103 protein-coding genes, 1 tRNA gene and 1 rRNA gene are annotated in these 102777 nt (G+C 74.2%); 54 read left to right on the top strand and 51 right to left on the bottom strand.

Features of this window, described 5'->3' with window-relative positions:
• Positions 1-125 precede the first annotated feature (125 nt).
• From H596_RS0111015 to carA, 11 genes are all read right to left on the bottom strand, one after another.
• Positions 126-1328 (bottom strand): threonine ammonia-lyase, encoded by a 1203-nt coding sequence (locus tag H596_RS0111015; RefSeq protein ID WP_027284942.1) that lies wholly within the window; start codon positions 1326-1328, stop codon positions 126-128.
• A 53-nt stretch (positions 1329-1381) separates the two neighbouring features.
• Positions 1382-1855: a transcription elongation factor GreA gene (gene greA / locus H596_RS0111010; RefSeq protein WP_027284941.1), complete on the bottom strand. Its 474-nt coding sequence runs from the start codon at positions 1853-1855 to the stop codon at positions 1382-1384.
• Positions 1856-1953: 98 nt separating this feature from the next.
• Entirely contained in the window at positions 1954-5211 is a 3258-nt protein-coding gene (gene carB, locus H596_RS0111005) for a carbamoyl-phosphate synthase large subunit (protein ID WP_027284940.1), read from the bottom strand.
• A gap of 1 nt (position 5212) precedes the next feature.
• Positions 5213-5473: a hypothetical protein gene (locus H596_RS0111000; protein ID WP_027284939.1), complete on the bottom strand. Its 261-nt coding sequence runs from the start codon at positions 5471-5473 to the stop codon at positions 5213-5215.
• Positions 5470-5733 (bottom strand): hypothetical protein, encoded by a 264-nt coding sequence (locus H596_RS0110995; RefSeq protein WP_027284938.1) that lies wholly within the window; start codon positions 5731-5733, stop codon positions 5470-5472. The genes H596_RS0111000 and H596_RS0110995 overlap by 4 nt, the downstream gene beginning before the upstream one ends.
• The gene (locus H596_RS0110990; RefSeq protein WP_027284937.1) at positions 5730-5987 is read right to left on the bottom strand and encodes a hypothetical protein; all 258 of its coding nucleotides are present in this window, start codon (positions 5985-5987) and stop codon (positions 5730-5732) included. Before H596_RS0110990 ends, H596_RS0110995 begins: the two co-directional genes overlap by 4 nt.
• Positions 5987-6622: a LysE family translocator gene (locus H596_RS0110985; protein WP_027284936.1), complete on the bottom strand. Its 636-nt coding sequence runs from the start codon at positions 6620-6622 to the stop codon at positions 5987-5989. The genes H596_RS0110990 and H596_RS0110985 overlap by 1 nt, the downstream gene beginning before the upstream one ends.
• Entirely contained in the window at positions 6622-6996 is a 375-nt protein-coding gene (locus H596_RS0110980; RefSeq protein ID WP_027284935.1) for a hypothetical protein, read from the bottom strand. Before H596_RS0110980 ends, H596_RS0110985 begins: the two co-directional genes overlap by 1 nt.
• Positions 6997-7000: 4 nt before the next feature.
• Complete coding sequence (locus H596_RS0110975) at positions 7001-7765, bottom strand: SDR family NAD(P)-dependent oxidoreductase (RefSeq protein WP_245583993.1); 765 nt, start codon at positions 7763-7765, stop codon at positions 7001-7003.
• Positions 7762-8976: an AAA family ATPase gene (locus H596_RS21125; RefSeq protein WP_037300950.1), complete on the bottom strand. Its 1215-nt coding sequence runs from the start codon at positions 8974-8976 to the stop codon at positions 7762-7764. The genes H596_RS0110975 and H596_RS21125 overlap by 4 nt, the downstream gene beginning before the upstream one ends.
• 54 nt (positions 8977-9030) lie before the next feature.
• A complete protein-coding gene (gene carA, locus H596_RS0110965; RefSeq protein ID WP_027284933.1) occupies positions 9031-10395 on the bottom strand; it encodes a glutamine-hydrolyzing carbamoyl-phosphate synthase small subunit in 1365 nt (454 codons plus the stop codon).
• Between the two features lie 94 nt (positions 10396-10489).
• On the opposite strand from carA, the gene H596_RS0110960 reads away from it, so the two are divergent.
• The 7 genes from H596_RS0110960 (at position 10490) to trxA (ending at position 19965) form a co-directional block, all read left to right on the top strand.
• Positions 10490-10942, top strand: a complete 453-nt coding sequence (locus H596_RS0110960; RefSeq protein ID WP_027284932.1) for a GatB/YqeY domain-containing protein — start codon at positions 10490-10492, stop codon at positions 10940-10942.
• Between the two features lie 47 nt (positions 10943-10989).
• Entirely contained in the window at positions 10990-11427 is a 438-nt protein-coding gene (tsaE, locus tag H596_RS0110955; RefSeq protein WP_027284931.1) for a tRNA (adenosine(37)-N6)-threonylcarbamoyltransferase complex ATPase subunit type 1 TsaE, read from the top strand.
• Positions 11421-12365, top strand: a complete 945-nt coding sequence (locus H596_RS0110950) for an aminoglycoside phosphotransferase family protein (protein ID WP_037300947.1) — start codon at positions 11421-11423, stop codon at positions 12363-12365. Before tsaE ends, H596_RS0110950 begins: the two co-directional genes overlap by 7 nt.
• Positions 12365-13105: a nucleotidyltransferase family protein gene (locus H596_RS0110945; RefSeq protein WP_037300993.1), complete on the top strand. Its 741-nt coding sequence runs from the start codon at positions 12365-12367 to the stop codon at positions 13103-13105. The genes H596_RS0110950 and H596_RS0110945 overlap by 1 nt, the downstream gene beginning before the upstream one ends.
• A gap of 36 nt (positions 13106-13141) precedes the next feature.
• Entirely contained in the window at positions 13142-16117 is a 2976-nt protein-coding gene (locus tag H596_RS0110940) for a PD-(D/E)XK nuclease family protein (protein ID WP_027284928.1), read from the top strand.
• A complete protein-coding gene (gene addA, locus H596_RS0110935; protein ID WP_027284927.1) occupies positions 16114-19560 on the top strand; it encodes a double-strand break repair helicase AddA in 3447 nt (1148 codons plus the stop codon). Before H596_RS0110940 ends, addA begins: the two co-directional genes overlap by 4 nt.
• Before the next feature lie 75 nt (positions 19561-19635).
• Entirely contained in the window at positions 19636-19965 is a 330-nt protein-coding gene (trxA, locus tag H596_RS0110930; RefSeq protein WP_027284926.1) for a thioredoxin TrxA, read from the top strand.
• A gap of 26 nt (positions 19966-19991) precedes the next feature.
• On the opposite strand, the gene H596_RS22925 is transcribed toward trxA, so the two are convergent.
• The 3 genes from H596_RS22925 to H596_RS24140 form a co-directional block, all read right to left on the bottom strand.
• The gene (locus H596_RS22925; protein ID WP_051212807.1) at positions 19992-21200 is read right to left on the bottom strand and encodes a cupin domain-containing protein; all 1209 of its coding nucleotides are present in this window, start codon (positions 21198-21200) and stop codon (positions 19992-19994) included.
• A 10-nt stretch (positions 21201-21210) separates the two neighbouring features.
• Complete coding sequence (locus H596_RS0110920) at positions 21211-21663, bottom strand: hypothetical protein (protein WP_027284925.1); 453 nt, start codon at positions 21661-21663, stop codon at positions 21211-21213.
• Between the two features lie 94 nt (positions 21664-21757).
• Positions 21758-22216 carry a hypothetical protein gene (locus H596_RS24140; protein ID WP_027284924.1) on the bottom strand — a complete coding sequence of 153 codons (459 nt, stop codon included), beginning with the start codon at positions 22214-22216 and terminating at the stop codon, positions 21758-21760.
• A 138-nt stretch (positions 22217-22354) separates the two neighbouring features.
• Here H596_RS24140 and H596_RS24135 point away from each other — a divergent pair, with 138 nt between their 5' ends.
• From H596_RS24135 to H596_RS21105, 19 genes are all read left to right on the top strand, one after another.
• The gene (locus tag H596_RS24135; RefSeq protein ID WP_051212805.1) at positions 22355-23002 is read left to right on the top strand and encodes a SapC family protein; all 648 of its coding nucleotides are present in this window, start codon (positions 22355-22357) and stop codon (positions 23000-23002) included.
• A 3-nt stretch (positions 23003-23005) separates the two neighbouring features.
• Entirely contained in the window at positions 23006-23968 is a 963-nt protein-coding gene (locus H596_RS0110905; RefSeq protein WP_027284923.1) for a Bug family tripartite tricarboxylate transporter substrate binding protein, read from the top strand.
• A complete protein-coding gene (locus H596_RS0110900) occupies positions 23866-24870 on the top strand; it encodes an NAD(P)-dependent oxidoreductase (RefSeq protein ID WP_245583995.1) in 1005 nt (334 codons plus the stop codon). Before H596_RS0110905 ends, H596_RS0110900 begins: the two co-directional genes overlap by 103 nt.
• 105 nt (positions 24871-24975) lie before the next feature.
• Entirely contained in the window at positions 24976-25485 is a 510-nt protein-coding gene (locus H596_RS0110895; protein ID WP_027284921.1) for a tripartite tricarboxylate transporter TctB family protein, read from the top strand.
• Entirely contained in the window at positions 25485-26978 is a 1494-nt protein-coding gene (locus tag H596_RS0110890) for a tripartite tricarboxylate transporter permease (protein ID WP_027284920.1), read from the top strand. Before H596_RS0110895 ends, H596_RS0110890 begins: the two co-directional genes overlap by 1 nt.
• A gap of 47 nt (positions 26979-27025) precedes the next feature.
• Positions 27026-28690 (top strand): stimulus-sensing domain-containing protein, encoded by a 1665-nt coding sequence (locus tag H596_RS0110885; protein ID WP_051212803.1) that lies wholly within the window; start codon positions 27026-27028, stop codon positions 28688-28690.
• A gap of 258 nt (positions 28691-28948) precedes the next feature.
• On the top strand, positions 28949-29476 hold the full coding sequence (gene rimP, locus H596_RS0110880) for a ribosome maturation factor RimP (RefSeq protein WP_027284918.1): 528 nt from the start codon (positions 28949-28951) through the stop codon (positions 29474-29476).
• Positions 29477-29481: 5 nt separating this feature from the next.
• Positions 29482-31014, top strand: a complete 1533-nt coding sequence (gene nusA, locus H596_RS0110875) for a transcription termination factor NusA (protein ID WP_027284917.1) — start codon at positions 29482-29484, stop codon at positions 31012-31014.
• Entirely contained in the window at positions 30998-31657 is a 660-nt protein-coding gene (locus tag H596_RS0110870; RefSeq protein WP_342663346.1) for an RNA-binding protein, read from the top strand. The genes nusA and H596_RS0110870 overlap by 17 nt, the downstream gene beginning before the upstream one ends.
• A 67-nt stretch (positions 31658-31724) precedes the next feature.
• Positions 31725-34505, top strand: a complete 2781-nt coding sequence (gene infB, locus H596_RS0110865) for a translation initiation factor IF-2 (protein ID WP_027284915.1) — start codon at positions 31725-31727, stop codon at positions 34503-34505.
• Positions 34506-34572: 67 nt separating this feature from the next.
• The gene (gene rbfA, locus H596_RS0110860; protein ID WP_027284914.1) at positions 34573-34992 is read left to right on the top strand and encodes a 30S ribosome-binding factor RbfA; all 420 of its coding nucleotides are present in this window, start codon (positions 34573-34575) and stop codon (positions 34990-34992) included.
• Between the two features lie 91 nt (positions 34993-35083).
• The gene (truB, locus tag H596_RS0110855; RefSeq protein ID WP_027284913.1) at positions 35084-36028 is read left to right on the top strand and encodes a tRNA pseudouridine(55) synthase TruB; all 945 of its coding nucleotides are present in this window, start codon (positions 35084-35086) and stop codon (positions 36026-36028) included.
• A gap of 42 nt (positions 36029-36070) precedes the next feature.
• On the top strand, positions 36071-36340 hold the full coding sequence (gene rpsO / locus H596_RS0110850; RefSeq protein ID WP_027284912.1) for a 30S ribosomal protein S15: 270 nt from the start codon (positions 36071-36073) through the stop codon (positions 36338-36340).
• Between the two features lie 82 nt (positions 36341-36422).
• Positions 36423-36911, top strand: coding sequence for a hypothetical protein (locus H596_RS0110845; RefSeq protein ID WP_027284911.1), 489 nt, complete (start codon positions 36423-36425; stop codon positions 36909-36911).
• Between the two features lie 107 nt (positions 36912-37018).
• Positions 37019-37537: a YceI family protein gene (locus H596_RS22915; RefSeq protein ID WP_156910091.1), complete on the top strand. Its 519-nt coding sequence runs from the start codon at positions 37019-37021 to the stop codon at positions 37535-37537.
• A gap of 412 nt (positions 37538-37949) precedes the next feature.
• Positions 37950-40142 carry a polyribonucleotide nucleotidyltransferase gene (pnp, locus tag H596_RS0110835; protein ID WP_027284910.1) on the top strand — a complete coding sequence of 731 codons (2193 nt, stop codon included), beginning with the start codon at positions 37950-37952 and terminating at the stop codon, positions 40140-40142.
• 89 nt (positions 40143-40231) lie between these two features.
• Positions 40232-41632, top strand: a complete 1401-nt coding sequence (locus H596_RS0110830; protein ID WP_027284909.1) for an NAD(P)H-dependent flavin oxidoreductase — start codon at positions 40232-40234, stop codon at positions 41630-41632.
• A 91-nt stretch (positions 41633-41723) separates the two neighbouring features.
• Positions 41724-41927, top strand: coding sequence for a YgaP family membrane protein (locus tag H596_RS0110825; RefSeq protein WP_037300941.1), 204 nt, complete (start codon positions 41724-41726; stop codon positions 41925-41927).
• Between the two features lie 33 nt (positions 41928-41960).
• Entirely contained in the window at positions 41961-42338 is a 378-nt protein-coding gene (locus H596_RS21105) for an ArsR/SmtB family transcription factor (protein WP_051212799.1), read from the top strand.
• Here the strand turns inward: H596_RS21105 and H596_RS0110815 are convergent.
• From H596_RS0110815 to H596_RS0110805, 3 genes are read right to left on the bottom strand one after another with little or no spacing between them, the layout of a single operon-like run.
• Positions 42297-43514 carry a CaiB/BaiF CoA transferase family protein gene (locus H596_RS0110815; protein ID WP_027284907.1) on the bottom strand — a complete coding sequence of 406 codons (1218 nt, stop codon included), beginning with the start codon at positions 43512-43514 and terminating at the stop codon, positions 42297-42299. The genes H596_RS21105 and H596_RS0110815 overlap by 42 nt on opposite strands.
• On the bottom strand, positions 43511-43714 hold the full coding sequence (locus tag H596_RS0110810) for a hypothetical protein (protein ID WP_027284906.1): 204 nt from the start codon (positions 43712-43714) through the stop codon (positions 43511-43513). Before H596_RS0110810 ends, H596_RS0110815 begins: the two co-directional genes overlap by 4 nt.
• Entirely contained in the window at positions 43711-44877 is a 1167-nt protein-coding gene (locus H596_RS0110805) for an acyl-CoA dehydrogenase family protein (RefSeq protein ID WP_027284905.1), read from the bottom strand. The genes H596_RS0110810 and H596_RS0110805 overlap by 4 nt, the downstream gene beginning before the upstream one ends.
• A gap of 131 nt (positions 44878-45008) precedes the next feature.
• Between H596_RS0110805 and H596_RS0110800 the strand changes: the two genes are divergently transcribed.
• A complete protein-coding gene (locus H596_RS0110800; protein ID WP_027284904.1) occupies positions 45009-45203 on the top strand; it encodes a hypothetical protein in 195 nt (64 codons plus the stop codon).
• Between the two features lie 49 nt (positions 45204-45252).
• A complete protein-coding gene (locus tag H596_RS0110795) occupies positions 45253-45993 on the top strand; it encodes an IclR family transcriptional regulator (protein ID WP_037300973.1) in 741 nt (246 codons plus the stop codon).
• 853 nt (positions 45994-46846) lie between these two features.
• Here H596_RS0110795 and H596_RS0110775 read toward each other — a convergent pair.
• Genes H596_RS0110775 through H596_RS0110755 form a run of 5 tightly spaced genes read right to left on the bottom strand, consistent with a single transcriptional unit; the run spans position 46847 to position 50179 of the window.
• A complete protein-coding gene (locus H596_RS0110775; RefSeq protein WP_027284902.1) occupies positions 46847-47617 on the bottom strand; it encodes a substrate-binding domain-containing protein in 771 nt (256 codons plus the stop codon).
• Positions 47618-47646: 29 nt separating this feature from the next.
• Positions 47647-48069: a thioredoxin TrxC gene (gene trxC / locus H596_RS21100; RefSeq protein ID WP_037300938.1), complete on the bottom strand. Its 423-nt coding sequence runs from the start codon at positions 48067-48069 to the stop codon at positions 47647-47649.
• A gap of 2 nt (positions 48070-48071) precedes the next feature.
• On the bottom strand, positions 48072-48506 hold the full coding sequence (locus H596_RS0110765; protein ID WP_051212797.1) for a DsrE family protein: 435 nt from the start codon (positions 48504-48506) through the stop codon (positions 48072-48074).
• On the bottom strand, positions 48503-48892 hold the full coding sequence (locus H596_RS0110760; RefSeq protein ID WP_027284900.1) for a DUF5368 domain-containing protein: 390 nt from the start codon (positions 48890-48892) through the stop codon (positions 48503-48505). The genes H596_RS0110765 and H596_RS0110760 overlap by 4 nt, the downstream gene beginning before the upstream one ends.
• A gap of 15 nt (positions 48893-48907) precedes the next feature.
• Positions 48908-50179, bottom strand: a complete 1272-nt coding sequence (locus tag H596_RS0110755; protein ID WP_245583991.1) for an NAD(P)/FAD-dependent oxidoreductase — start codon at positions 50177-50179, stop codon at positions 48908-48910.
• A gap of 286 nt (positions 50180-50465) precedes the next feature.
• On the opposite strand from H596_RS0110755, the gene H596_RS22910 reads away from it, so the two are divergent.
• Positions 50466-51353 (top strand): hypothetical protein, encoded by an 888-nt coding sequence (locus tag H596_RS22910; protein WP_027284898.1) that lies wholly within the window; start codon positions 50466-50468, stop codon positions 51351-51353.
• A 99-nt stretch (positions 51354-51452) separates the two neighbouring features.
• On the opposite strand, the gene H596_RS0110745 is transcribed toward H596_RS22910, so the two are convergent.
• The 4 genes from H596_RS0110745 to gloB are packed head-to-tail and all read right to left on the bottom strand — an operon-like array spanning position 51453 to position 53842.
• Positions 51453-52058 (bottom strand): SAM-dependent methyltransferase, encoded by a 606-nt coding sequence (locus H596_RS0110745; RefSeq protein ID WP_027284897.1) that lies wholly within the window; start codon positions 52056-52058, stop codon positions 51453-51455.
• Entirely contained in the window at positions 52055-52504 is a 450-nt protein-coding gene (locus H596_RS0110740; RefSeq protein WP_027284896.1) for a cupin domain-containing protein, read from the bottom strand. The genes H596_RS0110745 and H596_RS0110740 overlap by 4 nt, the downstream gene beginning before the upstream one ends.
• Before the next feature lie 7 nt (positions 52505-52511).
• Positions 52512-53102 carry a glutathione S-transferase N-terminal domain-containing protein gene (locus H596_RS0110735; RefSeq protein ID WP_027284895.1) on the bottom strand — a complete coding sequence of 197 codons (591 nt, stop codon included), beginning with the start codon at positions 53100-53102 and terminating at the stop codon, positions 52512-52514.
• Between the two features lie 11 nt (positions 53103-53113).
• On the bottom strand, positions 53114-53842 hold the full coding sequence (gloB, locus tag H596_RS0110730) for a hydroxyacylglutathione hydrolase (RefSeq protein ID WP_027284894.1): 729 nt from the start codon (positions 53840-53842) through the stop codon (positions 53114-53116).
• Positions 53843-53884: 42 nt separating this feature from the next.
• Between gloB and H596_RS21090 the strand changes: the two genes are divergently transcribed.
• Positions 53885-54622 carry a methyltransferase domain-containing protein gene (locus H596_RS21090; RefSeq protein ID WP_037300935.1) on the top strand — a complete coding sequence of 246 codons (738 nt, stop codon included), beginning with the start codon at positions 53885-53887 and terminating at the stop codon, positions 54620-54622.
• Here the strand turns inward: H596_RS21090 and H596_RS0110720 are convergent.
• Together H596_RS0110720 and rsmI are read right to left on the bottom strand one after the other, a co-directional pair.
• A complete protein-coding gene (locus H596_RS0110720; protein WP_027284893.1) occupies positions 54597-54920 on the bottom strand; it encodes a hypothetical protein in 324 nt (107 codons plus the stop codon). The two genes, H596_RS21090 and H596_RS0110720, sit on opposite strands and share 26 nt — an antisense overlap.
• Positions 54917-55858 carry a 16S rRNA (cytidine(1402)-2'-O)-methyltransferase gene (gene rsmI, locus H596_RS21085; protein WP_051212796.1) on the bottom strand — a complete coding sequence of 314 codons (942 nt, stop codon included), beginning with the start codon at positions 55856-55858 and terminating at the stop codon, positions 54917-54919. Before rsmI ends, H596_RS0110720 begins: the two co-directional genes overlap by 4 nt.
• A gap of 8 nt (positions 55859-55866) precedes the next feature.
• Here rsmI and H596_RS0110710 point away from each other — a divergent pair, with 8 nt between their 5' ends.
• A complete protein-coding gene (locus H596_RS0110710) occupies positions 55867-56973 on the top strand; it encodes a penicillin-binding protein activator (RefSeq protein ID WP_051212794.1) in 1107 nt (368 codons plus the stop codon).
• Between the two features lie 9 nt (positions 56974-56982).
• Positions 56983-58344, top strand: a complete 1362-nt coding sequence (locus tag H596_RS0110705; RefSeq protein ID WP_027284891.1) for an ATP-binding protein — start codon at positions 56983-56985, stop codon at positions 58342-58344.
• 88 nt (positions 58345-58432) lie between these two features.
• Here H596_RS0110705 and H596_RS0110700 read toward each other — a convergent pair whose 3' ends face one another.
• From H596_RS0110700 to H596_RS0110685, 4 genes are all read right to left on the bottom strand, one after another.
• Positions 58433-58885 carry a PaaI family thioesterase gene (locus H596_RS0110700; protein WP_037300932.1) on the bottom strand — a complete coding sequence of 151 codons (453 nt, stop codon included), beginning with the start codon at positions 58883-58885 and terminating at the stop codon, positions 58433-58435.
• A gap of 45 nt (positions 58886-58930) precedes the next feature.
• A complete protein-coding gene (gene motA, locus H596_RS0110695) occupies positions 58931-59797 on the bottom strand; it encodes a flagellar motor stator protein MotA (protein ID WP_027284889.1) in 867 nt (288 codons plus the stop codon).
• A complete protein-coding gene (locus tag H596_RS0110690; RefSeq protein WP_456307599.1) occupies positions 59794-60828 on the bottom strand; it encodes a flagellar motor protein MotB in 1035 nt (344 codons plus the stop codon). Before H596_RS0110690 ends, motA begins: the two co-directional genes overlap by 4 nt.
• Positions 60829-60921: 93 nt before the next feature.
• Positions 60922-61968 (bottom strand): A/G-specific adenine glycosylase, encoded by a 1047-nt coding sequence (locus H596_RS0110685; protein ID WP_037300963.1) that lies wholly within the window; start codon positions 61966-61968, stop codon positions 60922-60924.
• A gap of 61 nt (positions 61969-62029) precedes the next feature.
• On the opposite strand from H596_RS0110685, the gene H596_RS0110680 reads away from it, so the two are divergent.
• From H596_RS0110680 to H596_RS0110645, 8 genes are all read left to right on the top strand, one after another.
• Positions 62030-62461 carry a DUF721 domain-containing protein gene (locus H596_RS0110680; protein WP_027284886.1) on the top strand — a complete coding sequence of 144 codons (432 nt, stop codon included), beginning with the start codon at positions 62030-62032 and terminating at the stop codon, positions 62459-62461.
• Between the two features lie 51 nt (positions 62462-62512).
• On the top strand, positions 62513-63112 hold the full coding sequence (locus H596_RS0110675) for a DsbA family protein (RefSeq protein ID WP_027284885.1): 600 nt from the start codon (positions 62513-62515) through the stop codon (positions 63110-63112).
• 24 nt (positions 63113-63136) lie between these two features.
• Positions 63137-67141 (top strand): chromosome segregation SMC family protein, encoded by a 4005-nt coding sequence (locus H596_RS0110670; RefSeq protein ID WP_051212790.1) that lies wholly within the window; start codon positions 63137-63139, stop codon positions 67139-67141.
• 94 nt (positions 67142-67235) lie between these two features.
• Positions 67236-67535, top strand: coding sequence for an AtpZ/AtpI family protein (locus H596_RS0110665; RefSeq protein WP_037300929.1), 300 nt, complete (start codon positions 67236-67238; stop codon positions 67533-67535).
• A 14-nt stretch (positions 67536-67549) separates the two neighbouring features.
• Positions 67550-68305 (top strand): F0F1 ATP synthase subunit A, encoded by a 756-nt coding sequence (locus tag H596_RS0110660; protein ID WP_027284882.1) that lies wholly within the window; start codon positions 67550-67552, stop codon positions 68303-68305.
• A 48-nt stretch (positions 68306-68353) separates the two neighbouring features.
• Positions 68354-68578 (top strand): ATP synthase subunit C family protein, encoded by a 225-nt coding sequence (locus H596_RS0110655; protein WP_027284881.1) that lies wholly within the window; start codon positions 68354-68356, stop codon positions 68576-68578.
• An 83-nt stretch (positions 68579-68661) separates the two neighbouring features.
• Positions 68662-69159 (top strand): F0F1 ATP synthase subunit B family protein, encoded by a 498-nt coding sequence (locus tag H596_RS21080; protein WP_037300926.1) that lies wholly within the window; start codon positions 68662-68664, stop codon positions 69157-69159.
• Positions 69159-69647 carry a F0F1 ATP synthase subunit B family protein gene (locus H596_RS0110645; RefSeq protein ID WP_027284880.1) on the top strand — a complete coding sequence of 163 codons (489 nt, stop codon included), beginning with the start codon at positions 69159-69161 and terminating at the stop codon, positions 69645-69647. Before H596_RS21080 ends, H596_RS0110645 begins: the two co-directional genes overlap by 1 nt.
• 33 nt (positions 69648-69680) lie before the next feature.
• On the opposite strand, the gene ggt is transcribed toward H596_RS0110645, so the two are convergent.
• From ggt to H596_RS0110630, 3 genes are read right to left on the bottom strand one after another with little or no spacing between them, the layout of a single operon-like run.
• Positions 69681-71372, bottom strand: a complete 1692-nt coding sequence (ggt, locus tag H596_RS0110640; protein WP_027284879.1) for a gamma-glutamyltransferase — start codon at positions 71370-71372, stop codon at positions 69681-69683.
• 32 nt (positions 71373-71404) lie between these two features.
• Positions 71405-72928, bottom strand: a complete 1524-nt coding sequence (locus H596_RS0110635) for a YifB family Mg chelatase-like AAA ATPase (protein ID WP_027284878.1) — start codon at positions 72926-72928, stop codon at positions 71405-71407.
• A 42-nt stretch (positions 72929-72970) separates the two neighbouring features.
• A complete protein-coding gene (locus H596_RS0110630) occupies positions 72971-74005 on the bottom strand; it encodes a serine hydrolase domain-containing protein (protein WP_051212811.1) in 1035 nt (344 codons plus the stop codon).
• 127 nt (positions 74006-74132) lie between these two features.
• On the opposite strand from H596_RS0110630, the gene H596_RS0110625 reads away from it, so the two are divergent.
• Entirely contained in the window at positions 74133-74507 is a 375-nt protein-coding gene (locus H596_RS0110625) for a hypothetical protein (protein ID WP_027284876.1), read from the top strand.
• A gap of 10 nt (positions 74508-74517) precedes the next feature.
• Here H596_RS0110625 and minE read toward each other — a convergent pair whose 3' ends face one another.
• From minE to minC, 3 genes are read right to left on the bottom strand one after another with little or no spacing between them, the layout of a single operon-like run.
• On the bottom strand, positions 74518-74796 hold the full coding sequence (gene minE / locus H596_RS0110620; RefSeq protein WP_027284875.1) for a cell division topological specificity factor MinE: 279 nt from the start codon (positions 74794-74796) through the stop codon (positions 74518-74520).
• Positions 74793-75614, bottom strand: coding sequence for a septum site-determining protein MinD (gene minD, locus H596_RS0110615; protein ID WP_027284874.1), 822 nt, complete (start codon positions 75612-75614; stop codon positions 74793-74795). The genes minE and minD overlap by 4 nt, the downstream gene beginning before the upstream one ends.
• A gap of 29 nt (positions 75615-75643) precedes the next feature.
• Entirely contained in the window at positions 75644-76408 is a 765-nt protein-coding gene (gene minC, locus H596_RS21075; RefSeq protein ID WP_037300922.1) for a septum site-determining protein MinC, read from the bottom strand.
• Between the two features lie 165 nt (positions 76409-76573).
• On the opposite strand from minC, the gene H596_RS0110605 reads away from it, so the two are divergent.
• The 5 genes from H596_RS0110605 (at position 76574) to atzF (ending at position 82396) form a co-directional block, all read left to right on the top strand.
• Positions 76574-77011, top strand: coding sequence for an acyl-CoA thioesterase (locus tag H596_RS0110605; protein WP_027284873.1), 438 nt, complete (start codon positions 76574-76576; stop codon positions 77009-77011).
• On the top strand, positions 77008-78798 hold the full coding sequence (locus tag H596_RS0110600) for a heavy metal translocating P-type ATPase (RefSeq protein WP_027284872.1): 1791 nt from the start codon (positions 77008-77010) through the stop codon (positions 78796-78798). Before H596_RS0110605 ends, H596_RS0110600 begins: the two co-directional genes overlap by 4 nt.
• A 14-nt stretch (positions 78799-78812) precedes the next feature.
• Positions 78813-79772 carry a D-2-hydroxyacid dehydrogenase family protein gene (locus tag H596_RS0110595; protein ID WP_027284871.1) on the top strand — a complete coding sequence of 320 codons (960 nt, stop codon included), beginning with the start codon at positions 78813-78815 and terminating at the stop codon, positions 79770-79772.
• Positions 79773-79841: 69 nt separating this feature from the next.
• Positions 79842-80663 carry an alpha/beta hydrolase gene (locus tag H596_RS0110590; RefSeq protein WP_027284870.1) on the top strand — a complete coding sequence of 274 codons (822 nt, stop codon included), beginning with the start codon at positions 79842-79844 and terminating at the stop codon, positions 80661-80663.
• Entirely contained in the window at positions 80660-82396 is a 1737-nt protein-coding gene (gene atzF, locus H596_RS0110585) for an allophanate hydrolase (protein ID WP_037300919.1), read from the top strand. Before H596_RS0110590 ends, atzF begins: the two co-directional genes overlap by 4 nt.
• Before the next feature lie 22 nt (positions 82397-82418).
• Here the strand turns inward: atzF and H596_RS0110580 are convergent.
• Positions 82419-82493, bottom strand: a tRNA-Thr gene (locus H596_RS0110580).
• 127 nt (positions 82494-82620) lie between these two features.
• Between H596_RS0110580 and H596_RS0110575 the strand changes: the two genes are divergently transcribed.
• The 3 genes from H596_RS0110575 (at position 82621) to H596_RS0110565 (ending at position 85235) form a co-directional block, all read left to right on the top strand.
• On the top strand, positions 82621-83532 hold the full coding sequence (locus H596_RS0110575; RefSeq protein WP_027284868.1) for an EamA family transporter: 912 nt from the start codon (positions 82621-82623) through the stop codon (positions 83530-83532).
• 210 nt (positions 83533-83742) lie between these two features.
• Positions 83743-84243: a GcrA family cell cycle regulator gene (locus H596_RS0110570; protein WP_027284867.1), complete on the top strand. Its 501-nt coding sequence runs from the start codon at positions 83743-83745 to the stop codon at positions 84241-84243.
• Positions 84244-84368: 125 nt separating this feature from the next.
• Positions 84369-85235: a DMT family transporter gene (locus tag H596_RS0110565; protein WP_027284866.1), complete on the top strand. Its 867-nt coding sequence runs from the start codon at positions 84369-84371 to the stop codon at positions 85233-85235.
• A 7-nt stretch (positions 85236-85242) separates the two neighbouring features.
• Here the strand turns inward: H596_RS0110565 and pheT are convergent, their stop codons facing one another.
• The 5 genes from pheT to H596_RS22905 form a co-directional block, all read right to left on the bottom strand.
• Positions 85243-87714 (bottom strand): phenylalanine--tRNA ligase subunit beta, encoded by a 2472-nt coding sequence (gene pheT / locus H596_RS0110560; RefSeq protein ID WP_027284865.1) that lies wholly within the window; start codon positions 87712-87714, stop codon positions 85243-85245.
• Between the two features lies 1 nt (position 87715).
• Positions 87716-88804, bottom strand: a complete 1089-nt coding sequence (gene pheS / locus H596_RS0110555; RefSeq protein ID WP_027284864.1) for a phenylalanine--tRNA ligase subunit alpha — start codon at positions 88802-88804, stop codon at positions 87716-87718.
• Between the two features lie 79 nt (positions 88805-88883).
• On the bottom strand, positions 88884-89246 hold the full coding sequence (gene rplT, locus H596_RS0110550) for a 50S ribosomal protein L20 (protein WP_027284863.1): 363 nt from the start codon (positions 89244-89246) through the stop codon (positions 88884-88886).
• Between the two features lie 24 nt (positions 89247-89270).
• Complete coding sequence (gene rpmI, locus H596_RS0110545) at positions 89271-89477, bottom strand: 50S ribosomal protein L35 (RefSeq protein WP_027284862.1); 207 nt, start codon at positions 89475-89477, stop codon at positions 89271-89273.
• Positions 89478-89653: 176 nt separating this feature from the next.
• On the bottom strand, positions 89654-90367 hold the full coding sequence (locus tag H596_RS22905; RefSeq protein WP_156910089.1) for a hypothetical protein: 714 nt from the start codon (positions 90365-90367) through the stop codon (positions 89654-89656).
• Positions 90368-90430: 63 nt separating this feature from the next.
• Here H596_RS22905 and dapF point away from each other — a divergent pair, with 63 nt between their 5' ends.
• Genes dapF through ftsY form a run of 3 tightly spaced genes read left to right on the top strand, consistent with a single transcriptional unit; the run spans position 90431 to position 93457 of the window.
• Positions 90431-91240, top strand: a complete 810-nt coding sequence (gene dapF, locus H596_RS0110535) for a diaminopimelate epimerase (RefSeq protein ID WP_027284861.1) — start codon at positions 90431-90433, stop codon at positions 91238-91240.
• Positions 91182-92417 (top strand): radical SAM protein, encoded by a 1236-nt coding sequence (locus tag H596_RS0110530; RefSeq protein WP_051212786.1) that lies wholly within the window; start codon positions 91182-91184, stop codon positions 92415-92417. Before dapF ends, H596_RS0110530 begins: the two co-directional genes overlap by 59 nt.
• Complete coding sequence (gene ftsY / locus H596_RS0110525) at positions 92417-93457, top strand: signal recognition particle-docking protein FtsY (protein WP_027284859.1); 1041 nt, start codon at positions 92417-92419, stop codon at positions 93455-93457. The genes H596_RS0110530 and ftsY overlap by 1 nt, the downstream gene beginning before the upstream one ends.
• On the opposite strand, the gene H596_RS21065 is transcribed toward ftsY, so the two are convergent.
• The 7 genes from H596_RS21065 to H596_RS0110490 all read right to left on the bottom strand — a co-directional run bounded on the left by H596_RS21065 (position 93454) and on the right by H596_RS0110490 (position 98451).
• A complete protein-coding gene (locus H596_RS21065; RefSeq protein ID WP_051212784.1) occupies positions 93454-94341 on the bottom strand; it encodes a lipid A biosynthesis lauroyl acyltransferase in 888 nt (295 codons plus the stop codon). The two genes, ftsY and H596_RS21065, sit on opposite strands and share 4 nt — an antisense overlap.
• Before the next feature lies 1 nt (position 94342).
• Entirely contained in the window at positions 94343-95365 is a 1023-nt protein-coding gene (locus tag H596_RS0110515; RefSeq protein WP_027284858.1) for a zinc-binding dehydrogenase, read from the bottom strand.
• Between the two features lie 34 nt (positions 95366-95399).
• On the bottom strand, positions 95400-95582 hold the full coding sequence (locus tag H596_RS0110510) for a hypothetical protein (protein WP_027284857.1): 183 nt from the start codon (positions 95580-95582) through the stop codon (positions 95400-95402).
• Positions 95583-95592: 10 nt separating this feature from the next.
• Entirely contained in the window at positions 95593-96204 is a 612-nt protein-coding gene (locus tag H596_RS0110505; protein WP_027284856.1) for a non-canonical purine NTP pyrophosphatase, read from the bottom strand.
• An 89-nt stretch (positions 96205-96293) separates the two neighbouring features.
• Entirely contained in the window at positions 96294-97010 is a 717-nt protein-coding gene (gene rph / locus H596_RS0110500) for a ribonuclease PH (protein ID WP_027284855.1), read from the bottom strand.
• Between the two features lie 81 nt (positions 97011-97091).
• Positions 97092-97718 carry a DUF1194 domain-containing protein gene (locus H596_RS21060; RefSeq protein WP_037300915.1) on the bottom strand — a complete coding sequence of 209 codons (627 nt, stop codon included), beginning with the start codon at positions 97716-97718 and terminating at the stop codon, positions 97092-97094.
• On the bottom strand, positions 97690-98451 hold the full coding sequence (locus H596_RS0110490; protein WP_027284854.1) for an MOSC domain-containing protein: 762 nt from the start codon (positions 98449-98451) through the stop codon (positions 97690-97692). The genes H596_RS21060 and H596_RS0110490 overlap by 29 nt, the downstream gene beginning before the upstream one ends.
• Before the next feature lie 114 nt (positions 98452-98565).
• Between H596_RS0110490 and clpB the strand changes: the two genes are divergently transcribed.
• Complete coding sequence (gene clpB / locus H596_RS0110485) at positions 98566-101163, top strand: ATP-dependent chaperone ClpB (RefSeq protein ID WP_027284853.1); 2598 nt, start codon at positions 98566-98568, stop codon at positions 101161-101163.
• Between the two features lie 441 nt (positions 101164-101604).
• A 16S ribosomal RNA gene (locus H596_RS0110480) occupies positions 101605-102777 on the top strand; the annotation flags it as partial.

Below are 102777 nucleotides of genomic sequence, written 5' to 3'. Positions count from 1 at the left end.
TGGGCGTGCGCGAGCCGCAGAACCGCCGCGTGGAGATCGTCCTGCGCTGAGGCGCAGGGCCTCTCCCGAGGTCCGGACCAAGAGAAGGGGCGCCGGAAGGCGCCCTTTTTTTCATGCGCGCCGCGTCACCGCCGGCGAACCACGTAGTTCCCGGCCTCCAGCGCGGCCACGATGGCGTCGCCCTGGGCGGCGTCGCGCACCTCCACCATGAGGTGCAGTTCCGTGCTCTGCACTGTGGGTGCGCCGAAGAGCTGCTGGTGCTGCACCTCGATGACATTGCCGCCCAGCGCCGAGATGCGGCCCGAGATGTCGGTCAGCACGCCCGGCCGGTCGGGGATGTCGAAGTGCAGGCGCAGGATGCGCCCGTCGCGCAGCAACTGCCGCAGCAGCACGTTGGAGAGGGCGCGCGCGTCGATGTTGCCGCCGCAGACCGGGATGCCCACCTTGCGCCCGGCGAAGCGCTCGGGGAAGGCGAGCAGCGCCGCGAGCCCCGCCGCCCCGGCGCCCTCGGCCACCAGCTTCGCGCCCTCGGCGAGCAGGGCGATGGCCTCCTCCACCGCGCGCTCGGGCACCACCAGCACCTCGAGCCCCATGCGGCGGATGAGGGCGAGCGGCAGCTCCCCCACATCGCGCACGGCGATTCCCTCGGCCACGGTGGGGCCGCCCACCTGCACGGGCTGGCCCGCCAGGCGCTGCGCCATGGCCGGATAGGCCTCCACCTCCACGCCGAAGACCTGGATGGAGGGGCTCAGCGCCCGCGCCGCGGTGGCGCAGCCCGCCAGCAGCCCGCCGCCGCCGACGGGAATGGCGAGGGTGTCGAGGCCCGGCGCATCCTCCAGCAGCTCCAGCGCCGCCGTGCCCTGGCCCGCGACCACGGCCGGGTCGTCATAGGGATGGATGAAGGTGAGCCCCTCGGCGAGCGCGAGCTGGCGCGCATGCGCCGCCGCCTCGGCCAGGGTTTCGCCGTGCAGCACCACGCGCGCGCCCCAGGCCTCGGTGCGCGTCACCTTGGTGGCCGGGGTGTAGCGCGGCATCACGATGGTGGCGCCGATCCCGGCCAGCGCCGCGTGGCGCGCCACCGCCTGGGCGTGGTTGCCGGCCGACATGGCGATGACGCCCGCCGCGCGTTCGCGCGGCGTCAGCAGCGCGATGCGGTTGGCCGCCCCGCGCTCCTTGAATGCGCCGGTGGCCTGGAGGTTGTCGAGCTTCAGCCACACCTCCGCGCCCGTGGCGCGGGAGAGGGCGTCGCTGCGCAGCGTGGGCGTGCGCAGCACCGCGCCGCGGATGCGCTCGGCCGCCGCCCGCACATCGGCCAGGCCGAGATGCACCCCGGCCGGGCCTTCGAGCACGGCCGCCTCGCCGCCCTGGAGTGCCACGCGCGTCAGCCGAAGGCGACGGCGGTGATCTCGACGGCGCGGGCCCCGCCCGGGGCGGGCACCTCCACGCTGTCGCCCACCTTCTTGCCCATCAGAGCCTTGGCGAGCGGCGAGGTCAGCGAGATGGAGCCCGACTTCATGTCCGCCTCGTACTGGCCGACGATGCGGTAGGTGGTCTCCTTCTCCGTCTCCTCGTCCAGGATGGTGACGCGCGCGCCGAAGCGCACCTGGTCGCCGGACATCTTGGAGACGTCGATCACCTCGGCCGAGGGGATGATGGCCTCGAGCTCGCTGATGCGGCCCTCGATGAAGGACTGGCGTTCGCGCGCCGCGTGGTATTCGGCGTTCTCGGAGAGATCGCCATGCGCGCGCGCCTCGGCGATGGCCCGGATGATCGCCGGGCGCTCCTCCGATTTCAGGTGCCGCAGTTCCTCTTCCAGCTTGGCCAGCCCCTCGGCGGTCATCGGGAACTTCTGCACAGGCCGTCTTCCTTCAAGACAAGGCCCCTGCCGGCGGGAGCCGTGCTGGACCGGCCGGCGGGGAAGGGAAGGGCGGGCGCCAGCCGACGCCCGCCCGCTCAGAACGAAGCGTGAGAGTAGGATTGCAGGGGGGCTACATCAAGGGTTTGCGCGCGCAGCGCCGCGATCGCGCCCACCGCCGCCCGCGCCCCGGCCAGGGTGGTGTAGTGCGGCACCCCCATGGTGAGCGCCGAGCGGCGGATGTCGAAGCTGTCGCTCACCGACTGCCCGCCGCCCGAGGTGTTGATGACGAGCTGGATCTCGCCCGACTTGATGGCGTCCACGCAATGCGGGCGCCCCTCCAGCACCTTGTTCACCACCTGCGCGGCGATGCCCGCCTCCTTCAGCTTCGCCGCCGTGCCGCGCGTGGCGAGAATGGCGAAGCCGAGTTCGGACAGCCGCCGCGCGATGCCCACCACCGCCACCTTGTCGCCGTCGCGCACGCTGATGAAGGCCGTCCCCTCGGTCGGCAGCTTCACCCCCGCACCCATCTGGGATTTGAGGAAGGCGCGCTCGAAGCTGGTGTCGAGGCCCATCACCTCGCCGGTGGACTTCATCTCGGGGCCGAGCAGCACATCGACGCCCGGGAAGCGGTTGAAGGGGAACACCGCCTCCTTCACCGCGACGTGGCGGTTCACCGCGTCGTCGTCCAGCGCGAACTCCGTCAGCAGCGCGCCGGCCATCACCCGCGCGCCGATCTTGGCGACGGGAACGCCGGTGGCCTTGGCGACGAAGGGCACGGTGCGGCTGGCGCGGGGATTCACCTCCAGGATGAAGATCTCGCCGTTCTTCACCGCGAACTGCACGTTCATCAGCCCGCGCACCTTGAGCGCGCGCGCCAGCGCATCCGTCTGCAGCTTGATCTCCACCACCGTCAGCGGCGGCAGCGAATAGGGCGGCAGGGAGCAGGCGGAATCCCCCGAATGGATGCCCGCCTCCTCGATGTGCTCCATCACCCCCGCGACATAGACATTGCCCGCCGCGTCCGCGATGGCGTCCACATCCACCTCGATGGCGTCGGAGAGATACTGGTCGATCAGGATCGGGTTCTCGCCCGAGACGCGCACCGCCTCCTCGCCGAAGCGGCGGAGCTGCTCGGCGTTGTAGGCGATCTCCATCGCCCGCCCGCCGAGCACATAGGAGGGGCGCACCACCACCGGGTAGCCGATGCGCGCGGCCTCGGCCTCCGCCTCCTCCAGCGTGCGGGCCGTGCCGTTGGCCGGCTGCTTGAGGTTGAGGCCCTTCAGGAGCTGCTGGAAACGCTCCCGGTCCTCGGCGATGTCGATGGAATCGGGCGAGGTGCCGAGGATCGGGATGCCCGCGCGCGCCAGGTGCTGCGACAGCTTGAGCGGCGTCTGCCCGCCATACTGCACGATGCAGCCCAGCAGCTCGCCCCGCTGCTGCTCGCGCCGGATCAGCGCCACCACGTCCTCGGGCGTCAGCGGCTCGAAATAGAGGCGGTCGGAGGTGTCGTAGTCGGTGCTCACCGTCTCGGGGTTGCAGTTGACCATGATGGTCTCGAACCCCGCGCCGCCATGCTTGGCGCTGAGCGCGTAGCAGGCGTGCACGCAGCAGTAGTCGAACTCGATGCCCTGGCCGATGCGGTTGGGCCCGCCGCCCAGGATCACCACCTTCTTCGCCTCGGTCGGCCGGGATTCGCAGACCGGCTCGCCATAGCCGCCCTCGTAGGTCGAATACATGTAGGGCGTGTCGGAGGCGAACTCGGCCGCGCAGGTGTCGATGCGCTTGTAGACGGGATGCACGCCCAGCGCGTCGCGCGCGGCGAAGACTTCGGCCTCCGTCTTCCCGGTGAGGCGCGCGAGCTGCCGGTCGCTGAAGCCCAGCGCCTTGAGGCGGCGGAAGGCGGGGGCGCTCCGCGGCAGGCCTTCGCGCGCCACCTCGCGCTCGGCCTGCACCACGCGCGCGATCTCGCGGATGAACCAGGGGTCGAACTTGCAGGCGGCGTGGATCGCCTCCACCGACATGCCCGCGCGCAGCGCGTCCGCCACCGTCAGCACGCGGTCGGGCCGCGGGGTGGCGAGGGAGGCGTGGAAGGCCTCGAAGCTGCCATCGCCCGGCAGGGGCTGCGGGTCGAGGCCGGAGAGCCCCGTCTCCAGGCTGCGCAGCCCCTTCTGCAGCGCCTCGGCGAAGCTGCGGCCGATGGCCATGGCCTCGCCCACGGATTTCATGCTGGTGGTCAGCGTGGCCGGCGTGCCGGGGAACTTCTCGAAGGTGAAGCGCGGGATCTTCACCACCACGTAGTCGATCGTGGGCTCGAAGCTCGCCGGCGTGACGCGCGTGATGTCGTTCTTGAGCTCGTCCAGCGTGTAGCCGACGGCGAGCTTGGCCGCGATCTTGGCGATGGGAAAGCCCGTGGCCTTCGAGGCCAGCGCCGAGGAACGGGAAACGCGCGGGTTCATCTCGATGACGACCATGCGCCCGTCCGCGGGGTTGATCGCGAACTGCACGTTCGAGCCGCCCGTGTCCACGCCGATCTCGCGCAGGCAGGCGATGGAGGCGTCGCGCATGCGCTGGTATTCCTTGTCGGTCAGCGTCAGCGCCGGCGCGACCGTCACGGAATCGCCCGTGTGCACGCCCATCGGGTCGAGGTTCTCGATGGAGCAGACGATGATGCAGTTGTCCGCGCGGTCGCGGACCACCTCCATCTCGAATTCCTTCCAGCCGAGCACGCTCTCTTCCACCAGCACCTCGCTGGTCATGGAGGCGGCGAGGCCGGCGGCGACGATCTGCTCGAACTCCTCGCGGTTGTAGGCGATCCCGCCCCCCGTGCCGCCCAGCGTGAAGGAGGGGCGGATCACGCAGGGCAGCCCCACGGCGTCGAGCGCGGCGCGCGCCTCCTCCATCGTGTGCGCGATGGCGCTGCGCGGGCTCTCGATGCCGATGCGGCTCATCGCGTCGCGGAACTTCTGGCGGTCCTCGGCCTTGTCGATCACCTCGGCCTTCGCGCCGATCAGCTCGCAGCCGTATTTCGCGAGCACCCCGGCGGCGTCGAGCTTCAGCGCGGTGTTCAGCGCGGTCTGTCCGCCCATGGTGGGCAGCAGCGCGTCGGGCCGCTCCTTCGCGATGATCTTCTCGACCACCTCGGGCGTGATGGGCTCGACATAGGTCGCGTCCGCCAGCCCCGGGTCGGTCATGATCGTCGCCGGGTTGGAGTTGACGAGGATGACGCGGTAGCCCTCCGCCTTCAGCGCCTTGCAGGCCTGCGCGCCCGAATAGTCGAACTCGCAGGCCTGGCCGATGACGATCGGCCCCGCGCCGATGATGAGGATGGAGGAGATGTCGGTGCGCTTGGGCATGTCACTCGCCTGTCTTGCGCCGCGCGAGCACCAGCAGCGCCGCGGGCGTGAGGATGTGGCCGGGCAGGACGAAGACGAGCCAGGTCGTCGTCCAGCCGGGGGGGATGAGGAGGGTCAGCGCCAGATGCAGCGCGAGGCTCAGCCCCGCGGCGGCGAGCACGCCGCGCGCGCCGGGCAGCCGGCCCTGCAGCCGGTTGTTCAGCAGCACCACGACGAGGCCGACATAGAGCAGCCCCTGCGCGATGATGAGGATCTGCGTCATGCGCCTTTCTCCTGTTTGCGGGCGGACCACAGCAGCAGCGGCAGCAGCAGCAGGTGCGGCGCGCCCCAGAGCGCGAAGGCGATGAGCCGGTGCCCGGCCTCGAGGAAGAGCAGCGTCGCGCCATGCACGGCCGAGGACAGGGCGAAGGCCGCGAGCGCGGCGCGCATCGGCGGCAGCAGCTTGCGCAGCGCCTGCGCCAGCGCGAACAGCACCAGCCCCGAATAGGCGAGCGCCATGAGGGCGATGAGCGTCTCGGTCATCGCCCGCGCAGCCTGTTCTTCCACCAGATCAGCCCGCCCGCCAGCGCGTGCGAGAGCCCGACGAGCCCCACCACCTGCCAGGCGCTGCCGCCCAGCGCATAGAGCAGCGTGCCCATCAGCAGCATGGAGGTGCCCAGCGCCGCCTCCAGCCGCGCGATGAACATCCCGAGCGCCGTGGTGGCGACCACGGCGACCAGGGTGCAGCCGCCCAGCAGCGCCAGCGCCGCGAGGAGGAGGACGAGGGTTTCCGCCATCAGCCCTGCCTCCCCGAGAGGGCGAGCTTCACCGCGAGCAGCCCGAGCGCCCCGCCCAGCACATAGCGCTGCGCCGCCAGCCAGAGCGGCCGCGCGGCGAGGAAGCGCGCCGTGCCCGACGCGCCCTGCACCAGCAGCGCGTCGAAGCCGAGGCCGACGGCGATCTGCACCGCGCCCAGCACCGCGCCCTGCAGGAACACATGCCCCGCGGCCGGCTCGATGAAGGGCGGCAGCACCGCGACGTAGAACAGCGCCACCTTGGGGTTCAGCGCGGCGGTGGCGAAGCCCACCCAGAACAGCCGCGCATCGGGCTCGGGCGGCAGCGGGCGCGGCGCGAAGAGCGGCTGCCCGCCCGGCCGCACGCATTGCCAGGCGAGCCAGGCGAGGTAGAGCGCCCCGCCGAGGCGCAGCGCATCCCAGGCATAGGGAATGGCCATGAGCGCAGCGGTGATGCCCGCCGCCGCCAGCAGCATCACCACCAGCGTGCCCGCCTGGCAGCCGAGCAGCGAGACCATCCCCGCCCGCCGCCCCTGCGCCAGCGCGCGCGCGACGAGGTAGAGCATGTTCGGCCCCGGCGTGAGCGCAAGCCCGAGCGAGAGCGCGGCGAAGAGCAGCAGGGCCTCGAGGCTCGGCATCACGCCTCCAGGATCCGGCGCAGCACCCGCTCGGGATCCTTGCCGGTCTCGGCCATCGCGCGCTCCAGCTCGTCCACCGCCTTGAGCGAGGGCGTGAGCCCCATGCGGCCGAGCTCGATCAGCCCGGCCTGCACGAGCCGCTCCACCGCCGCCTCCATCACGTTGAGGCCGAACTGCTTGTTGTGCTCGCGCACCGGATGCGGCGAGAGGGCGCCGCGCAGCTTGTCCAGCGCCTCGCCGTCGATGGGCGCCACATCCCGCCGCCAGAGCAGATAGGCCGCGAGCAGGAGGAACTGCTCCGTCTCGCGCAGCGAGAGCACGCGCGGCGGGTTCTGCGGCCACCCCTCGAACAGCAGGAAGCCGGGCAGGGGCACCGGATCATCCGCTGACGGAATAGCCGCCATCCACCGCGACGGCCGTGCCCGTGACATAGGCCGCCGCGTCGGAGGCGAAGAAGGCCGCGATGCCCTCGAAATCCGCGGGGGTTCCCCAGCGCCCGGCGGGGGCGCGCTGCTCCACCTTCTCCTGCAGGCCGGGAATGTCCTGCCGGGCGCGGATGGTCAGCTCCGTGTCGATCCAGCCCGGCAGCACGCAGTTCACCGTGATCCCGTCCTTCGCCCAGGCGGTGGCGAGGGATTTGGTGAGCTGCACCACCGCGCCCTTGGAGGAGGCATAGGCCGCGTGCAGCGGCATGCCGAAGATCGAGAGCATGGAGCCGTTGTTGATGATCCGCCCCACCCCATGCGCCTTGAGGTGCGGATAGGCGGCCTGGGAGGCGAACATGGTGCTGGTCAGGTTGGTGTTCAGCACGGTGTGCCAGTCCTCCGGCGTCACCTCCTCGGGGCGGCGGCGGATGTTGGTGCCGGCGTTGTTCACCAGGATGTCGAGCCGGCCGAAGCGCGCCGCCGTGGCCTCCACCATGGCGGCGAGGCTCTCGCGGCTGGTCACGTCCACCGTCACGGAATCGGCGGTGGCGCCCAGGGCGCGCAACGCCGCGACCGCCGCGGCGTTCTTCGCCTCGCTGCGGCCCGCCACCATCACCGCCGCGCCGCATTTCGCAAGCCCGCGCGCGAAGCCGAGGCCGATGCCCCCATTGCCGCCGGTGACGAGGGCGACGCGGCCCGTGAGGTCGAACATCGTCATGGCTTCCGCCGATCCTTGCTCGCGGCGCGGGGGCTCCAGACAGGCATGCTGCGCCTCATGAATGCGCCGAACAGCGGGACGGTGAAGGCCGTATCCCCGTGGGCGGGCGAATAGATCATTCCCTTGCGGATCAGCCCGCCGCGCAACGGGCCGGCCGTCATGACGCTGATCCCAAGCCGATCTGCGATGTCGCCAGAGCGGAGGGGGCCATCTCCAAGATCCGCCATGGCCCGCAGGTAATCCCTCTCTCGCGGCGTCAGCCTGTCGAACCGGACACGGAAGAAGCTGCTATCGAGCTTTCGTATAGCCTCAATCGTCGCTTTATCGATATCTTGTCTGCATATCGGACTTAACCGAGCAATATTCCAGGCACAGTATCCCCATTCTTGAAGGAAAAAGGGGTATCCCTGCGTTTGTGCAAGTATTTCGTCCAGAGCTTCGTCGGTATAACTTATGCCGGCGCTTGCGGCTGGAGCAGCCAGCGCGCGGCGCGCATCAGCATCGTTCAACGCGCCGATTTCCGGGAATGCAAACAGTCTCTCAGCATAGGATTTAGAGCGGCCCATTTGACCGACAAGCTGTGGAAGTCCTGCGGCCACGAGAAGTACGGGCAAGCTTTCCTGCGCCGTGCGATGCAGCGCCATGATGAGGGCGCCGAGTTCGTCCTCCGCGATGTACTGCAACTCGTCAATCAGCAACAGAACGGCCGCCCCTCTGTCCTTGGCCGCCCGTCCGAGCGCCACAAAAAGCTCGGGGAGATCAGCGTCGAGCTGGCCGCTGTCCGCGCTGCCGCGCTCCGGATCAATGTCCAGAACGAGTTCGAGGTCACCCTGCCGCAGCCGGATTGCGGTGAGGAACGACTTGAATACCCGAAGCGCGCGCTTGACGACCTCGCTGAGCTGGCCGAGCCGGTCCAGCTCCAGCAGGAGGCGGCGTAGATGCGGGAGCAAGAGGAGCGGAAGGGGTTGATCTTCCCGAGCTTCGATCAGGGCTAACCGATAGTTTCGCGCCTCCGCCAACTCCCTGACACGATTGAGCAGAACTGTTTTGCCTACGCCACGAAGGCCTACAGCGATGAAGCTGCGTTCATGCCGTCCTGCCTTCACGCGGTCTAGGGCTACGCTGGCCGCGTCAAGCAATGCTTCTCGGCCCGCCAACTCCGGGGGCTGGGAGCCCGCCCCAGGCGCGTAGGGATTGCGGATCGGATCCATCGTCGCCTTTTTAGTAAATTATTCGACACATAATATCAAATCGAGTAAGATTTCTCAAGCCGTCTTGGCCTGATCCATCATCGCCACGAAGCGATGGAACAGGTGGTGGCTGTCCGAGGGGCCGGGGCTCGCCTCGGGATGATACTGCACGCTGAAGGCGGGGCGGTCGGTCACGGCGATTCCCTCATTGGTGCCATCGAAGAGCGAGACATGCGTGACGGTGGCGTTCGCCGGCAGGCTCGCCGGGTCCACCGCGAAGCCGTGGTTCTGGCTGGTGATCTCGACCTTGCCGGTCGCGATCTCCTGCACCGGCTGGTTCGCGCCGCGATGCCCGCGCTCGAGCTTGTAGGTCCGCGCGCCGAGCGCGAGGGCGAGAAGCTGGTGGCCGAGGCAGATGCCGAAGAGCGGGATCTTCCGCTCCAGCACCGCCCGGATGGCGGGCACGGCATAGGCGCCGGTGGCCGCCGGGTCGCCGGGGCCGTTGGAGAGGAAGACGCCGTCGGGCTTCTCGCGCAGGATCTCCTCGGCGGTGGCGGTGGCGGGCAGCACCGTCACCGCGCAGCCGGCATCGGCCAGGCAGCGCAGGATGTTGCGCTTGGCGCCGTAGTCGATCGCCACGACGCGATGCCGCGGGGCCGTCTGCCGCCCATAGCCCGCGCCCCAGGCCCAGCGCGTCTCCTCCCAGGTGTAGGGCTGGCGGGCGGTCACTTCCTTGGCGAGGTCCATCCCTTCGAGCCCGGGCCAGGCGCGGGCCTCGGCGAGAAGGGCGGGGATGTCGAAGCGGCCATCGGCGGGGAAATGCAGCACGCCGCGCGGCGCGCCCCCATCGCGGATGCGGGCGGTGAGGGCGCGTGTGTCCACGCCCGAAAGCCCGGGGATGCCGTGCCGCTTCAGCCAGGCGTCGAGATGGGCGCTGGCGCGCCAGTTGGCGGGCTCCGTCACCTCCTGCTTCACGACCAGGCCGCGGCAGACGGGGGTGGCCGCCTCCATGTCCTCGGCATTGGCGCCGACATTGCCGATGTGCGGGAAGGTGAAGACGATCACCTGCGCGGCGTAGGAGGGATCGGTCAGCGTCTCCTGATAGCCGGTCATGCCGGTGTTGAAGCAGATTTCGGCCACATGGCGCCCGTGCGCGCCGAAGCCGCGGCCCCAGAAGACGGCGCCATCCTCCAGCACCAGGGCGGCGGTGGCGCCTTCGGGGATGGCGTCGGGCATGGGCGTGTCCTTGGGCGTGTCGGCGGGGGCGCCGGGGATCTCGGAGAGGGAAAGGCCGGTGGCGGCCAGGATGGCGGGCCAGTGCCGCGCCGGGATGGCCTTGGCCTGCCGCCATTTGCGGATGGCCTCGGTGCCCACCTGGCAGGCGGCGGCGGCGGCCTCGGCCCCGCCCATGAGGGCGAGGATGTCTTCCACGCTGCGCATGGGCTAGACTATCTGGGAAATCACTTCCCAAGTCCAGCGGAAAGCCCCGGGCCTGGGAAATCTCCTCCGTTTCGTAATGGCAAGGATCAGCGCCATGACCCTGCGCGAACGCTTCACCGCCGAACTCAAGGCCGCCATGCTGGCCAAGGACGCCGCCCGCACCGCCACGCTGCGGATGATCCAGGCGAAGCTGAAGGAGGTGGACATCGCCGCCCGCCCGGGCCCGCCGGTGGAGGATGCCGCCATCCTCGCCATGCTGCGGGGCATGGCGAAGTCCCGCCGCGAGGCGGTGGAGCTCTACCGCCAGGGCAACCGCCCCGAACTCGCCGAGAAGGAGGAGGCGGAGATCGCCGTGATCGAGAGCTTCCTGCCGCAGCAGATGGACGAGGCCGCGATGCGCGCCGCCATCGCCGAGGCCGTGGCCGAGACCGGCGCGGCCGGGATGAAGGACATGGGCAAGGTGATGGGGGCGCTGCGCGCGAAACACGGCGCGAGCCTCGACCTCGCCAAGGCCGGGCCGCTGGTGAAGGCCGCGCTGGGGGGGTGATGCGCCCGGCCCTGGCGCGGGACGGCGCGGGGCGGCACTCTCCGCCCATGCGGATTCGCCTGCCCGATCTCGCCGCCACCGAGGCGCTGGCCGCGCGGCTGGCCGCCCGGGCGCGGCCGGGCGACGCCATCCTGCTCGAGGGGCCGCTCGGGGCGGGGAAATCCGCCCTCGCCCGCGCCTTCCTGCGCGCCGCCAGCGGCGAGCCGGCGCTGGAGGTGCCGAGCCCCACCTTCACCCTGGTCCAGTCCTACCCGCTGCCCGGGGGGGTGATGGCGCATCACTTCGACCTCTACCGGCTCGAGGGCCCCGCCGGGCTGCAGGAACTCGGCTGGGAGGAGGCGCGCGAGGGCATCGTGCTGGTGGAATGGCCCGACCGGCTGGGCCCCCTTGCGCCGCCCGATGCGCTGCGCGTCTCTCTTGCGCCGGATCCGGCCGATGAGGGCGCGCGCGAGGCGGTGCTGCGCGGCTGGGAGGGGCGATGGTGACCACGCTGCTCGCCCGCGCGGGCTTCGCCGCCGCCCGGCCCGAGCCCCTGCCGGCCGACGCCTCCAAGCGCTACGCGCGGCTGCATGGCGGCCCGCGCCCCGCGCTGCTGATGCAGACGCCCGATCCCGCCTATCTCGACGCCTTCCTGCGCGTGGCCGCCCATCTCGACGCCATCGGCGTGCCCGCCCCGGCGGTGCTGGCCGTGGACCCCGCCGCCCCGGCCGCGCTGGTGGAGGATCTCGGCCCCGCCAGCATGGCCGAGGCGCTGGATGCGGGGGGCGATCCGCTGCCGCTCTATCTCGGCGCGGCCGAGACGCTGGCCCGCCTCGCCGCCGCCCCGGCCCCGGCGGGCCTGCCCCTCTGGGATGCGGGGCGGATGAGCGCGGCGGCCGCGGCCACCTTCCTCGACTGGTGGTGGCCCGCCATGTTCGGCGCCCCGCCGGATGACGCGCTGCGCGCGGGCTTCGACGCCGCGCTGCGCGCCATGCTCGCCCCCTTCGCCGGCCAGGGCTTCGTGCATCGCGACTATTTCCCGGCCAACCTCATCCCCACCCCGCGCGGCGTGGCGGTGATAGACTTCCAGGACGCGGCGCTGGGCCATCCGGCCTATGACCTCGTCTCGCTGGTCGAGGACGCGCGGCGCGACGTGGCGCCGGCGCTGCGGCAGGCCGTCCTCGCCCGCTACCTCGCCCTGCGGCCGGAGCTGAAGGAGGCGGAGTTCGTCGCCGCCATGGCCGTCTGCGCCGCGCAGCGGCATCTGCGCGTGGCGGCGCTCTGGGTGCGGCTCGCCCGGCGCGACGGCAAGCCGCACTACCTCGCGCACGGGCCGCGCTGCTGGGCGCTGCTCGCGCGCGCGCTGGAGCACCCCGCCGCCGCCCCGCTGCGCGCCTTCCTCGACGCGCATGTGCCGCCCGAGCGGCGGCGCAACCCCGCATGATGCGGGGGGCCGCAGGCGTGAGCGGCCCGCGCCGCGGCATGGTGCTGGCCGCCGGGCTCGGCCAGCGCATGCGCCCCCTCACCGCCGAGACGGCCAAGCCCCTGCTCACTCTGCGCGGCCGCAGCCTGCTCGACCACGCGCTGGACCGCTTGGCCGCGGCGGGGGTGGAGGAGGCGGTGGTGAACGCGCACTGGAAGGCCGAGAAGGTGGCCGCCGCTCTGGCCGCCCGCGCCGGCCAGCCCCCCGTCACGCGGCTGCAGCTCGAGCCCGAGCTGCTCGAGACGGGCGGGGGGCTGCGCCAGGCCCTGCCGCGGCTCGGGCCCGCGCCCTTCGTGCTGGCCAATGGCGACGCCTTCTGGCTGGACGGGCCCACCCCCGCCATCACCCGCCTCGCCCGCGCCTTCGACCCGGCGCGGATGACGGCCCTGCTGCTGCTCGTGCGCACCGCCGGGCTGGAGGGCGAGGTGGGGCGGGGGGATTTCCTGCTCGACCCGCTCGGGCGGCTGCGCCGGCCCGGGCGCGGCGAGGTCGCGCCCTTCCTCTATGGCGGGGTGATGCTGGCCTCCCCCGCCCTGGTGGCGGGCGAGGCGCCGGGCCGCTTCAGCCTGAACCGCTGCTTCGATGCGGCCATCGCCGAGGGCCGGCTGTTCGGCCTGGTGCATGACGGGCTGTGGTTCCACCTCTCCACCCCGCCGGATCTCGCGCGGGCCGAGCGGCGGCTCGCCGAGCTCGCGCCATGACCGCTCCTGACGCAGCCGCGCCATAGGCTCCGCCCCATGCGCCTCTATGCCATCGCGCCCGGCCAGCCCTTCCTGGCGGGGCTCGCGCGCGGCGCCCTCGCCCGGCTCGGCACGGGCGAGGCGCTGGCCGCCGCCACCATCCTTCTGCCCACGCGCCGCGCCAGCCGCGCGCTGCAGGCCGCCTTCCTGCGCGAGGCCGACGCCCCCGCGCTGCTGCTGCCGCGGCTGCGACCGCTGGCCGGGCTGTCGGTGGAGGATGCGGACGAGCTCGCCCTGCCCGCGCTGCTCGACCTGCCGCCCGCCGTCGAGCCCCTGCGCCGCCAGGCGGTGCTGGCCGCCTTCGCCGCGCGCTGGCCCGCCCATCGCGGCGGCCCCCCCACCGCCGAGCACGCCTGGGCGCTGGGCGGCGAGCTCGGCCGGCTGCTGGACGAGATCGCGCTGGAGGAGGCGGAGCCCATCCCGGAGGACCACCGCCTCCTCGAGCACCGCTGGCTGGAGCGGCTGGAGGCGCTGGCCCCGGAGCGGCTGGCCACCCACTGGCAGATCACCACCCTCTTTCTCCGGGGCGCGGTGCGCGCCTGGCAGGAATGGCTGGACGCGCAGGGGCTGCTCGACATCGGGGTGCGGCGCGTCATGGCGCTGCGCGCCCAGCGCCGCGCCTGGGAGGAGGCGCCGCCCCGGCACGCCGTGATCGCCGCGGGCATCGGCCTGGGCGGCACCATCCCGGCCGCGGCCGATCTGCTGCGCACCATCGCCACCCGCCTGCCGCAGGGCTTCGTGGTGCTGGCGGGCGAGGACCCCGCCACCGCCGCCCTGCCGGACGAGGCGCTGGCCGAGGCCCCCACCCATCCCTTCGCCGGCCAGCGCGCCATGCTGCGGCGCATGGGCGCGGCGCCCGGCGCGGCCGAGCCCTGGATTCCGGGCGCGGCGAGCCCCCGCGCCGCCCTGCTCGGCGCCGCCCTGCTGCCCGCCGGCGCGCTCGGCCCCTGGCAGCGGCCCGGCGCGGCGACGGCGGCGGCGCTCGAGGGCCTTTCGCGCCTTGAGGCGGCGGACGCCCAGCACGAGGCGGCCGCCATCGCGCTCGCGCTGCGCGGGGCGCTCGAGACGCCCGGCGCGCGCGCCGCGCTGGTGACGCCGGATCGCGACCTCGCCCGCCGGGTGGCGGCGGAACTGCCGCGTCACGGCATCCTGGCCGATGACAGCGCGGGCCAGCCCCTCTCCGAGACGCCGGCCGGCGGCTTCCTGCGCCTCATCGCGGCGGCGGTGGCGGCGCGCTGGCGGCCGGTGGCGCTGCTCGCCCTGCTCAAGCATCCGCTCTGCGCCGCCGGGATGGAGCGCCCCGCCTTCCTGCGCCTCGTTCACGCGCTGGAGGTCGCGGCGCTGCGCGGCGTGGCCCCGGCCCCGGGCCCCGAGGGGCTGCGCCCGCTCTGCCCGCCCGAGGCGCTGCCCCTGCTCGATGCGCTGGAGGCGGCGCTGGCCCCGCTGCCCGCCGCCGGCCGCCAGCCGCCGGCGGCGCTGCTGGAGGCGCATCTGGCCGCCGCCGAGGCGCTGGCCGCCACCCCGAGCCTGCCCGGGGGGCTGCGCCTCTACGCCCAGGCCGAGGGCGAGGCGCTGGCCCGCCACCTCGCCGCCCTGCCCCCCGCGCTGGCGGAGCTGCCGCCGCTCGAGGCGGCCGAATGGCCGGGCCTGTTCGACGCGCTGCTCGCCCAGGGCGTCACGCGCGCCCCGCGCGTCGCGCGCGGGCGGGAGGGCGCGGCGCTGCACCCGCAGGTGGAGATCCTCGGGCTTCTGGAGGCGCGGCTGCTCGACTTCGACCTCGTCGTGCTCGGCGCGCTGGACGAGACCATCTGGCCCCAGGCGGCCGATCCCGGCCCCTGGATGAGCCGGCCCATGCGCGCCGCCTTCGGCCTGCCCTCGCCGGAGGGGCGGATCGGCCGGGTCGCGGCGGATTTCCTGCTGACCGCGGCGAATGCGCGGCGCGCGCTGCTCTCGCGCGCGGCGCGCCGCGGCGGCGCGCCCAGCGTGCCGGCGCGCTGGCTCACCCGGCTCGACATCTTCCTCTCCGGCCAGGGGCTCGCCCTGCCCGCCGCGCGGGAGGCGGCCTGGGCGCGGGCGCTGGACGCGCCGGGCCAGGTCTCGCCCTGCCAGCGCCCCGCGCCCCGCCCGCCGCGCGCCGCCCGGCCGCGCAGCCTCTGGGTCACCGACCTCGCGCGGCTGATCGCCGATCCCTATGCCGTGCATGCGCGCCATGTGCTCGGGCTCAGGCCGCTCGAGCCGCTGGAGCAGGCGCCCGGCGCGGCGGATTACGGCATGCTGGTGCACCGGGCCATGCAGCGCTTCCTGGCCAGGCTGCGCGGCCGCCCCTTCTCCCCGGCCGCCGCCCGCGCGGCCTGGGAGGAGGCGGTGGGCGAGGCGCTGCGCGCCGCCCCGCCGCCCCCGCCGGTGCGCGCCATCTGGGCCCCGCGCCTCGCGCGCATCGGCGAGGCGGTGATCCTCCTCGAGGCCGAGGACCGCAGGGCCGGGCTGCTGGCCGACAGCGTGGCGGAGATCGAGGGCGGGACGGACATCGCCTGCCCCGGCGGGGTGCTGCAGCTCAAGGCCCGGGCCGACCGGCTCGATCTGCTCACCGACGGCACGCTGCGGGTGGTGGACGTCAAGACCGGCACGCCCCCGGAGAGGAAGGAGGTGGAAACCGGCGGCGCGCCGCAGCTCCCCCTCGAGGCGCTGATCGCCGAGCGCGGCGGTTTTCCCGGCCTGCAGGGGCCCGTCTCGGCGCTGGAATACTGGCGGCTGCAGGGCGGGCTGGAGCCGGGCGAGCGCCGCCGCCTCGCCCTCGACCTGCGCGCCACGCTGGCGAAGGCCGAGGCCGCGGCGATCCGCCTCGCCGGGCGCTTCCTCTTCGGCGACGCCCCCTTCCTCGCCCAGCCGCATCCGCGCCGGCGGGCGGCGCCGGAATACCGCCACCTGGCGCGCAGCGCCGAATGGTCCGCCGCGGAGGGGGAGGAGGGATGAGCACACCCCGCGAGGCGGCCGAGGCCGCGCAGCGCGCCGGGGCGGACCCCTCCGTCTCGGCCTTCGTCTCGGCCTCGGCCGGTTCGGGCAAGACCAAGCTGCTGACCGACCGGCTGCTGCGGCTGATGCTGGGCGGGGCCGCGCCGGGGCGGCTGCTCTGCCTCACCTTCACCAAGGCGGCGGCGGCGGAGATGGCCACCCGGCTCAACCGGCGCCTGGGCGCCTGGGCGGTGGCCGCGCCCGAGGCGCTGCGCGCCGAGCTGCGCGCCCTGCTCGACCGCGCGCCCGACGCCGAGGAGGAGGCGCGCGCCCGCCGCCTCTTCGCCGAGGTGCTGGAGCTGCCGGGCGGCATGCGCATCTCCACCCTGCACGCCTTCGCCCAGTCCGTGCTGCGCGGCTTCCCGCTGGAGGCGGGGCTCGCCCCCGGCTTCGCCGTGCTCGAGGAGATGGACGCCGCGGCCGAGATCGCCGCGGCGCGCGACGCCCTGCTGCCCGAGACGGCCGAGACCGAGACCCTGGCCCGGCTTGCGGATGCGCGCGGCCTCGCCGCGCTGCTCGCGGGGCTGCGCGGCGAGGCGGGACGGCTCGCCGCCGCGCTGGCCGAGGGGCCCGGGGCGTTGGCCGCGCGGCTCGACGCGCTGCTGCGCCTGCCCCAGGGCGCGAGCCCCGATGCGCTGGACCTCGAGGCGGCGACGGGCATGGACGGCGACGCGCTCTCGCGCGCCGCCGGCGCGCTGCAGCTCAGCGGCAACCGCAACGACCAGGAGCGCGGTGCGCGGCTGCGCGGCTTCCTCGCGCTCGACAAGGCCGGCCGGCTCGCGGCCCTGCCGGACTGGGAGAACCTCTTCCTCACCGGCGAGGGGCAGCCGCGGGCGGATCGGAACCTCGCCACCCAGCAGGCGGGGCCGCGGGTGGCGGAATGGCGCGCGGTGCTGCGGGCGGAGGCCGAACGGCTCGCGGAGATCGGCGCCCGCCGCCGGGCGCTGGCGCTGCGCGACGCCACGCTCGCCGCCGTCGCACTCGGCCATCCGGTGCTGGAGGCCTTCCAGCAGGCGAAGCGGCGCAGCGGGCGGCTCGACTACGACGACCTGATCGCCGCCGCGCTGCGGCTGCTCGAGAATCCCGGCGCGGCCTGGGTGCTCTACAAGCTGGATGGCGGGCTCGATCACCTGCTGCTCGACGAGGCGCAGGACAGCAACCCCGCCCAATGGGGGCTCGCCCGCGCCCTGACCGGGGAGTTCTTCGCCGGGGAGGGGGCGGAGCACCCGGCGCAGCCTCGCACCGTCTTCGCGGTGGGCGATGTGAAGCAGTCCATCTTCGGCTTCCAGGGCGCCGACGCCGAGGGCCTGCCGCGCGAGGCGGCGCGCTTCGAGCGGGCCGCGCGGGCGGCGGGGCAGGGCTTCCGCCGCGTGCCGCTCGAGGTCTCCTTCCGCTCCGCGCCCCCGGTGCTCGCTTTCGTGGACGCGGTCTTCGCCGAGGGGCCGGCGCGCGAAGGGGTGGTGCCGGAGGGCGAGACGCTGCGCCACCTGCCCGATCGCGAGGGCGCGGCGGGGCGGGTGGAGCTCTGGCCGCTGCTCGGCGCCGAGGCGGGCGCGGAGCCGCCGGAATGGGACGTGCCCGAGGAGGCGGGCGCCGAGACGGGCCCCGACGCCCGGCTCGCCGGGGTGCTGGCGCGGCGCATCCGCCACATGATCGGGAACGAGACTCTCGAGGCCCGCCATGAGGGCGACCCCGCGACGCCGCGCCGCATCCGCCCCGGCGACATCCTGGTGCTGGTGCGCCGGCGCAACGCCTTCGTCGCCCAACTCATCCGCGCGTTGAAGGAGATGGGGGTGCCGGTGGGCGGGCGGGACCGCATGCAGCTCGTCGAGCAGCTTGCGGTGCAGGATGTGCTGGCCACCCTCGATGCGATCCTGCTGCCCCAGGACGACCTGCAGCTCGCCGCCGCGCTGAAATCGCCGATCTTCGGACTGGACGACGAGGCGCTGATGGAACTCGCCATCGGCCGGCGCGGCAGCCTGCACGCGGCGCTGATGGTCCGGCGCGGCGAGGAGAGCGCGATCGGCGCGGCGGCCGATCTCCTCGCGCAGCTCTCCGCCCGGGCCGACCATCTGCCCCCCGCCGCGCTGATCGCCGAGCTGCTCTCCGAGCGCGGGGCGCGGGCCCGGCTGCTCGCCCGCCTCGGCCCCGACGCGGCGGACCCGCTGGACGAGCTGCTCAACGCCGCCCACGCGCATGAGCGGGCGCACCCAGCCTCGCTGCAGCATTTCCTCCACTGGCTGCGCGCCGCCGCCCCGGAGGTGAAGCGCGAGCCGGAGAACGCGGCCGACCGGGTGCGGGTGATGACGGTGCATGGCGCGAAGGGGCTGCAGGCGCCCATCGTCATCCTGCCCGACACCACCGCGGCCCCGCCCCCCTCGGGCGGCTGGCGCTGGACGCAGGAGGGGCTGCCGCTCTGGGCCCCGCGCAAGACGGGCTTCGCCGCCCCCGCGCTGGAGGCGGCCGACGCCGCCCGCGCCCGGCGCGAGCGCGAGGAGGAGAACCGCCTGCTCTATGTGGCGCTGACCCGCGCCGAGGACCGGCTGATCCTCTGCGGCTGGTATCGCCACGTCACGGCCCCCGGCTGCTGGTATGACCAGTTGGCCGCGGCTTTCGAGCGGCTGGCCGGGGCGCGGGAGGCGCCTTTCGACCCCGGCGCCTGGGGCGCCGAGGCGACCGGCTTCAAGGGCGCGACGCTGCGGCTGCTCGAAACCCCCCAGACCGCGCCGCGCCGGGCGGAGCCGGCCCGCGCCGAGGCCGCCGCGGAGGAAGGGCTTCCCGACTGGGCGCGCGAGCCGGCCCCCGAGGGGGCGGGCGCGCGCATCGCCACCCCCTCGCATCTGGAGGACGAGACGGAGACGGGCGCGCCCGCCCCGCCCCATGCGCCGGGCGATCCGCTCGGCCTGCGCTTCCGACGCGGCAACCTGGTCCACGCCCTGCTGCAATCCCTGCCCGAACTGCCCGAAGCCCGGCGCGAGGAGGCCGCGCGCCGCCACCTCGCCCGCCCGGGCCATGGGCTCACCCCCGCCGCCCAGGCCGAGATCCTGGCCGAGGCGCTGGGCGTGCTCGCGCACCCCGCCATCGCCGAGGCCTTCGGGCCCGGCAGCCTCGCCGAGGCCCCGCTCGCCGGCCGGGTGGGAGAGCGGCTGATCATGGGCGTGGTGGACCGGCTGCTGGTGACGCCCACGCGCATCCTGGTGCTGGACTACAAGACCAACCGCCCCCCGCCCGCCCGGCCCGAGGAGGCGCCGCCCGGCTATCTGCGCCAGCTCGCCGCCTATCGCGCCGTGCTGCGCCAGGCCTTCCCGGGCCGGGCGGTGGAGTGCGCGCTGGTCTGGACCTATGGCGCGCGAGTCATGCCCATCCCCGGCGATCTTCTCGATTCCCATGCGCCGCGCGCATGACGCCGGGGCGGTGCTTGACCGCCCGCCTCGGCGGCCCGACCTTGTGCCGGGAGAATGAAAGAGGATTCGCACCCCATGGGCGAGCTCACCAAAGCCGTCAGCGACGAGAGCTTCGAGCAGGACGTGCTCAAGGCCCCCGGCCCCGTGCTGGTGGATTTCTGGGCCGAGTGGTGCGGCCCCTGCCGCATGGTGGCCCCGATCCTGGACGAGATCGCCGCCGAGTATCAGGACCGGCTGACGGTGGCCAAGGTCAACATCGACGACAACCCGGTGACGCCCACCCAGTATGCCGTGCGCGGCATTCCCACCATGATCCTGTTCCAGGACGGCAAGCCGGTGGACACCAAGGTGGGCGCCATGCCGAAGGGGCAGATGAAGGACTGGATCGCCTCGAAGCTGGGCTGATTCCGCCGGCGGTCACGCCGGGCGCATCACTCGCAGGGTTCCAGCAGCCCGCGCCGCCACAGGGCCCGGGCGAAATCCCGGTCCCGGGGGAGGGCGCCCTCGGCAAGGGCGGCGAGTTCCTCGGCCTGGGCCGGGGTCAGCGGCTCCGCGCCACCGGCCCAGTGCAGGGCGGCCGTGCCGTCCTCGCCCAGGATCAGGTGGTGATGCATCCCGTCCGCCAGCCGCAGCCGCCCCTCGGGCATGGGGGCGAAGAGGCCGCGCGCGGGCAGGGGCTGGCGATCGTTCGCAAGCTGCATGAGCAGAAGATTCTGCATCCGTTCCGCCATGGCGGGGCCGGAGAGGCGCGCGAGCATCTCGCCCAGGCGCTCGGCCAGCGCCGCCTCGCCGAAGCGCCAGGTGGGCACGGATTCGCGCAGGGCGGGGTCGGTCAGCTCCGCATCGTCCAGCAGGGCGCGCAGCGCCTGGGCCCAGCAGGGATCGAGGAAGCCCACGGTGATGTGCAGCGAGGGCTCGCCCGGCTCGGTCGCGGCGTCGTGCATCACCCCGCGCGGGATGTAGAGCGCCTCGCCGGGGGAGAGGGTGAGGGTGTGCGGCTCGCCCTCGGGCGCCATGCCGCCGGGCCAGGGGGTGCGGCGGGTGGGGCGGGGCACGCGCTCGCCGTCCCAGATGCGCCAGCGCTTGCGGCCCTCCACCTGCAGCACCAGCACGTCATGCGTGTCGTAGTGGGTGCGGAAGCCCTGGGCGGCGGGGGGCGTGAGGTAGATGTTGGCCTGCACCCCGTGCAGGAACAGCTTCTCGAGGCCCCGGCAGAAGCGCGCGAGCGGCGGATGCGTCTCCTGGAACTGCGAGACGACGAGCGAGGCGCCCGCGTCGAAGCGCAGCAGCAGGCGCGGCAGGTCCACCCGGCCATCGGGCAGGCAGAACTCGTGCTCGGGCACGGCGGCGCTGCCCTCGCGCGAATCGTCGGCCATCGAGACGCGCGGGCTGCGCGCCCCGTCCGTGCGCAGATGGGCGTCGAGATCGGCGGTGGAGAGAAGCGCCGCGAAGGCGTCGGGCCGCGCGGCGGGGAAGTGGCGCCAGGCCGTGCCTTCGCGCAGGCGCAGCGCCTCCTCGACGGAGAGGCCCGGAAAGGCGAGGCCGAAGGCCCATTCGGCGAGGCTCTCCGCCCCGGGGCCGGCGGCGTCCGGCCCTGCGGGCGCGAGGCGGGCGTTCCCGGCGCCGCCCTCGGGGCTCATCGCGCCCCGCTCACCAGCGCCGGCCGCCGCGGCCGTAGCCCGGGCCGTCGGAGGGGTCGGCGTCGGTGATGCCGGTGCGGATGCGGTTGCCGCGATAGCCGCCGCGCCCGAATCCGGGCCCGTCGGAGGGGTCGGCGTCGGTCAGCCCGGTGCGGACGCGGTTGCCGCTGTAGCCGCCGCGGCCGTAGCCCGGCCCGTCGGAGGGGTCGGCGTCGGTCAGCCCGGTGCGGACGCGGTTGCCGCGATAGCCGCCGCGGCCGAAACCCGGGCCGTCGGAGGGGTCCGCGTCGGTGATGCCCGTGCCGCGCGGGGGCGGGGCCACCACCACCGGCGCGGCCGGGGCGTAATAGCCCGGCGCCGGGGCCACGCAGGCCGAGACGGCCGCGCCTGCCCCGGCGAGGGTGCCCACGCGCAGCACCAGCAAGCGGCGCGAGAGTTTCGGATCTTCGTGGGAATCGCTCATGGGCCGTGCCTTCCTGCCGGCTTGCCGCGCCGGTTCGCGCGATCATGCCCGCGCGGGGCGGGTGGGCGTCAAGCGCCGCGTCGCGGAAGCCCGTTCAGCGCCCGCGCCGGCCGTAGCCCGGCCCGTCCGAGGGGTCGCTGTCGGTCAGCCCGGTGCGGAGGCGCCCGCCGCCACGGCCATAGCCCGGCCCGTCCGAGGGGTCGCTGTCGGTCAGCCCGGTGCGGAGGCGCCCGCCGCCGCGGCCATAGCCGGGCCCGTCGGAGGGGTCATTGTCCGTGATCCCGGTGCGGGGGCGGCCCTGGATGACCCCGCGGCCACGACCGGGGCCGTCCGTGGGGTCGCTGTCCGTGAAGCCGCTGCGGCCATAGCCCGGCCGGTCGTTCGGGTCGCTGTCGGAGCGGCCGGACTGCGCCGCGGCCGGTGCGGCGGCCAGCGCCGCCATCCCCGCGCCCGAGGCCGCGCGGGCCACCAGCAGGCGACGGCCCAGCCTGGGCCGATTCGCGGCGCTGTCGTTCATGGCGCCGTCGCGGCGCTCGCCGTCATTCTCGGACATGCCTTCTTCTCTTCCTCGCCCATCATCGTGTCCGGGCGGCCGCCCGGGTTCTTCCGGCCCCGCGCCGGCTGTGCGATCCTTCCACGCCGCGCGCCCGCGCGCCATGCCCTCGCTGAAATCCAGGATCGGGAGCCGCGAATGACCCTGCCGCCCATCTATGGCGCGCTGGAGCCGCTCTCCGCCGCGCGGCACGGGCGGCTGCGCTGGCGCGACCCGGGGCCGGGCTTCGCCGCGCCGCAGCCCCTGCCGCTCGCGCTCGACGAGATCGGCCGCGCGGCCCGCCACGCCCCCGTGGTCTTCGCGCCCGAGCCGCCGCATGCGCCGCATCTGCTCTGGCCCGGCCCGCGCCCCGGGGCGCATGTGCCGCGCTACCTGCGGCGCTACCCCTTCCTGCTCGCCCGGCTCGCCCCGGGGCGGGAGGAGCTCGCCCTCTGCATCGACCCCGGCGCGCCGCATCTCTCGGAGACGGAGGGCGAGCCGCTCTTCGACGCGGCCGGCCGCCCCACCCCGCTCGCCGAGCGCGCCTTCCGCTTCGCCCGCTTGCTGGAGGAGGGGCTGCTCGCCGCGCAGGGCTTCGGGGCGGGGCTGGCGCGGTGGGGCCTCTTGGCACCGGCCGCCCTGCCGGCCGAGAATGGCGGGGCGACGCCGCGCGCGCAGGGGTTTTGCGCGGTGCACAGGGAGGGATTCATGCGTCTGTCCGGGGACCAGTTGGCCACGCTGCGCGACCAGGGGTGGCTCGAGCCGCTGGTGGCGCATTTCCTCTCCGTTCTCGCGCTGGAGGGCTGAGCCATGCGCCGCCGCACCCTTCTGGCCGGCGCCGCGCTCGCGCCGGTCGGCCTCGCCCTGCCCGCGCTGGCGCAGCAGCGCTTCGCCAGCCTCTCCATGTTCATCCCCGCCGGGCCCGGCGGCGGCTGGGACGGGCTCGGCCGCGCCATCGAGCAGGTGGCGCGCCAGGCCGGCCTTGTCGGCAGCTTCGCCTTCGAGAATGTGGGCGGGGCGGGCGGCACGGTGGGGCTGCCGCGCTTCGTCGCGCAGCGTCGCGGCCGGGGCGATGCGCTGATGGTGGCGGGCTCCGTGATGGTCGGCGCGGTGCTGACCAACCGCACCCCCGTCGGGCTCAAGGACGTGACGCCGATCGCGCGGATGACGGCCGAGGTCGGCGTCATCGTCGTGCCGGCGCAGAGCGACATCCGCGACATCCAGGGCCTTCTGGCCGCGCTGCGCGAGGCGCCGGGGCGCGTCTCGGTGGCCGGCGGCAGCGCGGGCGGGACGGACCACATCATCCTCGGCCAGATGCTGCGCGCCCTGGGACGCCAGGCGCGCGAGGGCAGCTATGTCGCCTTCGCCGGCGGCGGCCCGGCCCAGGCCGCGATCCTCGGCGCGCAGGTGCGCGCGGGCATCTCCGGCTTCTCCGAGTTCGCCGAGCAGATCCGCGCGGGGCGGATGCGCGCGCTGGCCACCACGGGCGAGACGCGCAGCGACCCCAACATCCCCACGCTGAAGGAGAGCGGGGTGGATGTGGTGGCGAGCAACTGGCGCGGCGTGTTCGGCGCGCCCGGCATCAACGCCAGCCAGCGCGCCGCGCTGACGGCGCTGATGACCGAGATCGCCGGCCTGCCCGCCTGGCGCGAGCTGCTGGCCACCCGCGGCTGGGAGGACGCCTTCCTCGCCGGCCCCGCCTTCGAGCAGTTCATCCAGGCCGACACCGCCGCCACCGAGGCGGTGCTGCGCGACCTCGGCCTCGTGACCTGACGGGGCCGCGCGGCATGGCGATCGGCGTGGCCGGCCTCGGCCGGATGGGGGCCGCCATCGCGAAGCGGCTGCTCGAGACGGGCCATGAGGTCGCGGTCTGGAACCGCAGCCCGGAGAAGGCGCAGCCGCTCGCGGCCCTCGGCGCGCGCGTGGCCGAAAGCCCCGCCGCGCTGGCCGGCGCGGCGGAGGCGGTGATCACGATCCTCACCGATTCTGCGGCCATCGAGGCCGTCTATGGCGGCCCCGAGGGGCTGCTGGCGGGGGCGAAGCCCGGCACGCTCTTCATCGAGATGAGCACGGTTCGGCCGGAGGTGGAGATCGCGCTCGCCGCGCGCGTGGCGGCGGCGGGCGGGGAGTTCGTCGAATGCCCGGTGGGCGGCACGGTGGGGCCCGCCCTGCAGGGCAAGCTGCTCGGCCTGGCCGGGGGCGAGGCGGGGGCGGTGGCGCGGGCGCGCCGCATCCTCGAGGCGCTCTGCCGGCGGGTGGAGCACATCGGCCCGGCCGGCGCGGGGGCGAGCATGAAGCTCGCCATCAACCTGCCGCTCGTCCTCTACTGGCAGGGGCTGGGCGAGGCGATGGCGCTGGTGCGCCATCTGGGCGCGGACCCCGCGCTGCTGGTGGACATCTTCGCCGACAGTTCGGGCGGCTCCAACGCGCTGAAGTCCCGAGCGGGGGTGGTGGCGAAGGTGATGGCGGGCGAATCCGCCGGCCCCGCCACCTTCGACATGGACGGCATGCGCAAGGATCTGCGCACCATGATCGAGGAGGCGCGGGCGCGCGGCTTCGGCCTGCCGCTCGCCGAGCGGGCGCTCGCCGTCTATGACGAGGCCTCGGCCGCCGGCTGGGGCAAGGTGGACGGGGCCGAGATTCCCGCCTTCTGGGCGCGCCACGCGAAGCCGTGACGCGCTGCCCGCGCAACGGGTGACGGGCTTGCCATCCGCCCGCCAGCCCGGTGTTCGACCGGGCCTGCCATCACCGGGAAAACCGCTGGGGAAGCGTCGCCGCACATGAGCCTCCGTCCCTCCTGGCCCGATCTCTCGGCGGGCCTCTTCGTGCTGCTGCTCGGCCTGCTGGGCCTCTGGCAGGCGGCGGCGATCCCGACTTCGCCGATCTACGCGCAGGTGGGGCCGAAGCTCGTGCCCTATCTGGTGGCGGGGGGGCTGTCGCTGCTCGGCCTGCTGCTGGTGGGGGCGGCGCTGCGCGGCGGCTGGTCCGCGACGCTGGCGGAGGTGGTGGAGGCCGGGCCGCCCAACCGGCGCGCGCTGGCGCTGGTGGGGGCGGGGCTGGTCGCGAACCTGCTGCTGATCGGGCCGCTCGGCTTCTCGCTGGCGGCGGCGGCGCAGTTCGCCCTGGTGGCGGCGGGCTTCGGCAGCCGCCACGCGGCGCGCGACCTGCTGCTGGGCGTGCCGCTCTGCCTCGCCGTGTGGTTCCTGTTCGTGGAGGCGCTGGGCGTGAACATCGGCGCGGGCGTGCTGGAGGGCCTCGTTCTGCAGCTCCTCGGGCGGGAGCCGGTGTGATGGAGGCGATCAACGGGCTCGCGCTCGGCTTCTCGCACGCCTTCTCGCTCACCAACCTGGCCTGGGCGATGCTGGGCTGCTTCCTCGGCACGGCGGTGGGCGTGCTGCCGGGCATCGGGCCGGCGCTGACCATCGCGCTGCTGCTGCCCATCACCTTCCAGGTGAGCGCCACCGGCGCCTTCATCCTGTTCTGCGGCGTGTTCTACGGGGCGATGTATGGCGGCTCCACCACCTCCATCCTGCTGAACGCGCCGGGCGAGAGCGGCTCCATCATCACCGCGCTGGAGGGCGCGCGCATGGCGCGCCACGGCCGCGCGGGGCCGGCGCTGGCCACCGCGGCCATCGGCAGCTTCGTCGCCGGCACGGTGGGCACGCTCGGCCTCGCCTTCCTCGGCCCGGTGATCGTGGACCTCGCGCTCATGCTCGGCCCGGCCGAGTATTTCGCGCTGATGGTGCTCTGCTTCGTCACCGTCTCGGCGGTGCTGGGCGGCTCGGCGCTGCGCGGCCTCGCCTCGCTGTTCTTCGGGCTGATGCTCGGCCTGGTGGGGATAGACCTGCAGACCGGCCAGCCGCGCCTGACCTTCGGCGTGCCCGAGCTGCTGGACGGGGTGAACGTGGTGCTGGTGGCGGTGGCGCTCTTCGCCGTGGGCGAGGCGCTGCACATGGCCTGGCGCCACCGCGAGGGGAAGGCGGAGGTGCTGCCCGTGGGCTCCGTCATGCTCTCGCGCGCCGATGCGCGGCGCAGCTTCTGGCCCTGGCTGCGCGGGGCGGGCCTCGGCTTTCCCTTCGGCGTGATGCCCGCCGGCGGCACCGAGATGCCGACCATGCTGAGCTATTACGTCGAGCGCAAACTGGCCAAGCCCGAGCACCGCCACGAGTTCGGCACCACCGGGGCCATCGAGGGCGTGGCGGGCCCCGAGGCCGCGAACAACGCCGCCGCCGCGGGCATCCTGGTGCCCATGCTCACCCTCGGCCTGCCCACCAGCGCCACGGCGGCGATCATGCTCTCGGCCTTCCAGTCCTACGGCATCCAGCCCGGGCCGCTGCTGTTCCAGAGCCAGGGCGAGCTGGTCTGGACGCTGATCGCGAGCCTGTTCATCGCCAATGTGATGCTGGTGGTGCTGAACCTGCCGCTGGTGGGGCTGTGGGTGCGGATCCTGAAGATCCCGCAGCCGCAGCTCTACGCGGGCATCCTGGTCTTCGCCACCATCGGCACCTACGGCATCTCGAACTCGGTGGTGGACCTGATCCTGCTCTACGCCATCGGGACGATCGGGATGTTCATGCGCCGCTTCGACTTCCCCGTGGCGCCGGTGGTGATCGGCATGATCCTGGGGCCCATGGCCGAACAGGCGCTGCGCCAGGCGCTGACCATCAGCGAGGGCGACTGGAGCGTGTTCCTCACGCGGCCGGGCAGCGCGGCGATCCTCGGCGTGGCGCTGCTGGCCCTGCTGGGGCCGCGGCTCTGGGCGCTGCTGGCGCGGCGGGGGTGATGCGGGGCGCTGCCCGCGGCCGCGGGTTTTGACCTAAGCTCGCGGCCATGCCCGAAGCCCCGCTCCTGAAGCCCGAGGAGGCGGCCGCCCCGCCGCGGCGGCGTCGCCTCGTCTCGCCGCTCCTGCGGCGCATCCTGCTGGTGAACGCGCTGCCGCCCGCGCTGCTGGCGGCGGCGCTGCTCTACCTCGACCAGTACCAGGACGGGCTGCTGGCCGCGGAGGTGGAGGCGATGCGCACCCAGGCGCGCATCTACGCCGGCGCCATCGCCGAGGCGGCGGTGCGCGTGCAGGACGACCGCGCGAGCCTGGTGCCCGAACAGGCGCGGCCGCTGCTGCGCCGCCTCGTCGAGCCCTCGCCCAACACCCAGGCGCGGCTGTTCGACACGGCGGGCCTCGTGGTCGCCGACAGCCGCGTGCGCGAGAGCGCGGGCGGGGCGGTGGTGACGGAGCCGCTGCCCCCGCCCGCCCCGCGCGGCGCCTTCTCCGACACGCTGGCCGGGCTCTACGAGAGGGTGCTCGGCCTGCTGCCGCGCCAGGCGCGCACGCCCGTGGTGCTGGACACGACGCCGGACGCGCAGAGCTTCGACTGGCAGCCCGATCTCGGCCCCGAGCGCCAGGCGGAGCTGCGCCTCGCGCTCGAGGGCGGGGTGACGCCCTATATCCGCCGCACCCCCGACGGGCGGCTGCTGGTGAGCGTGGCCGAGCCCGCCCGGCGCGGCGCGCAGGCGGTGGGCATCGTGCTGCTGACGCGCGAGGCGCGCGAGGTGGATGCGCGGCTGTTCGAAATCCGCGCGAGCGTGCTCGGGCTGTTCGTCATCGCGCTGATCCTGACGGTGGCGGTCTCGCTCTTCCTCGCGCAGACGCTGGCCAATCCGATGCTGCGCCTGGCCGCCGCGGCGGCGGAGATGCGCCAGGGCAAGGGGCGCGCGGGCTCCGTGCCGGCCGATCTTCTGGCGCGCAACGACGAGATCGGCATCCTGGCGCGGGATCTGCAGGAGGCGGCGCGCGCGCTCTGGGCGCGGATCGACGCGAACGAGCGCTTCGCCGCCGATGTGGCGCACGAGCTCAAGAACCCGCTGACCAGCGTGCGCAGCGCCATCGAGACGCTGCGCCGGGTTGAGGATCCGGCGCAGCAGCGCCGGCTGCTCTCCATCATCGCCAACGACGCGGTGCGGATGGACCGGCTGATCGGCGACATCGCCGATTCCTCGCGGGTGGACGCCGAGCTCTCGCGCGCCGTGGCCGAGCCGGTGGACCTCGCCCCCATCCTCGGCGTGCTGGTGGAGCTGCACAACACCACCCGCGAGGAGGCGGACCCGGTGATGGAGCTGGAGGTGCCCGAACAGCTCGTGGCGATGGGGGTGGAGGACCGGCTGGTGCAGGTGTTCCGCAACCTGCTGGGCAATGCCGTCTCCTTCAGCCCCGAGGGCGGGCGGGTGTGGCTGCGCGCGCGCGAGGCGGGGGCGGAGGTGGAGGTGGTGGTGGAGGACGAGGGGCCTGGCATCCCCGAGGCGAAGCTCGAGGGCATCTTCGAGCGTTTCTACAGCGAACGCCCGCGCGGCGAACGCTTCGGCCAGCATTCGGGGCTGGGCCTGTCCATCTCCAAGCAGATCATCGAGGGGCTGCGCGGGCGCATCGCCGCCGAGAACCGCCGCGACGCCGCGGGCAGGGTGATCGGGGCGCGGTTCGTCGTGCGGCTGCCGAAGGCGTAGCCGCGCGCCGAAAAGGGGTGCGGCTGCCGAAGGCGTAGCCGCGCGCCGAAAAGGGGTGCGGCTGCCGAAGGCGTAGCCGCGCGCCGAAAAGGGGTGCGGCTGCCGAAGGCGGTGCCGCGCGCCGGAAAGGGGTGCGGCTACCCGTGGCGGCGCCGCGCGCTTCGCCCTTGCATGCGGGCCGCGGAAGGCGCATATCACGCGCATACACACCATCTGATCCATCAGGGGGGTGGCCTTCCGGGGCCGCCTTTTTTGTTTTTGAGCATCGAACGTCCCCGCCACGAAGGGCTCGACGCCCGCATCGCCGATCTCGTGGCGCCCACCATCGAGCACATGGGCTATGAGCTCGTGCGCGTGCAGGTCAGCGGCAAGGAACGCCCCACCGTGCAGGTGATGGCCGACCGCGCGGACGGCGCGCCCTTCACCGTCGAGGATTGCGAGGCGATCAGCCACGCCATCGGCGCCGTGCTCGACGTGGCGGACCCGATCAAGGCCGAATGGGTGCTGGAGGTCTCGAGCCCCGGCATCGACCGCCCGCTGACCCGCACCAAGGACTGGGAACGCTTCGCCGGCCATCTGGCGACGGTGGAGCTGGACATCCCGATGGAGGGGCGCAAGCGCTTCCGCGGCCGCGTGATCGGCGCGGACGCCGAGACCGCGCGCCTCAGGCTTGACGAGGGCGGGGAGGTGGCGCTGCCGCGCGCCAACATCCGCCGCGCCAAGCTGGTGCTGACCGACGAACTCATCGCCGCGACCGCGGCGTCTCAGACCGCCACGAGGAACTGAACGAGATGGCCCTCGACCACGCGATTCCCCGCCCCGAATTCCTGCAAGTGGCAGAAGCCGTCGCGCGTGAGAAGATGATCGAGCGCGAGGAGGTGCTGGAGGCCATGGAGCTGGCCATGGGCAAGGCCGGCCGCCAGACCTACGGCCAGAACAAGGACATCCGCGCCGAGATCGACCGCAAGACCGGCGCGGTCAAGCTCTCCCGCTGGACGCTCGTCGTGCCCGACGACGCCGTGGAGGACGAGGAGACGCAGATGCCGCTGCGCATCGCGCAGAAGATCAAGCCCGGCATCCAGGTCGGCGAATACATCGTGGATCCGCTGCCGCCGATCGACTTCGGCCGCATCGGCGCGCAGACCGCGAAGCAGGTGATCGTGCAGCGCGTGCGCGAGGTGGAGCGCAAGAAGCAGTACGAGGAGTACAAGGACCGGGTGGGCGAGATCGTGAACGGCACGGTCAAGCGCACCGAGTACGGCAACCTGATGGTGGACCTCGGCCGGGCCGAGGCGCTGCTGCGCCGCGACGAGTGCATCCCGCGCGAGGCCTTCAAGAACGGCGACCGCGTGCGCGCCTACATCTACGACGTGCGCGAGGAACCCCGCGGCCCGCAGATCTTCCTCAGCCGCACGCATCCGGGCTTCCTCGCCAAGCTCTTCGCCCAGGAGGTGCCCGAGATCTACGACGGCATCATCGAGATCAAGGCGGTGGCGCGCGACCCCGGCTCGCGCGCGAAGATGGCGGTGATCAGCCGCGACAGCTCCATCGACCCGGTGGGCGCCTGCGTGGGCATGCGCGGTTCGCGCGTGCAGGCGGTGGTGGCGGAGCTGCAGGGCGAGAAGATCGACATCATCCCCTGGAGCCCCGACATCGCGACGTTCATCGTCAACGCCATGGCGCCCGCCGAGGTGAGCAAGGTGGTGCTCGACGAGGAGAACAAGCGCTGCGAGGTGGTGGTGCCCGACGAGCAGCTCAGCCTCGCCATCGGCCGGCGCGGGCAGAACGTGCGGCTCGCCTCGCAGCTCACGCGCTACGACATCGACATCCTGACCGAGGCGGGCGAGAGCGAGCGCCGGCAGGAGGATTTCCGCCGCCGCTCGAGCCTCTTCGTCGAGGCGCTCGACGTGGACGACGTGATCGCGGGGCTGCTGGTCACGGAGGGCTACGGCTCCATCGAGGAGATCGCCGAGGTGGAGGACGAGGAGCTCGCCTCCATCGAGGGCTTCGACGAGAACATCGCGGCCGAGCTCAAGCGCCGCGCTCTCGCCCATCTCGAGGCGAAGGAGGCGGAGCTCGCGGAACGGCGCGTGGCGCTGGGCGTGGACGACGCGCTGCTCGGCCTCGAGGTGTTCACCAACGCGCAGCTCGTGGCGCTGGGCGAGGCGGGCATCAAGACGATGGACGACCTCGCGGACCTCGCCTCGGACGAGCTGATCGAGATCCTGGGCGAGGGCGCGATGGACGAGGAGACGGCGAACGCCGTCATCATGGCCGCGCGGGCCCACTGGTTCGAGGGCGAGGAGGGTGGCGCGCCTGCCTGACGCCCCGGCCGAGGAGGAGGCCTCCCCGCTGCCCGATGACGCCATCGCGCGCGAGCGGGGGCCGCTGCGCCGCTGCATCGTGACGCGGGAGGTGCTGCCGAAGGAGCGGCTGCTGCGCTTCGTGCTCGGCCCCGGGCGCGAAGTCGTGCCCGATCCCGGTGGACGCCTTCCGGGCAGGGGCCTATGGTTGCTGCCGCAGGAAGCGGTGCTGGCCCGCGCCCTCAAGCAAGGGGCGTTCGCGCGGGCGGCGCGGGGGCCGGTGGTGGCGCCGGCTGATCTCCCTGCGCGCGTCGCGGCGGCGCTGCGGGGCCGCCTGCGGGACTTCCTGGGCCTCGCGCGGCGCAGCGGTGCGGCGGTGGCGGGCCGGGAGGCGGTGCTGGAGTGGCTCCGGGCCGGGCGCGTGGCGCTGCTGGTCCAGGCCAGCGACGGCAGCCCGGCGGAACGCGAGCGTCTGCAGGGCGGCCATGCGCTGCCCGTGGTGCTGGCGCTGACGGCGGCGGAGCTCGGCGCCGTGTTCGGGCGGGAGCGGGCCGTCCATGTGGCGGTGGCCCCCGGCGGGCTCGCGGAGGCCCTGCGCGCGGAAGCGGCGAGACTCGCCGGTTTCGCGCCGGGGGCGATTGAACAGGGCGCGGCGCCGGCGTAGGGGCATCGCGCGGAATGCGTTTTTGCGGGACGGGCGAGACTTGCCCCCGCGGAGTTCGGAACGGCGGATGAGCGACCAGAACGATCAGGATTCGGCGAAGAACCGGCTGAGCCTGCGGCCCGCGGGCCGGCTGGAAATCGGCAAGACGGTGGACGCCGGCAGCGTGCGCCAGAGCTTCAGCCATGGGCGCTCGAAGGTCGTCCAGGTCGAGGTGGTGAAGAAGCGCGCCCCGACGCCCGCGGGTGCGGGCGGCGCGCCGGCGGCCGGCGGCACGCTGCGCGCCCCGGCGGCCGCGCCGCGCCCCGCGAGCCCGGCCGCGCCCGCCCGCCCGGGTGCGGCGCCCGCCCGCCCCGGCGCGGCCGCCGCCCGCCCCGGCGCGCCCAGCCCCGGCCGGCCGCTGACGCCCGCCGAACTCGCCATCCGCCAGCGCGTGCTGGAGGAGCAGCGCCGGCTCGAGGCCCAGCGCGAGCGCGAGGCGCGGGAGCGCCAGGCGCTGATGCTGCGCAGCGCCGCCGAGGAGGCCGCCCGCCAGAAGGCCGAGGAGGAGGCGCGCCAGCGCGCGGAGGAGGAGGCGCGCCAGCGCGCCGAGGCCGAGGCCGCCCGCGCCGCGCGCGAGGCGCCCAAGCCCGCCGAACCCGCGGCGGAGGCCCGCCCCGCGCCCGCCCGGCCCGAGCCCGCCGCGCCCGAGGTCAACCCGCTTGTCGCGCCCCGCACCCCCGCGCCGCGCGTCACCCCGCTCGCCGCCCGCGCCCAGCCCGGGCCGGCCCTGCGCCCGAGCGGCCCGCCGCCCTCCGCCGCGCCGGCCGCCCGGCTCAGCCTGAACCCGCGCGCCCGCGCCGATGACGAGGAGGATCGCCGCGGCCCCGCGCGCCGCCCCGGCGCCGCCGCCGGCGCCAAGCGCCCCGCCGCCGCGCCCGCGAAGAAGACGCCGCTGGCCGGCGAACGCCGGCGCGAGGGCCGCATCGACGTGGCCGCCGCGCTGGAGGGCGAGGACGAGCGCAGCCGCTCGCTCGCCTCCATGCGCCGCGCGCGCGAGCGCGAGCGCCGCCAGGCCGAGCTGCAGCGCCTGCGCTCCGGCGCCGAGCGCGTGGTGCGCGACGTGGTGATCCCCGAGACCATCACCGTTCAGGAACTCGCCAACCGCATGGCCGCCCGCGGCGGCGAGGTGGTGAAGGCGCTGTTCCGCATGGGCGTGATGGCCACGCTGACCCAGACCATCGACGCCGACACGGCCGAACTGGTGGCGCAGGAGTTCGGCCACCGTGTGAAGCGCGTGGCGGAGGACGACGTGGAGCTCGGCCTCGAGGGCGCGGTGGACGAGGAGGGCGCGCTGCAGCCCCGCCCGCCCGTGGTCACCATCATGGGCCATGTGGACCACGGCAAGACCAGCCTGCTCGACGCGCTGCGCAAGACCGACGTGGCCGCGAAGGAGGCCGGCGGCATCACCCAGCACATCGGCGCCTATCAGGTCGAGGTGCCGGGCGGGCAGAAGGTCACCTTCATCGACACGCCGGGCCATGAGGCCTTCACCGCCATGCGCGCCCGCGGCGCCTCGGTCACCGACATGGTGGTGCTGGTGGTGGCGGCCGACGACGGCGTGATGCCGCAGACCATCGAGGCCATCAAGCACGCGCGCGCCGCCGATGTGCCGCTGATCGTGGCCGTGAACAAGATCGACAAGCCCGGCATCAACCTCGACCGCGTGCGCAACGAGCTGCTGCAGCACGAGGTGGTGGTGGAATCCCTCGGCGGCGATGTGCAGGAGGTGCAGGTCTCCGCGCTGAAGGGCACCAACCTCGACAAGCTGCTGGAGGCCATCCTGCTGCAGGCCGAAATCCTCGACCTGCGCGCCAACCCCGACCGCCCGGCCGAGGGCACCGTGATCGAGAGCAAGCTCGACCGCGGGCGCGGCCCGGTGGCGACGGTGCTGGTGCAGCGCGGCACGCTCAAGCAGGGCGACATCGTGGTGGCCGGGGCCGAATGGGGCCGTGTGCGCGCCCTGGTGAACGACAAGGGCCAGCAGGTGAAGGCCGCCGGCCCCTCGGTGCCGGTGGAGGTGCTGGGCCTCTCGGGCGTGCCGAGCGCGGGCGAGAACCTGATCGCCGTGGACGGCGAGGCGCGCGCGCGCGAGGTGAGCGAGTTCCGCCAGCGCAAGCTGCGCGAGAAGGCGGCCGCCGCCATGGGTGCGGCGCGCGGCTCGCTGAACGAGATGCTGGCCCGCATCCAGGCGGGCGAGCAGAAGGAGGTCGCCGTCGTCGTCAAGGCGGACGTGCAGGGCTCGGCCGAGGCGATCAACGTCACCCTGGCCAAGCTCGGCAACGAGGAGGTGAAGGTGCGCGTGCTGCACTCGGCGGTCGGCCAGATCACCGAGAGCGACATCCAGCTCGCCAAGGCCTCCAACGCCGTGGTCGTCGCCTTCAACGTGCGCGCCACCAGCCAGGCGCGCGAGATGGCGCAGCGCGACGGCGTGGACATCCGCTACTACTCCATCATCTACCAGGTGGCGGACGACATCGAGGCGCTGGTGAAGTCCAAGCTCGCCCCCGTGCAGCGCGAGAACTTCATCGGCTACGCCACCATCCTGCAGGTCTTCGACATCAAGAAGGTGGGCCGCGTGGCCGGCTGCCGCGTGACCGAGGGCGTGGTGCGGCGCGGCTGCGGCTTCCGCCTCATCCGCGAGGGCGTGGTGGTCCACGAGGGCGAGCTCTCGACGCTGCGCCGCTTCAAGGACGACGTGAAGGAAGTCACGAACGGCTACGAATGCGGCATGGGCTTCAAGAACTTCGACGACATCCGCGTGGGCGACCAGATCGAGTGCTTCGAGACGGAGACCGTGGCGGCCGCGTAGCGGCGGCTGCCCCGCCCTCCCGACCTCCGGCGCGCCCGCACCCGGCGCACCGGCTGAAAGGTTCCCCATGGCCCGTCGCCCTTCGCAGCATGACCCCGCCGCCGGCCCCTCGCAGCGGCAGCTCCGCGTGGCCGAGGAAATCCGCCACGCGCTGGCCGCCCTGTTCGAGCGCGCGGAGTTCCGCGACCCCGATCTGCTCGGCGCGCACATCACCGTCACCGAGGTGCGCGCCTCGCCCGATCTCAAGCACATGACGGCCTTCGTCAGCGGGCTGGGGCGGGATCTGCCGCCCGAGCAGTTCGCCGCGCTGAAGCGCGCGGCCCCCTTCCTGCGCGGCCAGGTGGCGCGGGCGGTGCGCCTGAAATACGCGCCCGAGCTGCATTTCCAGCCGGACACGGCGCTGGACCACGCCGTGCGCATGAGCGCGCTGCTGCGCCGGCCCGAGGTGGCGCGCGACCTCGCTCCCGGAAAGGCCGAGGAGGAATAGGCCCCGCGCGCGCATGGCTGCCGCGCGCCCGCGCGCTTCCGCCGCGCGGGTTTCCGGGTAGAACCCCGCCTCCCACACACCGAAGAGCGCCATGGCCCGCCCGCACCGGAAGAAGCCCCGCGGCCGCGACATCAGCGGCTGGCTGATCATCGACAAGCCCACGGGCATCGGCAGCACCGAGGTCGTCAACCGCGTCAAGCGCGCCTTCGACGCGCAGAAGGCCGGCCATGGCGGCACGCTCGACCCGCTGGCCACGGGGCTGCTGCCCATCGCCTTCGGCGCCGCCACCAAGACCGTGCCCTATGTGATGGACGGCACGAAGGTCTATCGCTTCACCCTGCGCTTCGGCGAGGCGCGGGATTCCGACGACGCGGACGGCGCGGTGACCGAAACGAGCCCCGTCCGCCCGACGGACGAGGCGATCCGCGCCGCGCTGCCCGCCTTCCTGGGCGACATCATGCAGGTGCCGCCCGCCTTCTCGGCCGTGAAGGTCGGGGGCGAACGCGCCTATGACCTGGCGCGCGAAGGCCAGGCCGTGGCGCTCGAGCCCCGCCCCGCCCGGGTGGACCGCTTCGAGCTGATCGCCCGGCCCGACGCCGACCACGCGGAGTTCGAGGTGCAGTCGGGCAAGGGGGTCTATATGCGCTCCCTCGCGCGCGATTTGGCGCGGGCGCTGGGCACGGTGGGCCACATCGCCGCGCTGCGCCGCCTGCGCGTGGGGCCCTTCCGCGAATCGCATGCCGTGGCGCTGGACAAGATCGCGGGAACGGGCGATACGCCGCCTCCTTCGCTGGACCTCCTGCTGCCCGTCACGACCGCGCTGGCCGACATCCCGGCACTGGCCGTCACGGAAGGGGAGGCCGCCCGGCTCGGATTCGGCCAGGCCCTCAGCCTGGTCGATTTCATGGGCCGGGTTCCCTCGGCGGCCGACCCCGATGGGGGGCTGGTGCGCGCGATGGCAGGGGAGCGGTTCATCGGCCTGTGCCGCCTCGAGGAGGGGCTGCTGCGGCCGGAGCGGCTGATGGCCACGGCCTGAGGCGGCGGAACCGGAACGCACTCCAACCGAAGGGTCACGCCGATGTCGATCACCGCCGAGCGCCGCAGCGCGCTCATCGCCGAATACGCCACCAAGCCCGGCGACACGGGCAGCCCCGAGGTGCAGGTGGCGCTGCTCTCCGAGCGCATCGCCAACCTCACCGAGCACCTCAAGACCCACGCCAAGGACTTCCACAGCCGGCGCGGCCTGCTGGTGCTGGTCGGGCAGCGCCGCGGCCTGCTCGACTATCTGAAGCGCAAGGACAAGGCGCGCTACGAGGCGCTGATCGGGCGCCTCGGCCTGCGCCGCTGATCGGGCCGGGGCGAGCCGGGGGGCGCATGGCGCGCGGCTGGCCTCTCCCCCGCCGCTTCTCCCCTTCCTCGCGCGCGGGCGCATGAGCGGCCGCGCCGCGGCGGCCGGCCGGCGGTCGCGCCTCACCGTGTTGTTCGAGGCGCGCTGGGGCCGTTCCCTGCGGGTGCTCAGCCTCGCCCTCTGGGGCGCCTGTCTGCTGGGCGCGGTGCTGCTGGTTGCGAGCCTCGCCGAATGGTGGCCCACCGGCGATGACAGCCGCACGCTGATCCTCGGCCAGGCCTTGCTGCTGGCCGCCGCCGCGATCGCCGACGGCCGGCGGCGGCGGCACGTCATGCGCATCCTGCGCCCGCGCGACGGCCAGGGCATCGTGATCGAGACGCCGGGCCTGTTCGGCCCGGTGCATCGCTTCGTCTCCCTCGAGCAGATGGCGCGCATGAAGCTCGGCGCGCCCGATGCGCATGGCGTGATGACGCTGCGCCTGCCCGGCCAGCGCAGCCCCTATCGCGTGGACACGGCGGGGCAGGAGCTGGACATCGGGCTGGACGCGATTCCCCGGCCTGTGCGGCGCTGAGCGGGGCTTCCGGCGTGCCCGGCGGCGCCTTTCCGCCCTGCTTTCCCGCCCCCGCCGCCGCGCGAGCCGCGGGGCTTTCCCGCCGCGCCCTGCCGCTTCTGCTGCTCATGCCCGCGGCCCGCCCGGCGCGCGGGGAGCTGTGGCGGCATGTCATCACCGAGCGCGAGGGCCGCATCGCCTTCTCCGCGCGCCATCTCGGTCTGCTGCGCTCGGAGGGCGAGTTCCGCCGCTTCCGCGCCCTGCTGGAGCTGGACCCGGAGCGGCCGGAGGCCACGCGCATCGCCGGCACGGTGGAGACGGGTTCGGCCACCGTCGCCTATCCCGGCGCGGACGAGATGCTGCGCTCCGAGGCGTTCTTCGACAGCGCGCGCCACCCGGAGGCCCATTTCGAGGGGGTGGCGCTCGGCGCGGGCCGCGCCTGGCGTTTTCCCATCGAGGGCACGCTCACCCTGCGCGGCATCCGCCGGCCCTGGCTGCTGGAGGCGCGGCTGCTGGGGCGCGAGGGCGGGCAGGCCCTCTTCGAGGCCGTGGGGCGGCTGAGCCGCCGCGCCTATGGCATGGTGGCCGAACGGCTGCTGATCGGCGACGAGATCGTGATCACCATCAGCGTCCGCGTGCCGGTCTGACAGGGGCGGCATCACGTGCCGCCCGCGTGGCGGCGGCGCGGCCTTCTCGCGGATCAGGGAAGGCGGCTGTGGAGCGGAGCCGCCGCCACCCGGGCCTGCATGGCCGGCCGGCGTTTTTCCGCTGGCGCGGCGCGGCCATCCGGTCCATAAGGCCGCAGGCGGCGACGGAGCCTTCCGGCGCGGCCCACCGCAGCGCGCGCGCGGCGGGTTGTCAGAGCCACAGAACCCTGGCGGATCGCGGGTCTGGCGGCGTTTCCGGCCACATGGCTTCGCCGCGGGCGCCCCGCCCCGGCCCCCATGTTCCCCGAGACGCCGAAAGCCTCCCCTCCCGCGGGGCGTTCCGCGTGCACCTGCCACCCTGTCGCGCCGCGTCCACCCATGCCCCGATCCGCGGGGCGAGACAGGACGACGCATGTTCGACAACTACTTCCGCAAGGACATCCCCTGGGGCGGCCAGGTTCTCACGCTCGAGACGGGCAAGATCGCCCGCCAGGCCGATGGCGCGGTGATGGCCCGGCTGGGCGACACCATCGTGCTCTGCACCGTGGTGGGCAGCCGCAGCGTGAAGCCGGGGCAGGACTTCTTCCCGCTCACCGTGAACTACCAGGAGAAGGCCTTCGCGGCCGGCAAGATTCCCGGCGGCTTCTTCAAGCGCGAGGGCCGGCCGAGCGAGGCGGAGACGCTGGTCTCCCGCCTCATCGACCGCCCCATCCGCCCGCTCTTCCCCGAGGGGTTCCGCAACGAGGTCCAGGTCATAGCGACCGTGCTCAGCCACGACCTGGAGAACGACCCCGACATCGTCGCCATGGTCGGCTGCTCGGCGGCGCTCACTCTCTCGGGCATCCCCTTCTTCGGCCCGGTGGGCGCGGCGCGCGTGGGCTATATCGACGGCGCCTATGTGCTGAACCCCACCCTCGCGCAGCGCAAGCTCTCGAAGCTCGACCTCGTGGTGGCCGGCACCGCCGAGGGCGTGCTGATGGTGGAGAGCGAGGCCTCCGAACTGTCGGAGGAGGTGATGCTCGGCGCGGTGGAGTTCGGCCACAAGAGCTTCCAGCCCGTGATCGAGGGCATCATCGCGCTGGCCGAGGTGGCGGCGAAGGAGCCCTGGCCCCTCGCCGAGGAGGATCCGGCGCAGGCCGCGCTCAAGGCCCGCATCGCCGAGCTCGGCCGCGCCCAGATGGCCGAGGCCTACCGCATCACCGAGAAGCTCGCGCGCCAGAAGGCGGTGGGCGAGGTGAAGAAGGCCGTTCTCGCCACGCTGGAGGCCGAGGGCGCCGACACCGCCGCCGCCAAGGGTCTGCTGAAGGAGTTGGAGGCGGAGGTGGTGCGCAACGCCATCCTCGACACCGGCATCCGCATCGACGGGCGCGACACGAAGACGGTGCGCCCCATCGTCGCCGAGGTCGGCGTGCTGCCGCGCGCGCACGGCTCGGCGCTGTTCACCCGCGGCGAGACCCAGGCGCTCTGCGTCGCCACGCTGGGCACGGGCCAGGACGAGCAGATCGTGGACGCGCTCACGGGCGAGTACCGTGAGGACTTCATGCTGCACTACAACTTCCCGCCCTACAGCGTGAACGAGACGGGCCGCATGGGCTCGCCCGGCCGGCGCGAGATCGGCCACGGCAAGCTCGCCTGGCGCGCCATCCATCCGGTGCTGCCGGAGAAGGAGAAGTTCCCCTACACGCTGCGCGTCGTCTCGGAGATCACGGAGTCCAACGGCTCCTCCTCCATGGCGACGGTGTGCGGCACCTCGCTCGCGCTGATGGATGCGGGCTGCCCTCTGGCGCGGCCGGTGGCGGGCATCGCCATGGGGCTGATCAAGGAGGAGCGGGGCTTCGCCGTGCTCTCCGACATCCTGGGCGACGAGGACCACCTCGGCGACATGGACTTCAAGGTGGCCGGCACCGAGGCGGGCGTGACCAGCCTGCAGATGGACATCAAGATCACCTCCATCACCTTCGACATCATGCGCACCGCGCTCGCGCAGGCGCGCGAGGGGCGGCTGCACATCCTGGGCGAGATGGCGAAGGCGATCAGCGGCGCGCGCACCGAGATGGCCGCCACCGCCCCGCGCATCACCGTCATCACCGTGCCCAAGGACAAGATCCGCGAGGTGATCGGCACCGGCGGCAAGGTGATCCGCGAGATCGTCGAGCAGACCGGCACGAAGATCGACATCGAGGACGACGGCACCATCAAGATCGCCGCCACCAGCACCGAGGCCACCCAGGCCGCCATCGACCGCATCCGCGGCATCGTGGCCGAGCCGGAGGTGGGCGTGATCTACACCGGCAAGGTGGTGAAGACCGCCGAGTTCGGCGCCTTCGTGAACTTCCTGGGCGCGCGGGACGGCCTCGTGCACATCAGCGAACTCGCCAATGACCGCGTGGCCAAGACCACCGACGTGGTGAAGGAAGGCGATGTGGTGAAGGTGAAGGTGCTGGGCTTCGACGACCGCGGGAAGGTGAAGCTGTCCATGCGCGTGGTGGACCAGGCCACGGGCGCGGACATCACCGACCAGGTGGGCGAGCGCCGGCCCCGCCCGCCGCGCGAGGAGGGCGAGGAGCGCCCCCGCCGCGAGCGCCGCGACCGGCGCGAGGACTGAGAAACTCCCGGGACCGCCCGGCGCGGGGTTGCGCCGGGCGGATTCATGATAACGTCACGAAAACCCTGACTGGCTGGGAAGAGCGTGCAGTGAAGGCGATCAACGCGATCCGCATGGGCGGCGTGGAAGTCCTCCCTCTCGTCGAGGGCGGCAAGGGCGTGGCCGTGAGCAACGGGCTCACCGCCGGCGCCTGGGCGGCCGCGGGCGGGGTGGGCACCTTCAGCGCGGTGAACGCGGACAGCTACGACGCCGAAGGCCGCACCATCCGCCAGACCTACAAGGGCACCACCCGGCGCGACCGGCACGAGGAGCTGGTGGCCTACGGCATCGCCGGCGGCATCGCCCAGGCGAAGGAAGCCCGCGAGGTGGGCGGGCCCAAGGCGCGCATCCACGCCAACATCCTCTGGGAGATGGGCGGGGCGGAGCGCGTGATCCGCGGCGTGCTGGAGGGGGCGAAGGGCCTCATCAACGGCATCACCTGCGGGGCGGGCATGCCCTATCGCCTGGCCGAGATCGCGCGCGACTTCGGCGTGCACTACTACCCCATCGTCTCCTCCGCCCGCGCCTTCAACGCGCTGTGGAAGCGCAGCTACCACAAGGCGCGGGAGTGGCTGGGCGGGGTGGTCTATGAGGATCCCTGGCTGGCGGGGGGGCACAACGGCCTGTCCAACAGCGAGGATCCGAAGAAGCCCGAACCCCCCTATGAGCGCGTGCGCAAGCTGCGCGAGCAGATGCGCGCCTTCGGCCTGGACGAGACGCCCATCATCATGGCCGGCGGCGTCTGGTGGCTGGAGGAGTGGGAGGACTGGATCGACAACCCCGAGCTCGGGCCCATCGCCTTCCAGTTCGGCACCCGCCCGCTGCTGACCAGGGAAAGCCCGATCAGCGACGCCTGGAAGAAGCGCCTGACCGAGCTCAAGCCCGGCGATGTGCTGCTGCAGCCCTTCTCGCCCACCGGCTTCTACTCCAGCGCGGTGAAGAACGCCTTCCTGCAGGAGCTGGAGGAGCGCAACGAGCGCCAGGTGGCCTACACCATGGAGCCGGTGGGGGAGCACACGGCCGAGTTCGGCGTGGGCCCGCGCAAGCGCATCGTCTGGCTCACCCCTGGCGACCGCGAGCGGGCGCTGGCCTGGGTGGCCCAGGGCTTCACCGAGGCGATGCGCACCCCCGATTCGACCCTGATCTTCGTCACGCCCGAAAAGTCGCGCGAAATCCTGAAGGACCAGATCGACTGCATGGGCTGCCTCTCCTCCTGCCGCTTCTCCAACTGGTCCCAGCACGGGCCGGACTATTCGAACGGCAAGAAGGCCGATCCGCGCAGCTTCTGCATCCAGAAGACGCTGCAGGACATCGCCCATGACGGCAGCCTGGAAAACAACCTGATGTTCGCGGGGCACAACGCCTACCGTTTCGCAACCGACCCCTTCTATTCGAACGGCTTCATCCCCACTGTCAGACAATTGGTGGACCGGATCATGACCGGCCGCTGACGGAAGGGACAGAAAACGCCGCTTCCCCTTTCCATCAGCGCAGGCGAATATAGGGCGGGCGCCTGGCCCGTCCTGGATGGAGAGAATCAGCATGTTCGCAACCAATGTCGGCGGCCTCGATCGCGTGCTGCGCATCGCCGTGGGGCTTCTGCTCATCGTCGCCGCCCTGGCGGGCTGGATCGGCGTCTGGGGTTGGATCGGGGTGCTGCCGCTGGCCACCGGGCTGCTGCGCACCTGCCCGGCCTATTCCCTGCTGGGCGTGAACACATGCCCCGCCGATTCGAAACGCGCCTGACACGGGAGCATTCCCATGCTACCTGCGCCCGCCATGGACGTTTCGGTTCCGACCCAGACCCTCGCCCTGCCCCCCGAGATGGAGGAGCGCGCCGGCGAGGCCGCCCAGCTCCTCCGCCTTCTGGCCAATGAGCGGCGGCTGCTGCTGCTCTGCCATCTGATCACGGAGGGGGAGGTGACGGTGGGGCGGCTGGCGGAGATGGTGGGGCTCTCCCAGCCCGCCATCTCGCAGCACCTCGCCAAGCTGCGGGCGGATGGGCTGGTGGCGACGCGCCGCGCCGCCACCTCCATCCATTACCGCGTGGCGGACCCGCGGGTGGAGCGGCTGCTGATCACGCTGCGCGACATCTTCTGCCCGCCTGAGGAGATGCTAGCCCCCGGGCAGCAGAAGGCCGCCTTCTGCGACCAGTGAGGCGATCTCCGCCTCGCTGAAGCCGGCTTCCTCCAGCACGGCGCGCCCGTCCTGCCCATGGGCGGGCGCGGGGCCCTCCACGCGCCCCGGCGTGCGCGAGAACCAGGCGGGCATGCCGGGGAAGCGCATCCGCCCGTGCCGCGTCTCCTGCTCGATGAAGAAGCCGGTGGCGGCGAGGTGCGGGTCGCGCAGCAGGCCCTCGGTGTCGTTCACCGGGGCGGCGGGGATGCCGGCGCGCGCGAAGCCCTCCAGCCATTCGGCGGTGGTGCGGGTCGTCAGCGTCTCGGCCACATGGCCGTAGCACTCGTCCACATGCTGCGAGCGGCCCTTGAAGCTCGCGAAGCGCGGGTCCTTCGCCCAGTCCGGATGGCCGGCGAGGTCGAGGAAGGCGCGCCACTGCTTGTCGGTGTACACCAGCGCCGCGATCCAGCCATCCTTCGTGCGGTAGGGCCGGCGCTGGGGCGAGGCGGCGCGCGGATAGACGGGCGGGCCGCGCGGCGGGTCGAACAGCGCGCCGTTGATGTGGTCGGTCAGCACGAAATTCGCCATGGTCTCGAACATGCCGACCTCGATCTCCTGCCCCTCGCCGGTGCGGGCGCGGTGCAGCAGCGCCATCAGGATCGCGTAGAGCACGGTGAGGCCCGAGACCTTGTCCGCCACCAGCGTGCCTGAATAGGACGGGGCGCCCTGCATCCGCGCCTGGATGCCGGCCATGCCGCTGATCGCCTGGATGATGTCGTCATAGGCGGCCCAGGGCGCATAGGGCCCGCGGCGCGAGAAGCCATAGACATTCGCATAGACGATGCGCGGGTTGGCCGCGCCCACCTCGGCATAGGTGAGGCCGAGCCGCGCGATGGCCTCCGCGCGCATGGAGTGGATGAACACGTCCGCCCCTTCGGCGAGGCGCAGCAGCGCCGCGCGCGCCGCGGGCTTCTTCAGGTCGAGCGCGATGCCGCGCTTGCCGCGGTTGAGGTTGAGGAACATCGCGCCCTCGCGCGGGGCGGCCAGCAGGGGCACCTCGCGCGTCGTGTCGCCCTCGGGGCCCTCCACCTTGATCACCTCGGCGCCGTGGTCGGCCAGGATTTGCGTGCAGAAGGGGCCCATCAGCACCTGGGTGAGGTCGAGAACCTTGAGCCCGGCCAGCGCGCCGAAGCCGCGTCCTTGTGTCCCGGTCATGGGGCGTGCTCCCTGAAGTGGCGTTCCGGCCCCTCGCGCGCGGCGGGGGCGGCGATGGCGATGAGGCGGGCCAGCCGGGCCAGCACCGCCGCGCCATGGGGGCAGGCCGAGGGCCGGAGCGCGAGGCCCGCGTTGCGGTGCGCGAAGCGGTGCAGCGCCGCGCGCGCCGCGGGCGTCTTCAGGTCGAGCGCCCCGATCAATAGGATTTCGGCTGGCCGAGCACGCGCTCGGCGATGTGCGAGAGGATGAGTTCGCGCGAGACCGGCGCGATGCGCGGGATCAGGCTTTCGCGCAGGTAGCGCTCCACATGGTATTCCTGCGCGTAGCCCATGCCGCCATGGGTCATCACCGCCGTCTCGGCCGCGCGGAAGCCGGCCTCGGCGGCGAGGTATTTCGCCGCATTCGCCTCCGCGCCGCATTCCTTTCCGGCGTCGTAGAGGCTCGCGGCCTTCCAGACCATGAGTTCGGCGGCCTCCAGCTCCGCCCAGTTGCGCGCCAGCGGGTGCTGGATGGCCTGGTTCTGCCCGATGGGCCGGCCGAAGACCCGGCGTTCCTTCGCATAGGCCGCAGCCCGGCGCAGGGCGGCGCGGCCGATTCCCACCGCCTCGGCGGCGATGAGGATGCGCTCGGGGTTCATGCCGTGCAGGATGTATCGGAAGCCCTGGCCCTCCTCGCCGATGCGGTCCTCGAGGGGGATTTCGAAGCCGTCGAAGAAGACCATGTTCGAGTCCACCGCGTGGCGGCCCATCTTCTCGATCAGGCGCACCTCCACCCTCGCGCGGTCGATCTCCGTGTAGAAGAGGCTGAGGCCCTCGGTCTTGCGCCGGACCTGCTCGAGCGGCGTGGTGCGCGCGAGCAGCAGCATCCTGTTCGCCACCTGCGCGGTGGAGATCCACATCTTCTGGCCGTGGACCACGTAGCGGTCGCCGCGGCGCTCCGCGCGCGTCTTGAGCTCCGTGGTGTTGAGGCCGACATCGGGCTCGGTCACCGCGAAGCAGGGCTTGTCGCGCCCGGCGACGAGGGGCGGCAGGAAGCGGCGCTTCTGCGCCTCCGTGCCGAACACCACCACCGGGTTCAGGCCGAAGATGTTCATGTGCAGCGCCGAGGCGCCGGACATGCAGGCGCCCGAGGCGGCGATGGTCTCCATCATCAGCGCCGCCTCGAGGATGCCGAGGCCCGCGCCGCCGTATTCCACCGGCATGGCGATGCCGAGCCAGCCGCCCGCGGCCATGGCGGCGTGGAACGCGTGCGGGAAGGCGGCCTCGCGGTCCCGCGCCAGCCAGTATTCGTCGGGGAAATCCGCGCAGATGCGCGCGATCTGCTCGCGGATCGCCGCCTGTTCGGGCGTGAGGGTGAAATCCATCGGCGCTTCCTTCCGCGCGAGGATGCGGCGCGTGCGGTTCCGCGTCAACGCGGAGGCTTGACGCGGGCGTTCGCAAATCCATACGCTGTTCGTATATGCGAACGCTGCCGGCAGAGGTGGGGGAGGAACCCATGCTCCATCGACCGCCGCCGCGGCGCCGCGCGCTGCTGGCCGCCACGCTGCGCGAGGAGGCCGTGGCGGCGCGGCAGCGCCGGGCCGGCTTCCTGCCCTTCACGCGGACGCCCGCGCTGTCCGCCGGCGACATCCGCGCCCAGCGCGCCGCCGGGGGCGCGTTCCTGCGCGTCGCGGGCGCCGAGCGGGGCTGAGATGCAGGGCGGCGGCGTCCCGCGCGCAGGCCCGCGCGCGGTCCCGCGGGTGCTGGACATCCTGGGCCGCCTCGCCACCGCGCCGCAGGGCCTCTCGCTCGCCGCCCTCGCCGCCGTGACCGGCGCGCCCAAGACCAGCCTGCTCGGCCTGCTGCGCGGCCTCGCCGCCGAGGGCCATGCCGAGCAGCGCGACGGGCTGTGGCGTCTGGGGCCGGAGGCCGTGGGCCTCGCGCGCGCCATCCTCGCCGCGGCGGGCGATGGCGATCTCGCCGCCACCGCGCGGCCGGTGCTGGAGCGCCTGGCGGAGCAGGCGGGCGAGACGGCGATGCTCGCCGTGCTCGCGCCCGACCGGCGCGCGATGATCTACGCCGACAAGGTGGAGAGCCGCACCGCGCTGCGCTTCGCCGCCACGGTGGGCGATGCGCGGCCCATCCACTGCACCGCCTCGGGCCGCGTGATGCTCGCCTTCATGCCCCCGCCCTGGCCGGAGGAGTTCCTCCGCGGCGCGCGCCTTCCCGCGCACAGCCCCGCGAGCGTGACCGACCGCCGCAGGCTGCGCCGGCTGGTGGCCGAGACCCGCGCGCAGGGCTACGCCGTGACGCTGGGCGAGGCCACGGAAGGGGTCGCGGGCGTCGCCGCCCCGGTCTTCGACGCGCGCGGCGCGGTGGTGGCGGCGCTGATGCTGGCCGGGCCCATTCCGCGCGTCGCGCCGCGCCTTGCCGCCCTCTCCCGCCGCGTGCGCGAGGCGGCGCGGGAGGTCTCGCGCCGCCTCGGCCACCGCCCCGGCTGAACCGCGAAGGAGCGCCCATGCCGGGGGCAGCCGCTGGGCAACGCCTGCTCGCGCTCGGCATGATGATCGGCCGGTCGCGGCTGCGCTTCCCGAAGCCCGTCTTTCGCCGCGACGCGTGATTGGCAGGCGCGAGAAGCGCTCCCGCCCCGACTCCGGGGTGGTCGGGTTCGGGCGCGAATGCCTTCACCAGCGCGGCGAGGTGGTGGCCGTCTGCCCGCGCATGGCGCTGATGCCCAAGCGGGGGCGCCCGATGCGGAGCGGGCCCTTCGTGCCCGCCGACAGCGAGCGCAAACCGCCCGCACCACCTCGGCCGCGGCGCATGCGCTGACGCTCGACCTAGAGGACCGCGTGCTGCCCGCGAACATGCCCGCGGCGCCGAAGGCGGCGCGCGCGCTCTGCCTCGTCGCCGCCGCGGCCGCGGGCGCTGCGGGCGCGCGGCGGCTGGAAGGAAAGATGCTGGATGGGCCGCATCTGCGCCTCGCGCCGCGGCCGCCGGGGCAAGAGGAGAGGCAGCCGCGCTGAAGGCGCTGAGGCGCTTGTCGTTCCGGCAGGGCGCCGCGCGCGTGCGATCAGTCCGGCGGGACCGCCGGCCGTATCGGAACGCCCCCCGCCGCGCTTCCGCGCAAAGGCCTCATGATACGGTCGGCATGAGATGCCGACCGTATCGCGCGCAGGGTTGGCGTGGCGGCTGCGCGCGAAAACAAGGCCATACCAGCGGCCGCACCGCCTGCTCAGGAGTCGAAATCAGCGGCCGCTGGTATGATACGGACGGCCGAGCGACCGAGATCGTCGCGTCCGCCGGGTTGGCGGGCGGCATGTGCTGCCGCCCGCATCATGCCGCGTGCGCGGCCGCTCAGGCCTGCCAGCCGAAGCGGCGGAAGGCCGCCGCGCCCTCGGGCCCGGCGAGGAAGGCGTCGAAGCGCCGCACCTCCTCGCGCGCCGCGCCGCGGCGCGTCAGCACCGACCCGGCGGCGCGCCAGATGCGGAAGGGCTCCTCGATCTCCACGATGTCGGCGTAGTTGGGGGCGGCGATCTGCCAGTGGTTCCAGACGAGCCAGACATCGTAGGCGTCGGGCTTCTCGCGCCACTCGCGCTGGGCCGCGCCGGTGTTGGGCGCCACCATCACGATGCGCTCGCGCATCGCGCGCAGCAGGGCGATGTCCCCGGTGCGGCCGGCCACATCCTCCCACAGCGCCATCTGGCCGGCGCCGCCGGTGGCGAGGATGCGCGCCTCGGCGGGCGGGCGGGAGAGCAGGTCGCGCAGCCCGGTGTAGCCGCGCGGATTGCCCCGGCGGACCAGCAGCGCCGAGGGGCGCAGGAACAGGGTGCGGCGGGTGGCCGGGTCCACCGCCTCGCGCCAGCGCGCCACGAACTCGTCCATCATGTACTCGGCGCCGGAGAAGAGCAGATCGGCCTCGGCGGGCACGCGGTCGGCCCATTGCGGGGTGGGGCCGGAGACGATCTCGACGGCCACGCCCGTGGCGGTGCGGAAGGCGGTGGCGGCGGCGTTCATCGCCGGGGCGGGCCCGCCCGGGCCGAAGCAGCGGATGGGCGCCGCCTGGGCCCGGAGCGTTCCGGGCAGCGCAAGGAGCGGCAGGGCGAGCAGGGCGCGACGAGGGGTCATGCGGTCTCCTTCAGGCTGCGTGGAAAGGGTCAGAGATGGGCCTCGGCCCATGCGGCGATCTGGCGGGCGGGCATCGCACCCGCCTGGCGCGCCACCTCCCGCCCGCCCTTGAACAGGACGAGCAGCGGGATGCCGGTGACGCCGAGCTCGGCCGCCACATCCGGCGCCTCCTCGGTCGAGAGCTTGGCGAGGCGCAGCCGGGGTTCCAGCAGCTTCGCCGCCGCCTCGAACTGCGGGGCCATGGCGCGGCAGGGGCCGCACCAGGAGGCCCAGAAATCCACCAGCAGCGGGATGTCGTTCTTCGCCCGGTGGTGGCGGAAGCGCGCGGCGTCCAGCGCCACGGGCTTGCCCTCGAACAGCGCGGCGTGGCAGGCGCCGCAGCGCGGCCCCTCGCCGAGCCGCGCCTCGGGCACCCGGTTCACCGCGTCGCAATGCGGGCAGACGAGGTGCATGGTCAGAAGGGCAGCACGCGCGTCGCCGCCACCAGCATGCGCCGGGCCATGTCGGGCGGCGCGGCGGGGCGCACCCCCTCGATCAGCGCCTCGGGCCCCACCCCCGCATTGGGCAGGTAGAGGGCGCAGACCTCGGCGCGCACGCCCGCCTGGACGAGGTTGCGGAACATCTGCGCGGGGCTCGCGTTGATCGGCCGGAGCGGCTCGCCCGCCGGGGCGTCGCGCCGCGCCAGATCCCCGGCCGCGCCGCAGAGCATCACCTCCACCGTGACACCCTGCTGGCGCATCTGGTTGAGCAGCACGAAGGCCATGCCCTGCACCTGCGGATCGGCCGAGGTGACGAGGGCGAGGACGCGCGGCGGCGCATCCGCCCGCGCGACGGGGGAGAAGGCGAGGCCCATCGCCAGGGCCAGCGCCGCGAGGGAACGGGTGATCATGCGCGCAGCTCCTTTCCGGTCGTCGCCGCCCGCGCCTCGCGTTCCGGCGCGCGCGAGAACAGCCCCATCACCGCATAGGCCCCCACCGCGCTGCCGATCAGCCCCGCGACGAAGATGCCCACCACCAGCAGCCAGTCCACCGGCCCGCCGAGATCGGCGAAGCGCGAATAGGTCACGGCCTGCATGATCAGCACGGCGGCCACGCCGCCCGCGACGCCGATGGCCTCGGCCCAGACGAGGCGGCGGGCCACCACCCCGCGGTCGCGCAGCAGCACGAAGACGAAGGCGATGGTGGCCGCCGCCGCCAGCAGGAGGAGCGGCCACAGCGTCCAGCCCAGCATCTCCTGGAACACGGCGAGCAGGGTTGCGATGTCGAGATCCTTCATGGCCTTTCCTCCCTCTCAGGCGCGGCCGCGCAGCATGGCGAGGTAGGTCGGCTTCAGCCCCACCACCTTCATCATCCAGGTGATCCAGAGCTCCTCCAGCGGCGCGATGACGCCGGGGAAGGAGGGCGTGAGATTGTCCTGGTAGTCGAACTCCACCAGCAGCGCCCGCCCCACGCGGGTGATCAGCGGGCAGGAGGTGTAGCCCTCATAGCGTTCGGCGCTGCTGCGGCCCTCGATGCTGGCGACGAGGTGATCCACCGCCACCGGCACCTGCCACTTCACGCTGGCGGCCGTCTTGCCCTTGGGCACGCCCGCGATGTCGCCCACGCAGAACACCTCGGGGAAGACGACGTGGCGCAGCGTGCCGCGGTCCACCTCCGCCCAGCCCTCGGCCCGCCAGGGGCCCGTGCGCCAGGCGAGGGGCGAGTTGCGCACGACCGCGGGCGCGCGCATCGGCGGCACCACGTTGATGAAGTCGTAGGGCTGCTCGCGCTCGCCCTGCGGCGTGCGGAAGGTGGCGATGCGCCGGTCGAGGTCGATGCGCGTGAGCACATGCTCGTGGTTCACGGGGATGCCGCGCTGCTGGTAGAGCATGCGCACCTTCTCGGCCACGATGGGCACGGAGAAGAGCGCGCGGTTGTGCGCGTGGTAGATCAGCTCCGCGCGCGAGCGGTTGCCGCGGCGCGAGAGCGCGTCCTCGGTCAGGAAGGCGTATTTCAGCGGGGCGCCCGCGCATTTCATCTCGGTGGCCGGGCGGTGGAAGACGCCGATGCCGCCGCGATCCGCGAACTGGGACATGGCGCGCCAGGTGGCCTCGGCCTGGGCGGGGCCGGCATAGATGCTGCCCATGCCGTTCTGGCCGATGCGGCTCACGTCCATCCCCTCGATGCCCTCGTAGTGGAGCTCGAGGCCGGTGGCCACGATCAGGAAGTCGTAGGAGAGGCGCCGCCCCGCGTCGGTGGTGACGGTCTTCGCCACCGGGTCGATCTCGGCGGCGGATTCCTCGATGAGGTTCAGGCCGGAGGAGAGGTATTCCCGCGTGGTGGAGAGCACGTAGTCGCGCGGCTTGATGCCGGCGGCGACGAGCGTGAAGCCTGGCTGGTAGAGATGCTCCCGCCGCTTGTCGAGCAGCGTGATCTCCGCGCCCTCGAGCCGGTGCACGAGGCGGTTGGCGGCGGCGAGACCGGCCGCCCCGGCGCCGATGATGAGGATCTTCGCGCGCGTGCGCACCGCCGCCCGGGGCGCGTCGCCCGCTCCCAGCGCCAGCAGCGCGCCTGCCCCCGCCAAAACTCCGCGCCGCCCGAGCGCTGTCCAAGATTGCCGCACCGCTTGGTCTCCTCGCCTGGAGCAAAGCCTCTCATTCCGGGAGAGATATATGCTCACTGCCTTAGATAAGCGGCGCATTTAATACAGGCCGGCCGGCCACGCAAATGATCCGGCGCAAACCGGGCCTGTCATGGCAGCGGTCGCCGTGGCGGACCCCCTGTGGGTGCCGCACGGCGCTGGCTGGTATGAAGGCGCCCCCATCTCATCCTCTCGTTGACCCGGGCGGCGCGGCCCGCATGATGGGGCGGTGCGCCGCCCCCGCCTCCTGCCCGCCCTGCTCGCCCTGCTGCTGACGGGGCTCGACGCGCCCGCGCGCGGCCAGCCGGCCGAGCCGCCGGAGATCGAGCAGCTCAAGCGCGAGCTCACCCAGGGTTGCCTCGCCCGCTCCGGCCAGCCGCCGGTGTTCGGGCCGGATTTCCTGCGCCGGGCCAATCTCTCGCCCGATGGCGTGCCCGATCTCGTGGTGGATGTGGCGGGGGTGAACTGCCTCGGCGCGGCGGGCGCCTTCTGCCGCGGCGCGGCCTGCCCGGTGCAGGTCTTCGTCAGCGTGCCGGGGGGCTATCGGCGCGTCTTCGACGGCTTCGTGGAGGGCGTGGCGATCCGCCCCGGCCCGGAGCGGGATGTGGTGGTGCTGGGCAACCGGGCCATGGCCTGGGACGGCAACCGCTTCGTGCAGGTGGCGATGCCGCCCGGCCCGCCGCCATCCCCGCCGCAGCATGGCGGGGCGGGGGCGGCGCTGGCCGCGCCCGGCGCCTGGCGGTTGGAGGCGCAGGGGCGGGCCACCGCCGCGGGCGAGGGGCCCGGGCAGCTCCGCCGCCTCGCCCTGTTCTGCGACGGGCCGCTCAACCCCATCGTCGAGGCGGAGTTCCGCTCGCCCATGCCCGCCCGGGTCGAGATCGCCTTCGAGGCGGGCGGCCAGCGCCTCGCCGCCACCTTCCTGCGCCACACCCCGCTCGAGCCCGTCTGGCGCGCCGACGCCCAGGGCGCGCCCGAGATCGCGCGGCTGCTGGCGGGCGGGGCGGGGGCGGTGGAGATCGCCCTGGACGGCTTCCCCCAGGGCGCGATGGGGCTCGAGGGCGCGGCGGCGGCCATCCGCGCCGCGCTCTCGCGCTGCCTGCGCCTGCCCGCGCGGTGAGGATGGTTCCCGCGCGGTGGTGTTCCACCCGCGCGGCCGCCCCGCCGACCCCGCGCTGATTTCCCTCCGCGCGGCCGCCCCGCCAACCCCGCGCGGGGATCAGGGCCTGCGCCAGACGCCCCGCACCACCTCGGCCAGGCCCTGGTGGCGCGGGCCCTCGTCGAGGCGCACGGCGCCCTCCGTCACCTCCATCACCTCGAGCGGCGCGAAGAGGGATTCGGCGATGGCGCGGCTCCACAGCAGCTCGGGCAGCTTGGGCCCGCCGCTGCGCCGCCCCTCCTGCGCGGGCGAGAAGCATTCCAGCACCAGAAGCCCGCCCGGGCGCAGGGCGCGCAGGCAGCCGGCGGCGGCGGCGGCGCGCTCGGCAGGCGGCAGGTGCAGGTAGATCCAGGCGATGAGGTCGAAGGCCGCTTCCGGGTAGTCCCAGGCGGCGGCGTCCGCCACCCGCGCGTCCAGCGCCACGCCGCGCCGCGCCGCCAGCGCCCGCGCCTTCTCCACCCCGACGGGCGACCAGTCGATGGTCGTGACCGAAAGGCCGAGCCCGGCGAGGAAGACGCCATTGCGCCCCTCGCCATCGCCCACGCACAGCGCGCGGCCGCCGGGCGGGAGGCGCCAGGACTGGGCGCGCAGATAGTCGTTCGGCGCTTCGCCGAACTGGAAATCGCCGCTCGCGTAGCGCTCGTCCCAGGCGAGGCTCGTGCTCATGCCGCCTCTCCCGGCGCCCAGCCTGGCGGCGCCATCTCGAAGCCCCTGAACTCGAAGGCGGGGGAGACGGTGCAGCCCACCAGCGTCCAGCGCCCGAGCGTCTCCGCCGCCTGCCACCAGCCCGGGGGGACGATTCGGAAAGGCGCCTGGCCCGCCCCGAGATCGGGGCCGAGGAGCCGCCGCTCCGCCGCGCCCTGCTCCGGGGCGAGGTCGAGCGCCAGCGGCGCCCCGGCATACCAGTGCCAGGCCTCGGCCGCGTCCACCCGGTGCCAGTGGCTGCGCTCGCCGGCGGCGAGCAGGAAATAGATGGCCGTGCCCGCCCCGCGCCCGCCGCCCGGCGGAGCGTCGCGCCAGATTTCGCGGAAATGCCCGCCCTCCGGGTGCGGGGCGAGGCCGAGGGCGGCGATCACCGCCGCCGCCTCCAGCGCGGGGTCGGCCAGGTTCATCGCGGCCTCACCCCTGCGGCATGGTGTCCGCGAAGATGCGGTTGCCGAGCTGGGCCTCGTAGAAGGCCGCGAGCTTGCTGCGCCCGCCGCGCCAGTCCTCCTGGCCGAAGCGGAAGTCGAGGTAGCCGAGCGCGCAGACCACGCCGAGCTTGCCGATGTCGAGCGGGCCCGAAAGCTCGCCCGCTTCCAGGGCGTCCAGGGCGCGGGTGATGGCGGCCTTCTGGCGCGCGTCGTATTTCTGGCGCCCCTCGTCCTGCGGGAACTGCGAGGAGAGGCGCCGGCCCACCGCCGCGTCGAGGATGCCATCGGCCAGCGCGGCCATGGCGAGCGCCTTCCAGCGCGCCGGGCCGGGGGCGGGGAAGAGCTTGGGCCCCGTGCCGATGTGGTCGAGGTATTCGCAGATGATCGGGCTGTCGTTCAGCGCGAGCCCCTCGTCCGTCACCAGCGAGGGCACCTTGGAGAGCGGGTTGTCGGCCAGCAGGTGATCGGGGCTGAGATGCGGGTTGGAGGGCACCCGCTCGACCGGCAGCCCGTGGTGCAGCGCCACCGCCACGCATTTGCGGACATAGGGGCTGGCGGCGGAATAGTGGATTCGCATGGCGTTCCTCCTCAGCGGAAACTGTCCTTCGCCGCGCGGCGGGCGGCAAGCTCCGCCACGTCCTTCGCGCGCAGGAAGGGGTTGATCGCGCGCTCGAGGGCGATGGTGGTGGGCACCGTGGGCAGGCCGCGCGCGCGCAGCGCCTCGGCTTCTTCCGCGAAGGCGGCGATGGCGGCGTTCGCGGGCTCGACATGGCGGGCGAAGCGCAGGTTCGCGAGGGTGTATTCGTGCCCGCAGCACACGCGCGTCTCGGGCGGCAGGGCGCCGAGCGCGGCGAGGGAGGCGAACATCTCCTCCGCCGTGCCCTCCAGCAGCCGCCCGCAGCCCGCGGCGAACAGGGTGTCGCCGCAGAGCACGGCCGGGCCGTCGGGGAAATGCCAGGCGATGTGCCCGCGCGTGTGGCCGGGGCTGTCGAGGATCGCCGCCTCGCTCTCGCCGAGCGCGAAGCGATCGCCCGGCTTCAAGGCGAGGTCGAGCGGCGGCAGCCGGTGCGCGTCCGCCGCCGCGCCGGCGATCCTCGCGCCGAAGCGCGCCGCGAGTTCGGGGATGCCCGCGATGTGGTCGCCGTGATGGTGGGTGATGAGCAGCCAGTCGAGCCGCCCGCCCCGCGCCTCGATGAAGGCGGCGACCGGCGCGGCTTCCGCGGCGTCGGCCACGGCGGTCATGCCCGTCGCCGCGTCGCGCAGGAACCAGGCGTAGTTGTCCTGCAGGATGGGGATGGGCTCGATGGCGAGCGGCATGGCGGCCTCCCTCGGCGACGTGGCGCGGCCTATATCCCGCGCATGAGCGGAGAGGTCCACGCCCTGCCGGAGTTCTACGCCAGCCCGCCGGGCCAGGCGGCGGCGCGGCTGCTGGGCCAGCGCATCGCCGCGCTCTGGCCGGACTGCACGGGGCTCGATCTGCTCGGCCTCGGCTGGGCCGCGCCCTACATGGGGCTCTGGGCCGGGCAGCGCGGCCGGCGCATCGCGCTGGTGCCGGCGAGCTTCGGCCCCACACCCGGCTGCGCCCTGACCGACGACCACGAGCTGCCCCTGCCCGACCGCAGCCTGGACCGCATCCTGCTCGTGCACGGGCTGGAGGCGAGCGAACGCGCCCGCCCCCTGCTGCGCGAATGCTGGCGCGTGCTGCGCGACGATGGGCGGCTGCTGGTGGTGGCGCCGAACCGGCTGGGCTGCTGGGCGCTGTTCGACCACACCCCCTTCGGCCAGGGCCGCCCCTATTCGCGCGGGCAGTTGCAGCGGCTGCTGGAGGCGCAGCTCTTCCACGTGCTGCGGTGCGAGGCGGCGCTCTTCGTGCCGCCCTTTCCCTGGCGCTTCGCCCTGCGCGGGGCGGGGCTGTGGGAGCGCTGCGGGCGGCGCTTCGCCCGCCGCCTCGGCGGGGTCACGCTGATCGAGGCCGAGAAGGACATGTTCGCCGCCCTGCCCGCGGGGGCGGTGGCGCTCGGCCGGCGCGTGGTGCAGGCGGCGCCCGCGCGCTACGCGGCGCTGTCGGAGGTCAGAGAAACCGCCCCGGGTCGGTGATCCATTCCTCGCGCTCCCAGGCCAGGAAGCCGCGCGTCACCCGCGCCGCGCCGTAGAGCCAGACGAGGATGAGCAGCGGCTCCGCCACGCCCACCGGCATGGCGGCCAGCGCGGCCAGCGCGCCCGCCAGCACCATCCAGAAGCTGCGCACCGCATAGGCGTGCTGGGTGGCCCAGAGCGTGCCGCGCGCCGGCCCCCAGCGATGCGCGAGCACCCCGCCCGCGAGCCAGGGCAGCCCGAGCGCGAGCCCCGCCCCGAAGAGGATGTTCACCCAGAGGATGCGCCGGCGCGGCGTCATTCCGGAGGTCGTTCCCCGGCCCGCGGCGTCGCGGCGCGGCCGCCGGCCGCATCCTCCGCCAGCTCCAGCGCCCGGGCATAGACGCGCTTGCGGGGCAGCCCGGTGGCGGCGGCCACGCTCGCCGCCGCGTCGCGCAGCGAGAGGCTGTCCATGGCCCGGCGCAGCAGCGCGTCCAGCGCCTCGCCCTCGGCGGGCGGCGGGGGAGGGGCCGGGCCGATGCACAGCACCAGCTCGCCGCGCGCCTCATGCGCCGCGTAATGCGCGGCCAGCGCGCCCAGGGGGCCGCGCCGCACCTCCTCGAAACGCTTGGTCAGCTCCCGCGCCACCGCGGCGGGCCGCTCGGCCCCGAGCCCCTCGGCGAGGGCGGCGAGGCTGGCGGCGAGCCGGTGCGGCGCCTCGTAGAAGACCAGCGTGGCGGAAAGCCCCGCCCTCTCGAGCCCCGCCAGGCGCGCGATCTCGGCCGCCCGCGCCGCCTCCTTCGCCGGGAGGAAGCCCTGGAACAGGAAAGGATGCGGCGGCAGCCCCGAGAGGGTGAGGGCGGCCAGCGCCGCGCTCGGGCCCGGGATGGCCGTCACCGGCAGCCCCGCCGCGATCGCCGCGCGCACCAGCCGGAAGCCGGGGTCGGAGAGCAGCGGCGTGCCGGCGTCGCTGACCAGGGCGAAGCGGGCGCCCTGGCGCATCCGCTCGACGAGGCGCGGGGCGAGCTCCGCCTCGTTGTGGTCGTGCAGGGCGATCATCGTCACCGAGATGCCCTGCCGCGCGAGCAGCTTCCCGGTTACCCTGCTGTCCTCGCACAGCACCGCCTCCGCCGATTCGAGGGCGGCGGCGGCGCGCGGGGAGAGATCGCCCATGTTGCCGATGGGCGTGGCGACGAGCGTGAGCCCGCCCCCGGCGAAGGGGGCGGGGGAAGGGAGGTCGGATGCGGTGTCGGATTCCATCCTGGTGCGTGCTCGCGGCCCTGTTCCTTCCGCTGATCGGCTGCGCCCCGCAAGAGCCGCGCCGCCCCTTCCCCGCGCCGACGCGCCCCGCCGCGGCCATGCCGGTGGCGCCCCCGGCGGCGGCGCCCGCCCCCGTCACCGCCCGGGTGGGGCTGCTGCTGCCGCTCTCGGGCAGCAACGCCCCGCTCGGCCAGGCCATGCTGCAGGCGGCGGAACTCGCCCTCTACGACCAGGGCGACCGCGGCATCGCCTTCCTGCCCCGCGACACGCGCGGCACCCCCGCGGGGGCAGAGGCGGCGGCGCGCGCGGCGGCGGCGGAAGGCGCGCGGGCGCTGGCCGGGCCCCTCACGCTGGGCGAGACGGCGGCGGTGGCGCGCGCGACGGCGCTTCCTGTCTTCGCCTTCACCTCCGACGAGACCCAGGCCTCGGCCCAGGTCTGGGTGCTCGGCGTCACGCCCGCGCAGATGGTCCGGCGCGTGATGCAGGCGATGGGCGAGCAGGGGGTGCGGCGCTTCGGCCTGGTCGCGGCCGATGACGCCTTCGGCCAGCGCCTCGCCGCCGCCATGCGCGCCACCGCCTCGCTGGCGGGCTGGCCCGCGCCGGCGATCCATCTGGCGGGCCGGGGCGGGGATGTCGGCGCCGCGGCCGAGGCGATGCGCGCGGGCGAGGCGCAGGCGGTGCTGATCGGCCATGCCGGGGAGGCGGCCCGCGGCGTCGCGCAGGCGTTGGCCGCGCTGCCCGCCCCGCCGCGCCTGCTCGGCACCACGCTCTGGGCCGCCGAGCCCGGGCTCGGCAATGAGCCCGCCCTGGCCGGCGCCCTGTTCCCCGGCCCCGATCCGGCGGGGCGCGACCGCTTCGACCGCCACTACGCCGCCGCCTTCGAGGGCCGCCCGCCCCGGCTGGCCGGCGCCGCCTATGACGCGGCCGCCCTGGCCGCGCGCACGGCGCGCGAGGGCAGGCCGCCCATCGGCATGGCCTTCCTCGGCGCGGATGGGCCGGTGCGGCTGCTCGAGGGCGGGCAGGTGCAGCGGGGCTTGGCCCTGTTCGCGCTGCGCCCGGGGGGGGAACCCATGCTGGTGCAGCCCGCCCCGGTGCCTGGCCCGGCGGGGAGCTGATCCGCCCGCATGGTCACCCTCCCGCGCCTGCTCGCGGTCGCGGCGCTGCTCGCCGGGGCGCCGGGGGCGGCGCTGCTGCTGCTGATGGCGCTGGGCGAGCTCGCGCCGCTGCCGGGGCTGCTCGCGCTGCTGGGCTGCGCGGCGGCGGCGGGGGTGCTCGGCTGGCTGTGGCTGTCCAGCCTTGCGCGGCTGTCTGATTCGCTGCGCCGCGCCGCCACCGAGCAGGGCCCCTTCAGCGCGCCCCTGCCCGTGCCCGGCCTGCCCGGCCTGCGCGAGATCGAGGAGGGGCTCGCGCGGCTCACCCGCTCGCTGCAGGCGCGCGCCGAACTGGTCGGGCAGCTCCGCGCCGCCGACGAGGCGATCGTCGAGGCCTTGCCCGATCCGCTGCTGGTGCTCGGCCCCGACCGCGCCCTGCTGCGCGCCAACCGGGCGGCGCGGCGGCTGTTCGGCGTGGGCACGGGGCAGAGCATGCTGCTCGCCCTGCTGCGCCATCCGCTGATGGCCGCGGCGCTGGACCGCGCCCTGGCCGAGGGCGCGCCGCAGGAGCTCGACCTCACCCTCCCCGCCGCGGTCACGCGGGAGCTGACGGCGCAGGTGCTCTCCATGAACCCGCCGCTCGCCGATGGCGGGCGGATCGTCGTGGTGCTGACCGACCGCACCGCCGCCCGGGCGGTGGAGCGCATGCGGGTGGATTTCGTCGCCAACGCCTCGCACGAGCTGCGCACGCCGCTCGCCTCCATCATCGGGCTGATCGAGACGCTGCGCGGCCCTGCCGCCGACGACCCGGCGGCGCAGCAGCGCTTCCTCGCCATCATGGCCGAGCAGTCCGAGCGCATGCGCCGGCTGGTGGACGATCTGCTCGGCCTGTCGCGGGTGGAGGCGAGCGAGCATCTGCCGCCCGCGGGCGTCGCCGATGTGGCGGGGCTGCTGCGCGCCGAGGCGGCGGCGATGGAGCCGCTCTTCGCCCGGCGCGGCGTGGCGCTGCGCCTCTCTCTCTCCGAGGCGCTGCCCCCGGCCGCCCCGGCCGACGCCGACCAGATCGCCCAGGTGGCGCGCAACCTGCTGGACAATGCGCTGCGCCACGCGCGCGCCGAGGTGACGCTCTGCGCCGTCCCGCAGGACCAGGGCGGGCGGCCGGGGCTCGTCTTCGCGGTGCGCGACGACGGGCCCGGCATCGCGCCCGAGCACATCCCCCGCCTGACCGAGCGCTTCTACCGCGTGGACCGCGGGCGCGCCCGCAGCGAGGGCAACACGGGGCTCGGCCTCGCCATCGTCAAGCACATCCTCAACCGCCACCGCGGGCAGCTTCTGATCGAGAGCACGCCGGGCGAGGGCGCCTGCTTCCGCGTCTGGCTGCCGGCGGGGCGCTAGACCATCATCCGATGTCGCGGATCATGCTCCAGCCCTTGCCGAGAGGGCGATCCACCGCCGCGGCGCTTCCGCCTTCGCGGATCGCGCTCTAGCCCGGCGCCTCCGCCACGGGCACGCCCTCGGGCGTGTGGCTGCCGCTGCGGTAGCGGTGGGTGGAGGCGCCGAAGGCGATCAGCGCGCCCGCCTCGTCGCGCACCTCGCCGCGCGCGAAGAACACGTTGCGCCCGGCGGTGACCAGCCTGCCCTCGGCGATCAGCGGCACGCCGAGCCGCGCCTGGCCGGTGAAGCGCGTGTCGAGGTCGAGCGTCACCGCGTGCCGCCGCCGCCCGGGATGCGGGCAATGCAGCCCCGCGAAGGCGTTGGCCTGGTCGAGCAGCGCGAGCATCACCCCGCCATGGACGATGCCCGAGCGGTTGGCGTGCATGGGCCCCGGCGTGCAGAGCAGCCGGGCGAAGCCCTCCTCCCACAGCACGACGCGGATGCCGAGCAGCTCATGGAAGGGCGAGCGCGCCTGGGCGCGCTGGAAGTCGGGCAGCTCCATGCCGCGCCGGTGCCCCGGCCCCCGCCCGCCGTCAAGCCGCGGGCGTCAGGCGATGCTGAGTTCCTGCAGCGCGGCGTCGAGTTCCTGGAAGCTCGGCATGTGCTGGGAGGGGGCGACCTTGCGCCCCGCCTCGACCGAGACCTGCGGCGCGTTGCCGTGCAGATGCGCGACGATGACGGCGCGGATCACCTCGTAATAGGCGCTCTCCTCCTCCACCACGCCCTTCAGCCGCGCGGCGAGCGGCCCCATCAGCCCGTAGGCGAGCAGCACGCCGAGGAAGGTGCCCACCAGCGCGCCGCCGATCATCTTGCCGAGAACCGCGGGAGGCTGGTCGATTGAGCCCATGGTCTTGATCACGCCGAGCACGGCGGCGACGATGCCGAGCGCGGGCAGCGCATCCGCGATGGACTGCATGGCGTGCGAGGGGTGGAGCTCCTCCTCCTTGATCTTCTTCAGCTCCCGCGCCATCGCGTCCTCGATCTGGTGCGGATCGTCGGCGTTCATGCCCACCATGCGCAGATAGTCGCAGATCAGCACCGTGGCGTGGTGGTCGGCGAGGATCTTCGGGTATTTCTGGAAGGCCGCGCTTTCCTCGGGCTTCTCGATGTGCGGCTCCAGCGCCATCGCGCCCTTGGTCTGCGCGAGGCGGACGAAGAAGTAGAGCAGCGAGAGCAGATCCGTGTAGTCCTGCTGCTTGAAGCGCCCGCCCTTGAGGATCTTCCCGAAGCCCGCGAGCGTGTGCTTCACGTCGTGCATCGAGTTCGCCATCAGGAAGGCGCCGATGGCCGCGCCGCCGATCATCATCATCTCGAAGGGCAGGGCCCCGATGATGATGCCGAACTTGCCCCCGGCGATCACGTAGCCGCCGAAGACCATCGCGAGCAGGAAGACGAAGCCGAGGATGGAGGTCATCGGGGCAGCGGCGCCTCGCGCAGCAGCGTGATGGCCACGCGCCGGTTGGCGGCGGCCTGGGGCTGGCCGGGCAGCAGCGGCTCGCGGTCGGCCATGCCGGTCACGCCGCGCAGGCGGGATTCCGCCACGCCCGCCTCCGTCAGCAGGCGGCGCGCGGCGTTGGCGCGCTCGGCCGACAGCTCCCAGTTCGTGCGGCCGGCGCCGCGGAAGGGCGCGCTGTCGGTGTGGCCGGTGATGGTCAGCGGGTTCTGCAGCCCCGCGGTGCTGCGCGCGATCTGGCGGATGGCCTGGCGCACGCGCTCGGTGGGCTGGCTGCCGCCGGTCGCGAACATCGGCGTGCCGTCGCTCTCCAGAAGCTGGATGCGCAGCCCCTCGGGGACGATCTCCACCAGGATGTGGCGGGCGATCTCCGCAAGCTGCGGGTCGCCCAGGAAGGCGGCGCGCAGCGTGTCGGCGGCCTCCTCCAGCCGCTGCTGCTCGCGCTCGGCGGCCTCGATCAGCCGCGCGCGCTCGGCCGCCTCGGCGGCGCTGGGGGGCAGGGGGGGCGGAAGCTCCCGCGCCTCATGGGCGGCCTGTTCGCCGGCGGCCTGATCGCCGGCCTGGGCCTCGCCCGTCGCCATGCTTCCGCCCTCCGCGACGCGGCGGGGCGGCGCGGCGTCCTCCTCGCCCGGGGGGGCGTTGGGGTTGGGCTGGCTGGCGACGGGGGGCTCCACCTCCTCATCCTCGGATTCGGACTGGGTGGGGCGCGGGCCGCGTTCCAGGCGGATCGCGCCCGTGTCCGAGACCATCTGGCCCACGCTGTGCGGCGTGCGCCCGCCGAAGGGCTGGGCGAGGCCCGACTGGCCGGTGGCCATGGCATTGGAGGGGTTGAAGAAATCCGCAAGGCCGCGGCGCTGTTCCTCCGTGGTGGCGTTGAGCAGCCACATCAGCAGGAAGAAGGCCATCATGGCGGTCACGAAATCGGCGTAGGCGACCTTCCAGGCGCCGCCATGGTGGCCATGGCCGCCTTCCTCGATCCTCTTGAGGACGATCGTGCCGCCCTGATCCTTGCCCCGCCTGGCCAAGCCCGTGCCCCGTCCGTGCGCCGCGGCCTTCTGCCGCGCGCGCAGCCTCGCAGCCCTGGCTTAAGCGCCCGTGAATCCCGCGCCGGGGCCGAGCAGGCGCAGCAGCTTGCGCATGGCGGCGGGCAGGGCGGGGGCCGCCTCCCGGGCGGGCAACGACTCCATCCCCGGCGGCAGGCGGGGGGTTGCGCCGGCATAGAGCCGCAGGCGCAGCTCCCGGTGCGTGAGGATGTGCCGCGCCGCGCCGGGCAGGGGCCGCCAGTTGACCCCCGGCAGCGGGGCGTGGGCCATCGCCTCGGCCTCCTCCCAGGGGCGGGCGCGCCAGGGCGTGCCGGGCAGGCCGAGCATCCCGCCCAGCAGCCCGCCCTCGGGCCGGCGCTCCAGCAGCAGCCGCCCGGCGCCGTCGGTCAGCGCGAAATGCACCCCGTGGAGGGCGGCGCGCGGCGGTTTCGGCGCCTTGCGCGGCAGCGCGGCCGCCATCCCCGCCGCATGGCCCCGGCATGGGGCGCGCCAGGGGCAGAGGGCGCAGGCCGGGGCCCGGGGCGTGCAGAGCGTGGCGCCCAGGTCGAACAGCGCCTGGGCGAAATCCCCGGGCCGGGCGCGCATGGCGGGCTGCGCCGCGAAGCCCTCCGCCAGCGCCGCCAGCGCGCGGCGCGCGCCGGGCAGGGGCGCCTCGACGGCGAAGAGCCGGGCCATGACGCGCTCCACATTGCCGTCCACCGGCACCACGGGCTCGTCATGGGCGATGGCGGCGATGGCCGCGGCGGTGTAGGGGCCGATGCCGGGCAGGGCGCGCCAGCCCGCGGCGTCGCGCGGCATGCCGCCCGCCGCGATGGCGCGCGCCGCCCGGTGCAGGTGGCGCGCGCGCGCATAGTAGCCGAGGCCCGCCCATTCCTCGGCCAGTTCCGCCCACTCCGCCCGCGCCAGCGCCGCGGCATCGGGAAAGCGCGCGAGGAAGCGGGCGTAGCGCGGCCCCACCGCGGCCACGGTGGTCTGCTGCAGCATGACCTCGCTGACCCAGATGCGGTATGGGTCGCGGCTGCCGCGCCAGGGCAGGGACCGTGCGTGGCGGTCGTACCAGGCGAGCAGGGCTTCGGCGGGGGGGTGCATGGCGGGCAGCAGGAAAGGGCAAGCGCCGGCGCTGTCCAGCCCCGAGCCGCCCCGCCGCGGCGTGCAGGAACTGGGCGCGATCATCCCGCGCCTCGCCCGGCCCGCCTTCCGCCGCCGCAGCCCCGCCGCCGCGCAGATCATGGCCGACTGGGCGGAGATGCTCGGCCCCCGCCTTGCGCCGCTGGCCGAGCCGGTGAAGCTCGCGCGCGGCACGCTCACCCTCGCCTGCACGGGGCCGGCGGCGATGGAGCTCGGCCTCTGCGCCCCGGTGCTGATCGAGCGGATCAACGCGCATCTGGGCCGGGCGGCGGTGCAGCGCCTCGCCTTCGTCCAGCGCGCCCCGCGGGCCGCGCCGCCGGCCCGCCCCATGGCCCCGCCGCCGGAGCGCCCCCTGCCCGCGCCGCTGGCCGAGCGCCTCGCCGCCCTGCCGGAGGGCGAGCTGAAGGCCGCGCTGGCGCGGCTCGCCGCGCGGCTGCCGGGCGAGCGGGATTGAGGGGGCGCGGCGGGGCCGGGTAAACTCCCCGCAACCGGAAAGGAGCCTCCCATGATCCTCTCGCGCCGCACGCTCGGCCTCGCCGCCGCCGCCCTGCCGCTGGCCGCGCCGGCCCTGGCGCAGGATGGGCGGCTCGGCCCGCGCGGCGTCGGTCAGGCCTCCGCGCCCGTGGTGGTGACGGAGTTCTTCTCCCTCACCTGCGGGCATTGCGCGAACTTCCACAACAATGTCTGGCCGCGCGTGAGGCGCGAGCTGGTCGAAACGGGCCGCATCCGCCTCGTCTGGCGGGATTTCCCGCTGGACGGGGTGGCGCTGCTGGCCGCCGCCGTGGCGCGCGCCATGCCCGAGGACCGCTACGAGCCCTTCCTCTCCACCCTGTTCCAGACCCAGGATCGCTGGGCCTTCGCCCAGGGCCGCCAGCGCGAGGAGCTGCAGCGCCTCGCCGCGCTGGCCGGCATGGACGCGCGCAGCTTCGACGCGGTGGCGGCCGACCAGGAGTTCCACCGCGGCATCCTCCAGCAGCGGCTGGAGGCGGAGCAGCGCTGGCAGATCCGCGCCACCCCCTCCTTCCTGTTCAACTCGCGCCTGCACACCGGCGGGCTGCCCTTCGAGCAGTTCGAGCGCATGGTGCGCGAAGCCCCGCGCGCCTGAGGCGGCGGGGATGACCGCAGCCCGATGAGCGAGGACAGCGGCGCGGAGGCCGCCCCGCCCCCGCCGCGCCGCCTCACCGCCACGCTCACGGGGCTGCGCATCGCGGGCTTCAAGAGCTTCGCCGAGCCGGTGCAGCTTCCGGTGCTGCCGGGGCTGACGGGCATCGTCGGCCCCAATGGCTGCGGCAAGTCCAACGTCGTCGAGGCGCTGCGCTGGGCGATGGGCGAAAGCTCCGCCCGCAGCCTGCGCGGCGGCGAGATGGACGACGTGATCTTCGCCGGCACCGCCACCCGCCCCGCGCGCAATCTCGCGGAAGTGGCGCTGAGCCTGGAGGACGCGGAGGGCGTGGCCCCCCCGCCCATGGACCGCGCCTCCGAACTCGAGGTGATCCGCCGCATCGAGCGCGGCGCGGGCAGCTCCTACCGCATCAACGGGCGCGAGGTGCGCGCGCGCGACGTGGCGACCATGTTCGCCGACCTCGCGAGCGGCCCGCGCGCCTCGGGCATGGTCAGCCAGGGGCGGGTGGCCATGCTGATCGGCGCGCGGCCCGAGGAGCGGCGCTCGGTGCTGGAGGAGGCGGCCGGCATCGCCGGGCTGCGCGCCCGCCGCCACGAGGCCGAGCTCAAGCTGCGCCAGGCCGAGCAGAACCTGGCGCGCAGCGAGGATGTGCTGGCCGGCCTCGCCGCCCAGGAGGAATCGCTGAAGCGCCAGGCCCGCCAGGCGGCGCGCTACCGCAACCTCTCGGGGCTGGTGCGCGAGGCGGAAGGGGAGTGGTTCGCCCTCCTCGCCGCCCGCGCCGAGGCGGCCATCGAGGAGGCGCGCCGCGCCCTCGCCGCGCGCGAGGCCGCGCTGGCCGAGGCGAGCGCCGCCGCCGAGGCCGCCACGCGCGCCGCCGAGGCCGCCCAGGCCGCGCTCGAGACCCCCCGGGCCGAGGAGGGGGTGGCGCGCACCCTGCTCGAGCGCCGCCGCGTGGAGGCGGAGAACCTCGCCGCCGAATCGGCCCGCGCCGCCGAGGCGCTGCGCGAGGCCGAGGCCCGCCTCGCCCAGCTCCGCACCGACCTCGCCGACGCCGAGCGGCTGGAGGAGGATGCGCGCGCCGCCGAGGCGCGGGCCGGGCGCGAGGCCGCCGGGCTGGCCGGGGCCGAGGCGCGGCTGCCCGAGCGGATCGCCGCGGCCGAGCAGGCCGCCGCGGGGCTCGCCACCGAGATCGCCGCCGTCGAGGGGCGGATGGAGGAGGCGACGCGCGCCGCCGCCGAACTCGCCGCCCGGGCCAACCAGATCGCCTCCGAACTCGCCTTCGCCGATCAGCGCGTCCGCCGCCTCTCGGCCCAGCGCGAGGAGCTGCGGGCGCAGCGCGCCGCTGCCGAGGCGCAGGCCGTGCCCCCGGAGGCGCGCGCCGCCGCCGGGGCGGCCCTCGCCGCCGCCGAGGCCGCGCTGGCCGAGGCGCGCGCGGCGCTGGAGGCCGCCGAGCGGGCCCGCCGCGCCGCCGCCGAGCGCGCGGGGGAGCTGGAGCGCGCCGCCCGCGCCGCCGGGCTGGAACGCGCCGCCGCCTCCCGCGCCCTCGCCGCCGCCGAGGCCCGGCGGCGCGACGCCCGCGCCCGCGCCGAGACGGCCGGGCGCGCGCTCGCCGGGCTGCCCGCCCCCGCGCCCGAGGCCGCCGCGGCCGCCCGCGCCGAGGCCGAGGCCGCCGAGGCGCGCCGCCGCGAAGCCGAGGCGGGGCTGGCCCGCGCCGAGGCCGCCCGCGCCGAGGCCGCCGCCCGCGCCGCCGCGGCCGCCCGCGCCGAGGCCGCCGCCCTGGCCCTCGAATCCCGCCTCAAGGCCGAGCTGCAGGGGCTCTCCGCCGCATCCGGGGATGCGGCGGAGGCCGAGCCCATCGCCCGCACCCTGCGCGTGCCCGAGGGGCTGGAGGCGGCGCTGGGCGCGGCGCTGGGCGAGGGGCTGGAGGGCGCGCGCGGCCAGGGCCGGCGCTTCTGGCGCGCCCTGCCGCCGCTCGCCGGGGCGCCGCCGCTGCCCGCCGGCGCGCAGCCCCTCGCCGGGCTGGTCGAGGCGCCGCCCGAACTCTCCCGCGCCCTCTCGCAGATCGGCCTGGTCGAGGACGGCGCGCCGCTGCAGGCGGCGCTCGGGCCCGGCCAGGCGCTGGTCTCGCGCGCCGGGGCGCTGTGGCGCTGGGATGGCTATGTGCTGGCCGCCGGGGCGGCGGAGGCCGGGGCGGCGCGGCTGCAGGCCCTGGCGCGGCTGCGCCAGGCCGAGGCGCGGCTGGCCGAGGCCGCCCCCGCCGCCCGGGCCGCCGAAGCCGGGCGCGCCGCCGCCCAGCAGGCCGAGCGCGAGGCCGCCGCCGAGGAGGAGGCCGCCCGCCGCGCCCGCAACGCCGCCGAAGCCGCGGCGCGCGAGGCCGCCGCCCGCGCCGCGCGCCTGCTCTCCGAGCAGGAGATGGCGGAAGCGCGCCGCGCCGAGCTCGCCGCGCGCAGCGCCCGCGCGGCGGAGGAGGCGCGCGAGGCCGAGGCCGCCTGGGCCGCTGCGAACCAGGCGCTCGCCGCCCTGCCCGCCGCGCCCGATCCCGCGCCGGCGCTGGCCGAGGCCGAGGCCGCCGCGGCGGGCGAGCGCGCCGCCCGCGCCGCCCTCGCCCGCGCCGAGACCGTGCTGGCCGCGCGCCGGGCCGAGGCGCAGCGCCTGGCCGAGCGCGAGGCCGGGGCGGCGGCGCGGCTCGCCGCCCTCGCCCCGCAGGAGGAGCGGCTGGCCGCGGAAATGGCCGAGGCCGAACAGGCGCTGGCCGCCGCCCGCGCCGCCCGCGCCGCCCTGCCCGAGCTGGCCGCCGCGCGGGCGGAGGTGGAGCAGGCGCGCCTCGCCCTTGCCGCGCTGCGCGGGCGGGAGGCGGAAGCCCGCGCCGAGGCCGCCGCGCTGCGCGCCGAGGGCGAGGGGCTCGCCGCCCGGCGCGCCGCCGCCCTGGCCGAGCGTGCGGCCTGGGCGCAGCGGCTCGTCGAGGCCGGGCGACGGCTCGAGGCGCTGCACGCGCGCGTGCAGGAGGAGGCGCGGCGGCGCGAGGAGCTGGCCCGACGCCCGGCCGAGGCCGAGCGGCTGAACGCGCAGGCGCAGTCCCGCCTCGCCGCCGCCGAGGCGGCCCATGCCGCGGCCGCGGCGGCGCTCTCGGAGGCCATGGCGCGCGCGCGGGCCGCGGAGGAGGAACGCCGGGCCGCCGAATCGGCCCAGGCCCTGGCGCGGGAGGCGGCGCTGCGCGCCGAGGCGGCCGCCGCCTCCGCCCGGCAGGCCGGCGCGGCCCTGGCCGAGCGCATCCTGGAGCGTTTCGGCGAGGACGCCTCCCTGCCCGAGCCGCCGGCCGACCTCTCCGACGCCGCCGAGGAGCGCGCCCGGCGCAAGGCCGAACGCCTCGCGCGCGAGCGGGAGGAGATGGGCCCCGTGAACCTGCGCGCCGAGCAGGAGCTGGCGGAGCTGCAGGGGCGCATCGCCACCCTCTCGGCCGAGCGCGAGGAGATCGGCGCGGCCATCGCCAAGCTGCGCGGCTCCATCGGCCATCTCAACCGCGAGGCGCGGGAGCGGCTGCGCGCCACCTTCGACCGGGTGGACCGCGAGTTCCGCGCCCTGTTCGCGCGGCTGTTCGGCGGCGGGCGGGCGCATCTGGCGCTGGTGGGCAGCGAGGACCCGCTGGAGGCGGGGCTCGAGATCTACGCCGAGCCGCCGGGCAAGAAGCTCGCGGCGCTCTCCCTGCTCTCGGGGGGGGAGCAGGCGCTGACCGCGCTCTCGCTCATCTTCGCCGTGTTCCGCTGCCACCCCGCCCCGGTCTGCGTGCTGGACGAGGTGGACGCGCCGCTGGACGACGCGAATGTGGAGCGGCTGTGCGACCTGCTGGACGCCATGGCGGAGGGCGGCACGCGCTTCCTGATCGTGACGCACCATGCGCTGACCATGGCGCGGATGCACCGCCTCTTCGGCGTGACGATGCAGGAGCGCGGCGTCTCGCGCGTGCTCAGCGTGGATCTGGGCGAGGCGGTGGCGATGGCGGAGGGTGCGTAGCGGCGCGGAAGGCGGGTTCTGGCGCATTGACAGGCTTGCTGCGCCGCCATAGAGGCTGCCTCGCCTTCCAAGGGTGCAGCTCGCGGAGGGAGCCATGGTGGACGAACGGGACGCCTTCTCGAAGCGCCTCGCCGATGCCCGCGCCAAGCGGGGGCTCGACAGGCCGGCGGGCGGGAGAGGGGAGCTTCCTTCGGGCGCCTGGGGGATCGGCTTCCGGGCCGGGGTGGAGGTGGTGTCCGCGCTGATCGTCGGCGTGGGGCTTGGCCTTCTTCTCGATCGCTGGCTCGGCACCTGGCCCTGGCTCTTTCTCGTGTTCTTCGTCCTGGGGGCCGCCGCGGGGGTGCTGAACGTGTATCGGCTGTTCAATCCCCGTTTCGGCGCGCGCAAGGGCTGAACGCGGGGGTTCCGGTGGCGGCAGAGGGCAAGGCGATCGACGCGCTCGGGCAGTTCGAGCTGTCCACCGTGCTGGGGCCGATCGGCGCTGCGGTGGGCTTCACCCAGTCCAACCTGCACATGGTGATCGCGGCCGGGCTGATCGTGGCGCTGATGGTCTATGGCATGCGCCCCGCCGCGATGGTGCCGGGCCGGCTGCAGAGCCTCGCGGAAGCCGCCTACGGCTTCATCGACGACATGGTGGTGGCGCAGGTGGGCGAGGAAGGCCGGCGCTTCTTCCCCTTCGTCTTCACGCTGTTCATGTTCATCCTGTTCGGGAACATGCTGGGGCTGTTCCCCTACGCCTTCACCTATACGAGCCACATCAGCCTGACCTTCACGCTGGCGCTGATGGTCTTCGTGCTGATCACGGCCGTCTCCATCGCGCTGCACGGCAGGAAGTTCCTCGGCTACTTCTTCCCCGAGGGCGCGCCGGTCTGGCTCGCGCCGATCATCATTCCGGTGGAGATCGTCTCCTACCTGTCCCGGCCGATCAGCCTCTCCATCCGTCTCTTCGCCAACATGGTCGCGGGCCACGTCATGCTGAAGGTGTTCGCCACCTTCGTGGTGATGCTGGCGGGGCTTGGCGCCATCGGGCCCTTCGTCTCGATCATGCCGCTCGCGATCAACGTGGCGCTGGTCGGCTTCGAGGTGCTGGTCGCGTTCCTGCAGGCCTATGTGTTCGCGATCCTCACCTGCATCTACCTCCACGACGCGGTGCACCTGCACTGACGCCGCGCCGGAGAACCCCCTCCTCTCGCCAACGGAAGGACTAGGACCATGGAAGTTGCTGCCGCCAAGGCTCTCGGGGCCGGCATCGCCGTCATCGCGCTGTTCGGCGTGGGGCTCGGCATCGGGAACATCTTCTCCTCGCTGATCAACAGCGTGGCGCGCAACCCCGCCGCCCGCGACGCCGTGTTTCCCATCGGCATCCTGGGCTTCGCGCTGACCGAGGCGGTGGCGCTCTTCGCGCTGCTGATCGCCTTCCTCATCCTGTTCGCCTGATCCGGCGGGGCGGGCGGCGGGGCGGGTGAACCCGCCCGCGCGCCGCGCCCCGTTTCCGTGACCCCGGCCCGCGGGACCGCGCCATGCCCCAGCTCGACTTCTCCAACCCGCTGATGACGAGCAAGCTCGTCTGGCTCGTCATCATCTTCGGGGTGCTCTACTTCGTGCTGAAGAGCTACGCGCTGCCGCGCGTCGCCTCGGTGCTGGAAGAGCGGGCCGGCCGCATCAAGGCCGATCTCGACGCGGCGCGCGACGCCCAGGCGGCCGGCGAGGCCGCGCTGGCCGAGCTGCGCGCCGCCACGGCGGCCGCGAAGGCCGAGGCGCAGGCCGCCATCGCCACCGCGATGCAGGAGGCGCAGAAGAAGGCCGCCGCCGAGGCGGAGGCCATCAACGCCCGCCTCACCGCCCAGGTGGCCGAGGCCGAGGCCCGCGTGGCCGCGGCGCGCGACGCCGCCATGGGGGCGCTGCGCTCGGTGGCGGGCGAGACGGCCATGGCCATGCTGGGCCGGCTCGGCGTCTCCGCCCCCGCCAATGACGTGACCGCCGCGGTGGACCGCGCCGCCACGCAGGGAGGCCGCTGATGTTCGCCGATCCGAAGTTCTGGGTCGCCGCCAGCTTCGTCATCTTCGTCCTGCTCTTCGGCAAGCTGGGCTGGACGAAGATCACCGAGATGCTGGACGCGCGCGCCGCGCGCATCCGCGACGAGATCGAGGAAGCCGCGCGGCTGCGCGCCGAGGCGGAGGCCATGCTCCGCCAGGCGGAGGCCGAGCGCGCCGCCGCGCTCGCCGAGGCCGCGCAGATGATCGAGCGCGCCAAGGCCGAGGCCGAGCGCCTGGCCGCCGCCGCGGCCGCCGAGGCGGAGGCCGCCGCCAAGCGCCGCGAGCGCATGGCGATGGACCGCATCGCCGCCGCCGAGGCCAGCGCCATCACCGAGGTCCGCCACGCCGCCGCCGAGATCGCCACCGCCGCGGTGCGCGAGATCGTGGCCGCCCGGCACGACGCGAAGGCGGATGGCGCGATGGTGGACCAGGCCATCGCCAGCCTGCCGACGGCCTTCCGCGCCGCGTGATCCGGGCCCCGGGCGGCGTGACGGCCGCTCGGCTCAATCCCCCGCCACCGCCCCTTCGCGTCTCGGGTCCGCCCCGCCCAGAATCCGCGCCAGCCCGCCCTCCCGCCGCAGCCGGATCAGGTTGAGGCCGGAGTTCATCTCCCGCACCTCCACGGGCAGGCCGCGCGCGATGAGCGAGGGGGCGAGGGCGGCGGCGGCGGTGCCCTCCTCCAACTCCACCACCCCATGCAGCGCCCCCATATGCGGCTGGGCCGCGGCGGGCTGCGGATCCATGTTCCAGTCCAGCATCGCCACCATGGCGCGCGCCACATAGCCGATGATGCGCGCCCCGCCCGGCGAGCCGGCGATCACCTCCAGCTCCCCGTCCCGGAAGGCCATCATGGGCGACATGGAGGAACGCGGCCGCTTGCCCCCCTCCACCCGGTTCGCCACGGGCCGGCCCTCGCTCTCGGGGGCGAAGGCGAAATCGGTGAGCTGGTTGTTCAGGAAGAAGCCCCGCACCATGAGGCGCGCGCCGAAGGGGCCCTCGATGGTGCTGGTCATGCTCACCGCCCCGCCCTCCGCATCCAGGATGGAGAGGTGGCTGGTGCCGCCCTCGGGCTGGGCGGGCTGGGCCGGGGGCGCTGGGCCGAATCGGCGGGGGTTGCCGGGGCGCGGCTGCGCCAGGGCGCGATCGAGGCTCAGAAGCTGGGCGCGGCCGGTGAGATAGGCGGGATCGAGCAGCCCCGCGACCGGGACGGGGACGAAGCCCGGATCGGCGAGATAGGCGTTGCGGTCGGCGAAGGCCAGACGCCCCGCCTCGCCCAGCGCCATCGCCGCATCCGCCCCGCCTGGGGGCAGCGCCGGCATCTCGACATGGCCGAGCAGCCCGAGGATCTGCAGCACGGCCGCCGCCCCCGAGGGCGGGGGCGGGCCGCAGACGACATGGGCCCGGTAGGGCAGGCACAGCGCCTCCCGCCGCTGCGGGGCATAGCCCGCGAGGTCATCGGCCGTCAGCACCCCGGGATTGGCGTGGCTGCGCACGGCGCGGACGATCTCGGCCGCGATGGGGCCGCGGTGCAGCGCGTCCGCCCCCTGCTCGGCCACGGCGCGCAGCGTGGCCGCCAGGGCGGGGTTGGCGAGGCGCGCGCCCTCGGCGAGCGGCGCGCCCTCGGCCGTGAAGAAGAGAGCGCGCGCCGCCGGATCGGCGCGCAGCGCCTCGGCATGGGCGGCGATGGCGCGGGCGAGCCGGGGGCTGACCGGGAACCCCTCCTCGGCGAGCCGGATGGCGGGGGCGAAGAGATCGGCCCAGGGCAGGCGGCCATGGGCGCGGTGCGCCTCCTCCAGCATGCGCAGCACGCCGGGAACCCCCACCGCGCGGCCGCCCAGCGCCGCCGCCTCGAAGGCCATGGGCGCGCCGTTCTGGAGGAAGAGGTCGGGCCGGGCGGCGGCGGGGGCGGCCTCGCGCCCGTCCCAGGCGGTGAGGCGGCGCTCCCCGCCCGACCAGTGCAGCAGGAAGGCACCGCCGCCGATGCCGGAGGATTGCGGCTCCACCAGGCTCAGCACCGCCTGCACCGCCACGGCCGCGTCCAGCGCCGTGCCGCCGGCGCGCAGCATCGCCAGCCCCGCCTCGGCGGCCAGCGGATGGCCGGCCACCACCATCTGCCGCTGCGCGGTCAGGGGCTGGGCGGGCGCCGCGAGGGGGAGGAGCAGGAAAAGGAGAAGGGCGAACGGGCGTCGGCGCATCGGGCGAGACTGCCCCGCCGCGCGGCGGGCTGTCACGCGGCGCGGCGCAGGCCCCGGCGGCCGCGATAGGCGAGGGCCTCGGCCACATGGGCGCGCGCCACCGTCTCGCTGCCCGCGAGATCGGCGATGCTGCGCGCCACCCGCAGGGTGCGCGTATGGCCGCGCGCGGAGAGGCCGAGCCGCTCCGCCGCCTGTTCGAGCAGGGCGCGGGCGGCCGGTTCCAGCGCCAGGGTGGCTTCCAGCACCGCGCCCTCGGCCGCGGCGTTGCAGCGCGGCCCCTCCGGCCCGTAGCGCGCGCGCTGGCGCTCCCGCGCCGCGCGCACCCGGGCGGCGACGGCGGCGGTGCTCTCGCCCGCGGGGGCGCGGGAGAGCTCGGCGGGCGGGACGGGCTGCACCTCGATGGTGAGGTCCATCCGGTCGAGCAGCGGGCCGCTCAGCCGGTCGAGATATTCCTCGCCGCAGCGCGGCGCGCGCGAGCATTCGCGCGCGGGGTCGCCCAGGAAGCCGCAGCGGCAGGGATTCATCGCCGCGACGCACTGGAACCGGGCGGGGTAGGTGACATGGGCGTTGGCGCGCGCGATCACGGCGCGCCCGCTCTCCATGGGCTGGCGCAGCGCCTCCAGCGCGGGGCGCGGGAACTCGGGCCATTCGTCGAGGAACAGCACGCCGTGATGCGCGAGGCTGATCTCGCCCGGCCGGCCGCGAGGGCCGCCGCCGATCAGCGCCGCCTGGCTCGCGGAATGGTGCGGCTCGCGGAAGGGCGGGCGGGTCAGCAGCCGGCCTTCGCGCAGCAGCCCGGCCACCGAGTGGATGAGGGAGAGCTCCAGCGCCTCGGCCGGCGTCAGGTCGGGCAGCAGCCCGGGCAGCCGCGCGGCGAGCATGGATTTCCCCGCCCCCGGCGGGCCCAGCATCAGCAGGTTGTGGCCGCCGGCGGCGGCGATCTCCAGCGCCCGTTTCGCGCTCTCCTGCCCCTTCACCTCGGAGAGGCAGGGGCCGCGCCAGGGCTCGGCCAGGAGGGGCGGGGGCTCGGGCGGGCGCAGCACCTGGCTGCCGCGGAAATGGTTGAGCAGGGCGGGGAGATCGGGCGGGGCCAGCACCTCGCCGCGCCCGGCCCAGGCGGCCTCGCCCCCCTGCGCGGCGGGGCAGATCAGCCCGAGCCCGCGCGCCGAGGCGCCGAGCGCCGCCGGCAGCACGCCCGCCACCGGCAGCAGCGCGCCGTCGAGCGAGAGCTCGCCGAGTGCGGCGTATTCCGCCAGCACCTCGCGCGGGATCACCTCCATGGCGGCGAGCAGGGCGAGGGCGATGGGCAGGTCGTAGTGGCTGCCCTCCTTGGCGAGATCGGCCGGCGCGAGGTTCACCAGGATGCGCTTCGCCGGCAGCGCGAGGCCGAGGCCCGTCAGCGCCGCGCGCACCCGCTCGCGCGATTCGGCCACCGCCTTGTCCGCCAGGCCCACCACCAGGAAGGCCGGCAGCCCGGGGGCGATCTGAACCTGCACCTCCACCGGCAGCGCCTCGATGCCGGCGAAGGCGAAGGTGGAGAGACGGGCGAGGGCCATGCGCGCGAAGGTGGCGCGCACCCGCGCCGGTTGCAAGTTGCGCTAACGCAACGCCTCGCGCACCCGCGCCATGTAGCCGTCGAGATGCGCGGGATCGAGCCAGCGCGTGACGCTGACGATCCCCTCGGCGGGCTCGATCCAGGTGGTGTTGCCGCCCGCGCCGGAGAAGCAGACGGCGCCCTCGCTCGCGCTCGGCCACTTGGTCCGGCCCGTGTTGAGCCAGAACAGGAAGCCGTAATGCGGGTTGAGCGGGCAGGGGGTGCGGCAGAGCCGCAGCCATTCGGCCGAGAGCAGAGGCCGCCCTTCCCAGACGCCATCGGCCGCCACCAAAAGCCCGATGCGCGCCTGGTCCTCGGCCGAGATGAAGACGCCCCCGCCCCAATGCCCGCCGCCCGAGACGCTCTCGATCACCCGGCCATCCACCTCCACGCCGGAGGTCGCATAGCCGTGCCAGCGCCAGTCGGCCGAGCAGCCGATGGGGTCGGCGATGCGTTCGCGGAAGACCTCGGGCAGCGGGCGGCGGAAGAGCAGCAGCAGGGCGAGCGCCAGCGCGTTCACCCGCACATCGTTGTATTCCCAGTGGCCGCCCGGCTCGGCCAGCGGCCGGGCGCTGCGCTTCGCGCCCTGGCCCTCCACGCCCAGGTTGCGGCCGCGGTCGATCAGGTCGCTCTTGCCGAAGAGCGTGCCCTCCCACTCGGAGGTGTTGGTCAGCAGATGCCGCCAGGTGACGCGGCCGTTGCGCGGGCCCGTGAAGGCCTCATGCGCCACCGAGGCCGAGACGGGCGCGTCGAGATCGGCCAGCAGCCCCTCCTGCCAGGCGAGGCCCGCGATCAGCGCGAGGTAGCTCTTCGCCACGCTGAAGGTCATGTCGGGGCGCTGCGTCTCGCCCCAGGCGGCGACGCGCCGGCCGCGATGGAAGATCACGCCCGCCGGCCCGCCGCGCGGGGCGGTGGGGCCGATCACCGCATTGTCGGGCGGGGGCTCGAAATAGCCGGCGTCGAGATGGGCGCGCAGGTCGCGCGGCCAGGGGGTTTCATGGGCGAGGGCGAAGGCCGCCGCCGCATCGAGGCTGCTCATGCGCCCTTGGTGCCATGGGCGGGCGGGGCGCGCATAGGCCCGCCCGATCCCGCCGATGGGCAGCATGCCCTGGCCTGCGCCCACCTGCCCGGCGCATCATGCGGCCAGGCACCCGGAGGAAGCCGCCATGCGCCCCATCATCCTCGCCGCCCTGTCCGCGGCCCTCGCCCTGCCGGCCGCCGCGCAGAACGGAAGCTGCGCCCAGGGCGGGCCGAATGGCGGGCCGCGCGCCAGCCTCACCGGCATCAGCATCAGCACGCAGATGGTCCCGCGCGGGCCGGAGGGGCGGGAGCTCGAGACCATCACCGGCATCTTCACCAACACCACCGGGGAAGCCCTGACGGTGCGGATCACGCTGGTCAGCCGCGCCTTTCAGACGAATCGCACGGTGCTGCCCGCCACGCTGCGCGCGGGCGTGAACGAGGTGGTGCTGGGCAATGCGCTGCGCGGGCAGATCACCCGCGCCAACATGTCGAGCGCGCTGCTGCTCGACTGCCTGTGAACAGGCGGCTTCAGGCCGCCGCGTTGCGGCGCGACTTGGCCGGAAGCTCCACGCCGATGGCCAGCGTGCTCATCCCCTCGCCGCGCTCCAGGTTCACCTGCACCTTGTTCGCGTCCACCTGCACATAGCGCGCGACGACGGCGAGCAGCTCCTGCTGCAGCCGCGGCAGGAAATCCTCGCCGTCGCGGCTCGCGCGCTCATGGGCGAGGATGATCTGCAGCCGGTCCTTGGCGAGGGCGGCGTTGCCCTTTTCCTCGCGCTTTCCCCGGAAGAAGCTGAGCCAGCTCATGCCGCCTTGCCTCCGAACAGCTTCTCGAAGAAGCCCTTCTTCTTCGGCGGCTCGAGGAAGCGGTGCGGGCGCTCCTCGCCGAGGAAGCGGGCCACCGCATCCGCATAGGCCTGGCCGGCCGGGCTCTCCGCGTCCAGGATCACCGGGTTGCCGGCGTTGGAGGCCTTGAGCACCGTCTCGCTCTCCGGGATCACGCCGAGCAGCGGGATGGCGAGGATTTCGAGCACGTCCTCGAGCTTCAGCATCTCCTCGCGCGCCACGCGCACGGGGTCGTAGCGCGTCAGCAGCAGGTGCTGCTTCACCGGCTCCTTCTTCTCCTCCGCGCGCTTCGACTTGGACTGCAGCACGCCGAGGATGCGGTCGGAATCCCGCACGGAGCTGACCTCGGGGTTGGTCACCACGATGGCCTGGTCGGCGAAGTAGAGGGCGAGCAGCGCGCCCTTCTCGATGCCCGCGGGGCTGTCGCAGAGGATGTAGTCGTACTCCTTCGACAGCTCCTCGATGATGGCCTGCACGCCCTCCTTCGTCAGCGCGTCCTTGTCGCGCGTCTGCGAGGCGGGGAGGATGGAGAGGCCCTCCACGCGCTTGTCCTTGATCAGCGCCTGGTTGAGCTTCGCCTCGCCCTGGATGACGTTCACGATGTCGAACACCACCCGGCGCTCGACGCCCATGATCAGGTCGAGGTTGCGCAGCCCCACGTCGAAGTCGATCACGCAGGTCTTCTTGCCCCGCTGCGCGAGGCCGGTGGCGAAGGCGGCGGAGCTGGTGGTCTTGCCCACGCCCCCCTTGCCGGATGTGACGACGATCACCTGCGCCATGAAGCCTGTCCCTCCGGGTTGCGTGCGGTTCAGCCGAGCGCGCTGAACCGGAGCTGCTCGCCATCGAGGCGCACCATGACGGCGCGCCCGATGGGGGTGTTCGAGAGCCCGTCGCGCACCGCGTAGAAGCCGGCGATGGCGACGAGCTCGGGGTCGAAGTTCTGCGCGAAGATGCGCGCGCCCGCGTCCTCGGCCGCGCCGGCCACGGCCCGGCCGCGCAGCGCGCCATGGATGTGGATGTGCCCGTCCGCGATCACCTCCGCGCCCGGGTTCACATGGCCCACCACGATCAGGTCGGCCCCCTGGGCATAGACGCGCTGGCCGGCGCGGATGTTCTGCTCGACGAGCATGGTCCGCGCGGCGGGAGCGGGCCTGGGCTCCTCGACCGGGGCGGGGGCGGGCGGGGGCGCCATGGCCACCGGCGCGGCGACGGGCGCGGGGGCCTCGATCTCCGTCTCCTTCTGGCCGGCGGGGCGCAGGGTGGGCAGGCCGGCGCCGGCCGCCGCGGCGCGCAGCCGCTGCGAGCCGCCGACCACCCCGATGGGCAGGATTTCGAGCCCGCGCAGCCCCTGCACCAGGGCGGGGAAATCCACCGCCTCCTCCAGCAGGTCGTCGAGGCCGATGGCGATGGGCGCGAAGCGCAGGAAGCCGGGCGCCTTGCGGAACTGGTCGCCGAGGGCGGGCAGCACCTCCTCCGGGCGGCCGCTCAGCAGGCGCAGCGTCAGCAGGCTGTAGTTGGACGCGCGCAGCCGGAAGGCTTCCTGGGGGGCGGCGGGCCGGGCGGCGACGGACATGGGCGGAGGGATCATCCCGGGCGTTGGAAACCCCTTCCATACAAGGCCGCAGGCCGCGAGCGAAGCCCCGTTTGCGCCGCGCGGGCGGTGGCGGCGGGCCGCGATCCGCGCCAGGATGCGGGCCATGACCGCCGCCCCGCCCCGCCGCACCGCCGGCGCCCGCGCATGAGGCCGCCGCCCGGCCTGCGCGCCGACTACCGCTGGTTCCACGCCCTGGGCACGCGCTGGATGGACAACGACATCTACGCGCACATGAACAACGTCATCCACTACAGCCTGTTCGACACGCTGGTGGCCCGCTTCCTGCTCGCCCACGGCGTGCTGGACCTCAAGGCGAGCCGCCATGTGGGCCTCGTGGTGGAGACGGGCTGCCGCTACCACGCGCCGCTCGCCTTCCCCGACGAGGTGACCGGCGGGCTGCGCGTGAGGCGCCTCGGCACCACCTCCATCACCTATGAGCTCGCCCTGTTCCGCAACGCGGAGGAGCGCGCCGCCGCCGAGGGGCATTTCACCCACGTCTATGTGGACCGCGCCGAGCAGTCGCGCACCGTGCCGCTGCCCGAGGCGCTGCGCCGCGCGGGCGAGGCGCATCTCGCGCCGTGAACCCGCTGGCCGACCGGCGGGCGCTGCTCGCCGCGCCGCTGCTCGGGCTGCTGGGTGGGGGGCTGCTCTGGCTCGCGGGGCGGGAGGCGGGGCCGGCCTTCGCCATGGGCGCGCTGCCCGTGCTCGCGGTGCTGCTGGCCGAGATGGCGCGCAGCCTGCGCGGCGGCGAGTTCGGGCTCGACCTCATCGCGGCGCTGGCCATGGGCTTCGGCCTCGTCATGGGCGAGTCGCTCGCGGCCAATGTCGTCGCGCTGATGTATGCGGGCGGGCAGTTCCTGGACGACCACGCCCGCCGCCGCGCCAGCGCGGAGATGACGGCGCTTCTCGCCCGCCAGCCGCGCAGCGCGCTGCGCGAGGGGCCGGCGGGGTGGGAGGAGACGCCCATCACCGCCCTGCGCCCCGGCGACCGGCTGCTCATCCCCAAGGGCGGGGTGCTGCCGGTGGATGGGGTGCTCGAATCGGAGATCGCGCTGCTCGACACCGCGGCGCTGACCGGCGAGCCCCTGCCGCTGCGCGCCGAGCGCGGCCAGGCGCTGCTCTCGGGCATGGGCAATGCGGGCGAGGCCTTCGTGCTGGCGGCCAGCACGGATGCGGAGGCGAGCACCTATGCCGGCATCCTGCGCCTCGTGCGCGCCGCGCAGGAAAGCCGCGCGCCCATGGCGCGGCTGGCGGATCGCTGGTCGCTCGCCTTCCTCGCCCTCACCCTCGTCCTGGCCGGCGGCGCCTGGGCGGCGAGCGGGGAGGCGACGCGCGCGCTGGCCGTGCTGGTGGTGGCCACACCCTGCCCGCTGATCCTCGCCGTGCCGGTGGCGCTGATGGCCGGGCTCTCGCGCGCCGCCGCGCTCGGGATGCTGGTGAAATCCGCCGCCGCGCTGGAGGCCATGGCGCGGGTGCGCGCGGTGGTGCTGGACAAGACCGGCACCCTCACCCGCGGCCAGGCGGAGCTGGTGGGCGTGGCCGGGGATGCGCGGGCCCTGCGCGACGCGGCGGCGCTCGACCAGGCCTCGGCGCACCCCATCGCGCGGGCGCTGGTGGCGGCGGCGCGCGCCCGCGGCCTCTCCCTGCCCATGCCCGAGGCGGTGCGCGAGACGCCGGGCGAGGGGCTGGAGGGGATGGTGGAGGGCCGGCGCGTGGTGGTGGGCGGGCCGCGCTTCGTGCTGGCCCGCGCCGAAGGCCCCGTGCCGGAGGCCGATCTGCACGCCGACCTCAGGAGCCTCGTCGCGGTGGAGGGGCGCATCGTCGCCGCGCTGCTCTTCGCCGACCCGCTGCGCGCCGAGGCGCCGGGGCTGGTGGCGCGGCTGCGCGCGGCGGGGGTGGGGCGGGTGGTGCTCGCCTCGGGCGATGGCGCGGCGGCCACGGCGCGCGTGGCGGCCGAGGTGGGGGCGGATGCGCAGCACGCGCGGCTCGACCCGGCCGGGAAGGTGGCCGTGGTGGCGGCCGAGCGCGCGCATGGCCCGGTGATGATGCTGGGCGACGGGCTGAACGACGCCCCGGCGCTGGCCGCGGCCGATGTCGGCGTCGCGGTGGGCGCGCGCGGGGCGGCGGCGGCCGAGGCGGCGGATGCGGTGCTGCTGGGCGAGGGCATCGGCCGGCTCGCCCCCGTGCTGGCCGCGGCGCGGCGGGCGCGCGCCATCGCGGTGCAGAGCGTGGCGGCGGGCATCGGCCTCTCCACGCTCGGGATGATCGCCGCCGCGCTCGGGCATCTCACGCCCGTGCAGGGCGCGCTGCTGCAGGAGGCCATTGACGTCGCGGTGATTCTGAACGCCCTTCGCGCGCTGAAATCCTGAAGGGGGAACCGACCATGCCGCGCCTCGCCCGCCTCGCCATCCTCGACGACTACCAGGGCGTGACGCTGCGCCTCGGGCCATGGGAGCGGCTGGCGCATCTCGACATCACCGTGTTCCGCGACACGCTGGCCGATCAGGACGCGCTGGCGGAGCGCCTCGCGCCCTTCGACGCCATCCTCGCCATGCGCGAGCGCACGCCCTTCCCGCGCGGGCTGATCGAGCGGCTGCCCGAACTCAGGCTCCTCATCACCACGGGCGAGCGCAACCGCGGCATCGACGCCGCCGCCTGCGCCGAGCGCGGCGTGGTGTTCTGCGGCACGCCGAGCTTCGGCGCGCCGACGGTGGACCTGACCTGGGGGCTGATCCTCGGCCTCGCCCGCCGCATCCCCGAGGAGCAGGCCAGCCTGCGCGCCGGCGCCTGGCAGCAGGGGCTGGGCGTGGGGCTGGAGGGGCGCACCCTCGGCCTGCTCGGCCTCGGCAAGCTCGGCCGCCGGGTGGCGAAGGTGGGCCAGGCCTTCGGCATGCAGGTGATCGCCTGGAGCCAGAACCTCACGGCCGAGGCGGCGGCGGCGGTGGGGGTGGAGCGCGTGGAGAAGCGCGAGCTCTTCGCCCGCGCCGATGTGCTCTCCATCCACCTCATCCTCTCCGAACGCTCGCGCGGGCTGGTGGGCGCGGCGGAGCTCGCGGCGATGAAGCCCACGGCCTTCCTGGTGAACACCTCGCGCGGGCCCATCGTGGACCAGGCGGCGCTGATCGCGGCGCTGCAGGAGGGGCGGCTCGCGGGGGCGGGGATCGACGTCTACGACATCGAGCCGCTGCCGCCGGGCCATCCGCTGCTCTCCGCCCCGCGCACCCTGCTCACGCCGCATCTGGGCTATGTGACGGAGGAGAACTACCGCGCCTATTTCGCCGGCGCGGTGGAGGCCATCGAGGCCTATGAGGCCGGCGCGCCGATTCGCGTCATCACGGGATGAGCGCCGGAGGGTGATGGACAGCGCCGCGCGGGCGTTGTTCGCTTCGCGCGAGGGCAGGAGGGTGCGGCGATGGATCTCGACTGGGCCAGGCTGACGCAGCGCGAGCGGGACGCTGCCTACAACAACATGAGCGCGGTGGCCGACGCCGAGGCGCTGATCGCCGCGCGCAACGCCGACTCCGAGGCCTTCCGCGCCGCCCATCCGGGCCATCTCGACCTCGCCTACGGCGCCTCCCCGCGCGAGGCCTGGGATCTCTACCCGGGGGGCGACCCCTCTGCGCCCACCCTCGTCTTCATCCATGGCGGCTACTGGCAGCGCAACCGTCGCGAGGATTTCGCCTGCATGGCCGAGGGCGCGCTGGCCATGGGCTGGAACGCGGCGCTCTGCGGCTATTCCCTCGCGCCCGAGGCGCGGCTGACGCGCATCGTCTGGCAGATCCACGCCGCGCTGGACTGGCTCTCGGCCCATGGCGCGGAGCACGGGCTGGGCGGCCCGGTGGTGCTGACGGGCTGGAGCGCGGGCGGGCATCTCGCGGCCCTGGGCGCCGAGCACCCGGTGGTGACGGCGGCCATCTGCATCTCCGGCATCTACGATCTCGGGCCGATCCGCGACACCTACCTCAACGCCGCGCTGAAGCTGACGGACGAGGAAATCCTGGAGCTTTCGCCCATGCGCCGGCCGGTGGTGCAGAAGCCCATCGGCATCGCCTATGGCGGGCGCGAGCTGCCGGAGCTCTGCCGCCAGTCGCGCGTGTTCCATGCGCTGCGGGCCGAGGCGCAGGCGCCCGGGCCGCTCTGGCCCGTGCCGGGGGCCGATCATTTCCGCGTGCTGGAGGCGCTGCGCCGGCCCGATGGCGCGCTGCTGCGGCTGGCCGCGGAACTGCTGCGTTGAGGCCGGGCATCGGCGCGCTCCGCGCGCGCCTCGCCGCCGGGGTGCCCCCGCGCGTCATCGCCGAGGAGGCGCTGGCGCGCATCGCCGCCTTCGACGACCCGGCGCTGTTCATCACGCTGCGCCCCGCCGCCGAGATCCTGGCCGAGGCGGAGCGCCTGCCCGAGGGGCCGCTGCGCGGCCTGCCCTTCGTGGTGAAGGACAACATCGACGCAGCGGGGCTGCCCACCACCGCCGCCTGCCCGGCCTTCGCGCGCCTCGCCGGGGAGGACGCGCCGGCCGTGGCGCGGCTGCGCGCGGCCGGGGCGCTGCTTCTGGGCAAGGTGAACCTCGACCAGTTCGCCACGGGGCTGAACGGCACGCGCAGCCCCTATGGCACGCCGCGCAACGCGGTGCGGGGCGACCTCATCCCCGGCGGCTCCTCCTCCGGCTCGGCGACCGCGGTGGCGGCGGGCATCGCGGCCTTCTCGCTCGGGACGGACACGGCGGGCTCGGGCCGGGTGCCGGCGGCGGCGCAGAACCTCGTGGGCCTCAAGCCGAGCCTCGGGCTGATCCCGACGCGCGGCGTGGTCCCGGCCTGCCGCTCGCTCGATTGCGTCTCGATCTTCGCGCACAGCGTGGCCGAGGCGGCGGAGGTGCTCGCCATCGCCGCCGGGGAGGACGAGGCGGACCCCTACAGCCGCGCGGCCCCCCCCTTCTGGCGGGCGCTGGAGGCCGCGCCGCCCGCGCTGCGCCTCGCCGCGCCGCGCGAGGAGCAGCTCCTCTTCGACACGCCCGAGGACGCGGCGCTGTTCGAGGCCGCCCTGGCGCGGGCCGAGGCGATGGGCGCGCGCATCGCCCGCGTGGACCTCGCCCCCTTCCTGGCGCTGGCGCGGCGGCTCTACGACGGCGCCTGGGTGGCCGAGCGCACATCGGCCCTGCGCGAATGGGTGACGCGGCGGGCGGAGGCGCTGCACCCCGTCACCCGCACCATCCTCGAGGGCGGGCTCACGCGGCTGACGGTGGACGCCTTCGACGACATGCACGCCGCGGCCGAGGCGCGGCGCCTGGCCCGCCGCCTCTTCGCCGGGGCCGATGCGCTGCTGCTGCCCACCTGCCCGGGCGTGCCGACGCTCGAGGCCATGCTGGCGGACCCGATCGGCGCCAATGCCCGGCTCGGAACCTACACGAATTTCGTGAATCTCTGCGACCTCTCGGCCCTGGCCATCCCGGCGGGATTCCGCGCCGATGGCGCGCCCGCGGGGGTGACGCTGGTCGGGCCCGCCTTCAGCGAGGGGCGGCTTGCGGGGATCGGCGCGGCCATGCACCACGCGGCCGGGCTCGGGCCGCCGCCGCCCGCCCCCGCGCCCCTGGCGGCGGACGAGATCGCGCTCTTCGCCATCGGCGCGCACATGTCGGGCCTGCCGCTCAATCCGCAGCTTCGCGGCCATGGCGGGCGGTTCCTGCGCGCGGCGCGCACCGCGCCCTGCTACCGGCTCTTCGACCTCGGCAACCGGCCCGGGATGCTGCGCGCGGCGGGCGGCGGGGCGGCCATCGCAGGCGAGCTCTGGGCGCTGCCGGCCGCCGCCATCGGCCCCTTCCTCGCGGAAATCCCGCCGCCGCTCGGCTTCGGGCGGGTGACGCTGGAGGAGGGGGAGAGCGTGCTCGGCTTCCTCGCCGAGGCGGAGGGCGTGGCCGGCGCGCCCGAGATCACCGCGCGCGGCGGCTGGCGCGCGCATCTCGCGGCGCGGGGCTGAGCGGGCTGGCCTTCGGGGCGGATGGTGCTGCCGGAGAGGATTGAACTCTCGACCTCTCCCTTACCAAGGGAGTGCTCTACCACTGAGCTACGGCAGCGCCCGCAGGGGCGTCTAGGCGCTGGGCGGGAAACTGGCAAGCCCGCAGCGGGGCGGGGCGGCCGCGCGCCGCGGGCGGGTGCGCGCCAGGCCGCGCCGGGGCAGAAGGGCGCGGCGCGAGGACATCCATGATCCCCCTCTGGGTCGCCGTCACCTGCACCGCAGCCCTGTTCCAGACCTGGCGGACGGCGCTGCAGCAGCGCCTGCGCGGGCAGCTCTCGCTGAACGGGGCGGCGGTGGTGCGCTACCTCTACGGGGTGCCCTTCGGGCTGCTGATCCTCGGCGGCTACTGGCTGGTCTTCGGCGGGTGGTTCGGCTGGCCCGGGGCGTGGTTCCTGCTGCTCTGCGCGATGGCGGGGCTCATGCAGATCTTCGGCACCAACCTGCTCATCTCCTCCTTCGGGCCGCGCGGCTTCGCGGTGGGCACGGCCTATTCCAAGACCGAGGCGGTGCAGGCCTCGCTGATCGCCGCCATCCTGCTGGGGGAGGTGCTGGGCGCGCTCTCCTGGGCGGGAATCGGGCTGAGCGTGGCGGGGGTGATGTCTCTCACCCTCGCCGGGCGGGGGCTGACGCGGCGCGAAATCCTGGAGGCCAGCCTGCAGCCGGCGGCGCTGCGCGGCATGGGCGCGGGCTTCTGCTTCGCGCTGACGGCCATCTGCATCCGCAGCGGCAACGCCGCGCTGGCGGGGCCCGACCCCGTCCTCAAGGCGCTCTTCGCCGTGGTGGTGACCAACGCGATGCAGACGGCCATGCAGGGGGGCTGGCTGCTCTGGCGCGAGCCCGGGCAGCTTCGCGCCGTCCTCACAAGCTGGCGCAGCTCGGCCCCGGTGGGGGCGCTCTCGGCCGCCGGTTCCTGCTGCTGGTTCGTGGGCTTCGCGCTGGCGCCGGTGGCGCTGGTGCGCGCGGTGGGGCAGGTGGAAATCCTGTTCACCCTGCTGTTCAGCCGCTTCTTCCTGGGCGAGACGCTGCGCGCCAAGGACGTGGCGGGGGCACTGCTGGTGGTGGGCGGGGTGGTGCTGGTGCTGCTGGGCAGCCTCTGACGCAAGAGTGTTTCGCGTCACATCAGAGGCATAGGCCCACGGAGGGCGGGACCGGAATCGCCGGAATCCGAACGGGATTCACCACGCTGTGGAAGTTGTGTGCGAGGGTTTTTCCACAAGTTTCTCGCGAACCGAGATAATCCAGTGCTTGTAGGTCAACACCCCTTCTTGCTACAGGATATGGTGTTCGCGTCTAAGGGGGCATCCACAATGGAATGGACGACGGAAGCGATCGACCGCCTGCGTGCTCTGTGGGCGGAGGGGCATTCGACGGCCGAGATCGGCCGCCGCATGGGGGTCTCGAAGAACGCCGTGGTGGGCAAGGCGCATCGCCTGCAGCTTCCGGCGCGGCCGAGCCCGATCCGCCGCGATCCGGCGGCGCCCCGCCCCGTGGCGGCCGGCCGCCGGCCCACCCTGCCGCCGCTGCGCGTGGTGGCGAGCATCGTCCCCGCCGCCCGGCGCGAGGAGAGCGCCGCCGTCGTCGTGCCCGTCGCGGCCGCCCCGGCGCCGGCGCCGGCGAGCAAGCCCGCCTCGGTGGTCCGGGCCTTTCCGCGCATGGGCGCGCGCTCCTGCTGCTGGCCGATCGGCGAGCCCGGCACGCCCGGCTTCAAGTTCTGCTCCGCCGAGGCGATCCCCGGGAAGCCCTATTGCGCGGAGCATGCGGCCGTCGCCTATGTCCGCGTGAAGGACCGGCGCGAGGACGCGGCCTGAGCCTCAGCGCGGCGGGGCGCGCGGCCTTCCGCCGCCCTGCGCCGGGGTGCGCCTGACCGTCCGAGGGCGGCGCTTCACCTTCGGCGCCCTCGGCCCCATGCTGGGGGCATGCCACGGCCCGCGCCATGAACCGCCCGCTCCAGGGCGTCGCCCTGCAGCTCACGGCGCTGCTGCTGTTCGTGGCGATGGACACGGTGTTCAAGCTGCTGACGGCGGATTTCCCCGTCGCGCAGCTCGCCTGGGCGCGATTCCTCTTCTCCTTCCTCTGCGTGGCGGGCTTCCTGCGGCTCTGGCTGGGCCGGCTGCCCTGGCGCTCGCGCGCGCCGGGGCTGCAGGCGCTGCGCTCGCTGCTGCTGTGCGGCTGCACCCTGTTCTTCTCGGCCGCGCTGGCGCGCATCCCGCTGGCCGACGCCACGGCGGTGGGCTTCGCCTCGCCCGTCATCACCGTGGCGCTGGCGGCGCTGCTGCTGAAGGAGGAGGTGGGCTGGCGCCGCTGGGCGGGCGTGATCCTGGGCTTCTGCGGCGTGCTGATCGCGCTGCGGCCGCCCTTCCTGACGGGCGAGCCGCTGCACTGGGCCTATCTGCTGCCGCTCGGCACCGCCACGCTCTTCGCCTTCTACCAGATCCTCACCCGCCGCCTCGCGCAGATCGACGACGCGCGGGTGACGATCTTCCACACGGGCCTCGCTGCCGCGCTGGCCACCAGCCTGTTGCAGCCCTTCGTCTTCGTGCCGCCCAGCCTGCCGCAATGGGGGGCGCTGCTGGTGCTGGGCGCGCTGGGCGCGGTGAGCCACGGGCTGCTGGTGCTGGCCTATGCGCGCGCGCCGGCCAGCCTGCTCGCGCCTCTCTCCTACACCCAGCTCATCTGGGCGAGCCTCGCGGGCGTGCTGGTCTTCGCCGACTGGCCGGATGCCATCACCCTGCTCGGCGCGGCGGTGATCGCGGCGGGCGGGCTGCTCATCGCCCTTCCGCAGCGGCGGGGCGGGCCGTAAGCGCCCTTCAGGCCCGCAGCACCCCGCCCGTCGCCTTCGCCACCGCGGCGACGATCTTCTGCCCCACCGCCTCGATCTCCGCATCCGTCAGCGTGCGCTCGCGCGGCTGCAGCACCACCTCGATGGCGAGGCTGACCTTGCCCTCGGGCAGCTTCTCGCCGGCGTAGCGGTCGAAGAGCACCACCTCGGCGATCAGCCCGCGCTCCGCGCCCTGGGCGGCGCGCAGCAGCTTCTCGGCCGGCGTCGCGGCGTCCACCAGGAAGGCGAAGTCGCGGCGGATGGGCTGGAAGGGCGGCAGCTCGGGCGCGGCCTTGCGGCGGCGCTTGGGCTCGGGGATGGCGTCGAGGAAGATCTCGAAGCCCACCGTCTCCTCGGGCAGGTCGAGGCTGCGGCAGAGCTGCGGGTGCAACTGCCCGAACCGCGCCAGCACCGTCTTCGGCCCCTGGCGCAGCACGCCCGAACGGCCCGGGTGGTAGTGCGCGGGCGCATCGGCGGTGACCTGCAGCGCGGCCATGGGCACGCCCAGCGCCTCCAGCACCGCCAGCGCATCGCCCTTGGCGTCGAAGGCGTCCAGGGCGCGGGCGGGTGCGGCCCAGTTGGCCGGCGTGCGCCCGGCGCGCAGCCCCGCGGCGATGGCGAGCTGCCCCTCGGGGCTCGGGTTCCTGTAGCCGCCGCCGATCTCGCACAGCGCCACATCGGGCAGGCCGCGCGCCGCGTTGCGCGCCGCGGCCAGCGCGAGCGAAGCAAGTGGCGTGGGCCGCATCTGGTCGAGGTCGGAGGCGATGGGGTTCTCGAGGCGCAGGCTGTCGGGCGTCTCGCCGAAGAGGGCGGCCACACGGCGTTCCAGGAAGCCGTAGGTCACGCATTCCAGCAGCCCGCGCGCGGCCAGCACCCGGCGGGCGAGCGCCGCGCGCGCCTGCTTCGCGTCCAGGGAGGGCGGGGGCACCGGGGCCGCGCGCGGCAGCGAGACGGCGGGCACCGCATCGAGCCCGCCCAGGCGCAGCACCTCCTCGATCAGGTCGCACTCCGCCTCCACCGCCGCGCAGCCCTCGGCCGCGGCGGCGGCGCGGGCGGGATCGAGCCCGGGCGCCTGGTCGAGATGGATGGGCGCGGCGATGTCGTTGCGCCAGGAGGGCACGGCCACCGTCACGCGCGCGGCGTCGCGGGCGGTGACGGAAAAGCCCAGCCGCTCGAGCCGCGCCACCGCCTCCTCGGGCGGCAGATCGAGCCCGCCCAGTTCGCCGAGCCGCGCGAAGCGCAGCGTGGCCTCGCGCCGCCAGGCGGGCTCGGCGCCGGCCTCGCTGATGCTGCTGGCCTCGCCGCCGCAGAGGTCGAGGATCATGGCGGTCGCGGCCTCCAGCCCGGGGCGGAGGAAGGCCGGATCCACGCCGCGCTCGAAGCGCGCCCGCGCATCGGTGAAAATGCCGTGCCGCCGGCCGGAGAGCGCGATGCGCACCGGGTCGAACAGCGCGCACTCGATGAAGCACTCGGTGGTGGTCTCGTCGCAGCCCGAATGCTCGCCGCCGATGATGCCGCCCAGCGCCTCGGGCCCCGCGGCGTCGGCGATCACGCCGTCCTCCGCCGTCAGCGCATAGGTCCTGCCGTTCAGCGCGAGGAGCTCCTCGCCCGGCCGGGCCATGCGCATGGCGAGGGTGTCGCCCTTCACCTTGGCCACGTCGAACACGTGCAGCGGCCGGCCCAGCGCGAAGGTGAAGAAGTTCGTCACGTCCACCAGCGCGGAGATGGGGCGCAGCCCGATGGCGGTGAGCCGGTCCTGCAGCCAGCGGGGCGAGGGGCCGTTGCGCAGGCCCCGCACCGCGCGGCCGAGCACCCAGGTGCAGGCGCGCGGATCCTCGATGCGCCAGCGCAGCGGGCTCTCATAGGCCGGCGCGATCGCGGGCGCGGCCCAGGGCCTGAGCGCGCCGAGCCCCGCGGCCGCGAGATCGCGCGCCACGCCGCGCACGGAGAGCGCATCGCCCCGGTTGGGCGTGACCTTGATCTCGATGACCGGATCATCCAGCCCCGCCCAGCGCGCGTAGCTCTCGCCGAGCGGCGCATCCGCGGGAAGCTCCACGATGCCCGAATGGTCCTCGCCGAGCCCCATCTCGCGGGCGGAGAGCATCATCGCCTCGCTCTTCACGCCGCGGATCTCGCCGGCCTTGAGGGTGATGCCCGTGCCGGGGATGAAGGCGCCGGGCAGGGCGGCCACCCCCATCATGCCCGTGCGCGCATTGGGCGCGCCGCAGACGACGGAGAGTTCGCGCCCGTCGCCCACATCCACGCGCAGCGCGCGCAGCCGGTCGGCGTTCGGGTGCGGCACGGCCTCGATGACGCGCGCGATGCGGAAGGGGGCGAGGGCGGCGGCGCGGTCCTCCACGCCCTCGACCTCGATGCCGATGGCCGAGAGCGTGGCGGTCAGGGTCTCAAGCGGCGCGTCGGTGTCGAGATGCTCGCGCAGCCAGGAGAGGGTGAACTTCATCTCACACCCCCTCGTGCAGGCTGGCCGGCGCCAGCGGATGGGCGGCGTAATGCGCGAGCCAGCGCAGATCGCCCTCGAAGAAGGGCCGCAGATCGGCCATGCCGTGCTTCAGCATGGTGATGCGCTCGATGCCCATGCCGAAGGCGAAGCCCTGCCACTGGCGCGGGTCGAGGCCGCAATTGGCCAGCACGCGCGGATGCACCATGCCGCTGCCCAGGATTTCCAGCCAGTCGCTGCCCGCGCCGAGCTCTCCGGTGCGGCGGTTCCAGCCGATGTCCACCTCCATCGAGGGTTCGGTGAAGGGGAAGTAGCTGCTGCGGAAGCGCACCGGCAGATCGGCGATGCCGAAGAAGGCGCGCAGGAAATCGGTCAGGCAGCCCTTGAGGTGGCCGAGTGTCACGCCCTGCTCGATCACCAGCCCCTCCACCTGGTGGAACATGGGCGAGTGGGTGGCGTCATGGTCCGCGCGATAGGTGCGGCCGGGGGCGATGATGCGGATGGGCGGCGGCTCGGCCAGCATGGTGCGGATTTGCAGCGGGCTGGTCTGGGTGCGCAGGACGGCGCGATGCCCCTCGATCTCGCCGGGCAGGTAGAAGGTGTCCTGGTCCTGCCGCGCGGGGTGGTGGTCGGGGATGTTAAGCGCGGCGAAATTGTGCCAGTCGCTCTCCACATCCGGCCCCTCCACGACGCGGAAGCCCATGGCGCCGAAGATCGCCGTCAGCTCCTCCATGGTGCGGGAGATGGGGTGGATGCCGCCCGCCCGTCCCCCGGGGCCGCCGGGGGCGAAGGGGCGGGGCGGCAGCGTCATGTCCTGCCGCTCGGCGGCGAGGCGGGCCTGCAGCGCCGCGGCCTCCAGCGCCTCGCGCCGCGCCTCGATGGCGGCCTCGAGCCGGGCCTTGAGCGCGTTGAGGGCCGCGCCGCGGGCCTTGCGCTCCTCCGCCGGCACGGCGCCGAGCCCCTTGAGCAGCGCGGTCAGCGCGCCGGACTTGCCCAGCACGGCCACGCGCACGGCGTCGAGCGCGCGCAGATCGGCGGCGGCGGCGAGGTCGGCCTCGGTGCGTGCGGCGAGGGCGGCGAGGTCATCGCTCATCGTCGGGAACCCATGCATGGAAAGGGGCCGCTCACGCGCCCGCGTGACGGCCCCCGTGAGAATCATCGGCGCCCGGCGCTCAGGCCGGAACGCGGGCCGCCTTCGCCTTCTCGACGATGGTGGCGAAGGCCGCGGGCTCGTCATAGGCCAGCGCGGCCAGCACCTTGCGGTCCATCTCGATGCCGGCGGCCTTGATGCCGGCGATGAACTGGGAATAGGTCATCCCGTGCTCGCGCACCGCGGCGTTGATGCGCTGGATCCAGAGGCCGCGGAACTCGCGCTTCTTGGTGCGGCGGTCGCGGTAGGCGTATTGCAGCGCCTTCTCCACGCGCTGCAGCGCGGCGCGATAGGTGGTGGAGCTGCGCCCCACATAGCCCTTGGCCTGGGCCAGGACCTTCTTGTGGCGGGCATGGGCGGCGACGCCGCGCTTCACTCGGGCCATCGGTCTTCTCCTCTCCGCGCGCGCTTACCGGGGCAGCCCGTAGGGCAGCCAGTGCTTCACCGTCTTGGCGTCCTGCGGCTCCAGCACCTGCATGCGGCGGTTCTGGCGCTTGGACTTCTGGCTGCGCGCCGAGAGGCAGTGGCGCTTGTTGCCCGGCCCGGCCTTAACCTTGCCGGTCGCGGTGATCTTGAAGCGCTTCTTGGCGCTCGAGGTCGTCTTCATCTTGGACATTGGGCCCTCCTCATGCGGTGGGATGGCGGCCCCAGGCAACCGCACCATGCGGCGGGGGCGCGCGGCCCGGCCGGGCTGTCCAAAGGCCTCGGCGCGGGGAGGCGGCGCTATAGCGGCGGTGCGGCGGGAAGTCCCCCCCGGCCGCCGCATCCCGCGGGCGCGGCCGGCGCGCGCCTCTATCCGCGCGGGCCCGAGATGGGCGGCAGCTCGTCCGCCGGCCGGGGCGGGGCGGGAACCACCGGCGGGGGCGGCACCGCTGCAGGCGCCGCCTCGGCCCCGGCCGCCACCGAGGACGGGCCGGAGGGGGCCGGGCCAGAGGGCGGAGGGGCGGCGGCGGCCGGGCCGGGGACGGCCGGGCCAGGGGCGGGCGGGGCGGAGCCGTGCTGGGCGGCGGGGGCGGGCGGCCCGCCCGCCGTGGCCGGGGCCGGGGCCGGCTCGGGCGCGGTGTAGTCCACCACGATGCGCGCCTGGGCGCCCGTGATCACCAGCACCCGGGTTCCGACCGGGATGGGTGTGGCGTCGCGCTGCGTCACGCTCACCAGCTCGCCATTGGTGCGCCGGACCACATATTCTATGGCGTCGGTGTTGGCGGTGGCGCGCTCGGCGGCCGAGCCGACCAGGCCGCCCACCAGCGCGCCGCCCACCGCGCCCAGCGCGCCGGTCACGCGGTTGCCGCCGGCGGCGCCGCCCACCACGCCGCCCGCCGCCGCGCCCGCGGCCGCGCCCGCGGTGCCGTCGGGCGCGATGGCGACGCGGCGGAAACCCGCCACCACCCCCTGCTGCACCGGGTTGGCCTGCTGCACCGCGCGGGTGGCGTATTCGTCGGCGGAGAAGCGCTCGGCGCAGGCCGCGAGCGCCAGCACCGCCAGGAGCGGAACGAGCCTTCTCATGGGCCACCACATAGGCGGCCCCGCCCCGTCGCGCCACCGCGCGGCCTGGCCTATATGCGTCCCATGCGCGTGCCCTTTCGCAAGATGCATGGCCTCGGCAATGATTTCGTGGTGCTGGACGCGCGCGCCCGCCCGCTTTCCCTGCCGCCCGAGGCCATCCGCCGCATCGGGGACCGGCATCGGGGCGTGGGCTTCGACCAGCTCGTGACGCTGGAGTCCGCGCCGGACGCCGACCTCTTCCTGCGCTTCCACAACAGCGACGGCAGCGAGGCCGGCGCCTGCGGCAACGGCACGCGCTGCGCCGCCGCCCTGGTGCTGGCCGAGACGGGGCGTCCGCGCATCGCCATCCGCACCCTGGGCGGGATGCTGGCGGCCGAGCGCCTGCCGGACGGGACGGTGCGCGTGGACATGGGCCCGCCCCGCCTGCACTGGGCGGAGGTGCCGCTGGCGCGCGAGATGGACACGCTGCATGTGCCGCTGGGCGGCTTCGACGCCGCCTGCTGCTCCATGGGCAACCCGCACGCCACCCTCTTCGTGCCCGATCTCGGGGCGCTCGACATCGCGGCCCTCGGCCCGGGGCTGGAGCATGATCCGCTCTTCCCCGAGCGCGCGAATATCGGCTTCGCGCAGATCCTCGCGCCCGACGACCTGCGCCTCACGGTCTGGGAGCGCGGGGCGGGGCTCACTCTCGCTTGCGGCTCGGGCGCCTGCGCGGCCATGGTGAACGCGGTGCGCCGGGGCCTCACCGGCCGGGCGGCGCGCATCGCCATGCCGGGGGGCGATCTCGCCCTCGAATGGCGCGAGGCGGATGGGCATGTGCTCATGGCCGGCCCCGTGGAGACGGCCTTCACCGGCGAGATCGCGCTTGGCTGAGACGCTCACCTTCGGCTGCCGGCTGAACATCGCCGAGAGCGAGACGATGCGCGCGCTGGCCGCCCGGGCCGGCTTCGCGGGGGCGCTGATCGTGAACACCTGCGCCGTCACCGCCGAGGCGGAGGCCCAGGCGCGCCAGGCCATCCGCCGCGCCCACCGCGAGAATCCCGCCCGGCCCATCCTCGTCACCGGCTGCGCCGCGCAGATCGCCCCCGCGCGCTGGGCGGCGCTGCCCGGGGTGGCGCGCGTGATCGGCAACGGCAACAAGCTGCGCCCCGAGGCCTGGGGGGAGGGCGCGCCCGCCATCGCGCGCGCCGCACCCATCGGCGTGGCCGCGGGGGGCGGCACCCGCGCCTTCCTCGCCGTGCAGCAGGGCTGCGACCATGCCTGCACCTTCTGCATCATCCCTCAGGGCCGCGGCCCCGCCCGCGCCCTGCCGGTTCCGGAGGCCGTCGCCGCCGCCCGGCGCCTCGCCCGGCACCACGCCGAGATCGTGCTGACCGGGGTGGACCTCGCCTCCCACCCCGATCTGCCCGGGCTGATCCGCACCCTGCTGCGCGAGGTGCCGGAACTGCCCCGGCTGCGCCTCTCCTCGCTCGACCCCGCGGCGCTGGACGATCGCTTCTGGGCGGTCTTCGCGGAGGAGGCGCGGCTGATGCCGCAGCTCCATCTCTCGGCCCAGCACGGGCATGACCTGATCCTCGCGCGCATGCGCCGCCGCCACCGCCGGGCCGATCTGCTGGGCCTCGCCCGCCGGGCCCGGGCCCTGCGCCCGGAGGCCGCGCTGGGGGCCGACCTCATCGCCGGCTTCCCCACCGAGACGGAGGAGCATGCCCGCGCGAGCGAGGCGCTGGTGGAGGAGGCGGGGCTCGCCTTCCTGCATGTCTTTCCCTTCTCGCCGCGCGCCGGCACGCCGGCGGCGCGCATGCCCCAGCTCGCCCCGGCGCTGCGGCGCGAGCGCGCCGCCCGGCTGCGCGCGGCGGGGGCGGCGGTGCGGGCGCGCTTCCTCGCCGGGAGGCTGGGCGCGGTGGAATCGGTGCTCTTCGAGGCGGATGGCCGGGGGATGACGGAGCAGGGCGCGCCGCTGCGCACCGCCCTCCCGCCCCCCGCGGGCACGCTCGCCCGGCTGCGCGTGGTGGCGCAGGATGGCGCGACCCTTCACGGCGAGGCGATCTGATGGCGTTGCGGGATTTCTGGGCGAAGATGCGCGGCAAGGAGGCGCCGGCCGAGGCGCCGCACCCCGCGCCGGAGGCCGGGCCCGCCCCCGCGCCGCCGCCCGCCCCCGAGCCCGAATCCCGCCCGGGCTTCCTCGCGCGCCTCAAGGCCGGGCTCGCGCGCTCCACCGCGCGGCTGACCGACTCCCTCGCCGCCGTCTTCACCCGCCGCAAGCTCGACGACGCGGCGCTGGAGGAGCTGGAGGAGACGCTCATCGCCGCCGACCTCGGCGTGGCGGCGGCGCAGCGCATCGTCGCGAGCTTCCGCAAGACGCGCTTCGGCAAGGAGGTGACGGAGGAGGAGATCAGGGCGGCGCTGGCCGAGGAGATCGCCGCCATCCTCGCCCCCGTGGCGCGGCCGCTGGTCATCGAGCCCGCCCATGCGCCGCATGTGGTGCTGGTGGTGGGGGTGAACGGCACGGGCAAGACCACCACCATCGCCAAGCTCGCCGAGCAGTATCGCGCCGAGGGGCTCACCGCCTGGATGGTGGCGGGCGACACCTTCCGCGCCGCGGCGGTGGAGCAGCTCCAGGTCTGGGGCGGGCGCACCGGGGCGCGCGTCATCGCGCCCGAGAAGCCCGGCGCGGACGCCGCGGCCCTTGCCTTCGACGCGCTGAAGCAGGCGCGCGAGGCGCGGGCCGATGTGCTGCTGGTGGACACGGCCGGGCGGCTGCACAACAAGTCCGCGCTGATGGAGGAGCTGCGCAAGGTGGTGCGCGTGCTCAGGCGGCAGGACGCGGCCCTGCCCCATTCCGTGCTGCTGGTGCTGGACGCCACCACGGGCCAGAACGCGGTGAGCCAGGTGCGCGTCTTCAAGGAGATGGTGGAGGTGACGGGCCTCGTCGTCACCAAGCTCGACGGCAGCGCCAAGGGCGGCGTGGTGGTGGCGCTGGCGCAGGAGTTCGGCCTGCCCGTGCACGCCGTGGGCGTGGGCGAGAAGGCGGCCGATCTTCGCCCCTTCGACGCGCGGGAGTTCGCGCGCAGCCTGGTGGGCCTCGATTAGCTCCGCCAGCGGCGGTGCATCCAGAGCCATTGGCCCGGATGCTCGCGGATCCAGCCCTCGACGATGCGCTGGAGCAGCGCCGTCGTCGCCGTCACATCCACCTTGCCGGCCGCATCGCGGGGCAGGTCGAGCGGGCCAAGGAGTTCCAGCCGGAAGCGGTGGCCCTCGGTGCGGATGGCGCGCATGCCATAGACCGGCGCCTCGAAGCGCCGCGCGAGCCGCGCCAGCAGCGGGTTGGAGGCGGCGGGCCGGCCGAAGAAGGGCACGAGGGGGCCGCGGCCGAAGCGCTGGTCCACCAGCATGCCGACCGAGAGGCCCGATTCGAGCGCCTGCGCCATGCGGATGGGCGCGGCCACGCCGGCGGGGATCAGCTCGCCCATGATGGGCGCGCGCAGCCGCACGATGTCCTCGGCGATGAAGCGGTTGTTGGGCGTGCGGTAGAGGATGGCGCCGCGCTGGCCCATGGCGTGCGCCACCACGGCCGGCAGCTCCCAGTTCGCGAGATGGGCGGCGAAGATCAGCACCGGCCTTCCCTCGGCCGCGAGCCGCGCGAAGGCCCGCTTCGTCGCCTCGTCGCTGAACACGCGCCCGCCGTCATGGTCCCAGATCGCGCCGAGATGCACGTATTCGCAGGCTGTGCGGCCGAGATTCTCCCACGCCTCGCGCGCGATGGCCGCGTGCTCGGCCGCGCTCATCTCCGGCAGGGCGAGGCGCAGGTTCTCCATCATGTGGCGGTGGTTGCGCGTGAGCGGGCCGAGCCGCGGCGCGAGGAAGCCGCCCAGCGCCGAGGCGCGCTCGCGCCCCAGCGCGCGCAGCGCCGCGAAGACGAGGCGCACCAGCCGCGCGAGCAGCCAGTCGCCGAGGAGGAGCAGACGCGCCTTCACCTCAGAGCGTGACGACGATCTTCCCGAACACGTTGCGCGATTCGAGCCGCGCGAGCCCCTCGGCGAAGCGCTCGAGCGGCAGCACCGTGTCCAGCACCGGGCGGATGCCCTGGGACATCTTCGCGAGGCTCTCGCCGATGTTGCGCAGGCTGCAGCCGAAGCTGCCGGTGATGCGGAGCTGGCGCTGGAAGAGCATCATCAGGTTCGTCTCGGCCGAGACGCCCGAGGTGCTGCCGCAGGTGACCAGCCGCCCGCCCATGCGCAGCGAGAGCAGCGAGCCCTGCCAGGTGGCCGCGCCCACATGCTCGAACACCACGTCCACCCCGCGCTTGCCGGTGACGCGGCGGGCCACGCTCTCGAAGCGGTCGGTGTTGTAGTTCACCACATGGTCCACGCCGAGCGCCCGGGCCTTGGCGGCCTTCATCTCGTCGCCCACCGTGCCGATCACGGTGCAGCCGATGGCCTTGGCCATGCGCACCGCGGCGCTGCCGATTCCCGAGCCCGCGGCGTGCACCAGCACCGTCTCGCCCGGCTCGAGGCGGGCGTTGTCGAAGAGCATGTGCTGCACCGTGCCGAAGGTGATGGCGGCGCAGGCGGCGTCCTCCAGCGCCACGCCCTCGGGCACGGGCACGAGCAGCCGGGCGGGCATGTTCATCAGCCCCTGGGCGAAGCCGTCCGCGTGGAAGCCGCGCACTCCGGCGACATTCTCGCAGAGATTGTCCCGCCCCTCGCGGCAGGCGCGGCAGGTTCCGCAGGTCATTCCGCCATAGGGCACGACGCGCTGGCCCGGGCGCAGCCCCGCCACGCCCTCGCCCAGCGCCACCACCTCGGCCACCGCCTCGGCGCCCACGGTCAGCGGCAGGCTGCGCCTGGCGAAGGCCATGCCGCGCCAGCCCCAGACATCGATGTGGTTGAGCGCGATGGCGCGCACGGCGATCTGCGCCTCGCCCGGGGCAGGCGGGGGCGGATCGGGCAGCTCGGTCAGGCGCAGGTCGCGGTCGGCGAGGAGGCGAAGGGCGTGCATGGCGGCGCCCGATAGCAGGGAAAAGCGCGCGCTCCTACCGCACCACCCGCGGGCCGCGGTCCACCGTCAGCCAGTCCGGCCAGCCGAAGCCGCGCTCGAGCCCCGCCAGCAGCAGCGAGACGGCGAGGGCGATCCCCAAGATCCAGAGCGTCCGGCGCGAGGGCGGGTGCCGCAGCCATTGCGCCAGCCGCAGCAGCAGGCGCATCTGCGGGTCCATGCCGGGGCTTCTATCCCGGAAGGCAGGCCGCCGCCAGCGCGGCGAAGGCCCGGGCCCGGTGCGAGAGGCGCGCCTTCTGCTCGGGCGTCATCTCCCCGAAGGTGAGGCTCTCGCCCTCGGGCACGAAGATCGGGTCGAAGCCGAAACCGTTCTCCCCGCGCGGGGGATAGACCCAGTGGCCCTCGGTGCGCCCCTCGAAGCCCTCGCAATGCCCGTCCGGCCAGGCGAGGACGAGGGTGGCGACGAAGGCGCAGCGGCGGTCGGGGTTCGCGCCCGCCTCGCGGGCGATGCGCGCCATGGCGGGGCGGTAGTCCCGCGAGCCGTCGGGCTGGGTGGCCCAGTCGGCCGTGTGCACGCCGGGCGCGCCGCCCAGCGCCGCCACCTCGCATCCGCTGTCGTCGGCGAGCGCGGGCAGGCCGGTGGCCCGCGTGGCCGCCAGCGCCTTGATGCGCGCGTTCTCGAGGAAGGTGCTGCCCGTCTCCGCCGGCTCCGGCAGGCCGAGCGCCTTGGCCGAGACGAGCTCCAGCCCATGGGGCGCGAGCAGCGCCGCGAACTCCCGCAGCTTGCCGGCATTGTGGCTGGCCAGCACCAGCCGCCCGGGCGCGAGGCGGCGATGCGTCATGCCAGCGGCCGCTGGCATGCCCTTGTCCTGGCACGCCGCCGCCCGCCAACCCGGCGTGCGCGAGCCCTCCGGCGTGACCTCCGGCCGACTCACAGCCCCACCGCCGCCTTCTGCTGCGCGACGAGCTGCGCCACGCCGTCGCGCGCGAGGTCGAGCATGGCGAGGAACTGCGCCTCGGTGAACACCGCGCCCTCGGCGGTCGCCTGCACCTCGACCAGCGCGCCCGCGCCGGTCAGCACGAAATTGGCGTCCGCCTCGGCCGCGCTGTCCTCGGCGTAGTCGAGGTCGAGGATCGCCTCGCCCTCCCGGATGCCGCAGGAGACGGCGGCCACATGGTCGTTGAGCGGCACGGCGCCCATGATGTTGTTGCGCACGCAATGCTGGAAGGCGAGGTGCAGCGCCACCCAGGCGCCGGTGATGGCGGCGCAGCGCGTGCCGCCATCGGCGTTGATCACGTCGCAGTCGAGGGTGATGGTCATCTCGCCCATCGCCTTGCGGTCCACCACCGCGCGCAGGGCGCGGCCGATCAGGCGCTGGATCTCCTGCGTCCGGCCGGACTGCTTGCCGCGCGCCGCCTCGCGCTCGCCGCGGGTGTGGGTGGCCCGCGGCAGCATGCCGTATTCGGCCGTGACCCAGCCGATGCCCTGGTTGCGCAGGAAGGGCGGCACCCGGCCCTCGACGCTGGCGGCGCAGAGCACCTCGGTCTGGCCCATGCGGATCAGGCAGGAGCCCTCGGCGTGGCGGGCCACGCCGGTCTCGATGCGGATGGGGCGCAGCGCGTCGGCGGCGCGGCCGGATGGGCGCATGGTGGTGTCCTCGCTGGAAGGGGGCGCACCATACGCGCGCGCGCCGTTCTGACCAGGGGGCGCCCCAGGGGGCGCCGAGGCTCACGCGATGCCGGGCGGGGCGGGCGCCATCTCGCGCAGCAGCTTGCGCAGCATGGCCTCGGCGAAGGCGGCGTAGTCGGGGCAGGCCATGGCGAAGGCGCCGGGGCCGCCGATCACCTCCTCCTCCATGTAGCCGAGCAGATCAGGCTCCTCGTTCAGCACGGCCAGCGCGTTGATCGCGACGGCGGAGGCGGCCGCGAGGTCGCGCAGCGGCGCGGGCGGGCGGCCGCGATTGCTGCGCCCATCGCCCGAGACATCCACCGCGGCGCGCCGCGCGGGCCAGGGGCAGGCGGCGAGCAGGCGCAGCGCGGCGGCCAGCGCCTCGCCGAGCGCGGTGGCGCCCGCGGCCGGCAGGCGCGGCGTGGCCGAGAGCGCCTCGGCCAGCGCCTCCGCCTCGGCGGGCACGGCGATGCGCCGCCAGGGCAGCGCCACCTCCTGCGCCTCGGACCAGAACAGCACGGCCACCGCGAGGCCCGCGGCCGGCAGCGCCGCGTGCAGCCGCGCATCCCGCCAGGCCAGGGCGAGCCCCTCCACCATCAGGCCGAACTCGTCACGGTCCACGCTGGCCGAGACATCCACGGCCAGCACCAGCGCGAGTTCAGACGGGCGCGAGGGGTTCGAGCGCATCGCCCACCGCGACGGGCCCGCCCTCGATCACCTCGGCCTGCACGCCCAGATCGGCATGGCCGAAGGCCTCGCGCAGCACGCGCGGGGGGTTGGCGTCGCGCTCGCCCGTCTCCGGATTCACCTCCGTGGCGGGGCAGCGCACGATGCGCTTCCAGACGCGCAGCCGCGCCGCGCCGAGCTGGATCTCCTGGCCGAGCAGGGCGAAATCCCCCCACTCGACCCCGCCCGAGACGTAGATGTTCGCCCGGAAGCGCAGCGGATCGAGCCGCATGCCGTGCGCGCGCTCCAGCGCGGCGAGGCTGGCGAGCGAGATGATGGAGACGGATTTCTGCGGGATGTCGGTGAAGCAGTGGCCCGGCGCCTCGACGAAGCGCAGCCGCCCGCGCGCCTCGTCGCCCAGGAAGGCGGTGAGCACATCCTCCACCAGCGCGCGGCCGGCGGGGCTGCGGATGTCGGCCACCAGCGGGGGGCCGTCCGGCAGGCGCAGGGCGAGCTGGCCGCGCTGCGGGTCGAAGGCGGTGTGGATGCGCGCGAGCCGCGCATTCGCCATCAGGCAGGCGAAGTTCGTCTTGCGCATCCAGGAGGGCGCGGCCGGGTCGAAGGCGCAATCCCCCTGCGCGAGCGCGAAGCGCCGGTCATGCGGCAGGCATTCGCCGGGGGAGAGGGCGACCTCCTCCAGGGCCTCGGCCGAGAACCCCTTCACCGGGTAGCGGTAGATGTGCTCGACGCGCATGGCTCACGGCCCGAAACCTCTTGAACCGACTGTGGCAGAGTTCCCACACTCTCCTCAAGCCGCCCCGCCCGATCGGGGGGTCGGCGTCACAGGTCGCCTCACGGAGGGACAGGAATGGACATCGAGAAATTCACCGAGCGCGCCCGCGGTTTCATCCAGGCCGCGCAGACCATCGCGATCCGCGAATACCACCAGCGTCTGACGCCGGAGCATCTGCTCAAGGCGCTCCTGGATGACGAGCAGGGCGCGGCCTCGGGGCTGATCGCCGCGGCCGGGGGCGATGCGGCGGCCGTGAAGGCGGCGGTGCAGGCGGAGCTCGCGAAGCTGCCCGCGGTGCAGGGCGGGGGTGCCGGCCAGCCCGGCGCCACGCCGGAGTTCGTGCGCGCGCTGGACGCCGCCCAGCAATCCGCCCAGAAGGCCGGCGACGCCTATGTGGCGCAGGACCGCATGCTGCTCGGCCTCGCGCAGACGGCGAGCGGGGCGCAGAAGGCGCTGCAGGCGGGCCGCGTGACGGCGGCGAAGCTCGAGGAGGCGATCGCGCGGCTGCGCAAGGGCCGGCGCGTGGACGCCCCCAACGCCGAGGAGAGCTTCGACGCGCTGAAGAAATACGCGCGCGACATCACCGAGGCGGCGCGCAACGGCAAGCTCGACCCCGTGATCGGCCGCGACGAGGAAATCCGCCGCACCATCCAGGTTCTGGCCCGGCGCACCAAGAACAACCCCGTGCTGATCGGCGAGCCCGGCGTGGGCAAGACCGCCATCGTCGAGGGGCTGGCCCTGCGCGTGGCCAAGGGCGACGTGCCCGAGGCGCTGAAGGACAAGCGCGTGATGGCGCTCGACCTCGGCGCTATGGTCGCGGGCGCGAAGTATCGCGGCGAGTTCGAGGAGCGCCTGAAGGGCGTGCTGAAGGAGGTGGAGAGCGCCGAGGGCGGCATCATCCTCTTCATCGACGAGCTGCACACGCTGGTGGGCGCGGGCAAGGCGGACGGCGCGATGGACGCCTCCAACCTGCTCAAGCCCGCGCTGGCGCGCGGCGAGCTGCACTGCATCGGCGCCACCACGCTCGACGAATACCGCAAGCACATCGAAAAGGACGCGGCGCTGGCGCGGCGCTTCCAGCCCGTCTTCGTGGGCGAGCCGAGCGTGGAGGACACCATCTCCATCCTGCGCGGCATCCGCGAGAAGTACGAGCTGCACCACGGCGTGCGCATCACCGACGGCGCGCTGGTGGCCGCGGCCACCCTCTCCAACCGCTACATCACCGACCGCTTCCTGCCCGACAAGGCGATCGACCTGGTGGACGAGGCGGCGAGCCGGCTGCGCATGCAGGTGGACAGCAAGCCCGAGGAGCTGGACGAGCTCGACCGGCGCCTGCTGCAGCTCAAGATCGAGCGCGAGGCGCTGAAGCGTGAGGAGGACGCCGCCTCGAAGGAGCGGCTGGCCCGGCTGGAGCGCGAGGTGGCGGAGCTCGAGGAGAAATCCGCCGAGATGACCGCCGCCTGGGAGGCCGAGAAGGGCCGCGTGGTGGAGAGCCAGAAGCTGAAGGAGCAGCTCGACGCCGCGCGCACCGAGCAGGAGCTGGCCGAACGCCGGGGCGACCTGAACAAGGCCGCCGAGCTGCGCTACGGCACCATCCCCGCGCTCGAGAAGAAGCTGGCCGAGGCGGCGGCGGGCGGCGCGAAGCTGGTCAACGAGGCGGTGACCGAGGAGGGCATCGCCGCGGTGGTGAGCCGCTGGACCGGCATCCCCGTCGAGAAGATGCTGGAGGGCGAGCGCGCCAAGCTGCTGCGCATGGAGGAGGAGCTGCGCCGGCGCGTCGTCGGCCAGGAGGAGGCGCTGGAGGCCGTCAGCAAGGCGGTGCGCCGCGCCCGCGCCGGGCTGCAGGATCCGAGCCGGCCCATCGGCAGCTTCCTCTTCCTCGGGCCCACGGGCGTGGGCAAGACGGAGCTCGTCAAGGCCGTCGCGGCCTTCCTCTTCGACGACGAGCGGGCGATGACGCGCATCGACATGAGCGAGTTCATGGAGAAGCACGCCGTCTCCCGCCTGATCGGCGCCCCGCCGGGCTATGTCGGCTATGAGGAGGGCGGCGCGCTGACGGAAGCCGTGCGGCGCCGGCCCTACCAGGTGATCCTGTTCGACGAGGTGGAGAAGGCGCACGAGGACGTGTTCAACGTGCTGCTGCAGGTGCTGGACGACGGGCGTCTGACCGACGGCCAGGGCCGGACGGTGGATTTCCGCAACACCATCATCGTGCTGACCAGCAACCTCGGCGCCCAGGCCATCGCCGATCTGCCCGACGGGGCGGATGTGGAGGAGGCGCGGCCGGCCGTGATGCGCGCGGTGCGCGAGCGGTTCCGGCCGGAGTTCCTGAACCGGCTGGATGAGATCGTGCTCTTCCGCCGCCTCGCGCGGGAGGACATGGGGGCGATCGTGCAGATCCAGTTCGGCCGCCTGCGCCGGCTGCTGGAGGACAGGCAGATCGCGGTCCGGCTGACGGACGCCGCGGTGGAGTGGCTCTCCGAGGCGGGCTACGACCCGGTCTATGGGGCGCGGCCGCTGCGGCGGGTGATCCAGCGCCATGTGCAGGACCGGCTGGCCGGCATGCTGCTGGAAGGCGCGGTGAAGCCGGGCGAGACGGTGCTGGTGGACGCCTCGCCCGACGGTTTGGAGCTGCGCGTGCTGGCGGAGGAGGCGGAGGCGAAGGCGGCATAGCCGCCATGTCTCCGCGGCATGGCCGCGGGGTTTACAGGGGGGCGGCCTCTGCGTAGAAGCCGCCCCCACGCCGCGGGGCGATGCTCCCGGCGAGACGAGAAAAAGCCGATGCCGTCGCCGAGGCGGTGCGGGGTTCTCGTCGGGAAGGTCACTTCCTCGCTGTTTCACAACCGCATCTGATCATGCAGTGTTGATTGATACGCGCGTTTGGTGTGTTTTTTGGTGATGATGGCTGGTGCTGACTTATGGTGCTGGTCTGGTGACGATGGGTTGGGATGCGTGGTTGGCGCTGCTGTGGCCTGTTGGGGTCATGGTGGGTGTTGGCTGTGTGTTTGGTCTATTGTTGCTGGGCTTTGAGTGCTGTGGGTTGGGTGCTGGCTGTGGGGTTGGGATTGGTGGTTTGTGATGCCTGCTGGGTTATGTCCTGGTGGGTGTTGTGATGAACCTGAGAGTTTGATCCTGGCTCAGAGCGAACGCTGGCGGAATGCTTAACACATGCAAGTCGTACGGGCAGCTTCGGCTGTCAGTGGCGGACGGGTGAGTAACGCGTAGGAACGTGTCCTGTGATGGGGGATAACGCTGGGAAACTGGCGCTAATACCGCATATCTCCTGAGGGGGAAAGCCGCGAGGCGTCATGGGAGCGGCCTGCGTCCGATTAGGTAGTTGGTGGGGTAAAGGCCTACCAAGCCTTCGATCGGTAGCTGGTCTGAGAGGATGATCAGCCACACTGGGACTGAGACACGGCCCAGACTCCTACGGGAGGCAGCAGTGGGGAATATTGGACAATGGGCGCAAGCCTGATCCAGCAATTCCGCGTGGGTGAAGAAGGTCTTCGGATTGTAAAGCCCTTTCGGCAGGGACGATGATGACGGTACCTGCAGAAGAAGCCCCGGCTAACTTCGTGCCAGCAGCCGCGGTAATACGAAGGGGGCTAGCGTTGCTCGGAATGACTGGGCGTAAAGGGCGCGTAGGCGGTTTACACAGTCAGGCGTGAAATTCCTGGGCTTAACCTGGGGGCTGCGTTTGATACGTGTAGACTTGAGGGTGGAAGAGGCTCGTGGAATTCCCAGTGTAGAGGTGAAATTCGTAGATATTGGGAAGAACACCGGTGGCGAAGGCGGCGAGCTGGTCCATTTCTGACGCTGAGGCGCGAAAGCGTGGGGAGCAAACAGGATTAGATACCCTGGTAGTCCACGCTGTAAACGATGTGCGCTGGATGTTGGGGGGCTTAGCCCTTCAGTGTCGTAGCTAACGCGATAAGCGCACCGCCTGGGGAGTACGGCCGCAAGGTTGAAACTCAAAGGAATTGACGGGGGCCCGCACAAGCGGTGGAGCATGTGGTTTAATTCGAAGCAACGCGCAGAACCTTACCAGCTCTTGACATCCGTCGAACTTCGCAGAGATGCGTTGGTGCCCGCAAGGGAGCGGCGAGACAGGTGCTGCATGGCTGTCGTCAGCTCGTGTCGTGAGATGTTGGGTTAAGTCCCGCAACGAGCGCAACCCTCGCCTCTAGTTGCCAGCATGTTTGGGTGGGCACTCTAGAGGAACTGCCGGTGACAAGCCGGAGGAAGGTGGGGATGACGTCAAGTCCTCATGGCCCTTATGAGCTGGGC

The organism is Rubritepida flocculans DSM 14296, assembly GCF_000425365.1.
In the GTDB taxonomy this organism is placed as follows: Bacteria; Pseudomonadota; Alphaproteobacteria; order Acetobacterales; family Acetobacteraceae; genus Roseococcus; species Roseococcus flocculans.
This window is presented reverse-complemented; position numbering and strand designations above follow the sequence as displayed.

What these genes read in the sequence shown, in the direction of transcription:
- H596_RS21060 (WP_037300915.1), bottom strand. Translation starts at nt 97,718, where the DNA reads ATGCGCTCGAACCCCTCGCGCCCGTCTGAACTCGCGCTGGTGCTGGCC.
- H596_RS0110630 (WP_051212811.1), bottom strand. Translation starts at nt 74,005, where the DNA reads ATGAGCAGCCTCGATGCGGCGGCGGCCTTCGCCCTCGCCCATGAAACC.
- H596_RS0110975 (WP_245583993.1), bottom strand. Translation starts at nt 7,765, where the DNA reads ATGACGATGTTCGACCTCACGGGCCGCGTCGCCCTCGTCACCGGCGGC.
- rbfA (WP_027284914.1), top strand. Translation starts at nt 34,573, where the DNA reads ATGGCCCGTCGCCCTTCGCAGCATGACCCCGCCGCCGGCCCCTCGCAG.
- rph (WP_027284855.1), bottom strand. Translation starts at nt 97,010, where the DNA reads ATGCGCCCATCCGGCCGCGCCGCCGACGCGCTGCGCCCCATCCGCATC.
- H596_RS0110890 (WP_027284920.1), top strand. Translation starts at nt 25,485, where the DNA reads ATGGAGGCGATCAACGGGCTCGCGCTCGGCTTCTCGCACGCCTTCTCG.
- H596_RS0110905 (WP_027284923.1), top strand. Translation starts at nt 23,006, where the DNA reads ATGCGCCGCCGCACCCTTCTGGCCGGCGCCGCGCTCGCGCCGGTCGGC.
- H596_RS0110845 (WP_027284911.1), top strand. Translation starts at nt 36,423, where the DNA reads ATGAGCGGCCGCGCCGCGGCGGCCGGCCGGCGGTCGCGCCTCACCGTG.
- H596_RS0110740 (WP_027284896.1), bottom strand. Translation starts at nt 52,504, where the DNA reads ATGAACCTGGCCGACCCCGCGCTGGAGGCGGCGGCGGTGATCGCCGCC.
- trxC (WP_037300938.1), bottom strand. Translation starts at nt 48,069, where the DNA reads ATGCACCTCGTCTGCCCGCATTGCGACGCGGTGAACCGGGTGCCCGAG.
- H596_RS0110705 (WP_027284891.1), top strand. Translation starts at nt 56,983, where the DNA reads ATGGTCACCCTCCCGCGCCTGCTCGCGGTCGCGGCGCTGCTCGCCGGG.
- clpB (WP_027284853.1), top strand. Translation starts at nt 98,566, where the DNA reads ATGGACATCGAGAAATTCACCGAGCGCGCCCGCGGTTTCATCCAGGCC.
- carB (WP_027284940.1), bottom strand. Translation starts at nt 5,211, where the DNA reads ATGCCCAAGCGCACCGACATCTCCTCCATCCTCATCATCGGCGCGGGG.
- H596_RS0110590 (WP_027284870.1), top strand. Translation starts at nt 79,842, where the DNA reads ATGGATCTCGACTGGGCCAGGCTGACGCAGCGCGAGCGGGACGCTGCC.
- H596_RS0110685 (WP_037300963.1), bottom strand. Translation starts at nt 61,968, where the DNA reads ATGCACCCCCCCGCCGAAGCCCTGCTCGCCTGGTACGACCGCCACGCA.
- H596_RS0110510 (WP_027284857.1), bottom strand. Translation starts at nt 95,582, where the DNA reads ATGGACCCGCAGATGCGCCTGCTGCTGCGGCTGGCGCAATGGCTGCGG.
- tsaE (WP_027284931.1), top strand. Translation starts at nt 10,990, where the DNA reads ATGCGGATTCGCCTGCCCGATCTCGCCGCCACCGAGGCGCTGGCCGCG.
- ggt (WP_027284879.1), bottom strand. Translation starts at nt 71,372, where the DNA reads ATGCGCCGACGCCCGTTCGCCCTTCTCCTTTTCCTGCTCCTCCCCCTC.
- H596_RS0110565 (WP_027284866.1), top strand. Translation starts at nt 84,369, where the DNA reads ATGAACCGCCCGCTCCAGGGCGTCGCCCTGCAGCTCACGGCGCTGCTG.
- H596_RS0110885 (WP_051212803.1), top strand. Translation starts at nt 27,026, where the DNA reads ATGCCCGAAGCCCCGCTCCTGAAGCCCGAGGAGGCGGCCGCCCCGCCG.
- H596_RS0110815 (WP_027284907.1), bottom strand. Translation starts at nt 43,514, where the DNA reads ATGACCGGGACACAAGGACGCGGCTTCGGCGCGCTGGCCGGGCTCAAG.
- H596_RS0110575 (WP_027284868.1), top strand. Translation starts at nt 82,621, where the DNA reads ATGATCCCCCTCTGGGTCGCCGTCACCTGCACCGCAGCCCTGTTCCAG.
- H596_RS0111000 (WP_027284939.1), bottom strand. Translation starts at nt 5,473, where the DNA reads ATGACGCAGATCCTCATCATCGCGCAGGGGCTGCTCTATGTCGGCCTC.
- H596_RS21125 (WP_037300950.1), bottom strand. Translation starts at nt 8,976, where the DNA reads ATGGATCCGATCCGCAATCCCTACGCGCCTGGGGCGGGCTCCCAGCCC.
- H596_RS22905 (WP_156910089.1), bottom strand. Translation starts at nt 90,367, where the DNA reads ATGAGAAGGCTCGTTCCGCTCCTGGCGGTGCTGGCGCTCGCGGCCTGC.
- H596_RS0110505 (WP_027284856.1), bottom strand. Translation starts at nt 96,204, where the DNA reads ATGACGCATCGCCGCCTCGCGCCCGGGCGGCTGGTGCTGGCCAGCCAC.
- H596_RS0110675 (WP_027284885.1), top strand. Translation starts at nt 62,513, where the DNA reads ATGATCCTCTCGCGCCGCACGCTCGGCCTCGCCGCCGCCGCCCTGCCG.
- H596_RS0110995 (WP_027284938.1), bottom strand. Translation starts at nt 5,733, where the DNA reads ATGACCGAGACGCTCATCGCCCTCATGGCGCTCGCCTATTCGGGGCTG.
- H596_RS21090 (WP_037300935.1), top strand. Translation starts at nt 53,885, where the DNA reads ATGAGCGGAGAGGTCCACGCCCTGCCGGAGTTCTACGCCAGCCCGCCG.
- rplT (WP_027284863.1), bottom strand. Translation starts at nt 89,246, where the DNA reads ATGGCCCGAGTGAAGCGCGGCGTCGCCGCCCATGCCCGCCACAAGAAG.
- addA (WP_027284927.1), top strand. Translation starts at nt 16,114, where the DNA reads ATGAGCACACCCCGCGAGGCGGCCGAGGCCGCGCAGCGCGCCGGGGCG.
- H596_RS0110800 (WP_027284904.1), top strand. Translation starts at nt 45,009, where the DNA reads ATGCTCCATCGACCGCCGCCGCGGCGCCGCGCGCTGCTGGCCGCCACG.
- H596_RS0110990 (WP_027284937.1), bottom strand. Translation starts at nt 5,987, where the DNA reads ATGGCGGAAACCCTCGTCCTCCTCCTCGCGGCGCTGGCGCTGCTGGGC.
- H596_RS0110985 (WP_027284936.1), bottom strand. Translation starts at nt 6,622, where the DNA reads ATGCCGAGCCTCGAGGCCCTGCTGCTCTTCGCCGCGCTCTCGCTCGGG.
- H596_RS22925 (WP_051212807.1), bottom strand. Translation starts at nt 21,200, where the DNA reads ATGAGCCCCGAGGGCGGCGCCGGGAACGCCCGCCTCGCGCCCGCAGGG.
- rpsO (WP_027284912.1), top strand. Translation starts at nt 36,071, where the DNA reads ATGTCGATCACCGCCGAGCGCCGCAGCGCGCTCATCGCCGAATACGCC.
- pheS (WP_027284864.1), bottom strand. Translation starts at nt 88,804, where the DNA reads ATGAGCGATGACCTCGCCGCCCTCGCCGCACGCACCGAGGCCGACCTC.
- ftsY (WP_027284859.1), top strand. Translation starts at nt 92,417, where the DNA reads ATGGCGTTGCGGGATTTCTGGGCGAAGATGCGCGGCAAGGAGGCGCCG.
- H596_RS0110765 (WP_051212797.1), bottom strand. Translation starts at nt 48,506, where the DNA reads ATGATCACCCGTTCCCTCGCGGCGCTGGCCCTGGCGATGGGCCTCGCC.
- H596_RS0110625 (WP_027284876.1), top strand. Translation starts at nt 74,133, where the DNA reads ATGCGCCCCATCATCCTCGCCGCCCTGTCCGCGGCCCTCGCCCTGCCG.
- H596_RS0110645 (WP_027284880.1), top strand. Translation starts at nt 69,159, where the DNA reads ATGTTCGCCGATCCGAAGTTCTGGGTCGCCGCCAGCTTCGTCATCTTC.
- pheT (WP_027284865.1), bottom strand. Translation starts at nt 87,714, where the DNA reads ATGAAGTTCACCCTCTCCTGGCTGCGCGAGCATCTCGACACCGACGCG.
- nusA (WP_027284917.1), top strand. Translation starts at nt 29,482, where the DNA reads ATGGCCCTCGACCACGCGATTCCCCGCCCCGAATTCCTGCAAGTGGCA.
- H596_RS0110940 (WP_027284928.1), top strand. Translation starts at nt 13,142, where the DNA reads ATGCGCCTCTATGCCATCGCGCCCGGCCAGCCCTTCCTGGCGGGGCTC.
- H596_RS0110745 (WP_027284897.1), bottom strand. Translation starts at nt 52,058, where the DNA reads ATGAGCACGAGCCTCGCCTGGGACGAGCGCTACGCGAGCGGCGATTTC.
- rpmI (WP_027284862.1), bottom strand. Translation starts at nt 89,477, where the DNA reads ATGTCCAAGATGAAGACGACCTCGAGCGCCAAGAAGCGCTTCAAGATC.
- minD (WP_027284874.1), bottom strand. Translation starts at nt 75,614, where the DNA reads ATGGCGCAGGTGATCGTCGTCACATCCGGCAAGGGGGGCGTGGGCAAG.
- H596_RS0110655 (WP_027284881.1), top strand. Translation starts at nt 68,354, where the DNA reads ATGGAAGTTGCTGCCGCCAAGGCTCTCGGGGCCGGCATCGCCGTCATC.
- H596_RS0110570 (WP_027284867.1), top strand. Translation starts at nt 83,743, where the DNA reads ATGGAATGGACGACGGAAGCGATCGACCGCCTGCGTGCTCTGTGGGCG.
- dapF (WP_027284861.1), top strand. Translation starts at nt 90,431, where the DNA reads ATGCGCGTGCCCTTTCGCAAGATGCATGGCCTCGGCAATGATTTCGTG.
- H596_RS0110490 (WP_027284854.1), bottom strand. Translation starts at nt 98,451, where the DNA reads ATGCGCGTCGAGCACATCTACCGCTACCCGGTGAAGGGGTTCTCGGCC.
- carA (WP_027284933.1), bottom strand. Translation starts at nt 10,395, where the DNA reads ATGCGCAGCGTGGAAGACATCCTCGCCCTCATGGGCGGGGCCGAGGCC.
- H596_RS24135 (WP_051212805.1), top strand. Translation starts at nt 22,355, where the DNA reads ATGACCCTGCCGCCCATCTATGGCGCGCTGGAGCCGCTCTCCGCCGCG.
- H596_RS0110530 (WP_051212786.1), top strand. Translation starts at nt 91,182, where the DNA reads ATGTGCTCATGGCCGGCCCCGTGGAGACGGCCTTCACCGGCGAGATCG.
- H596_RS0110635 (WP_027284878.1), bottom strand. Translation starts at nt 72,928, where the DNA reads ATGGCCCTCGCCCGTCTCTCCACCTTCGCCTTCGCCGGCATCGAGGCG.
- motA (WP_027284889.1), bottom strand. Translation starts at nt 59,797, where the DNA reads ATGACCTCCATCCTCGGCTTCGTCTTCCTGCTCGCGATGGTCTTCGGC.
- H596_RS0110605 (WP_027284873.1), top strand. Translation starts at nt 76,574, where the DNA reads ATGAGGCCGCCGCCCGGCCTGCGCGCCGACTACCGCTGGTTCCACGCC.
- minE (WP_027284875.1), bottom strand. Translation starts at nt 74,796, where the DNA reads ATGAGCTGGCTCAGCTTCTTCCGGGGAAAGCGCGAGGAAAAGGGCAAC.
- minC (WP_037300922.1), bottom strand. Translation starts at nt 76,408, where the DNA reads ATGTCCGTCGCCGCCCGGCCCGCCGCCCCCCAGGAAGCCTTCCGGCTG.
- H596_RS0110950 (WP_037300947.1), top strand. Translation starts at nt 11,421, where the DNA reads ATGGTGACCACGCTGCTCGCCCGCGCGGGCTTCGCCGCCGCCCGGCCC.
- H596_RS0110825 (WP_037300941.1), top strand. Translation starts at nt 41,724, where the DNA reads ATGTTCGCAACCAATGTCGGCGGCCTCGATCGCGTGCTGCGCATCGCC.
- H596_RS0110775 (WP_027284902.1), bottom strand. Translation starts at nt 47,617, where the DNA reads ATGACCCCTCGTCGCGCCCTGCTCGCCCTGCCGCTCCTTGCGCTGCCC.
- H596_RS0110700 (WP_037300932.1), bottom strand. Translation starts at nt 58,885, where the DNA reads ATGGAGCTGCCCGACTTCCAGCGCGCCCAGGCGCGCTCGCCCTTCCAT.
- infB (WP_027284915.1), top strand. Translation starts at nt 31,725, where the DNA reads ATGAGCGACCAGAACGATCAGGATTCGGCGAAGAACCGGCTGAGCCTG.
- rsmI (WP_051212796.1), bottom strand. Translation starts at nt 55,858, where the DNA reads ATGGAATCCGACACCGCATCCGACCTCCCTTCCCCCGCCCCCTTCGCC.
- H596_RS0110720 (WP_027284893.1), bottom strand. Translation starts at nt 54,920, where the DNA reads ATGACGCCGCGCCGGCGCATCCTCTGGGTGAACATCCTCTTCGGGGCG.
- H596_RS0110595 (WP_027284871.1), top strand. Translation starts at nt 78,813, where the DNA reads ATGCCGCGCCTCGCCCGCCTCGCCATCCTCGACGACTACCAGGGCGTG.
- H596_RS0110670 (WP_051212790.1), top strand. Translation starts at nt 63,137, where the DNA reads ATGAGCGAGGACAGCGGCGCGGAGGCCGCCCCGCCCCCGCCGCGCCGC.
- H596_RS0110945 (WP_037300993.1), top strand. Translation starts at nt 12,365, where the DNA reads ATGCGGGGGGCCGCAGGCGTGAGCGGCCCGCGCCGCGGCATGGTGCTG.
- H596_RS0110920 (WP_027284925.1), bottom strand. Translation starts at nt 21,663, where the DNA reads ATGAGCGATTCCCACGAAGATCCGAAACTCTCGCGCCGCTTGCTGGTG.
- H596_RS0110665 (WP_037300929.1), top strand. Translation starts at nt 67,236, where the DNA reads ATGGTGGACGAACGGGACGCCTTCTCGAAGCGCCTCGCCGATGCCCGC.
- pnp (WP_027284910.1), top strand. Translation starts at nt 37,950, where the DNA reads ATGTTCGACAACTACTTCCGCAAGGACATCCCCTGGGGCGGCCAGGTT.
- trxA (WP_027284926.1), top strand. Translation starts at nt 19,636, where the DNA reads ATGGGCGAGCTCACCAAAGCCGTCAGCGACGAGAGCTTCGAGCAGGAC.
- H596_RS0110760 (WP_027284900.1), bottom strand. Translation starts at nt 48,892, where the DNA reads ATGAAGGATCTCGACATCGCAACCCTGCTCGCCGTGTTCCAGGAGATG.
- H596_RS0110960 (WP_027284932.1), top strand. Translation starts at nt 10,490, where the DNA reads ATGACCCTGCGCGAACGCTTCACCGCCGAACTCAAGGCCGCCATGCTG.
- H596_RS24140 (WP_027284924.1), bottom strand. Translation starts at nt 22,216, where the DNA reads ATGTCCGAGAATGACGGCGAGCGCCGCGACGGCGCCATGAACGACAGC.
- H596_RS0110805 (WP_027284905.1), bottom strand. Translation starts at nt 44,877, where the DNA reads ATGGATTTCACCCTCACGCCCGAACAGGCGGCGATCCGCGAGCAGATC.
- H596_RS0110515 (WP_027284858.1), bottom strand. Translation starts at nt 95,365, where the DNA reads ATGCACGCCCTTCGCCTCCTCGCCGACCGCGACCTGCGCCTGACCGAG.
- H596_RS21080 (WP_037300926.1), top strand. Translation starts at nt 68,662, where the DNA reads ATGCCCCAGCTCGACTTCTCCAACCCGCTGATGACGAGCAAGCTCGTC.
- H596_RS0110735 (WP_027284895.1), bottom strand. Translation starts at nt 53,102, where the DNA reads ATGCGAATCCACTATTCCGCCGCCAGCCCCTATGTCCGCAAATGCGTG.
- gloB (WP_027284894.1), bottom strand. Translation starts at nt 53,842, where the DNA reads ATGCCGCTCGCCATCGAGCCCATCCCCATCCTGCAGGACAACTACGCC.
- H596_RS22915 (WP_156910091.1), top strand. Translation starts at nt 37,019, where the DNA reads ATGCCCGCGGCCCGCCCGGCGCGCGGGGAGCTGTGGCGGCATGTCATC.
- truB (WP_027284913.1), top strand. Translation starts at nt 35,084, where the DNA reads ATGGCCCGCCCGCACCGGAAGAAGCCCCGCGGCCGCGACATCAGCGGC.
- H596_RS21105 (WP_051212799.1), top strand. Translation starts at nt 41,961, where the DNA reads ATGGACGTTTCGGTTCCGACCCAGACCCTCGCCCTGCCCCCCGAGATG.
- H596_RS0110895 (WP_027284921.1), top strand. Translation starts at nt 24,976, where the DNA reads ATGAGCCTCCGTCCCTCCTGGCCCGATCTCTCGGCGGGCCTCTTCGTG.